Annotated in this window: 107 protein-coding genes and 1 tRNA gene (2 of these 108 running past the window's edge); 64 read left to right on the forward strand and 44 right to left on the reverse strand. The window is 70.6% G+C overall.

Annotation, left to right across the window (positions count from 1 at the left end; all coding sequences use genetic code 11):
- Nucleotides 1–88: the 3' end of a 4-fold beta flower protein gene (locus tag J2S22_RS18150; RefSeq protein ID WP_272775027.1), read on the forward strand. It extends 260 nt beyond the left edge of the window; 88 of the gene's 348 nt are visible here — the last part of the coding sequence; its start codon lies off the left edge, out of view; it ends in the stop codon at nt 86–88.
- A 153-nt stretch (nt 89–241) separates the two neighbouring features.
- Here the strand turns inward: J2S22_RS18150 and hslU are convergent, their stop codons facing one another.
- The 3 genes from hslU to hslV are packed head-to-tail and all read right to left on the reverse strand — an operon-like array spanning nt 242 to nt 2,605.
- Complete coding sequence (gene hslU, locus J2S22_RS18155) at nt 242–1,552, reverse strand: ATP-dependent protease ATPase subunit HslU (protein ID WP_272775026.1); 1,311 nt, start codon at nt 1,550–1,552, stop codon at nt 242–244.
- Entirely contained in the window at nt 1,549–2,034 is a 486-nt protein-coding gene (locus J2S22_RS18160) for a GNAT family N-acetyltransferase (protein ID WP_272775025.1), read from the reverse strand. Before J2S22_RS18160 ends, hslU begins: the two co-directional genes overlap by 4 nt.
- Complete coding sequence (hslV, locus tag J2S22_RS18165; RefSeq protein WP_272775024.1) at nt 2,027–2,605, reverse strand: ATP-dependent protease subunit HslV; 579 nt, start codon at nt 2,603–2,605, stop codon at nt 2,027–2,029. The genes J2S22_RS18160 and hslV overlap by 8 nt, the downstream gene beginning before the upstream one ends.
- 298 nt (nt 2,606–2,903) lie before the next feature.
- Here hslV and hisB point away from each other — a divergent pair, with 298 nt between their 5' ends.
- The 9 genes from hisB to coaA all read left to right on the forward strand — a co-directional run bounded on the left by hisB (nt 2,904) and on the right by coaA (nt 8,230).
- Nucleotides 2,904–3,497 (forward strand): imidazoleglycerol-phosphate dehydratase HisB, encoded by a 594-nt coding sequence (hisB, locus tag J2S22_RS18170; RefSeq protein ID WP_272775023.1) that lies wholly within the window; start codon nt 2,904–2,906, stop codon nt 3,495–3,497.
- Nucleotides 3,498–3,568: 71 nt separating this feature from the next.
- Nucleotides 3,569–4,063 carry a DUF2628 domain-containing protein gene (locus J2S22_RS18175; RefSeq protein ID WP_272775022.1) on the forward strand — a complete coding sequence of 165 codons (495 nt, stop codon included), beginning with the start codon at nt 3,569–3,571 and terminating at the stop codon, nt 4,061–4,063.
- Nucleotides 4,060–4,710, forward strand: coding sequence for an imidazole glycerol phosphate synthase subunit HisH (gene hisH, locus J2S22_RS18180; protein ID WP_272775021.1), 651 nt, complete (start codon nt 4,060–4,062; stop codon nt 4,708–4,710). The genes J2S22_RS18175 and hisH overlap by 4 nt, the downstream gene beginning before the upstream one ends.
- The gene (hisA, locus tag J2S22_RS18185) at nt 4,707–5,456 is read left to right on the forward strand and encodes a 1-(5-phosphoribosyl)-5-[(5-phosphoribosylamino)methylideneamino]imidazole-4-carboxamide isomerase (RefSeq protein ID WP_272775020.1); all 750 of its coding nucleotides are present in this window, start codon (nt 4,707–4,709) and stop codon (nt 5,454–5,456) included. The genes hisH and hisA overlap by 4 nt, the downstream gene beginning before the upstream one ends.
- On the forward strand, nt 5,457–5,834 hold the full coding sequence (locus J2S22_RS18190) for a hypothetical protein (RefSeq protein WP_272775019.1): 378 nt from the start codon (nt 5,457–5,459) through the stop codon (nt 5,832–5,834).
- The gene (locus J2S22_RS18195) at nt 5,831–6,118 is read left to right on the forward strand and encodes a hypothetical protein (RefSeq protein ID WP_272775018.1); all 288 of its coding nucleotides are present in this window, start codon (nt 5,831–5,833) and stop codon (nt 6,116–6,118) included. Before J2S22_RS18190 ends, J2S22_RS18195 begins: the two co-directional genes overlap by 4 nt.
- Nucleotides 6,118–6,894 (forward strand): imidazole glycerol phosphate synthase subunit HisF, encoded by a 777-nt coding sequence (gene hisF, locus J2S22_RS18200; RefSeq protein ID WP_272775017.1) that lies wholly within the window; start codon nt 6,118–6,120, stop codon nt 6,892–6,894. The genes J2S22_RS18195 and hisF overlap by 1 nt, the downstream gene beginning before the upstream one ends.
- A 42-nt stretch (nt 6,895–6,936) precedes the next feature.
- Nucleotides 6,937–7,260: a phosphoribosyl-ATP diphosphatase gene (locus tag J2S22_RS18205; protein ID WP_272775016.1), complete on the forward strand. Its 324-nt coding sequence runs from the start codon at nt 6,937–6,939 to the stop codon at nt 7,258–7,260.
- Between the two features lie 4 nt (nt 7,261–7,264).
- On the forward strand, nt 7,265–8,230 hold the full coding sequence (gene coaA, locus J2S22_RS18210; protein WP_272775015.1) for a type I pantothenate kinase: 966 nt from the start codon (nt 7,265–7,267) through the stop codon (nt 8,228–8,230).
- A 79-nt stretch (nt 8,231–8,309) separates the two neighbouring features.
- On the opposite strand, the gene olsB is transcribed toward coaA, so the two are convergent.
- The 12 genes from olsB to J2S22_RS18270 form a co-directional block, all read right to left on the reverse strand.
- On the reverse strand, nt 8,310–9,254 hold the full coding sequence (gene olsB, locus J2S22_RS18215) for a l-ornithine N(alpha)-acyltransferase (RefSeq protein ID WP_272775014.1): 945 nt from the start codon (nt 9,252–9,254) through the stop codon (nt 8,310–8,312).
- A gap of 226 nt (nt 9,255–9,480) precedes the next feature.
- Nucleotides 9,481–11,691: an ATP-binding protein gene (locus J2S22_RS18220; protein ID WP_272775013.1), complete on the reverse strand. Its 2,211-nt coding sequence runs from the start codon at nt 11,689–11,691 to the stop codon at nt 9,481–9,483.
- A gap of 251 nt (nt 11,692–11,942) precedes the next feature.
- Nucleotides 11,943–14,630 carry a hybrid sensor histidine kinase/response regulator gene (locus J2S22_RS18225; protein WP_272775012.1) on the reverse strand — a complete coding sequence of 896 codons (2,688 nt, stop codon included), beginning with the start codon at nt 14,628–14,630 and terminating at the stop codon, nt 11,943–11,945.
- A complete protein-coding gene (locus J2S22_RS18230) occupies nt 14,627–15,106 on the reverse strand; it encodes a response regulator (protein WP_272775011.1) in 480 nt (159 codons plus the stop codon). The genes J2S22_RS18225 and J2S22_RS18230 overlap by 4 nt, the downstream gene beginning before the upstream one ends.
- A 497-nt stretch (nt 15,107–15,603) precedes the next feature.
- On the reverse strand, nt 15,604–17,142 hold the full coding sequence (locus tag J2S22_RS18235; RefSeq protein ID WP_272775010.1) for a YifB family Mg chelatase-like AAA ATPase: 1,539 nt from the start codon (nt 17,140–17,142) through the stop codon (nt 15,604–15,606).
- A gap of 487 nt (nt 17,143–17,629) precedes the next feature.
- Nucleotides 17,630–18,163 (reverse strand): hypothetical protein, encoded by a 534-nt coding sequence (locus tag J2S22_RS18240; protein WP_272775009.1) that lies wholly within the window; start codon nt 18,161–18,163, stop codon nt 17,630–17,632.
- Between the two features lie 268 nt (nt 18,164–18,431).
- Entirely contained in the window at nt 18,432–18,557 is a 126-nt protein-coding gene (locus J2S22_RS18245) for a hypothetical protein (protein WP_272775008.1), read from the reverse strand.
- Between the two features lie 234 nt (nt 18,558–18,791).
- On the reverse strand, nt 18,792–20,252 hold the full coding sequence (gene glgA, locus J2S22_RS18250; protein ID WP_272775007.1) for a glycogen synthase GlgA: 1,461 nt from the start codon (nt 20,250–20,252) through the stop codon (nt 18,792–18,794).
- A complete protein-coding gene (gene glgC / locus J2S22_RS18255; RefSeq protein WP_272775251.1) occupies nt 20,249–21,505 on the reverse strand; it encodes a glucose-1-phosphate adenylyltransferase in 1,257 nt (418 codons plus the stop codon). The genes glgA and glgC overlap by 4 nt, the downstream gene beginning before the upstream one ends.
- Before the next feature lie 123 nt (nt 21,506–21,628).
- A complete protein-coding gene (glgP, locus tag J2S22_RS18260; protein WP_272775006.1) occupies nt 21,629–23,329 on the reverse strand; it encodes an alpha-glucan family phosphorylase in 1,701 nt (566 codons plus the stop codon).
- A gap of 622 nt (nt 23,330–23,951) precedes the next feature.
- Entirely contained in the window at nt 23,952–24,317 is a 366-nt protein-coding gene (locus J2S22_RS18265) for a septal ring lytic transglycosylase RlpA family protein (protein WP_272775005.1), read from the reverse strand.
- Between the two features lie 279 nt (nt 24,318–24,596).
- Nucleotides 24,597–24,983 carry a c-type cytochrome gene (locus J2S22_RS18270; protein ID WP_272775004.1) on the reverse strand — a complete coding sequence of 129 codons (387 nt, stop codon included), beginning with the start codon at nt 24,981–24,983 and terminating at the stop codon, nt 24,597–24,599.
- A gap of 230 nt (nt 24,984–25,213) precedes the next feature.
- On the opposite strand from J2S22_RS18270, the gene J2S22_RS18275 reads away from it, so the two are divergent.
- Entirely contained in the window at nt 25,214–26,401 is a 1,188-nt protein-coding gene (locus J2S22_RS18275; protein WP_272775003.1) for an NnrS family protein, read from the forward strand.
- Here the strand turns inward: J2S22_RS18275 and J2S22_RS18280 are convergent, their stop codons facing one another.
- Nucleotides 26,402–27,706: a glycosyltransferase gene (locus J2S22_RS18280; RefSeq protein ID WP_272775002.1), complete on the reverse strand. Its 1,305-nt coding sequence runs from the start codon at nt 27,704–27,706 to the stop codon at nt 26,402–26,404. It abuts the gene before it with no gap.
- Between the two features lie 358 nt (nt 27,707–28,064).
- Here J2S22_RS18280 and J2S22_RS18285 point away from each other — a divergent pair, with 358 nt between their 5' ends.
- The 7 genes from J2S22_RS18285 to J2S22_RS18315 all read left to right on the forward strand — a co-directional run bounded on the left by J2S22_RS18285 (nt 28,065) and on the right by J2S22_RS18315 (nt 34,746).
- The gene (locus J2S22_RS18285) at nt 28,065–28,625 is read left to right on the forward strand and encodes a F0F1 ATP synthase subunit delta (RefSeq protein ID WP_272775001.1); all 561 of its coding nucleotides are present in this window, start codon (nt 28,065–28,067) and stop codon (nt 28,623–28,625) included.
- Nucleotides 28,625–30,154 carry a F0F1 ATP synthase subunit alpha gene (atpA, locus tag J2S22_RS18290; RefSeq protein ID WP_272775000.1) on the forward strand — a complete coding sequence of 510 codons (1,530 nt, stop codon included), beginning with the start codon at nt 28,625–28,627 and terminating at the stop codon, nt 30,152–30,154. The genes J2S22_RS18285 and atpA overlap by 1 nt, the downstream gene beginning before the upstream one ends.
- A 135-nt stretch (nt 30,155–30,289) precedes the next feature.
- Nucleotides 30,290–31,165: a F0F1 ATP synthase subunit gamma gene (locus tag J2S22_RS18295; RefSeq protein ID WP_272774999.1), complete on the forward strand. Its 876-nt coding sequence runs from the start codon at nt 30,290–30,292 to the stop codon at nt 31,163–31,165.
- A gap of 28 nt (nt 31,166–31,193) precedes the next feature.
- Nucleotides 31,194–31,598 (forward strand): organic hydroperoxide resistance protein, encoded by a 405-nt coding sequence (locus tag J2S22_RS18300; protein WP_272774998.1) that lies wholly within the window; start codon nt 31,194–31,196, stop codon nt 31,596–31,598.
- Between the two features lie 63 nt (nt 31,599–31,661).
- On the forward strand, nt 31,662–33,107 hold the full coding sequence (gene atpD / locus J2S22_RS18305; RefSeq protein ID WP_272774997.1) for a F0F1 ATP synthase subunit beta: 1,446 nt from the start codon (nt 31,662–31,664) through the stop codon (nt 33,105–33,107).
- Between the two features lie 130 nt (nt 33,108–33,237).
- Nucleotides 33,238–33,636 carry a F0F1 ATP synthase subunit epsilon gene (locus tag J2S22_RS18310; protein ID WP_272774996.1) on the forward strand — a complete coding sequence of 133 codons (399 nt, stop codon included), beginning with the start codon at nt 33,238–33,240 and terminating at the stop codon, nt 33,634–33,636.
- Between the two features lie 210 nt (nt 33,637–33,846).
- Entirely contained in the window at nt 33,847–34,746 is a 900-nt protein-coding gene (locus J2S22_RS18315; RefSeq protein WP_272774995.1) for a radical SAM protein, read from the forward strand.
- Nucleotides 34,747–34,823: 77 nt separating this feature from the next.
- On the opposite strand, the gene J2S22_RS18320 is transcribed toward J2S22_RS18315, so the two are convergent.
- The 4 genes from J2S22_RS18320 to J2S22_RS18335 all read right to left on the reverse strand — a co-directional run bounded on the left by J2S22_RS18320 (nt 34,824) and on the right by J2S22_RS18335 (nt 39,074).
- Complete coding sequence (locus J2S22_RS18320; protein ID WP_272774994.1) at nt 34,824–36,185, reverse strand: amidohydrolase family protein; 1,362 nt, start codon at nt 36,183–36,185, stop codon at nt 34,824–34,826.
- On the reverse strand, nt 36,185–36,994 hold the full coding sequence (locus tag J2S22_RS18325; protein WP_370878220.1) for an ABC transporter permease: 810 nt from the start codon (nt 36,992–36,994) through the stop codon (nt 36,185–36,187). The genes J2S22_RS18320 and J2S22_RS18325 overlap by 1 nt, the downstream gene beginning before the upstream one ends.
- Before the next feature lie 149 nt (nt 36,995–37,143).
- Nucleotides 37,144–37,986: an ABC transporter ATP-binding protein gene (locus J2S22_RS18330; protein WP_272774992.1), complete on the reverse strand. Its 843-nt coding sequence runs from the start codon at nt 37,984–37,986 to the stop codon at nt 37,144–37,146.
- 92 nt (nt 37,987–38,078) lie between these two features.
- A complete protein-coding gene (locus tag J2S22_RS18335) occupies nt 38,079–39,074 on the reverse strand; it encodes an ABC transporter substrate-binding protein (RefSeq protein WP_272774991.1) in 996 nt (331 codons plus the stop codon).
- A gap of 852 nt (nt 39,075–39,926) precedes the next feature.
- Here J2S22_RS18335 and J2S22_RS18340 point away from each other — a divergent pair.
- From J2S22_RS18340 to J2S22_RS18350, 3 genes are all read left to right on the forward strand, one after another.
- Nucleotides 39,927–40,997, forward strand: coding sequence for an efflux RND transporter periplasmic adaptor subunit (locus tag J2S22_RS18340; protein WP_272774990.1), 1,071 nt, complete (start codon nt 39,927–39,929; stop codon nt 40,995–40,997).
- Nucleotides 40,998–41,009: 12 nt separating this feature from the next.
- The gene (locus J2S22_RS18345; RefSeq protein ID WP_272774989.1) at nt 41,010–44,174 is read left to right on the forward strand and encodes an efflux RND transporter permease subunit; all 3,165 of its coding nucleotides are present in this window, start codon (nt 41,010–41,012) and stop codon (nt 44,172–44,174) included.
- A gap of 74 nt (nt 44,175–44,248) precedes the next feature.
- Nucleotides 44,249–44,842, forward strand: coding sequence for a TetR/AcrR family transcriptional regulator (locus tag J2S22_RS18350; protein ID WP_272774988.1), 594 nt, complete (start codon nt 44,249–44,251; stop codon nt 44,840–44,842).
- 83 nt (nt 44,843–44,925) lie between these two features.
- Here the strand turns inward: J2S22_RS18350 and mdoH are convergent, their stop codons facing one another.
- The 3 genes from mdoH to J2S22_RS18365 all read right to left on the reverse strand — a co-directional run bounded on the left by mdoH (nt 44,926) and on the right by J2S22_RS18365 (nt 49,718).
- Complete coding sequence (gene mdoH / locus J2S22_RS18355; RefSeq protein ID WP_272774987.1) at nt 44,926–47,061, reverse strand: glucans biosynthesis glucosyltransferase MdoH; 2,136 nt, start codon at nt 47,059–47,061, stop codon at nt 44,926–44,928.
- A gap of 1 nt (nt 47,062) precedes the next feature.
- Complete coding sequence (locus J2S22_RS18360) at nt 47,063–48,628, reverse strand: OpgD/OpgG family glucan biosynthesis protein (RefSeq protein ID WP_272774986.1); 1,566 nt, start codon at nt 48,626–48,628, stop codon at nt 47,063–47,065.
- Between the two features lie 172 nt (nt 48,629–48,800).
- Nucleotides 48,801–49,718: a LysR family transcriptional regulator gene (locus J2S22_RS18365; protein ID WP_272774985.1), complete on the reverse strand. Its 918-nt coding sequence runs from the start codon at nt 49,716–49,718 to the stop codon at nt 48,801–48,803.
- A gap of 333 nt (nt 49,719–50,051) precedes the next feature.
- Between J2S22_RS18365 and J2S22_RS18370 the strand changes: the two genes are divergently transcribed.
- The 9 genes from J2S22_RS18370 (at nt 50,052) to J2S22_RS18410 (ending at nt 59,502) form a co-directional block, all read left to right on the forward strand.
- A complete protein-coding gene (locus tag J2S22_RS18370) occupies nt 50,052–50,846 on the forward strand; it encodes a cysteine hydrolase family protein (protein ID WP_272774984.1) in 795 nt (264 codons plus the stop codon).
- A complete protein-coding gene (locus tag J2S22_RS18375) occupies nt 50,843–51,874 on the forward strand; it encodes an ABC transporter substrate-binding protein (protein WP_272774983.1) in 1,032 nt (343 codons plus the stop codon). The genes J2S22_RS18370 and J2S22_RS18375 overlap by 4 nt, the downstream gene beginning before the upstream one ends.
- Before the next feature lie 191 nt (nt 51,875–52,065).
- Nucleotides 52,066–52,857, forward strand: coding sequence for an SDR family NAD(P)-dependent oxidoreductase (locus J2S22_RS18380; RefSeq protein ID WP_272774982.1), 792 nt, complete (start codon nt 52,066–52,068; stop codon nt 52,855–52,857).
- A gap of 23 nt (nt 52,858–52,880) precedes the next feature.
- On the forward strand, nt 52,881–54,335 hold the full coding sequence (allB, locus tag J2S22_RS18385) for an allantoinase AllB (RefSeq protein ID WP_272774981.1): 1,455 nt from the start codon (nt 52,881–52,883) through the stop codon (nt 54,333–54,335).
- Nucleotides 54,332–55,225 (forward strand): ABC transporter ATP-binding protein, encoded by an 894-nt coding sequence (locus J2S22_RS18390; RefSeq protein WP_272774980.1) that lies wholly within the window; start codon nt 54,332–54,334, stop codon nt 55,223–55,225. Before allB ends, J2S22_RS18390 begins: the two co-directional genes overlap by 4 nt.
- Before the next feature lie 151 nt (nt 55,226–55,376).
- Nucleotides 55,377–56,150 carry an ABC transporter permease gene (locus tag J2S22_RS18395; protein ID WP_272774979.1) on the forward strand — a complete coding sequence of 258 codons (774 nt, stop codon included), beginning with the start codon at nt 55,377–55,379 and terminating at the stop codon, nt 56,148–56,150.
- 31 nt (nt 56,151–56,181) lie between these two features.
- Nucleotides 56,182–57,630: an amidohydrolase family protein gene (locus J2S22_RS18400; RefSeq protein WP_272774978.1), complete on the forward strand. Its 1,449-nt coding sequence runs from the start codon at nt 56,182–56,184 to the stop codon at nt 57,628–57,630.
- Nucleotides 57,631–57,664: 34 nt separating this feature from the next.
- Nucleotides 57,665–58,762 (forward strand): cyanuric acid amidohydrolase, encoded by a 1,098-nt coding sequence (atzD, locus tag J2S22_RS18405; RefSeq protein WP_272774977.1) that lies wholly within the window; start codon nt 57,665–57,667, stop codon nt 58,760–58,762.
- Between the two features lie 113 nt (nt 58,763–58,875).
- On the forward strand, nt 58,876–59,502 hold the full coding sequence (locus J2S22_RS18410; RefSeq protein WP_272774976.1) for a YceI family protein: 627 nt from the start codon (nt 58,876–58,878) through the stop codon (nt 59,500–59,502).
- 58 nt (nt 59,503–59,560) lie between these two features.
- Here the strand turns inward: J2S22_RS18410 and J2S22_RS18415 are convergent, their stop codons facing one another.
- A complete protein-coding gene (locus J2S22_RS18415; RefSeq protein WP_272774975.1) occupies nt 59,561–60,487 on the reverse strand; it encodes a LysR family transcriptional regulator in 927 nt (308 codons plus the stop codon).
- 155 nt (nt 60,488–60,642) lie between these two features.
- On the opposite strand from J2S22_RS18415, the gene J2S22_RS18420 reads away from it, so the two are divergent.
- From J2S22_RS18420 to J2S22_RS18435, 4 genes are all read left to right on the forward strand, one after another.
- Nucleotides 60,643–61,587, forward strand: coding sequence for a VOC family protein (locus J2S22_RS18420; protein WP_272774974.1), 945 nt, complete (start codon nt 60,643–60,645; stop codon nt 61,585–61,587).
- Nucleotides 61,588–61,675: 88 nt separating this feature from the next.
- Nucleotides 61,676–62,320, forward strand: a complete 645-nt coding sequence (locus J2S22_RS18425) for an alpha/beta hydrolase (RefSeq protein ID WP_272774973.1) — start codon at nt 61,676–61,678, stop codon at nt 62,318–62,320.
- Nucleotides 62,321–62,355: 35 nt separating this feature from the next.
- Nucleotides 62,356–63,300 (forward strand): ring-cleaving dioxygenase, encoded by a 945-nt coding sequence (locus J2S22_RS18430; protein ID WP_272774972.1) that lies wholly within the window; start codon nt 62,356–62,358, stop codon nt 63,298–63,300.
- A 176-nt stretch (nt 63,301–63,476) separates the two neighbouring features.
- Nucleotides 63,477–63,752, forward strand: coding sequence for a hypothetical protein (locus J2S22_RS18435; protein ID WP_272774971.1), 276 nt, complete (start codon nt 63,477–63,479; stop codon nt 63,750–63,752).
- 66 nt (nt 63,753–63,818) lie between these two features.
- Here J2S22_RS18435 and J2S22_RS18440 read toward each other — a convergent pair whose 3' ends face one another.
- The 3 genes from J2S22_RS18440 to J2S22_RS18450 form a co-directional block, all read right to left on the reverse strand.
- Nucleotides 63,819–64,415, reverse strand: coding sequence for a DUF2939 domain-containing protein (locus tag J2S22_RS18440; protein ID WP_272774970.1), 597 nt, complete (start codon nt 64,413–64,415; stop codon nt 63,819–63,821).
- 343 nt (nt 64,416–64,758) lie between these two features.
- A complete protein-coding gene (locus tag J2S22_RS18445) occupies nt 64,759–65,145 on the reverse strand; it encodes a hypothetical protein (RefSeq protein ID WP_272774968.1) in 387 nt (128 codons plus the stop codon).
- Nucleotides 65,146–65,206: 61 nt separating this feature from the next.
- A complete protein-coding gene (locus J2S22_RS18450; RefSeq protein WP_272774967.1) occupies nt 65,207–66,352 on the reverse strand; it encodes a TAXI family TRAP transporter solute-binding subunit in 1,146 nt (381 codons plus the stop codon).
- Between the two features lie 388 nt (nt 66,353–66,740).
- Here J2S22_RS18450 and J2S22_RS18455 point away from each other — a divergent pair, with 388 nt between their 5' ends.
- From J2S22_RS18455 to J2S22_RS18475, 5 genes are all read left to right on the forward strand, one after another.
- Nucleotides 66,741–67,718 carry a Bug family tripartite tricarboxylate transporter substrate binding protein gene (locus J2S22_RS18455; RefSeq protein WP_272774966.1) on the forward strand — a complete coding sequence of 326 codons (978 nt, stop codon included), beginning with the start codon at nt 66,741–66,743 and terminating at the stop codon, nt 67,716–67,718.
- Nucleotides 67,719–67,734: 16 nt separating this feature from the next.
- Nucleotides 67,735–68,184 (forward strand): tripartite tricarboxylate transporter TctB family protein, encoded by a 450-nt coding sequence (locus J2S22_RS18460; RefSeq protein WP_272774965.1) that lies wholly within the window; start codon nt 67,735–67,737, stop codon nt 68,182–68,184.
- Nucleotides 68,185–68,197: 13 nt separating this feature from the next.
- A complete protein-coding gene (locus J2S22_RS18465) occupies nt 68,198–69,697 on the forward strand; it encodes a tripartite tricarboxylate transporter permease (protein WP_272774964.1) in 1,500 nt (499 codons plus the stop codon).
- 9 nt (nt 69,698–69,706) lie between these two features.
- Nucleotides 69,707–70,792 carry a patatin-like phospholipase family protein gene (locus J2S22_RS18470; protein WP_272774963.1) on the forward strand — a complete coding sequence of 362 codons (1,086 nt, stop codon included), beginning with the start codon at nt 69,707–69,709 and terminating at the stop codon, nt 70,790–70,792.
- Nucleotides 70,793–70,912: 120 nt separating this feature from the next.
- Complete coding sequence (locus J2S22_RS18475) at nt 70,913–71,617, forward strand: UCP034077 family protein (RefSeq protein ID WP_272774962.1); 705 nt, start codon at nt 70,913–70,915, stop codon at nt 71,615–71,617.
- On the opposite strand, the gene J2S22_RS18480 is transcribed toward J2S22_RS18475, so the two are convergent.
- The 8 genes from J2S22_RS18480 to J2S22_RS18515 are packed head-to-tail and all read right to left on the reverse strand — an operon-like array spanning nt 71,614 to nt 79,523.
- Complete coding sequence (locus tag J2S22_RS18480) at nt 71,614–72,582, reverse strand: hydroxymethylglutaryl-CoA lyase (protein WP_272774961.1); 969 nt, start codon at nt 72,580–72,582, stop codon at nt 71,614–71,616. The genes J2S22_RS18475 and J2S22_RS18480 overlap by 4 nt on opposite strands.
- A gap of 10 nt (nt 72,583–72,592) precedes the next feature.
- Nucleotides 72,593–74,203, reverse strand: coding sequence for an AMP-binding protein (locus tag J2S22_RS18485; protein WP_272774960.1), 1,611 nt, complete (start codon nt 74,201–74,203; stop codon nt 72,593–72,595).
- Nucleotides 74,200–74,949: an enoyl-CoA hydratase/isomerase family protein gene (locus J2S22_RS18490; protein WP_272774959.1), complete on the reverse strand. Its 750-nt coding sequence runs from the start codon at nt 74,947–74,949 to the stop codon at nt 74,200–74,202. The genes J2S22_RS18485 and J2S22_RS18490 overlap by 4 nt, the downstream gene beginning before the upstream one ends.
- Entirely contained in the window at nt 74,946–76,145 is a 1,200-nt protein-coding gene (locus J2S22_RS18495; protein WP_272774958.1) for a CaiB/BaiF CoA transferase family protein, read from the reverse strand. Before J2S22_RS18495 ends, J2S22_RS18490 begins: the two co-directional genes overlap by 4 nt.
- 15 nt (nt 76,146–76,160) lie before the next feature.
- Nucleotides 76,161–76,886 carry an enoyl-CoA hydratase/isomerase family protein gene (locus tag J2S22_RS18500; RefSeq protein ID WP_272774957.1) on the reverse strand — a complete coding sequence of 242 codons (726 nt, stop codon included), beginning with the start codon at nt 76,884–76,886 and terminating at the stop codon, nt 76,161–76,163.
- Nucleotides 76,887–76,917: 31 nt separating this feature from the next.
- A complete protein-coding gene (locus J2S22_RS18505) occupies nt 76,918–77,904 on the reverse strand; it encodes an NAD(P)H-dependent flavin oxidoreductase (RefSeq protein WP_272774956.1) in 987 nt (328 codons plus the stop codon).
- A gap of 57 nt (nt 77,905–77,961) precedes the next feature.
- Nucleotides 77,962–78,927, reverse strand: coding sequence for a Bug family tripartite tricarboxylate transporter substrate binding protein (locus tag J2S22_RS18510; RefSeq protein ID WP_272774955.1), 966 nt, complete (start codon nt 78,925–78,927; stop codon nt 77,962–77,964).
- Nucleotides 78,928–78,983: 56 nt separating this feature from the next.
- Nucleotides 78,984–79,523, reverse strand: coding sequence for a MarR family winged helix-turn-helix transcriptional regulator (locus J2S22_RS18515; protein ID WP_272774954.1), 540 nt, complete (start codon nt 79,521–79,523; stop codon nt 78,984–78,986).
- Between the two features lie 287 nt (nt 79,524–79,810).
- Between J2S22_RS18515 and nirK the strand changes: the two genes are divergently transcribed.
- Nucleotides 79,811–80,923, forward strand: a complete 1,113-nt coding sequence (gene nirK, locus J2S22_RS18520; protein ID WP_272774953.1) for a copper-containing nitrite reductase — start codon at nt 79,811–79,813, stop codon at nt 80,921–80,923.
- A gap of 59 nt (nt 80,924–80,982) precedes the next feature.
- The gene (locus J2S22_RS18525; RefSeq protein WP_272774952.1) at nt 80,983–81,861 is read left to right on the forward strand and encodes an SUMF1/EgtB/PvdO family nonheme iron enzyme; all 879 of its coding nucleotides are present in this window, start codon (nt 80,983–80,985) and stop codon (nt 81,859–81,861) included.
- A gap of 21 nt (nt 81,862–81,882) precedes the next feature.
- Here J2S22_RS18525 and J2S22_RS18530 read toward each other — a convergent pair whose 3' ends face one another.
- Complete coding sequence (locus tag J2S22_RS18530) at nt 81,883–82,317, reverse strand: ArsC/Spx/MgsR family protein (RefSeq protein WP_272774951.1); 435 nt, start codon at nt 82,315–82,317, stop codon at nt 81,883–81,885.
- Between the two features lie 156 nt (nt 82,318–82,473).
- Nucleotides 82,474–83,232 carry an outer membrane protein gene (locus tag J2S22_RS18535; RefSeq protein WP_272774950.1) on the reverse strand — a complete coding sequence of 253 codons (759 nt, stop codon included), beginning with the start codon at nt 83,230–83,232 and terminating at the stop codon, nt 82,474–82,476.
- 288 nt (nt 83,233–83,520) lie between these two features.
- Here J2S22_RS18535 and J2S22_RS18540 point away from each other — a divergent pair, with 288 nt between their 5' ends.
- Nucleotides 83,521–83,997, forward strand: coding sequence for a DUF411 domain-containing protein (locus J2S22_RS18540; RefSeq protein WP_272774949.1), 477 nt, complete (start codon nt 83,521–83,523; stop codon nt 83,995–83,997).
- A gap of 58 nt (nt 83,998–84,055) precedes the next feature.
- Here the strand turns inward: J2S22_RS18540 and J2S22_RS18545 are convergent, their stop codons facing one another.
- On the reverse strand, nt 84,056–84,781 hold the full coding sequence (locus J2S22_RS18545) for a GntR family transcriptional regulator (protein ID WP_272774948.1): 726 nt from the start codon (nt 84,779–84,781) through the stop codon (nt 84,056–84,058).
- A gap of 355 nt (nt 84,782–85,136) precedes the next feature.
- On the opposite strand from J2S22_RS18545, the gene J2S22_RS18550 reads away from it, so the two are divergent.
- From J2S22_RS18550 to J2S22_RS18595, 10 genes are all read left to right on the forward strand, one after another.
- Nucleotides 85,137–86,456, forward strand: a complete 1,320-nt coding sequence (locus J2S22_RS18550; RefSeq protein ID WP_272774947.1) for a Rieske 2Fe-2S domain-containing protein — start codon at nt 85,137–85,139, stop codon at nt 86,454–86,456.
- Between the two features lies 1 nt (nt 86,457).
- Nucleotides 86,458–87,894 (forward strand): glutamine synthetase family protein, encoded by a 1,437-nt coding sequence (locus tag J2S22_RS18555; protein WP_272774946.1) that lies wholly within the window; start codon nt 86,458–86,460, stop codon nt 87,892–87,894.
- A 36-nt stretch (nt 87,895–87,930) separates the two neighbouring features.
- On the forward strand, nt 87,931–88,254 hold the full coding sequence (locus J2S22_RS18560; RefSeq protein WP_272774945.1) for a 2Fe-2S iron-sulfur cluster-binding protein: 324 nt from the start codon (nt 87,931–87,933) through the stop codon (nt 88,252–88,254).
- Between the two features lie 4 nt (nt 88,255–88,258).
- Nucleotides 88,259–89,494 (forward strand): NAD(P)/FAD-dependent oxidoreductase, encoded by a 1,236-nt coding sequence (locus tag J2S22_RS18565; protein ID WP_272774944.1) that lies wholly within the window; start codon nt 88,259–88,261, stop codon nt 89,492–89,494.
- A gap of 137 nt (nt 89,495–89,631) precedes the next feature.
- Nucleotides 89,632–90,822: an ABC transporter substrate-binding protein gene (locus tag J2S22_RS18570; protein ID WP_272775250.1), complete on the forward strand. Its 1,191-nt coding sequence runs from the start codon at nt 89,632–89,634 to the stop codon at nt 90,820–90,822.
- An 87-nt stretch (nt 90,823–90,909) separates the two neighbouring features.
- A complete protein-coding gene (locus tag J2S22_RS18575) occupies nt 90,910–91,758 on the forward strand; it encodes a branched-chain amino acid ABC transporter permease (protein WP_272774943.1) in 849 nt (282 codons plus the stop codon).
- An 8-nt stretch (nt 91,759–91,766) separates the two neighbouring features.
- Nucleotides 91,767–92,804: a branched-chain amino acid ABC transporter permease gene (locus tag J2S22_RS18580; protein ID WP_272774942.1), complete on the forward strand. Its 1,038-nt coding sequence runs from the start codon at nt 91,767–91,769 to the stop codon at nt 92,802–92,804.
- Nucleotides 92,801–93,559, forward strand: a complete 759-nt coding sequence (locus J2S22_RS18585; protein ID WP_272774941.1) for an ABC transporter ATP-binding protein — start codon at nt 92,801–92,803, stop codon at nt 93,557–93,559. Before J2S22_RS18580 ends, J2S22_RS18585 begins: the two co-directional genes overlap by 4 nt.
- The gene (locus tag J2S22_RS18590; RefSeq protein ID WP_272774940.1) at nt 93,552–94,310 is read left to right on the forward strand and encodes an ABC transporter ATP-binding protein; all 759 of its coding nucleotides are present in this window, start codon (nt 93,552–93,554) and stop codon (nt 94,308–94,310) included. The genes J2S22_RS18585 and J2S22_RS18590 overlap by 8 nt, the downstream gene beginning before the upstream one ends.
- Nucleotides 94,307–94,888, forward strand: coding sequence for a hemerythrin domain-containing protein (locus J2S22_RS18595; RefSeq protein ID WP_272774939.1), 582 nt, complete (start codon nt 94,307–94,309; stop codon nt 94,886–94,888). The genes J2S22_RS18590 and J2S22_RS18595 overlap by 4 nt, the downstream gene beginning before the upstream one ends.
- Before the next feature lie 52 nt (nt 94,889–94,940).
- Here J2S22_RS18595 and J2S22_RS18600 read toward each other — a convergent pair whose 3' ends face one another.
- Nucleotides 94,941–95,783 (reverse strand): protein NO VEIN domain-containing protein, encoded by an 843-nt coding sequence (locus tag J2S22_RS18600; protein WP_272774938.1) that lies wholly within the window; start codon nt 95,781–95,783, stop codon nt 94,941–94,943.
- A 213-nt stretch (nt 95,784–95,996) separates the two neighbouring features.
- Here J2S22_RS18600 and J2S22_RS18605 point away from each other — a divergent pair, with 213 nt between their 5' ends.
- Together J2S22_RS18605 and J2S22_RS18610 are read left to right on the forward strand one after the other, a co-directional pair.
- Nucleotides 95,997–96,947, forward strand: a complete 951-nt coding sequence (locus J2S22_RS18605; RefSeq protein ID WP_272774937.1) for an IS1595 family transposase — start codon at nt 95,997–95,999, stop codon at nt 96,945–96,947.
- A gap of 266 nt (nt 96,948–97,213) precedes the next feature.
- Nucleotides 97,214–97,501: a hypothetical protein gene (locus J2S22_RS18610; RefSeq protein ID WP_272774936.1), complete on the forward strand. Its 288-nt coding sequence runs from the start codon at nt 97,214–97,216 to the stop codon at nt 97,499–97,501.
- 37 nt (nt 97,502–97,538) lie between these two features.
- On the opposite strand, the gene J2S22_RS18615 is transcribed toward J2S22_RS18610, so the two are convergent.
- A complete protein-coding gene (locus tag J2S22_RS18615) occupies nt 97,539–97,712 on the reverse strand; it encodes a hypothetical protein (RefSeq protein WP_272774935.1) in 174 nt (57 codons plus the stop codon).
- A 909-nt stretch (nt 97,713–98,621) separates the two neighbouring features.
- Here J2S22_RS18615 and J2S22_RS18620 point away from each other — a divergent pair.
- The 3 genes from J2S22_RS18620 (at nt 98,622) to J2S22_RS18630 (ending at nt 101,330) form a co-directional block, all read left to right on the forward strand.
- Nucleotides 98,622–99,863 carry a hypothetical protein gene (locus J2S22_RS18620; protein WP_272774934.1) on the forward strand — a complete coding sequence of 414 codons (1,242 nt, stop codon included), beginning with the start codon at nt 98,622–98,624 and terminating at the stop codon, nt 99,861–99,863.
- The gene (locus tag J2S22_RS18625) at nt 99,860–100,540 is read left to right on the forward strand and encodes a hypothetical protein (protein WP_272774933.1); all 681 of its coding nucleotides are present in this window, start codon (nt 99,860–99,862) and stop codon (nt 100,538–100,540) included. Before J2S22_RS18620 ends, J2S22_RS18625 begins: the two co-directional genes overlap by 4 nt.
- Nucleotides 100,541–100,649: 109 nt before the next feature.
- On the forward strand, nt 100,650–101,330 hold the full coding sequence (locus J2S22_RS18630; protein ID WP_272774932.1) for a hypothetical protein: 681 nt from the start codon (nt 100,650–100,652) through the stop codon (nt 101,328–101,330).
- Nucleotides 101,331–101,503: 173 nt separating this feature from the next.
- On the opposite strand, the gene J2S22_RS18635 is transcribed toward J2S22_RS18630, so the two are convergent.
- A tRNA-Ser gene (locus J2S22_RS18635) sits at nt 101,504–101,593 on the reverse strand.
- Nucleotides 101,594–101,973: 380 nt separating this feature from the next.
- Here J2S22_RS18635 and rplU point away from each other — a divergent pair.
- The 6 genes from rplU (at nt 101,974) to J2S22_RS18665 (ending at nt 107,672) form a co-directional block, all read left to right on the forward strand.
- Complete coding sequence (rplU, locus tag J2S22_RS18640; protein ID WP_272774931.1) at nt 101,974–102,363, forward strand: 50S ribosomal protein L21; 390 nt, start codon at nt 101,974–101,976, stop codon at nt 102,361–102,363.
- A 99-nt stretch (nt 102,364–102,462) separates the two neighbouring features.
- The gene (gene rpmA, locus J2S22_RS18645; RefSeq protein WP_272774930.1) at nt 102,463–102,735 is read left to right on the forward strand and encodes a 50S ribosomal protein L27; all 273 of its coding nucleotides are present in this window, start codon (nt 102,463–102,465) and stop codon (nt 102,733–102,735) included.
- 145 nt (nt 102,736–102,880) lie between these two features.
- Nucleotides 102,881–103,495 carry a GNAT family N-acetyltransferase gene (locus J2S22_RS18650; RefSeq protein WP_272774929.1) on the forward strand — a complete coding sequence of 205 codons (615 nt, stop codon included), beginning with the start codon at nt 102,881–102,883 and terminating at the stop codon, nt 103,493–103,495.
- Between the two features lie 131 nt (nt 103,496–103,626).
- A complete protein-coding gene (gene obgE / locus J2S22_RS18655) occupies nt 103,627–104,667 on the forward strand; it encodes a GTPase ObgE (protein ID WP_272774928.1) in 1,041 nt (346 codons plus the stop codon).
- Between the two features lie 170 nt (nt 104,668–104,837).
- Entirely contained in the window at nt 104,838–105,746 is a 909-nt protein-coding gene (locus J2S22_RS18660; RefSeq protein ID WP_272774927.1) for a PepSY domain-containing protein, read from the forward strand.
- Between the two features lie 60 nt (nt 105,747–105,806).
- The gene (locus J2S22_RS18665; RefSeq protein ID WP_272774926.1) at nt 105,807–107,672 is read left to right on the forward strand and encodes a glycosyltransferase family protein; all 1,866 of its coding nucleotides are present in this window, start codon (nt 105,807–105,809) and stop codon (nt 107,670–107,672) included.
- Here J2S22_RS18665 and J2S22_RS18670 read toward each other — a convergent pair.
- Both J2S22_RS18670 and J2S22_RS18675 read right to left on the reverse strand, forming a co-directional pair.
- Nucleotides 107,656–109,035 (reverse strand): glycosyltransferase family 17 protein, encoded by a 1,380-nt coding sequence (locus J2S22_RS18670; protein WP_272774925.1) that lies wholly within the window; start codon nt 109,033–109,035, stop codon nt 107,656–107,658. The genes J2S22_RS18665 and J2S22_RS18670 overlap by 17 nt on opposite strands.
- 176 nt (nt 109,036–109,211) lie before the next feature.
- Complete coding sequence (locus J2S22_RS18675; protein WP_272774924.1) at nt 109,212–109,952, reverse strand: DUF72 domain-containing protein; 741 nt, start codon at nt 109,950–109,952, stop codon at nt 109,212–109,214.
- A gap of 289 nt (nt 109,953–110,241) precedes the next feature.
- Between J2S22_RS18675 and proB the strand changes: the two genes are divergently transcribed.
- Nucleotides 110,242–111,402, forward strand: coding sequence for a glutamate 5-kinase (proB, locus tag J2S22_RS18680; RefSeq protein ID WP_272774923.1), 1,161 nt, complete (start codon nt 110,242–110,244; stop codon nt 111,400–111,402).
- Between the two features lie 283 nt (nt 111,403–111,685).
- On the opposite strand, the gene J2S22_RS18685 is transcribed toward proB, so the two are convergent.
- Nucleotides 111,686–112,045: the 3' portion of a DsbE family thiol:disulfide interchange protein gene (locus tag J2S22_RS18685; RefSeq protein WP_272774922.1), read on the reverse strand. 234 nt of this gene lie beyond the right edge of the window; 360 of the gene's 594 nt are visible here — the last part of the coding sequence; the start codon falls outside the window, past its right edge; the stop codon is at nt 111,686–111,688.

Here is a 112,045-nt window from a genome sequence, read left to right on the forward strand (position 1 = left end):
TCCGGTGGTCGAAGGCTTCCAGGCCCGCGCGACGACGCCCGCGCATCCCGCCCGCAGCGCCAGCTGGGCGGTCGAGCTCCCGTTCTGAGCTGCCATCCGAACGGCCGGCCGGGCCGCGCGCAGTCCGCGCGCCCGGCGCCGTCGGCACCGTCTCCCTCGACATCTGTTCGGAAGACGGGACGACGCGATCGGTGAGATCGCGTGCGACGTCCCGCGCCGGAGCCGGCCGCGCCGTCCCGCTCTACAGGATGAACCGGCTCAGATCCGCGTTCTTTGCCAGGTCGGCGACCCGGCTGTTCACGTAGTCGCCGTCGATCGCCACCGTCTCGCCGGCCCGGTCCGGGGCCGAGAAGGAGACGTCGTCGAGCACACGCTCCATCACGGTCTGCAGCCGCCGCGCGCCGATGTTTTCCACGGTCGAGTTCACCGACACGGCGACGTCGGCGATGGCGTCGATGGCGCTCTCGGCGAAGTCGAGCGTCACGCCCTCGGTCGCCAGCAGCGCCACGTACTGCTTGATCAGCGACGCCTCGGTCTCGGTCAGGATCCGGCGGAAGTCGTCGCGGGTCAGCGCCTTCAGCTCGACCCGGATGGGCAGGCGGCCCTGCAGCTCGGGCAGCAGGTCGGACGGCTTCGCCAAATGGAAGGCGCCCGAGGCGATGAACAGGATGTGGTCGGTCTTCACGGTGCCGTGCTTGGTCGACACCGAGGTGCCCTCGATCAGCGGCAGGAGATCGCGCTGCACGCCCTCGCGCGAGACGTCGGCGCCGCCGCGGTTCTCGCGGCCGCAGATCTTGTCGATCTCGTCGAGGAAGACGATGCCGTTGTTCTCGACCGTCTTGATCGCCTCTTGCACCACGGCGTCCTGGTCGAGCAGCTTGTCGGACTCCTCGGCGATCAGGATCTCGTAGGACTCCTTCACCGTGACCTTGCGGGTCTTGGTGCGCCCGGCGCCGAGCTTGCCGAAGATGTCGCCGAGCGAGACGGCCCCCATCTGGGCGCCCGGCATGCCGGGGATGTCGAACAGCGGCATTCCGCCGCCGCCGCCGGCCGCGATCTCGATCTCGATCTCCTTGTCGTCCATCTCGCCGGCCCGCACCTTCCGGCGGAACGTCTCCTTGGTCGAAGCGGACGCGCCGGCGCCGACCAGCGCGTCGACGACGCGCTCCTCGGCGGCCAGATGGGCGCGCGCCGCCACGTCCTTGCGCTTGCGCTCGCGGGTCAGCGTGATGCCGACCTCGACGAGGTCGCGGACGATCTGCTCGACGTCGCGGCCGACATAGCCGACCTCGGTGAACTTGGTCGCCTCCACCTTGATGAAGGGCGCCCCGGCCAGCCGGGCGAGCCGGCGCGAGATCTCGGTCTTGCCGACGCCGGTCGGGCCGATCATCAGGATGTTCTTCGGCATCACCTCCTCGCGCAGCTTGTCGTCGAGCTGCAGGCGGCGCCAGCGATTGCGCAGCGCGATCGCCACGGCGCGCTTGGCGTCGTGCTGGCCGATGATGAAGCGGTCGAGCTCGGAGACGATCTCGCGGGGAGAGAAGTCGGTCATGGGTCGCGCACCATCAGGAGGGCGGGGCCGTCCGGCGTCGCGACCACGCGATCGCGACGGAAGCCGGCCTTTTCGTAAGCGCGGATCGCGCGGGCATTGGCGGGTGCGGGATCGGTGACGACCCGCGGGGTGCCGGCGGCGAGGAGCTCGTCGGCGAACTGTCGGACGAAGGCGGAGCCGTGGCCGCGACCGAGCATGTCGGGCTCGCCGATCGACTGATCGATGCCGCGGGTGCCGACCGGTTGCGGGTCGAAGCATCCGTACGACAGCGGCAGCGCGTAGCACTGCAGATAGGCGAACGGCACCTCGCCAGCGAGCACCAGATACTGGTCCATGTCCGGATGGTCGAGATCGCCCCGCACCTGGGCGATCTGCGCGATCGGGTCGCCCCACCATTCCGTCATGTGCGGACGGGCCAGCCACGCCGCCATCAGCGGCAGATCGGCGACCGTGAACGGCCGGAACTGGTAGGTCTCAGCCAACCGGCAGGGTCTCGATGGTGACGTTGCTGTTGGTGTAGACGCAGATGTCGGCGGCGATGGCGAGCGAGCGGCGCACGATGGTCTCGGCGTCGAGGTCGGTGTCGATCAGGGCGCGCGCCGCGGCGAGCGCGTAGTTGCCGCCGGAGCCGATGCCGACGACGCCGTTCTCCGGCTCCAGCACGTCGCCCGTGCCGGTCAGCACCAGCGAGATTCGCGGATCGGCGACGATCATCATCGCCTCCAGCCGGCGCAGATAGCGGTCGGTGCGCCAGTCCTTGGCGAGCTCGACGGCCGCCCGCATGAGCTGACCGGGATACTGCTCGAGCTTGGCCTCCAGTCGCTCGAACAGCGTGAAGGCATCCGCGGTGGCCCCGGCGAAGCCGCCGATCACGTCGCCCTTGGCGAGGCGGCGGACCTTCTTGGCGTTCGACTTGACGATGGTCTGGCCGATCGAGACCTGACCGTCGCCGCCGACCGCGACGATGCCGCCCTTGCGGACCGTGACGATGGTGGTGCCGTGCCAGAGGGCGTGCGACGAGGACGGGTCGGAACGCGTGTGCTCGGAAGACATGGACGATGAAACCCCGGTGACGCCCTGATCTAGGAGCCGTCCGGCACCTTTGCAACGCGACGCCGGCTCGGACGCGTCCGACGGCCCCCCGCCCGGCAGCGGGCCAGCCGGCAGGAGCGCCCTCTTCCGGCCGGCTGGAAACGGCGGCGCGGGGACGCAGACCCGCATCCCGCCGCGGTGCGCCGCAGTGGCGGAACCCGGGCGGCCCTGATAAAAGGCCGGCGGTTCAGACGAATGGTCGCACCCATGGCCGAGGCCCGGGGCGGCCCGGCCGTTCGGCCGGCAGGAAGGCATGTCCATGCGCACTGCAACCGTGAAGCGCACCACCCGGGAGACGGACGTCGAGGTGACGGTCGATCTCGACGGCGCCGGCAAGGTGTCGAGCGAGACCGGCATCGGCTTCCTCGACCACATGCTGGACCTGCTCGGCCGGCATGCGCGCTTCGACCTGTCGGTCCGCGCCAAGGGCGACCTGCACATCGACCAGCACCACACCGCCGAGGATGTCGGCATCACGCTCGGCCAGGCGGTCCGCAAGGCGCTGGGCGACATGAAGGGCATCACCCGCTACGCCGACGTCCATCTGCCGATGGACGAGACGCTGACCCGGGTGGCGATCGACATCTCGGGGCGGCCGTATCTGGTGTTTCGCACCACGTTCGGGCGCGACACGATCGGCGGCTTCGACACCGAGCTGGTGCGCGAGTGGTTCCAGGCCTTCGCCATGAACGCCGGGATCACCTTGCACGTCGAGACGCTGTACGGCGACAACGACCACCATATATCGGAGTCCTGCTTCAAGGGGCTCGCCCGGGCGTTGCGGGCCGCGGTCGCGATCGACGCACGGAGCAAGGACGAGGTCCCCTCGACCAAGGGAAGCCTGGGCGGCTGACGGCCCGGCAGGGAACCGACGGGCGGCGCGGCCGATTGCTCGCCGAGGCCGCGGCCAGCGAAGGACGAAACATGGCGGTATATGCGGTGCTGGAGCCCCCTGCCCGGCCGGACGGCCAGCCGGCCGATCCCGACCGCGTGCGTTTCGTGCGCGACGGGTTCTCCTGGGGGGCCTTCCTGTTCGGCCCGTTGTGGATGATCCGGCACCGGCTGTGGCTGGTGCTGGTGTGCTGGCTCCTGGTCATGGCGGGGTTCGGCGTGGCGCACGCGGCGCTGTCGGTGCCGACCGGCGCCCGCCTGGCCGTCTCGGTGCTGATCGCCCTGCTGATCGGGCTTGAATCGGCGACCCTGCGGCGGTGGACGCTGCTGCGCCGCGGCTGGCGCGAGGCCGGCATCGTGATCGCCGACGATCTCGAAGGCGCGGAGCAGCGCTATTTCGCCCGTCGCGCCGAGGCGGTCGCCGGCGCGCCCGGTCACGGCGACCCGTGGACCGACGCTCCGGCGCCGCGGCTGCGGCCGGCGGGCCGCGTGCTCGGCCTGTTCCCGATGCCGGGAGCCGGGCGATGACGGTCGCCATCATCGACTACGGCTCCGGCAACCTCCACTCGGCCGCCAAGGCCTTCGAGCGGGCGGCGCGCGAAAGCGGTCACGACCAGCCGATCCTGGTGACCCGTGATCCGGAGGCGGTGCGCGCCGCCGACCGGGTGGTGCTGCCGGGCGTCGGCGCCTTCGCCGACTGCCGCCGCGGCCTCGACGCCGTGACCGGCATGGTCGAGGCGCTGGAGGAGACGGTGCGCCGCAAGGGGCGGCCGTTCCTCGGCATCTGCGTCGGCATGCAGCTGATGGCGGAGCGCGGCCGCGAATACGAGGTGACCGACGGCCTCGGCTGGATTCCCGGCGAGGTCGACCGCATCACGCCGGCCGATCCGAGCCTCAAGATCCCGCACATGGGCTGGAACACCCTGAACGCGCTTCAGCCGCATCCGCTGCTCGACGGCATCCCGACCGGCCCGGACGGGCTGCACGCCTATTTCGTGCACAGCTATCACCTGAAGGCGGCGAACCGCGCCGATCTCGTCGCCGAGGTCGACTATGGCGGCCCGGTCACGGCGATCGTCGCCCACGGCACCGCCGCCGGGACCCAGTTCCACCCGGAGAAGAGCCAGCGGCTCGGCCTTGCGCTGATCGCCAATTTTTTGAGGTGGGCCCCGTGATCCTGTTTCCCGCCATCGACCTGAAGGACGGTCTCGCGGTGCGCCTGGAGCAGGGCGACATGGCGCGCGCCACCATCTTCAACCGCGATCCCGCCGAGCAGGCCCGCCAGTTCGAGGAGATCGGCTTCCAGTATCTCCACATCGTCGATCTCGACGGCGCCTTCGCGGGCAAGCCCGTCAATGCCGCGGCGGTCGAGCGGATCCTCGAGCTCGTCTCGATCCCGGTGCAGCTCGGCGGCGGCATCCGCAACCTCGCGACCGTCGAGGGCTGGCTGGAGAAGGGCATCACCCGGGTGATCATCGGGACCGCGGCGGTGCGCGATCCCGAGCTGGTGAAGACGGCGGCGAAGCGCTTCCCGGGCCGCGTGGCGGTCGGGCTCGACGCCCGCGGCGGCCGCGTCGCCGTCGAGGGCTGGGCCGAGGTGTCGGACCTGCCGGCGCTCGAACTGGCGAAGCGTTTCGAGGACGCCGGTGTCGCCGCCATCGTCTACACCGAGATCAGCCGCGACGGCATGCTGACCGGGCTCGATCTGGACGCCACCATCGCGCTCGCCGAGGCGATCGCGATTCCGGTCATCGCCTCCGGCGGCCTCGCCTCGATGACGGACATCGAGAAGCTCGTCGAGCCGCGCGCCCAAAGGCTCGCCGGCGCGATCGCCGGCCGCGCCCTCTACGACGGCCGTCTCGACGCCAGGAAGGCGCTGGCGCTGCTGCGGTCGGCGGCAACCGAGGCAAGGCCTGCCTAGATGCTCAGGCTGGACCAGATCGTTCGGGCCGGCCTGTCGCGGGTCGACACCATCCGGGTGGTCCGGACCGCGGTCAATCCGATGCTGTGGCTGGTCGGGCTGACGATGCCGGTGTCGCTTCTCGTGGTCATCCTGGTCGACGACCGGTCGATCCGGCTGGTCTTCGCCGGTTTGGCCTCGATCCCTGTACTTGCTACGCTCGTCGCCTATTTCATCTTCGTGTTCCGCGACCCGGATCGACTTCAGTCCGAAGAGTATAGAATTCGCCAGAGGGCGATACAGCTACTGTACAGGATCGGCGGCACGAGCGAGATCGTGGACGTGGCGACCCAGCAGCCGCGCCTCGAGATCGAACGGAGGAGCGAGGAGGCCGAATGATCAGTCGAACCTACCTGCTCGTCATCGAGGACGAAGCCGGGCCGAATACGGTGCGGACGCTTCACGGCGCCCTGGGCCTGCAGTCCGGCGACGCCGTTTATCACATCGACGACGGCACCAAGGTCGTCCGCACGGCGCTTCCGATCGACATCCTCACGACGAGGCTGAACGAGTCGTTCACGTCGTTCTTCATCACCGACATCACGAAATCCGACCGTGCGGGGAAGATGCATCCCAGATTCTGGGACTTTCTCCGCGAGGACGAGAAAGTCGCAGCAGAATAGTGTTCAAGGTCCGCGTCATTCCCTGCCTCGACGTCAAGGACGGCCGTGTCGTCAAGGGCGTCAACTTCGTCGACCTGCGCGACGCCGGCGATCCGGTCGAGGCGGCGATCGCCTACGACGCCGCCGGCGCCGACGAATTGTGCTTCCTCGACATCACGGCGAGCCACGAGAACCGCGGCACGATCCTGGACGTGGTGCGGCGTACCGCCGAGGCCTGCTTCATGCCGCTGACCGTCGGCGGCGGCGTGCGCACCGTCGACGACATCCGGGCGCTCCTGCAGTCCGGTGCCGACAAGGTATCGATCAACACGGCGGCGGTGAACAATCGCCAGTTCGTCGCCGAGGCGGCGGAGAAGTTCGGCAACCAGTGCATCGTGGTGGCGATCGATGCCAAGCGGGTGTCGCCCGACGGCGCCCCGGCCCGGTGGGAGATCTTCACCCATGGCGGCCGCAAGCCGACCGGGATCGACGCGGTGGAATACGCGAAAGAGGTCGTGGCGCTCGGGGCGGGCGAGATCCTGCTCACCTCGATGGACCGCGACGGCACCCGGGCCGGCTTCGACATCGCGCTCACCCGCGCCATCGCCGACGCCGTGCCGGTGCCGGTGATCGCCTCCGGCGGGGTGGGCAATCTCGACCATCTGGTGGGCGGCATAAGGGACGGCCACGCGACCGCGGTGCTGGCCGCCTCGATCTTCCACTTCGGCGAGCACACCATCCGCGAGGCCAAGCAGCACATGGCCGCGGCCGGCCTGCCGATGCGCCTCGACCCCTGAAAGTTCTCAGCTTTTTCTGGAAAACCGACGGAACGGCCGACCATGAGCGCCTTCACGCTGCACGACCTCGAGGCCATCATCGCGGCGCGCGCCGGGGCCAGCGCCGCGACCTCCTACACCAAGACGCTGCTCGACAAGGGCGCCGCCCACTGCGCCAAGAAGATGGGCGAGGAGGCGATCGAGGTGGTGCTGGCCGGCGCAGGGGAGACCCGCGACCGCGTCGTCGCCGAGGCGGCCGATCTCATGTACCATCTGCTGGTCCTCTTGAAGGCCCGCGACATTCCGTTCGCCGAGGTCGAGGCCTTGCTGAAATCCCGTACGGCGCAATCCGGACTCGACGAAAAGGCCTCACGGAAGGATGCCTGACCCGATGGATCAGCTCGTCGCGCCGCGCTCCGAAAACCGGTTCTCACCCTACCGCGTCTTCTCCCGCGACGAATGGGCGGCGCTGCGCGAGGACACGCCGATGACGCTGGAGCCGGCCGAGGTGATCCGGCTGCGCTCGGTGCACGACCGGCTCGACATCGCCGAGATCGAGGAGATCTACCTCCCGCTGTCGCGCCTCCTGTCGCTCTACGTCGCCGCCACCCAGAAGCTGTTCCGGGCCCAGCAGCGCTTCCTCAACACGGTCGACGCCAAGGTGCCCTACGTGATCGGCGTCGCCGGCTCGGTGGCGGCCGGCAAGTCGACGACGGCCCGCGTGCTGCAGGCCCTGCTGGCGCGCTGGCCCAACGTGCCGAAGGTCGACCTGATCACCACCGACGGCTTCCTGTTTCCCAATGCGGTGCTGCAGCAGGAAGGCCTGATGGACAAGAAGGGCTTTCCGGAGAGCTACGACCTGCCGGCGCTCCTGCGCTTCCTGTCGCACATCAAGGCGGGCCGCCGGCCGGTGCGGGCGCCCGTCTACTCGCATCTCGTCTACGACGTGGTGCCGAACGAGTGCATCGAGATCGATCGCCCCGACATCCTGATCGTCGAGGGCGTCAACGTGCTGCAGGCCGGCCGTCCGCCGAAGGACGGCAAGGCGATCCCGTTCGTGTCCGACTTCTTCGACTTCTCGGTCTATATCGACGCCGAGGAGGACGTGCTGCGGCACTGGTACGTGAAGCGCTTCCTGGCGCTGCGCGGCACCGCGTTCCGCGACCCGAAGTCCTATTTCCGCCGCTACTCGCAGCTGACCGACGACGAGGCGGTCGCCATGGCGACCGACATCTGGACGCGCATCAACCTGGTCAACCTGCAGGAGAACATCCTGCCGACCCGCCAGCGCGCCGACCTGATCCTTAAGAAGAGCGAGACGCACCGCATCGCCGAGGTCGCCCTGCGGCGGCTGTGATGATCCGGTCATTCCGGGTTCGCGGCTTTGCCGCGCCCCGGAATGACCGAGCTGTGATCGAATCAGCTCACGCGCGAACTCACGCCGCGTGGCGTTCGGCGCCGGCGCCGAAATGGCCGATGTAGCGGGTGTTGATCAGGCTCACCGGCAGGATCACCAGGATGTCGGTGGTGCCGAACTGGTGGTCGATCACGGCACCGTCGCCGACCACGGCGCCGAGCCGCAGATAGCCCTTCACCAGCGGCGGCAGCGCGTGCAGGGCGGCCTTCGGGTCGACGCTCTCCCGGGGCAGGCGGTCGAGCGGTACGAAGCGCCGCGGCAGGGCGCGGGCCCGCCACGCCTCCGGGGCCGGCGCGTAATGGTGCAGGAACGACAGCGGCAGCGCCAGCGCGTCGGGATCGGTGCCCTCCAGGCTGGCGCAGCCCAGCATCACGTCGATCTTGTGGCGCAGCACATAGGTCCAGATGCCGTGCCACAGCAGCTCGACGGTCCGCTTGTTGCGGTAGGGCGGCAGCACGCAGGAGCGGCCGAGCTCGAGGAATTTCAGGCCGCGGTGGCGGGCGATCAGCGGCGCGATGTCGAACTCGCCGGCCGTGTAGAAGCCGCCGCGGCGCTCGGCGATCTCCTGGCGCAGCAGCCGGTAGGTGCCGACCACGGCCGGACCCTGGCGGGTCGGCTTGGCGTGATCGAGCACCAGCAGGTGGTCGCACAGCGCATCGTAGGGATCGACGTCGCGCCGGGCGATCATCGTCGTGGCGTCGGCGACCGCCGACATCTCCTGGTAGAATACGTCGAAGCGCAGGCGCTGGGCGCGGCGGATCTCGGCCGCCCGGTGGGCGAGCCGCACCTCGAGCGTGCCGATGCGGCCGAGCGTCTCGTCGCTGCGGCTCAGCCGCGGGTCGGAGACCCGCAGCCCGCCGAGCGCCTTGAGGGCGGCGAGGCGCGGCACGCGGGCGCCCGGGCGCGCCTGGCCGGGCTGGCCGAACAGACGCTTGGGCTCGTTCTCGCGCGGCAGAGTGGGCATCGACGGCTCCCGGCATCCCTCACGACCGGCCGCGGCGACCGACACGATTCGCGGCGCCCGGCCGATCTTCTTCAGTAAGCCGCAGCGGACACGGTTTTGTGACACCGCCGGTGTTCGATGGTGTGACTCTACACCCTCGGGTCACCCCACGTCAGGTGTCCGGTTCGCGGCATGGTCCCGTGAGGGCGTCCGGCGATGTGATCAGAACCGCGGCGGCCGCGGCGGCTCAGGCGGCGAGCGCGCCGCGCCCCGAATGGCTGGCGAGCAGCGCCTCCAGCCGGTCCCGGTCGAGCGGCTTCGTCAGCACCGCATCGAGCCCGGCGCCGGCATAGGTCTCCGGGTCGGCCGGCGAGGCGTCGGCCGTCAGGGCGGCGATCAGCGCCGGCGGGACGCCGAGCTCCGCCTCGAGGAAGCGGAGGCAGCGGGTCGCGGCGAGGCCGTCGAGCCCGGGCATGTGCAGGTCCATCAGCACCACGTCGAAGGGCCGGCGGTCTGCCAGCGCCCGCTGCCAGGCCGTCACGGCGGCGGTGCCGTCGCTCGTGACGGTGACGCGGTGGCCGAGCCGCTCCAGCAGGACCCGCACCAGCAGGGCGTTGATCTCGTTGTCCTCGGCGACCAGCACGGCGCGCGTGTACGGCACGGCCCGGGGGGCCTGCGGCCGGGACACCGGCGCGGCGAGGGGCGTTCCGGGGAGCGCGGCCGCCGGCGCTCCGGCGACACCGAGCCGCTCGGCGAGCGAGGCCGCCCGCACCGGCTTGATCAGATAGCCGGTGAAGCCTGCCGCCTCGAGCCCGGCCAGGGCGCCGCGCTCGCCGGGGCGGAGCATGACGATCCGGCGGGCGACGGGACAGCCGGCGAGGCGCGCCGCCGCGGCGGGCCCGATCGCGTGGTCGACCAGCACGGCGTCGCAGTCCGGGGCCGCGGTGGCCGCGGGGTCGTCCGGGCCGGCGAGCAGCGTGCGGGCGCCCCAGGCGGCGAGCTGGCGTCGGAGCGCCTCGACGGTGCGCGGATCGGCCGTGACGACGAGGACGCTGCGGCCGGCGAGATCCGGGCGCGCGGCCGGCGCCGTCGGCTGGACGGCCGGGTCGGCGGCCGGGAGCGGCAGCTCCACCCGGAAGCTCGCGCCGGCGCCCGGCGCGCTGTCGACCGCGATGCTGCCGTCGAGCCGCGCGACGATGCGCCGGGTGATGGCGAGGCCGAGCCCGGTGCCGCCGAAGCGGCGGTCGGTCCCGGCGTCGGCCTGCTCGAACTCGCCGAAGATGCGCTCCATCGCGTCGGCCGCGATGCCGATGCCGGTGTCCTGCACGGTCAGGGCGACGGTGCCGTCGCGCGGGCCGGGCTCCGCCGTCACGGTGATGCCGCCGGCCTCGGTGAACTTCACGGCGTTGCCGGCGAGATTGAGCAGGATCTGGCGCAGCCGTGCGGCGTCGCCGATCACCCGGGCCGGCAGGCCGGGGTCGACGAAGGCGGCGATCTCGATCGCCTTTCCGTGGGCGCGCGGCGCCAGCAGCTCGACCGTCTCCTCGATCACGGCGGCGAGGTCGAAGGGCTTCGCCGCCACCTCGACACGGCCGGACTCGATCTTGGCGAAGTCGAGAATGTCCTCGATCAGAACCAGCAGGGCCCGGCCGGACGCCTGCACGGCCTCGGCATAGGTGGTCTGGGCCGGCGTCAGCGGCGTGTCGAGCAGCAGGTCGGTCATCCCCAGGATGCCGTTCAGGGGCGTCCGGATCTCGTGCGACACGGTGGCCAGGAAGCGGCTCTTGGCGCGGTTCGCCGCCTCGGCCTGGTCGCGCGCCTCGGCGAGCGCGCGCTCGGCCGTGACCCGGTCGGTGACGTCGCGGCCGACGCTCAGCGTCTCGGTGCCGGCGCCCGCCCGTACCGCGACCTCGCGCCAGGCGATCCAGCGCGGCCCGTCGGGCGAGGCGATCTTCTGGTCGTGGGTGCGGGTGCCCTCGTCCAGCACGGCGACCGGGCCCTGCTCCAGCACCAGCGGCGTGAAGGCGTGGCCGACGAGCTCGGCGGAGGACAGCCGGACCAGGCGGCAGTAGGCGTCGTTGGCGAATCCGATGCGGCCGGCGGCGTCGCGGCGGACGATCACGTCGCTCATGAGCTCGACGAAGCCGCGGGCGCGCTCCTCCTGCTCCCTCAGCTCCCACTGCGCGTCGGCGAGCTCCTCGACACGCTGCTCGAGCCGGGCGATCTCCTGGCGCAGCAGGCGATTGCTGCGGACGAGCGGCGCCAGGGCGCCGCACGAGGCCGCCGTCAGGGCGGCCGCCAGGGTGGCGAACAGCATCACGTCGGGGCCGGCGGCCTGGGCGGCGCGCAACGCCAGGATCAGGTAGACCAGGGTGCCGAGCAGGATCAGCACCGATCCGCCCACCACCACCGCGGCGTTGCGGACCAGACGATCGATCTTGCTGCGCATCCGCGCCATGGCAGGTGTCCTGCTCCGGGTTCCGGTCCGACCCGGCCGGGCGTGGGGCGGTCGACCACCGGGGTCGTCGTCGGTCGGCGTCGCGGGGAGATCAGCGGCTCTCGTCATCGGAGATAGCACCCGAACCTTGCCAGTCTCTTTGCCTGCCAGGAGAGTGCGGCTCCGCCGGGGCGGTTCGCGGCGGCCGGCCGGAAGGGTTGCGGGATGGTTGACGGACTCTGAAGGGGCGCCGGCCGAGGCTGGTGCGGCGCTCAGGCGGCGGCGGCGAGCCCCGCCAGTCGGCCGCGGGCGTGGGCGAGCGCGGTGTCGATCCGGGCCAGCAGCACACGGTAGTCGGCCGGCGTCACCACCGGGGCGGCGGCTTCGAGCTCTGCCGCGAGCTCGGACAGGGCGACGGCCCCGATGGTCGCGGCGGCGCCCTTGAGGGTGTGAGCCTCGGTCGCGATCGTGTCGCGGTCGAGCGCCGGACAGAGGCCGCCGAGCCGGGCGAGCCGGGCCTCCGACTCGCGCAGGAACACGCCGATGGCGAGGCTCGCGCCGTCGGCGCCGATCTCCTCGGCGAGCAGCGCCACCAGGGCGTGGTCGACCGACGTGTCGGCGGCGGGGCCGCGTCGATCGGCCCCGGCCGGCGGCGCGCCGCTCGCGGCGCCGGTGCCCGGCACCGCGCCGGCCGCGGTCGCGTCGGCGGCCGGCAGGACGTTCAGCACGGCCTCGATCAGCGCCTGCTTGCGCAGCGGCTTGGCGACGAAGCCGGTCATGCCGGCGGCGCGGCAGGTCTTGATGTCCTCCGCATAGGCGTTGGCCGTGATGGCGACGATCGGCACGTCGTCGTGCGGGCCGCCGCGCGCCCGGATGAGGCGGGTCGCCTCGAGCCCGTCGATCTCGGGCATCCGCACGTCCATCAGCACGACGTCGAAGGGGGTCTCGGCGGTCGCCGCCACGGCCTCGCCGCCGTCGCCGACGAGCCGCGGCACGATGCCGAACTCCTTGAGCATCTTCACCGCGACGAGCTGGTTGGTCGGGTTGTCCTCGGCGATCAGCAGCCGCAGCGGACGGCCGAGGGCGGCGAGCCGGGCGTGCAGGCTCGCGACGACGCCGTCGTCGGCGGGCGGCCCGCCGGCGCACGTGTCGGTCCAGGCGAGCGGGATGCGGACCCGGAACGTGGTGCCGACCCCTTCGGCCGACTCGACCGCGATGGTGCCGCCCATCTGGTCGACGATGCGCTTGCAGATGGCGAGGCCGAGGCCGGTGCCGCCGAAGCGGCGGTTGATCGACGGGTCGGCCTGGGTGAACTTGGCGAACAGGCGGGGAATGTGGTCGGCCGGAATGCCGATCCCGGTGTCGCCGACCAGCCACTCGATCTCGGCTCGGCCGTCGTCGCGCCCGACGCAGCGGACGGCGACGCGGATCTCGCCGGCGCGGGTGAACTTCACGGCGTTCGACAGGAGGTTCAGCAGCACCTGGCGGAGACGGCCGGCATCGCCGATCAGGGCGGCCGGCATGTCGGGCGCGATCGCGACCTTGACCGCGAGCCCGCGGTCGGCGGCACGCCGGCCGACGATGCTGACCACGTTGTCGACCAGGGTGGCGGGCGAGAACGGGAGCTCCTCGAACTCGAGCCGGCCCGCCTCGAGCTTCGAGAAGTCGAGAATGTCGTTGAGGATGCGCAGCAGGTTGTCGCCCGCGTCGTGCATCGCCGCGACGCAGATCCGCTGCTCGGGATCGAGGTCGCTCTCCAGCAGGGTCGAGGCGAGGCCGATCAGCGCGTTCATGGGCGTGCGGATCTCGTGGCTCATGGTCGCCAGGAACTCGGACTTCGCCCGGTTCGCCGCCTCGGCGGCCTGCTCGCGCTCGCGCAGCAGTTCGGCCTCGGCGCGGGCGCGGGCGTTCTCCGCCTCCATGTGGGCGGTGCGGGCCTCGACGGCCTTGTTCTGCTCGTTCCACCACATCGCCACGCAGAGCGCCGCGACGACGACGATGACGCCGCCGGTGATCGACAGGAAGACGGAGAGCTGGGCGATCGCCCGCCAGCCGGTCAGGGCATGCTCCACCGTGGTGCTCGACACCATGACGAGCGGATAGGTCTTGAGCGGCCGTACGGCCCACACCCGCTCGTCGCCGTCGAGCGGGCTCGTTCCCCGCTCCGTGTAGGCGCGCTCGCCGTCCTGGCGCAGCGCGAAGGTGCGGCCGACCGCCGGCACCGAGGGGTGCCGGAGCAGCAGCACGCCGTCCTTGCGCATCAGGGCGAAGGAGTCGGCGTCGGACAGCGCGACCGACCGGTAGAGCGCCTCGAAATAGTCGAGCGACAGCGCCGCCGACATGATTCCCATGAAGCTGCCGTCGATGGTGTCGAGGCGGCGGTGCAGGCCGACCAGCCAGTGGCCGGTGGCGCGGCTCTGCAGGGGCGGGCTGACGACCGATGAAGCCGGTCGTTCCTCGCGCAGCCGCACGAAGTGGTCGCGGTCGGCGATCGACACGGCAGGCGCCGGCCAGAAGCGCGAGAAGTTCACCAGGCGGCCGGTGCTGTCGATCAGCGAGAGCGCGTCGAGCTGCGGCAGGCCCGTCGTCTTGTCGCGCAGCATCATGTGGGTCCGCAGGCCGGACAGCCGGTCGGCGAACGCGTCGGCGTCGACCGTCACGGCCTCGGGGACGTGCTCGAGCAGCGCGCTCAGGGTGAGGTCGACCGACTGGATGGCGCGCTCGGCCTGCTCGGCCAGGATGGCGCTGCGCTGGGCGAGCGACTGCTCGGCCGCGTCGAGCGCGCGCTCGCGCAGATTGGCGAGCACCAGGGCGTTCATGCCGACGATGGTCGCGATCATGAACACGGCGCCGGCGATCAGGCCGGCATAGGGGCGCTTGATCCGCTTCGGGAGGGCGTCGGCGGGCGGCGCGGCCACGCGGCCGCTCGGATCGAGGACCTGGTCGGCGGTCCGGCTCACGCCGACCAGCCGGCCGGCGTGAGGCCGATGGCGTTGCGCTGGCGCACGTCGATCAGGATGGCCCGGAGCTGGGCGAGATCGACCGGCTTGGGCAGGGTGCGGCAGACATTGAGGCTGAGCAGGTTCGCCATCGCCGCGGTCTCGCGGCGGATCGTCTCGGTCGAGCTCGACACGATGACGATCGGCGTCTTGAGGTCCATGGCGGCGATCACGTGCAGCACCTCGGCGCCGCCGTGCCGGCCCAGCGTGAGGTCGAGGCTGATCAGCGTGTAGGCGTGGCGCTCGAGCAGCGCGACGGCCTCCTCGTAGGAGGCGGCCTCGGCGACCTCGTAGCCGGCCCGGTGCGCCACCCGGCCGATGATCATCCGGTGGACGGTGTCGTCGTCGATGACCAGGAGCGTGGGCGGTGCGGCGGCGGCGGGCTGCTCCACATCCCGGGTGGCGTTCGGCGTGTGGTCTTCGCTCCGGTCCAGCATCCTGCATCCCCGCGCGATCGCGTCATGTCCGGCCATGATGGCCGAGAAGCGGAAACATTCGATTAAACCGGGACGGGCAGACCCTCCCGATGGTGCAGCCCGGACGGGTGGAGGCTGAACTAGCCCATGCGGGCCGAACGCGACTGGAACGAGGGAGGCAGACCCGGGGCGGCGCAAGCGGGGTGGCGCAGGCCGGACGCACGCCTTCCGACGCACGCAACGTGACGCGAGCCGAAGCGACGGCCGCCGGAATGCCACTCGTTCCGGCGGAGTCCGGGCACGCGGACCCAAGACGCGGCCCAGAGCGCGGCCCGAGACGCAGGCTGAAACGCAGGCTGAATACGCGGGCTGAAGACGACCAGGCGGGACGCACACCGACGGAGGGCCGGCCCGGGCGCGCCGGACCGTCCGGCCGAAGGCCGAATCGCGCACGCGCCCCGGCGATGATGGTCCGATCCCCCGGCCGAAGTCCAGATCGCCAAACCGGCGGAACGCCGTCACGCGGCGCGGCGGACCTCGTCGAGGCGGGTCCGGTAGGCGAGCGCCTCGGCGACGTGGACCCGGCCGACCCGCTCGCTGCCGGCGAGGTCGGCGAGCGTGCGGGCGACCCGCAGGACGCGATGATAGCCGCGGGCGGAGAGCCGCATGGCGTCGGCGGCCTCGCGGATCAGGGCGAGGCCGGCCTTGTCCGGGGCGGCGACGTCCTCCAGCAGGCCGCCCTGCGCCTGCGCGTTGGTGCGCACATGCGGGAAGCCGAGGTCCTCGTAGCGGCGCGCCTGCAGGTCGCGGGCGCGCGCCACCCGGGCCGCGACGGCGGCGCTGCCCTCGGCGGCCGGTGGCAGCACCAGGTCGGCGGCGCTCACCGCCGGGATGTCGACATGCAGGTCGATGCGGTCGAGCAGCGGTCCCGAGAGGCGCCCCTGGTACTCGGCCGTGCAGCGCTCGATCGGACCGCGCCGGCAGGCGAAGCCGGGCTCGCTCGCGCGGCCGCAGCGGCACGGGTTCATGGCGGCGACGAGCATGAAACGGGCCGGATAGGTGACCCGGTGATTGGCCCGGGCGATCGCCACCTCGCCGGTCTCCAGCGGCTGGCGCAGCGATTCCAGCACCCGCGGCTCGAACTCGGGCAGCTCGTCGAGGAACAGCACGCCGTTGTGGGCCAGCGAGATCTCGCCGGGCCTGGCCTTCAGCCCGCCGCCGACCAGGGCCGGCATCGAGGCGGAGTGGTGCGGGCTGCGGAACGGGCGCCGGCTGGTCAGCGCCCCGTCCTCGATCTCGCCCGCCACCGAGGCGATCATCGAGATCTCCAAGAGCTCGGCCGGCGACAGCGGCGGCAGGATCGACGGCAGCCGTGCGGCGAGCATCGACTTGCCGGCGCCGGGCGGGCCGATCATCAAGAGGTTGTGGCCGCCGGCGGCGGCGATCTCCAGGGCCCGCTTGGCGCTCTCCTGGCCCTTGATGTCGGCGAGGTCGGGCAGGCCGCCCGCCGGCTCGCGGATGCGCGGCTGCGGCCGCGACAGCACCTGCGTGCCCTTGAAGTGATTTGCCAGCTGGATCAGCGAGCCGGCCGCGACGATCGCCATGTCGGGGCTCGCCCAGGCGGCCTCCGGGCCGCAGGCCGCCGGGCAGATCAGCGCGTCGCCGCGGGCGTTGGCCGCGATGGCGGCCGGCAGCGCGCCGGCGACCGCCGCGATCGAGCCGTCGAGCCCGAGCTCGCCCAGCACCGTGCAGCCGTCGAGCGCGTCGGGCGGGATCGCCCCGATGGCGCCCATCAGGCCGAGCGCGATCGGGAGGTCGTAGTGGCTGCCCTCCTTGGGGAGGTCGGCCGGGGCGAGATTGACGGTGATGCGCCGCGCCGGCAGGGCGAGACCCGAGGCGACCAGCGCGGCCCGCACGCGTTCGCGCGCTTCGGACACGGCCTTGTCCGGCAGACCCACGACATTGAACGCGGGCAGCCCGGGCGCGACCTGCACCTGGACGTCGACGGCCCGCGCCTCGATGCCCTCGAACGCCACGGTCGTCACCCGCTGGACCATGCCTCGCCCCACGCCAGGATTGCGCGCCAGGGTAGCAGGCGGCCGTGGCTGCGGCAAGAACGATAAGGGAACAACAGCGCCGGCGCTGCCGCATGCGCCTCAGCGCCGGTATCGACCGGACGATAGAACTTGGGGGATAACCCGGGTCATCCGGTGGCAATGCAGTCTCGAATAAGACGGCGAGAAATTCCCGGCCTGCAGGCCCGATGCCCGTACTCTCACAGTATCGGAAACGATGGATTGAATGGCATACGGGTCGCAGACCAGCGGCGTGAGATGGGCTGCGGGGCGACCGGTCGGGCAGAAAGACGCTAAGCTCTGCCTATTTCGACAGTTCCCGGTGTGTCGCACGCGGTGGCTGTCGCCAGCGATTCCCGGCTCAGCGACCTCAGAACGCCGGGTCGATCGCGCAGGACCTCTCGCGCCCGAGAGACCTCGGTCTCGCGTGCACTGTCGAACTGCTCACTCACCCAAGCCGGACACGCGGTCATGCCACTCTCCGTCTGTAGTATGTGCTCCCGCGAATCGGCATTGCAAGTTCGAATCCGATGGCCTCATATCTAGGCACCAGCGGAGCCACCGGGTTCTTCACCTTAAGCCACTGACGATCGGTCAATTTCGCGAAGTTGTCGTCGGCGTCGATGGCGATCGGCAAGAGCCACCCGCGGAAGTCATCCTCGCTACGGTTTCTTTCCAGATAGTGAATGGTCACATTGTCGTTGCCGCGTGAAGCTCGGCCGATTGCGAGACCAAGCAAGATTCCGTTGCACCACAGCGCTAGCTCGAAACGACGTACATACGGCCGGAACTGGCCGACTATTCGCCCCCACGGCAACGTCCAGGTTCTGCTTAAGTCCAAACAAGCGTCTGTGATGCCTGTCAATTCAACGCCAATTAGCTGAACAGGGATCAGCCTCTCCGTTATCGCCCGATGAAGTTCGTCGGATGTCGCGGCGCGTGCCTCCTCGCGACGTACCTCGTACCTTGTGCAGGCGTCGCTGAATGTCTGATCGGTGCTCAAGACTCAGGACATCCCCCGGATCCCGCGATCACGATACCGTCAGGGTTGTGCGTTGACCAGATCTCCCGTCTGTCGTCCTGGCGGTCGAGCAAAGAACAAAAGAGCGATCAACAATCGAACGACCTGCCCGGGCAGGGATGCAACATTTCGGCACCTCGTCCAAATGCGCCGCCCGGCTGACAGTTATCGGAGTCCATGCGATCGCGCGCCGGGACTCCAGCGGCAAGCTCGCGAATCCGGACAGGAGTCTGGTCTGCCGCCGCCCGGCTCAGTCGACGCCGAAGGACGGGAAGACGAAGGCCAGGACCGTCAGCAGGGACGATCCGACCACGGCAGCGGTGGGGAGGGGGTTGGCCGCGACCAGGGTCAGCAGCGAAAATCCGAAGTCGTGCATCACGTCACGTCCCGAATGCTCGGCCTGCACGCAGCGGCCGAATGGCCGACCTAGGCGCGCGTCCGGGCTTGAACGTGGTCTTTGCAGGCAGCCGTTTCTATCAGGGCCGCCTTATACCCGATCAGGGTTTCACGAGGATGAAGTTTCGTCCGCGACTCCGCGATGGCGCGGCGGCCATGCGTTCCGGGCAGGGCCCGGCCCGCGGCGCCCGGCCGGAGGCGCCGCCCGGCGCCGTCATCGCCGCCGCTCGGCCATCAGATCGCGGTAGAGCTGGGCGTAGCGGCGGGCCGAGCGGCGCCAGGAGACGTCGGCCCGCATGGCGTTGCGCTGGACGCGGCGCCAGGTCTTGCCGTTCCGCCACATCGCCGTGGTGCGCAGCACCGCCGCCTCCAGCATGCCGATGGTGGGGGTGAACTGGATGCCGGTGCCGACGCCCTCGGCGATCGCCATGTCGTTGCAGTCGATCACCGTGTCGGCGAGGCCGCCGACATGGCTGACCACCGGCAGGGTGCCGTAGCGCAGCGCGCACATTTGGGCGAGGCCGCAGGGCTCGTAGCGCGACGGCATCAGCAGCGCGTCGGCGCCGGCCTGGATCAGGTGGGCGAGCTCCTCGTCGTAGCCGATCACACAGGCGACGCGGCCCGGATGGATGCGGGCGGCGTCGAGGAAGGCCTGCTGCAGGTTGCGCTCGCCGGAGCCGAGCACGACCAGCTGGGAGCCGGTGGCGAGCAGGGTCGGCAACACCTCGACCAGCATGTCGAGGCCCTTCTGCCAGGTCAGCCGGCTGACCACGCCGAACAGGAGCGCGTCGTCGGCGGCGAGGTTCATGCGCTTCTTCAGCACCGCCTTGTTGGCAATGCGCGGGGCGATGCGCCGGGCGTCGAAATTGGCGGCGATCAGCGGGTCGCGGCTCGGGTTCCACACCGCGTCGTCGATGCCGTTGAGGATGCCGGAGAGCCGCTCGGTGCGGCCGCGCAGCAGGCCATCGAGGCCCATGCCGTACTCGCGGGTGCGGATCTCGGCCGCGTAGGTCGGCGACACCGTGGTGATCCAGTCGGACAGCGCCAGCCCCGCCTTGAGGAAGCCGATCTCGCCGTGGAACTCGACACCGTTGATCGAGAAGGCCTGCGGCGGCAGCGCCAGGCTGGCGAGCAGCGAGGCCGGGAACAGGCCCTGGAAGGCGAGGTTGTGCACCGTCATCACGGTGCGCGGGCGGCGCTCGAAGCGGTAGCGCAGATAGGCGGCGGCGAGGCCCGCCTGCCAGTCGTGGGCGTGCAGGATGTCGGGCCGCAGCGCCGGCACCTCGCCGCTGGCGAGCCGCGCCGCCATCAGGCCGAGCGCTCCGAACCGGACGGCGTTGTCGGGCCAGTCGCGCCCGTCGGCCGCCATGTAGGGATTGCCCGGCCGGTCGTAGAGATGCGGCGCGTCGATGGCGATCAGCTCGACGGCGCGGGCGCGACCGTGGACCAGCCGGGCCGGGCCGCCGAACAGGTCCGCCACCTCGAGCACCGGGCTCGGCTCGCGCAGCGCCGCCAGCACGGCCGGATAGCCGGGCACGAGCGTGACGGTGCGCACGTTCTCGGGTGCCAGCGCCCCCGGCAGCGCGCCCGCGACGTCGGCGAGGCCTCCGGTCTTCACGAAGGGGAAAAGCTCGGAGACGACGGAGAGGACGAGGATCGGCGGTGCAGCGGTCACAACCGATCGATCATGTGCTGGGTGATCAGACAGATGCCGTCCTCGGTGCGGCGGAACCTGTCGGCGTCGAGTTCGGGGTCCTCGCCGACCACGAGCTTGGGCGGAATCTGGGTGCCCTTGTCGATCACGACGTTGCGCAGCCGGGCGCCGCGGCCGACGTCGACGGCCGGCAGGATCACCGAGTTCTCGATGAAGGCGTAGGAGTGGACGCGGGCGCCGGTGCCGACCAGCGAGCGGCGGATCGAGGCGCCGGAGACGATGCAGCCCCCGGCGACCAGCGACGAGATGGCGGTGCCGCGCCGGCCCTGCTCGTCGTGCACGAACTTGGCGGGCGGGGTGATCTCGGCATAGGTCCAGATCGGCCAGTTGTGGTCGAACAGGTCGAGCTGCGGCACCACGGCGGTGAGGTCGATGTTCGCCTCCCAGTAGGCCCCGATGGTGCCGACGTCGCGCCAGTAGACGGCCGCCTCCTCGCGCGAGCGTACGCAGGAGCGCGAGAACGGATGCGCCACCGCCTTCCCGTACTTGACCAGGTACGGGACGATGTCCTTGCCGAAGTCGTGCGTCGAATGCGGATCCTGGGCGTCGCGGCGGACCTGGTCGATGAGGAACTTGGTGTTGAAGACGTAGATGCCCATGCTGGCCAGCGCCTGGGTCGGGTCGCCGGGCATGTGGGGCGGCTTCGGCGGCTTCTCGACGAAGTCGACCACCACGTCGTTCTCGTCGACATGGACGACGCCGAAATGGACCGCCTGCTTGAGCGGCACCTCGATGGTGGCGATGGTGATGTCGGCCTTCTGCTCCACGTGCTGCTGGAGCATCGGCTCGTAGTCCATCTTGTAGACGTGGTCGCCGGCGAGCAGGACGATGAACTCGGGATTGTAGCTCTCGATGATGTCGAGGTTCTGGTAGACTGCGTCGGCCGTGCCGGCGTACCAGCTCGCGCCGGCGATGCGCTGGCTGGCGGGCAGGATGTCGAAGCTCTCGTTCCGCTCGGGCCGGAAGAAGTTCCAGCCGCGCTGCATGTGGCGGATCAGGCTGTGCGCCTTGTACTGGGTCGCCACCGCGATGCGGCGGATGCCCGAGTTGAGCGCGTTCGACAGCGTGAAGTCGATGATCCGGGACTTGCCGCCGAAATAGACCGCCGGCTTGGCGCGGTTGTCGCACAGCTCGTGCAGCCGGCTGCCGCGGCCGCCGGCCAGGACATAGGCCATCGCACTACGCGCGAGCGGCCCCGGCGTGGGGTGATCAATCGGCACGGAATTGCCTCGTTCGGGTTGAGAAACGCATCGACGAAATGTCCCGATCGAACCGCCCGCGCGGGCGCGACACGTCCCGCAGGTCCCGCGTCGCGGCGCCGCGCGCGGCGGCTCGGCCTAGGAGCGAAGGTAAGCCTCCGTGGAGTAGCGCCGCATCATGCGGGCGCTGTTGAACACCGCACCGATCTTCGCGATGGTCTGCTGCATCATCCAGATCCAGCGGGCCCGATCGTCGTGATAGAGCGGCAGGACGGTCGACTCGAGCTTGTCGTACATGGCGGCGGCGTGCGCCTCGGGCGACGAGTCGCTGCCGTCGCTGCCGATCGCCCAGCCGGTGACGCCTTCTTCCCAGCCCTCGAGCCACCATCCGTCCAGCACGCTGAAGTTCAGGACGCCGTTGAACGCCGCTTTCATGCCGCTCGTCCCCGAGGCCTCGAGCGGCGGCACCGGATTGTTGAGCCAGACGTCGGTGCCGGAGACGAGCTTCGAAGCGATGGCGATGCTGTAGTTTGGCAGAAACGCCATCGGCACGTCTTTGATCGATCTCATATGCTGGTGAATCGCCCGGATGCGCGCCTTGCCTTCGAAGTCGCGCGGATGCGCCTTGCCGGCCATCACCACCTGGAACGGCCGCCTGCCGGCGATCGCCTTGAGCCGTTCCACATCGTGGAACAGGAGGTCGGGCCGCTTGTAGCCGGTCATGCGGCGGGCGAAGCCGATCAGCGGGACGTCCGGGTCCATCTCGACTCCGGTCGTGGCCTTCACGTAGTCGATGAGCTCGCGCTTCGCCTGCTGGTGGGCGCTCCACAGCGCGTCCGGCGGCACCTGGTCGGCCTTGAGCAGATCCTCCAGCTCGTAGGCCCAGTGCGGCGCGATGGTCTTGAACAGGTCGGCGACCGCCGGATGCATCCACATCGGCACGTGCGCGCCGTTGGTGACGGTCCGGATCTTGTAGGCCGGGAACATCTTCTGCGCCGTCTCGGCGTGCCGCCGCGCGACGCCGTTGGCGTAGCGCGACAGGTTGAGGGCGAGGAGCGACATGTTCAGGTGATCGGGGCCGGCCAGCAGCTTGAGCTGGTCGAACTCGATCAGGTCGCCGACGATGGCGCGCACGTCCTCGTAGGAGAAACGGTCGTGGCCGGCCTCCACGGGCGTGTGGGTGGTGAACACGCACTTCTCGCGCACCGCGTGGACGTCGTAGCTGAACGGCTCCGGGATGCCGGGGATGCGGTTGATGCGGTGCTGGTCGAGCAGCGCCAGCGACAGGAAGGCCGCGTGCCCCTCGTTGAGATGATAGGTGTCGATGGTGAAGCCGAGCGCGCGCAGCACCCGCACACCGCCGACCCCGAGCACGGCCTCCTGCTTGATGCGGTCGCGCTCGTCGCCGAAATACAGCCGGTTGGTGATGTTGCGGTCGCGCGGATCGTTCTCGGGGACGTTGGTGTCGAGCAGCAGCACCGGGATCTGGAAGCCGCGCGGCGACTTCAGGTCGTAGAGCCAGGGGCGGATCCACACCTGGCGCCCCTCGAGCTGCACCGCCACCATGGCGCCGATCGGGGTCGCCCACTCCTCCGGGTTCCACGGGTCGGGGCCGTCGATCTGGTTGCCGTCGGCGTCGATCTCCTGCTTGATCGAGCCCTCGCGCGAGGCCAGCGTCACGAACACCATCGGCAGGTCGAGATCGGCCGCCGAGCGCGCGGCGTCGCCGGCCAGCAGCCCGAGGCCGCCCGAATAGGTGTGCATCTCCTGCCGGATCCCGACCTCCATCGAGAAGTAGGCGATGCGACTGACGGAGAGATAGCGCGCGACCTCGATCATTGCAGCTCCGCGAGGGGGGTGTGCTTTCAGTGGTGAACGAATCCGGGCCGCGGACGGCCCGTCACGCGGGGCGCGACGGCCCCCGGGCCGGCCGGGTGGCGAACAGGCGATCGGCGCGGGGCGAGCTTCGATCCGGCATCGTGCGACCGGTGCGGGCGAGGGTGGCGCCCCGGAAACCGGCGGAAGCCTGCGGCCACGGATCTTTCGACGGACGACGCATCGTGTCGGCTCCCTATCGCGCAGTCGCAATGGATGCGATGCACACAGGTGTCGTCAGGGCTCGCATCCGAGGTCCTTTGTCGCACACTATCGGGCGACCGCGCAAAGGTCTCGTCGGGTCGCCGCGACGCCGGCCGTGTGCGGCGCGTCGACGCCGTCGCGGCATCGCACGACAGTCGACGGAACTCGTTCCGGTCCCCCGATCGCGTGTCCACGCCCGCCCCGTTCCCTTTTGCGCCACGCCGTCGCGGCGGTCTCCACGACACGTGGGAGCAACCGCCGTGCCATCGTGATCGCCTTCCGCCGTGTCGGTGGTGCGACAGGTGGTCGTGCGGCCGGGACGGGCATGAAAAAGGGCGCCGCGGCGCGGCGCCCTTTCGAACCCGGATCGTGCGCTGGACGATCAGTTGCGGCCGAGCACCGCGAGCGACACCGGCGCCAGGCCGTAGCCCAGGCCGATCGAACGCGCCGCCGCGGGCGTCAGGTCGATCACCCGGCCGCGCACGAAGGGGCCGCGGTCGTTGATGCGGACCACCACGGAGCGGCCGGTCTTGCGGTGCGTGACGCGCACCATGGTGCCGAAAGGAAGATGCTTGTGCGCGGCGGTCAGTCCGCCGGCATGGGCCCGCTCGCCATTGGCGGTCCGGCCGCCCGAGTAGACCGAAGCAATGCCGGACTGGGTGAAAGCCTCGGCCCGAGTCGAAATGGTCGCGAGAGTGAATAGAGCGATGAGGATTGCGAAACGTCGTACGAAGATCAGCCTTGCCATGCGCTGTATAGTCCCCTTCTCGTTGCGTGGAGGTCGCTCTTAAACGGGGAGAATGTGCACAGAAAATGGCAAGATTGACGGGTTCCATCAAGAAGTGTTTCTTCGAATTACAGAGAAGAAGTAAGGTTAAACTCGTTGGGGGTGCGGCGTCACCTGCGGATGTGGCGGGGATGGGGTGTCCGGCCCGCGCATCGGGAGACGGCGGCGTCTTCAAAGAAAACGCGCCGCGGCCCGGGGGCCGGCGGCGCGCTGTGGATCCGATGAAACCCGGTTGGGCGATTACTTCTTCTTGCCGTCCGGCCCGTACTGGGTGAGGAAGGCCCACAGGTCCTCCTGCTCCTTCTCGTTCTTGATGCCGGCGAACACCATCTTGGTGCCCGGGATCTTGGCGCGCGGATCGGCGATGTAGGACTTGAACGTCGCCTTGTCCCAGGTGAGGCCGGACTTCTTGTTCGCCTCGGAATAGTTGAAGCCGGGAATCGAGCCACTGTGGCGGCCCTCGAGGCCGTTGAGCACCGGGCCGACCTTGTTGGTCGCGCCTTCGCCGATGTTGTGGCAGGGCGTGCACTTGCGGAACGACACGGCGCCGGCAGCGACGTCCTGGGCAGCGGCGATGCCGGTCGACGCCGCAAACGCGAATCCGATAACGAACGCTCTGGTGATCATAGTGCCTGGTTCCCTCTTGGTTCCACGAGGACGATCGACGAGCCGTCCGGCCACGCGTTGACGGTCCTACCGTCAGCAAAAAACCAGAAGCTTGTCGAAAATCAAGCGACTCTAAACTGGCGGGTTCCGTCGCGGCTCTCGGGCGGTCTCTAATGCGATGTCGAACCGCGGCGCAGCTCGCCGGGTTCCTCTCCCGATCTCGTGCCCCACCCTCGTGCCCCGGACGTCGCATGGCCCCCGTTCCCCGCACCGCCCCCTATGCCGGCCCGGCCCTGCTGAGCTACGGCTTCCGCCCGTTCTTCCTCTTCGGGGCGCTGTTCGCCGGCGTGACCGTGCTGCTGTGGATGCCGGTCTGGGAGGGCCGCATCGCGATCGACACCGTGTTCGCGGCGGTCGACTGGCATGCCCACGAGCTCCTGTTCGGCTATGTCGCCGCCGTGGTCACGGGCTTCCTCCTGACCGCGATTCCGAACTGGACCGGACGGCTGCCGCTCGCCGGCACGCCGCTGCTGGTCCTGGTGCTGGCCTGGCTGGCCGGACGGCTGGCCGTCGCGGCCGGCGGCACGCTCGGCTGGGCCGTGGTCGCAGTCGTCGACGTGGCGTTCCTGCTCATGGTGCTCGCCGCCGCCGGCCGCGAAGTGATCGCCGGCCGGAACTGGCGCAACCTGCGTGTGCTCGTCATCGTCGCCGTCTTCGCGGCCGCCAACATCGTCTTCCATGTCGAGGCGCATGTGCGCGGCGAGGCGGTGCTGGGCCGGCGGCTCGCGCTGGCCGCCATCGTGGTGCTGATCGTGCTGATCGGCGGCCGCATCGTGCCGAGCTTCACCCGCAACTGGCTGGTGCGCGAGAACCCGGGCCGCCTGCCGGCGCCGTTCGGGCGCGTCGACGCCGCGGCGATCGCGCTCGCCGTGATGGCCCTCGCGGCCTGGCTGGCGGCGCCCGAGGGCGTCGTCACGGCCGTCCTGCTGGCGGCGTCCGGGCTCGTCCAGGCGGTGCGGCTCGCCCGCTGGGCCGGCGACCGCACCGGGCGCGACGCCCTCGTCGTCATCCTTCACGTCGGCTACGCGTTCATCCCGCTCGGCTTCCTGCTGCTGGCGGCGGCCGCCGCGACCCCGCTGGTGTCGCCCTCGGCCGGCATCCACGCCTGGACGGTCGGGGCGGCCGGGGTGATGACGCTCGCCGTGATGACCCGGGCGACCCGCGGCCATACCGGCCGGGCCCTGGAGGCGCCGGCGTCGACCCGGGCCGTCTACGTCGCCGTCGTCGCGGCGGCGGCGCTGCGCATCGCCGCCGGCCTCGTGCCCGATCACGTGACGCCGCTCCTGTGGGCCGCCGCCCTCGCCTGGACCGCCGCCTTCCTGGGCTTCTGCGCCGTCTACGGCCCGATGCTGCTGCGCCCGCGGCTGGGGAAGGGGTGATCAGGTCGCGTCGCCGGCCCGCGCCGCGTCGGCGGCGGCGAGCACGTCGGCGGCGGTGTCGGCCCAGCCGACCAGCCGGAACGTGTCGGCGATGGCGGCCTCGGCCCGGGCGAGCGCCCGGTCGTCGTCGAGAAGCGCCTGCACGGCGGCCCGCCACGTCGCGGCGTCGGCCGGGTCGAGATGCCGCGCCGCGCCCTGGCTCGCCTCGGGAATCGCCGTGGCGTTCGAGGCGATGCACGCCTTGCCGGCCGCCAGGCTCTCGACCACCGGCAGGCCGAAGCCCTCCGACAGCGACGGGAACACCGTGAAGCGGCAGTTCGCGTAGAGCCAGCGGAGCTGTCGATCGTCGACATTGCTGAGGAAGCGGATCACCGCGGCGGCCGCCGGGTCCGCCTCGACCGCGGCGACCAGCGGGGCGCCGTCGTGGCCGATCCGCCCGGCGACGACCAGCGGCATCACCCGTCCGCCGCGCTCGCGCGACAGCCCGGACCAGACATCGACCAGCAGCCGGTGGTTCTTGCGCGCCGTCACGTCGCCGACGGTGAGCACGTAGCCGCCCGGTGCGAGGCCGGCCACGGCGGGCCCGTCCTCCTCGGCCGGGCCGATGCGGTGGCCGAGCCGGATCACCGCCAGCGGCGGCAGGGGGACGCCGCGCTCGGCCGCGTGGGCCCGCAGGGCGCCGGCCGAGAAAGCCGAGATCGACAGCACCAGCGCCGCGTGGCGCAGAATGAACTCGCTCGACGGGATGTCGGCGGCGTCCGGATTCGTCACCCGCGGATCATCGGCCGGCAGCGTGCCGAGCAGATCGTAGAACACGGTCGCGAGCCGGACGCCGAGGCGGCGGCGGAGCGCGATCAGGTGGGCGAAGTCGTGCCGCTGCAGCTCGCCGGGCAGCAGCAGCCACGCGCCGGGCGGAAAGATGTCGGCCGGGCCGGCGACCTGCTCGAGCACGGCGCGGCGCTTGCGGCGGAAGCGGTCGCGGATCGCGGTGCGCACGAACCGCTCCAGCCGGCGCCCGGCCTGCAGGACCGGGTGCGACCGCCAGGCCGGGCGCGGCGCCCGCCGCCGCTCGGCTCCGGTCGGCGCCCGCACGATCGCCAGCGCCTCGGCCGCCGACATCGCCACGAAGCGCCGGGCGGCCGGGTCGAACCGGCAGAAGGCGAGGTCGTCGCGGCCGCCGAGCGCCCGCTCGGCCAGCGCCCCGACCAGCTCGCGCTCGACCCGCACGGTGCCATGGGCGATGCGGCCGCGCTCCTGGAACGCGGTGGTGAGGTCGACGAACAGGGGGGACGGGGAGGACGGCATGACCGGGAACGCGTGGCGGGCGGCACAGGCGCCGCCGCGGTCTCCTTATAGGATGCGGTCCCGGCAGGGAACCCGAGCCGCCGACGGAGGCTGTCGAACAGTCCTCCGTCGCCCGCCGGAGCGCCGCACCGGGCCCCCGCCGGCCCGGTCTCCGCCGCGCCTTTCGGCCTCGTCCGGCGACCCCTCGCCATATTGCACCGCCAACGGGCCTGTGTTAGCAAACGCGCGGTTTTTCAACGGGGCGAGGGCCGCTCCGGACGCCCCATTCAATCCTGGTCCCGCTTAGAATCCAGGGGCTTGCGCGCGTTCTGCGGAACCGCGGCGGGACCCTGGATGCTGAAAGCCGAAAGAGAGCGCCGTGGCAGCAGACGATCCGATCGTGGCCGGAATGGCAGGGCGTTACGCGACGGCCTTGTTCGAGCTCGCACGTGACAGCGGCACGCTCGACGCCGTGAGCCGCGACCTCGACAGCTTCGAGGCGCTGCTCCACGGCAGCCCCGATCTCCTGCGCCTCGTCCGCAGCCCGGCGTTCAGCGCCGAGGAGCAGACCCGGGCCGTGACGGCGGTGCTGGCCAAGGCCAAGATGGAGGGCACGGCGGCGAACTTCCTGCGGCTCGTCGCGTCGAACCGCCGCCTCTTCGCGGTGCGCGACATGATCCGCGACTTCCGCGAGCTGCTCGCCCGCCATCGCGGCGAGGTCACGGCGCTCGTCACGGTCGCCGAGCCGCTCGCCGACGCCCACAAGGCCGAGATCAAGAAGGCGCTCGATGCCGTCACGGGCAAGAACGTCAAGGTTGAAGTGCAGGTCGATCCCGCCATCATCGGCGGGCTCGTGGTGAAGGTCGGCAGCCGGATGGTCGACGGCTCGCTCCGGACCAAGCTGAATGCAATCAAGCACGCGATGAAAGAGGTCGGCTGATGGACATCCGCGCCGCAGAGATTTCTGCGATCCTCAAGGAGCAGATCAAGAACTTCGGCCAGGAAGCCGAGGTCTCCGAGGTCGGCCAGGTCCTCTCCGTCGGCGACGGCATCGCCCGCGTCTACGGTCTCGACAACGTCCAGGCCGGCGAGATGGTCGAGTTCGAGAACGGGGTGCGGGGCATGGCCCTGAACCTCGAGATCGACAATGTCGGCATCGTGATCTTCGGCAACGACCGCGAGATCAAGGAAGGCCAGACCGTCAAGCGCACCCGCGCCATCGTCGACGTGCCGGTCGGCAAGGGCCTGCTCGGCCGCGTGGTCGACGCGCTCGGCAACCCGATCGACGGCAAGGGCCCGATCGAGGCGACCGAGCGCCGCCGCGTCGACGTGAAGGCGCCCGGCATCATTCCGCGCAAGTCCGTGCACGAGCCGATGGCGACCGGCCTCAAGGCCATCGACGCGCTGATCCCGATCGGCCGCGGCCAGCGCGAGCTGGTCATCGGCGACCGCCAGACCGGCAAGACCGCGATCGTCCTCGACACCATCCTCAACCAGAAGCCGCTCAACGCCACCGGCGACGAGAAGATCAAGCTCTACTGCGTGTATGTCGCGGTCGGGCAGAAGCGCTCGACGGTCGCCCAGTTCGTGAAGGCCCTGGAGGAGAACGGCGCGCTCGAATACTCGATCGTCGTCGCCGCCACCGCGTCCGACCCGGCGCCGATGCAGTACCTTGCGCCGTTCGCCGGCTGCACCATGGGCGAGTACTTCCGCGACAACGGCATGCACGCCGTGATCTTCTACGACGACCTGTCCAAGCAGGCCGTCGCCTACCGCCAGATGTCGCTGCTGCTGCGCCGTCCGCCCGGCCGCGAGGCCTATCCGGGCGACGTGTTCTACCTGCACTCGCGCCTGCTCGAGCGTGCCGCCAAGATGAACGACGAGTACGGCGCCGGCTCGCTCACCGCGCTGCCGGTGATCGAGACGCAGGCCAACGACGTCTCGGCCTACATCCCGACCAACGTGATCTCGATCACCGACGGCCAGATCTTCCTGGAGTCCGATCTGTTCTACCAGGGCATCCGGCCCGCCGTGAACGTCGGCCTCTCGGTGTCGCGAGTCGGCTCGTCGGCCCAGACCAAGGCGATGAAGAAGGTCGCCGGCAAGATCAAGGGCGAGCTCGCGCAGTACCGCGAGATGGCGGCCTTCGCGCAGTTCGGCTCCGACCTGGACGCGACGACGCAGCGCCTGCTCAACCGCGGCGCCCGGCTGACCGAGCTCCTCAAGCAGGCGCAGTTCTCGCCGCTGAAGATGGAGGAGCAGGTCGTCGTCATCTATGCCGGAGTCAACGGCTACCTGGATCCGATCCCGGTCGGCAGCGTGAAGGCGTTCGAGCAGGGGCTCCTGTCGCTTTTCCGGACCCAGTACGAGGACGTGCTGAACACCATTCGCGACAAGCGCGACCTCGACGATGCGACCGCCGCCAAGGTGAAGTCGATCACCGACGAGTACGCCAAGACCTTCGCGTGATCGATCGCCGTCGTCGTGGCCGGGCTCGTTCCGGCCGCCACGTCCCCGACGCGGCCGACGACGAACGTGAATGCCCGGCCGCGCGGCCGGGCATGACGGAACAGAAGCCGGACCGGGCGCAAAGGTGACCACGGAATGCCCAGCCTGAAAGACCTGCGAAACCGGATCGCCGCGACCAAGGCGACGCAGAAGATCACCAAGGCCATGCAGATGGTCGCCGCGTCCAAGCTCCGGCGCGCCCAGGCGGCCGCCGAGGCGGCGCGCCCGTATTCGGAGCGGATGCAGCGCACCCTCGGCAACATCGCGGCCTCGGTGCAGGACAATCCCGAGGGGCCGCGTCTGCTCGCCGGCACCGGGCGCGACCAGGTTCACCTGCTGCTCGTCTGCACGGGCGAGCGCGGCCTGTGCGGCCCGTTCAACTCGGCGATCGTGCGGCTCGCCCGCGACCGCGCCAACCAGCTTCTCGCCGAAGGCAAGCAGATCAAGATCCTCTGCGTCGGCCGCAAGGGCTTCGACCAGCTCAAGCGGCTGTTCGAGGACGAGATCATCGACGTGATCGATCTGCGCGCGGTGCGCCAGATCCGCTTCGAGAACGCCCACGAGATCGCCCAGCGCGTCATCTCGCTCTACGACCAGGGCGCCTTCGACGTCTGCACCCTGTTCTACTCGCGCTTCAAGTCGGTGATCGCCCAGGTCCCGACCGCCCAGCAGCTCATCCCGGCCGTGTTCGAGGGGGCGCCCGCCAACGGCCCGGCGCCGTCCTACGAGTACGAGCCCGACGAGGAGCAGCTCCTCGCGGAGCTGCTGCCGCTCAACATCTCGGTGCAGGTGTTCAAGGCGCTGCTGGAGAACGCCGCCTCGTTCTACGGCGCCCAGATGAGCGCGATGGACAACGCCACCCGCAATGCCGGCGAGATGATCCGCAAGCAGACCCTGAAGTACAACCGCACCCGCCAGGCGATGATCACCAGCGAGCTGATCGAGATCATCTCGGGCGCCGAGGCGCTCTGACGACTTCCGGTCGAACAGGAGACCCCCCATGGCCTACACGACGACGGCGACCACCAAGGGCGGACGTGACGGACGGGCGGTGCTGGAGAACGGCGGCCTCGGGCTCGCCATGGCGCTGCCCAAAGAGATGGGCGGCTCGGGCGAAGGCCACAATCCCGAGCAGCTGTTCGCGCTCGGCTGGTCGTCCTGCTTCGGCCAGGCGATCCTGGCGCTGTCGAAGAAGCACGGCGTCGACGGCCAGGCCGCGCGCGTGACCGTGTCGATCGGCATCGACAAGGACGAGGTGAGCTTCGCCCTCACCGCCGAGATCAAGGTCTCGATCCCGGGCGCCGACAAGGCCAAGGTCGAGGCCCTGGTCGAGGACGCCCACCGCATCTGCCCGTACTCGCGGGCCACCCGCAACAACGTGCCGGTCAAGCTGACCGTCGTCTGAGCGATCACACCGCGTTTCGTTCGGGCCGATCTGCGCCGCGGCTCGAGCTCCAAGGAGACAAGCATGGCCACCCAAACCACTTCGGTCGGACACATCACCCAGGTCATCGGCGCCGTCGTCGACGTGCAGTTCGAGGGCCATCTGCCGGCGATCCTGAACGCGCTCACGACCGACAACCAGGGCCACAAGCTGGTGCTCGAGGTGGCGCAGCATCTCGGCGAGTCGACGGTGCGCACCATCGCCATGGACACGACCGAAGGGCTGGTGCGCGGCCAGGTCGTCACCGACACCGGCCTGCCGATCGCCGTGCCGGTCGGCGAGGGCACGCTCGGGCGCATCATCAACGTGGTCGGCGAGCCGGTCGACGAGGCCGGCCCGGTGCCGCACACCGAGACGCGCCCGATCCACCAGGAGGCGCCGCTCTACACCGAGCAGTCGACCGAGTCGCAGATCCTGGTCACCGGCATCAAGGTGGTCGACCTGCTGGCGCCCTACGCCAAGGGCGGCAAGGTCGGCCTGTTCGGCGGCGCCGGCGTCGGCAAGACCGTGATCATCCAGGAGCTGATCAACAACATCGCCAAGGCGCACGGCGGCTACTCGGTGTTCGCCGGCGTCGGCGAGCGCACCCGCGAGGGCAACGACCTCTACCACGAGTTCATCGAGTCCGGCGTCAACAAGGACCCGCACGAGACCAAGGGCGACACCAAGGGCTCCAAGTGCGCGCTGGTGTTCGGCCAGATGAACGAGCCGCCCGGCGCCCGCGCCCGCGTCGGCCTCACCGGCCTGACGCTGGCCGAGTACTTCCGCGACCAGGGCCAGGACGTGCTGTTCTTCGTCGACAACATCTTCCGCTTCACCCAGGCGGGCTCGGAGGTGTCGGCGCTGCTCGGCCGCATCCCGTCGGCGGTGGGCTATCAGCCCACGCTGGCGACCGACATGGGCGCCCTGCAGGAGCGCATCACCACGACCACCAAGGGCTCGGTCACCTCGGTGCAGGCCATCTACGTGCCGGCCGACGACCTCACCGACCCGGCGCCGGCGACCTCGTTCGCGCATCTGGACGCCACCACGGTGCTGTCGCGCTCGATCGCCGAGAAGGGCATCTACCCGGCCGTCGACCCGCTCGACTCGACCTCGCGCATGCTCGACCCGCGGGTCGTCGGCGAGGAGCACTACGCGGTCGCCCGCCAGGTGCAGCAGATCCTGCAGCGCTACAAGGCGCTCCAGGACATCATCGCGATCCTGGGCATGGACGAGCTCTCCGAAGAGGACAAGCTGACGGTGGCGCGCGCCCGCAAGATCGAGCGCTACCTGTCGCAGCCGTTCCACGTGGCCGAGGTGTTCACCGGCACGCCGGGCGTGTTCGTCGATCTCGCCGACACGATCCGCGGCTTCAAGGGCCTGTGCGAGGGCAAGTACGACCATCTGCCGGAGGCGGCCTTCTACATGGTCGGCACCATCGAGCAGGCGGTCGAGAAGGGCAAGCGGCTGGCGGCGGAAGCCGCGTAGGCCGCGACTTCCGAACGAACTGCGAGTGAATTGGCGAATAGCGAATAGGGAGTAGCGAATAGGGAAGAGCGGTGGCGGATAGGTCGTGCAACCATTCGCTATTCGCTACTCGCCATTCGCTAAATGAGCCATGTCCACCTTTCACTTCGAGCTCGTGTCGCCCGAGAAGCTGATGTTCTCCGGCGAGGTCACCCAGGTGGACGTGCCGGGCGAGGAGGGCGACTTCGGCATCATGGCCGGCCATGCGCCCTTCGTCGCGACGCTGCGGCCCGGCGTGCTCACCGTCTATGGCGAGAACGCTCCGAAGATGATCGTGGTGCGGGGCGGCTTCGCCGAGGTCGGGCCGAACGGCCTCACCGTGCTGGCCCAGGAGGTCGTCCCGGTCGACGAGCTCCAGCCGGAGGTGATCCGCCAGGCGATCCAGGACGCCCAGGAAGACGTCACCGACGCCAAGGACGACCGCGCCCGCGACAAGGCCACCCAGCGCCTGTCCCAGCTGCAGACCCTGAAGGACGCGCTCGGGCACTGAGTCGGGTGGCGCACGCGGTCATTCCGGGGCGCCGCGCAGCGGCGAACCCGGAATCCAGCCGCGAATTCGGAACTGGTCGCTGGATTCCGGGTTCGCGGACCTGGTGGTCCGCGCCCCGGAATGACGGGAGGACGGTCGTCCTCCACCGCGTGCTTAAGCGCCCCGCTCGCGCTATGATGGCGCCGACCGTCCGGTGTCGAGCGCCGCGCCATGATGTTCGCGCCCCTGCAGTACGACGAGCCGCTCTACCGGCCCCCGAGCGAGGGCCGCAACCTGATCGTCCAGGCGACGATCGGCTGTTCGTTCAACCGCTGCACCTTCTGCGCCATGTACAAGGGCAAGCACTTTCACGCGCGCCCGCTCGGCGACGTGTTCGCCGACATCGAGGCGGCGGCGCGGGTGTGGCCGGACGCCGACCGGGTGTTTCTCGCCGACGGCGACGCCCTGGTGCTGCCGACCGAGACGCTCGCCGCCATCCTCGACCGGCTGTCGGCCGCCTTCCCGCGGCTCGAGCGGGTGTCGTCCTACGCGACGCCGATCAACCTCACGCAGAAGCAGCCCGGCGAGCTGCGGCTGCTGCGCGAGAAGCGGCTGTCGCTGGTCTATGTCGGCGTCGAGTCGGGCGCGCCGGCGATCCTGTCGCGGATCCGCAAGGGCGCGACGCCGGAGCGCATCGCCGAAGCGTTGAACCGCGCCCGCGCCGCCGGCCTCGCCGTTTCGGCCACGGTGATTCTCGGCGTCGGCGGCCGTCGCCTGTGGCGCGAGCATGTCGAGGGCACGGCGGCCGTGATCAATGCGGCGCCGCCCGCCTATCTCTCGACCCTGCAGCTCCGCCTCGGCGCGGACGAGATCGACGAGTTTCTTCAGCGCTTCCAGCGCGACGGCCCGCCGTTCGAGTGGCAGGACGACGCCGGTGTGCTGGAGGAGCAGGAGGCGCTGCTCGCCGCCCTCGACCCGAAGCAGCCCGTGGTGTTCCGCTCCAACCACGCCTCGAACTGCCTGCCGCTCGCCGGCACGCTGCCGCAGGACCGTGACCGGCTCCTGCAGATCGTCGGGGCCGCCCGAAGAGGCGCCCCGGTGCTGAGGCCCGAGTTCCTGCGGGGATTGTGAGCGGCGCACCGTGAGAGCCTCGCGCCCCGGACGCGGCGCACCGCACCGCGAGCCGGGACACGCGGCATGCGACCTGATCAGATCACCATCCGGCTCACCGCCCGCCGCGCCTCGGCGAACAGGCCGGGCAGGTCGAGGCCGGGAATCCGTCCGTCCTCGACGATCAGGCGGCCGTTGCAGAAGCCCCATTTCACGTGGGCCTGGCCGCCTCCGGCGACCGGGGCGATGGCGGGGTCGTGCAGGCCGGCATAGCGCGGGTGATCGAGCGAATAGACGACCAGGTCGGCCGCCATGCCGGGTGCCACCATGCCGGTGTCGGAGAGGCCCAGCACGGTCGCGCCGCCGGTCGTCCCCCACCGGATCACGTCCTCGACCGTGACGGCCGCGGCACCGTCGCGGACGCGGTGCACGAGCCACGCCATGTGGCTCTCGCAGATCATGTCGGCCGCCTCGTTGGAGCCGGCGCCGTCCACGCCGAGCGAGACGCGGCCGCCGAGCCGGGCCAGCTCCGGGGCGAACGCGATCCCCGAGCCGAGCCGGCAATTCGATTGCGGGCAGTGCGCCATGCCGGTGCCGGTCTCCGCCATCAGCCGGATCTCCTCGGGCTGCATGTGGCAGAGATGAGCGAAGAACACGTCCGGCCCGACCCAGTCGTGGCGCCGTACGAACTCGAGCGGCGTGCAGCCGTGCACGTCGCGGCAGAAGTCGATGTAGTCGAGCGATTCCGACAGATGGCTGTGCAGCCCGATCCCCATCTTCCGCGCGGCCGCGGCGAACGCGGGCAGCTCGTGCGCGTGCACCGACCAGGTCGGCGTGGTCGGGGCGAGGATGACCTTGCGCATCGCGTCGCCGCCCGCCTGATGGAAGCGGCCGACGTCGGTCTCGACGCTCGCCAGCATGTCGTCGAGCGTCTCGGGCCGCGCCTCCGGCGGCGGGTTCTTGTCGATCTCGCGCACCTTGGTGGCGCCGCCCCGCATCAGCACGAAGCGCACGCCGAATTTTTCGGCGAGCTCGAACAGCAGGGCCGAGCCGTCGAAGCCCATGCCGGGCCAGTAGGCGTAGTGATGGTCGGCGATGGTGGTGCAGCCGGACAGCACCAGCTCGGCGATGCCGATGGTGGCGGCGATCCGCAGCGTCTCGTCGTTCACGAAGCGGCGATAGGCGACCGGCACGGCGGAGAGCCACGGCGCCAGCTGCAGGTCGATGCCGGCCGGGATGCCCTTCATCAACGACTGGAACAGGTGGTGGTGCGTGTTGATCCAGCCCGGATAGACGACGCAGTCGGTGGCGTCGAGCACACGCTCGCCGGGCTCCGGCGCGAGCACGCCGATCGCCGCGATGTGATTGCCGCGCAGGCGGATGTCGGGGCCGGCCGCGCGGGCGGCCGCTCCCGTGCCACCGGTCATGATGGCGGTGGCGTTGCGGATGAGGAGGTCCATCAGGTCTCCGGAACGAGCTCGCTCTCGTGCCAGTCGCCGAGCGCCAGCTTGGAGAGCGTGACCATGATCAGGAACAGGGCGACGCCGGTCAGCGTGATCAGGAACAGGGCGGCGAAGAGGAGCGGGATGTCGAGCTGGAAGCCGGCCTGGAGGATCTGGTAGGCGAGGCCGGCCGAGGTGCCGCCGGTGCCGGCGACGAACTCGGCCACCACGGCGCCGATCAGCGCGAGGCCCGAGGAGATGCGCAGGCCGCCGAAGAAGTAGGGCGCCGCGCTCGGGATGCGCAGGCGGACCAGCTCCTGCAGCCGGGTCGCCCTGTTCATCCGGAACAGGTTCAGCAGCCCCGGATTGACGCTGCGCAGCCCCAGGATGGTGTTCGAGATGATCGGGAACAGCGCCACGATGGTGGCGCAGACGACGAGGGCCGCGGTCGGCTCCTTCACCCAGATGATGATCAGCGGCGCGATGGCGACGACCGGGGTCACCTGGAGAAGCACCGCATAGGGGAAGAACGACATCTCGATGAACTTGCTCTGCGCGAACGCGAAGGCGATCAGCGTGCCGATGACGACGGCCAGAAAGAAAGCCATGAACGTCACCTTCAGGGTGACGAGCAGCGAGGCGAACAGGAGCGACCACTGGTCGACAAGCGTCTCGGCGACCAGGATGGGCGACGGCACCAGATACTTGGGCACCTGCCAGTACCACACCGCGCCGTGCCAGACGACGAGCACGAGGATGCCGACCAGGACGGGCAGGAGGACGGCGAGAGTGCGGTTGTTGGGATCGAGTGCCATGGCGGGCCTCAGTCGGCGAGGATGCGATTACGGATGGTCATTCCGGGCGAGGCTGCGTCAGCAGCCGGGACCCGGATCCAGCCCGGAACTCGGAGTGCGTGGCTGGAGTCCGGGTTCGCGGCTTCGCCGCGCCCCGGAATGACGAGAAAGACGCCGCCGTCTCATTCGTGCGCCGCGCCGGAGACGCTGGCCTCGGCCAGCAGGACCTGCAGGTCGCGCGCATAGGCGGCGAAGCGTTGCGAGACGCGCCAGGCGTCGTCGCGCGGATAGGGCTCGTCGATGACGACCTCGCGCAGCACCCGGCCCGGCCGCGCCGCCATCACGACGACGCGGGTGGAGAGGAAGACCGACTCGTAGATCGAGTGGGTGACGAACACCACGGTCAGCTTCCGCTCGAACCACAGGTCGAGCAGATCCTGGTCGAGCTTGTTGCGGGTGATCTCGTCGAGCGCGCCGAACGGCTCGTCCATCAGGAGCAGGTTCGGCTCGGTGACCAGCGCGCGGGCGATCGAGACGCGCATCTGCATGCCGCCGGAGAGCTGGCGCGGATAGCTCGAATCGAACTTCTCGAGGCCGACCATCGCGAGCGCGCGATCGACGCGGGCATTGCCTTCGGCCTTCGGCACGCCGGCGAGGTCGAGCGGCAGCCGGACGTTGCCGCGCACCCGCGACCACGGCATCAGGGTCGGATCCTGGAAGACGAAGACCAGCTTCTTGCCCTCCTCGCCGACATGGCCGTAGTCGCGGCCCCACCACATCAGGCCGCCCGAGGTCGGCTCGATCAGGTTGGCCACCATCTTGAGGAGGGTCGACTTGCCGCAGCCGGAGGGGCCGAGCAGGGTGACGAACTCGCCCTGGTTGACGGTGAGGTCGATCGGCGTCAGGGCCCGCACGCCGGTGCTGAACACCTTGTCGGCGCCCAGCACCTCGATGGCGGGCGGTCCGGCGGGGGCGGGCTCCTGGGCGTCGAACTCGGGGGTGCGCACGGCCTGGGCGATCGTCATGGCGTTTTCCGCTTCCGGCGGACCCGCGGCGCGCCGCGGGTCCGTCCTGTCTCGTCGGGTGGGGCGGCGGGCGGCCGCGGCCGCCCGGCCGGTCACGGCATGATCTTGAGGTCCTTGACGAACTGCAGCGTGTACGCGGCCTTCATGTCGACCTCGGGCTTGAGCAGCTTCTCCTTCACCATGAAGTCGTAGGTCGCCTTCCAGCGCGCGTCGGTCATGATGCCGATGCCCTGCGTCGCCGCGTCGCCGCCGACCAGTACCTTGCTCTCGCGCAGCTTGCCGATCGCGTAGGCGATCTGCTCGTCGCTCATCTTCGGATTGTCCTTCTTGATGAGCGCGTTCGCGGGCGACGGATCGCCGTACAGGTAGCTCTTCCAGCCCTCCATCGACGCCTTGACGAAGCGCTGCACCATGTCGGGCTTCTCGTCGGCGATCTTCTTCAGCGTCACGATCGTGGTGCCGTAGGGCGGGTAGCCGTCGTTGGCGAAGAGGAAGAAGTTGACCTTGGCGCCGCTCTGCTGGGCCGCGAACGGCTCCGACGACATGTAGGCCTGCATGGCGGCGTTCGGGTCGGCCAGGAACGGCTGCAGGTTGAACGTGTAGGTGCGGGTCTGGTCGTCCGTGTAGCCGAACTTGGTCTTCATCCACGGCCACCAGTTGGAGCGGCCCGCGGTGGCGACGTAGATGGTCTTGCTCTTCAGGTCGGCGAGGCTCTTGACGTCCGGATGGGTCATCAGGCCCTGCAGGTCGGACTGGAACGACGTGGCGACCGTGACGGCCGGCACGCCCTGCTCGAGCGCCTTGTAGACCGAGAAGTCGTAGCTCATCAGGAACTCGGTCTGGCCGGCGCCGAGGATCTGCATGCCGTTGACCTGCGGGCCGCCCATGCGGATCGTCACGTCGAGGCCGTACTTCTTGTAGATGCCGGTGGCGACCGCTTGGTAGAAGCCGCCGTGCTCGGCCTGGGCGTACCAACTGGTGAGCATCGTGACCTTGTCCTCGGCCCGGGCGGGAGCCGGACCGATCGCGACGGCTGCCGTGCCGGCGAGGCAGGCGAGAACGGCCAACGGGCGCGCGAAAGCAAGCATGGAGACCTCATCCTGTGGATGTCGGACGACACCGGGGTGGCGAGTGGACGGACCGGGTGGACGCGACGGCGGACTGCGATGGCGACTGGCAATGCGGACGTGACGACGATCGCACCCCGGCCTGGCGGCCCGCGTGACCTTGCCACCCCGCCTGCGCCGGCGCCGTGACGGGCCGAGCGCGACCGACATGCGGTGTCCCGCATGCCCCGGATGACACGCCTTGCGAGGCTCGCAAGCTGTCGAGTGCACACGATTAGTGGCACTGCCCGAACGATTGTCAATCAAGCGGCCAGTCCAGATTCTATGCAGCTGCCTGGTTTTGCGGCGCAAATGTCGGGCGGGCGGTGGCGCTCCGGGACGGCTCTCCAGACGAGTCTTTCGCCGTATCATGTTGCCGTTCAAGCCGGTCCGCCGCCCGCCGAGGGGCTGTCGCCCGATCGCATCGAAGCGGCGGACTGCAGCGGCATGTCGCACACGCTCGGTTCGCATGGCTGTCGCCGAGTGGCTCGAAGGGCCGGTTGCGGGCAGCTTCGCCCACCATCCGCTGCCACCCGCGAGTCCCCGATCTTGGCGAGAAACCATTCACCACGCGCGGCTTTGGACCCGCGACACCGCCCGCGGACGGTCTCCGGGCGCGACTCTGGGCTTGACAAAGCCTGAGTGATGACAATTTTTAATATTCGTCACTCGTCATCTCTCAGTGGTCCTCGCATGCTCCGGCTCGCCGCCCCCATCCCCCGCCTGTCCGGACATGCCCGGTGCCTGTTCGGCGCCCGCCGTGGCGCCGCCGAGACCGCCGCCGTCGCTCCCCCCGTCCCGTCGTCCCCATGGGCCGGCCGGGGAGCGGCGGCGGTGGTGCCTCTCGTTCTCGCGCTCGCCCTCGCCGGTTGCGATTCCGGCAACAGCAGCACCGGCAATGCGCCCCGGGTGCTCGACCGTCCGGTGCTGACCGAGACGATCCATTTCGAGGATCTCACCGAGACCCGCACCTTCGCGGCCACCATCAAGCCGCGCATCGAGAGCGATCTCGGCTTCCGGGTGACCGGCAAGGTGGCGAAGCGGCTGGTGCAGAACGGCGACCGTGTCAGCAAGGGGCAGCCGCTCCTGGTGCTCGATACCAACGACCTCGAGCTGCAGCTCCAGCAGGCGGAAGCCGAGGTCCGGGCCGCCAAGACCAATCTGGTGCAGGCCGAGGCCGACGAGGCACGCGCCACCGAGCTGCAGAAGAAGGGGTGGACGGCCGCAGCGACGCTGGAGAAGTCGCGCGCCACCGCCGAGGAGGCGCGCGGGCGCCTCACCCGGGCGCAACGGTCGCTCGATCTCGCCAGGAACTCGCTCGATTACGCGACCCTCGAAGCCGATGCCGACGGCGTCATCACGGCGACCCCCGTCGAGCCGGGCCAGGTGGTGCCATCCGGCCAAGCGGCAGTGCGGCTCGCCCGCCTCGCCGAGGTGGAGGCGCTGGTGGCGCTGCCCGAGACCTTCGTCGAGCGCGCCCGGCAGGCGACCGGCAGCCTGACCTTGTGGTCGGTGCCCGATCGCGCCTATCCGGTGAAGCTGCGCGAGCTGTCCCCGGCCGCCGACGCCGCCACCCGCACCTATGCGGCACGGTACACGATCCCCGCTGCCGACGAGGCGGTGCGCCTCGGCATGAGCGCGACCCTGACGCTGCGCGAAGGTACCGGGACGAAGGCGGCGCGCCTGCCGCTCACCGCGCTCCTCAACCAGGGCCGCGGCCCGATCGTCTGGGTGGTCGACAAGAACGGCAAGCTCGAGCCGCGTCCCGTGTCGGTGGCCGGCTACGAGGGCAAGACCGTGCTGATCGCCGCCGGCGTCAAGGAGGGGGAGACCGTGGTGACGCTCGGCGTCCAGAAGCTCGATCCCGGCCTGACCGTCCGTCCAGTCGCCTCGCTGGCGTTCTGACCGGAGATCGAGATGCGCCGTTTCAACGTCTCGGCCTGGGCAGTCGCCCATCCGACCCTCGTGCTGTTTCTGATCATCATGCTCGGGGCGATCGGGGCGATGTCGTACCTGAAGCTCGGGCGCGACGAGGACCCGTCCTTCACGATCAAGGTCGCCATCGTGACCGCGGCTTGGCCGGGTGCCAGCACCGAGGAGATGCAGTATCAGGTCGCCGACCGCATCGAGAAGAAGCTGCAGGAGCTGCCCTGGTTCGACAAGGTCTCGACCTACTCGAAGCCCGGCTTCGTCGCCGCGACGATGGAGTTCCGCGACACCACGCCGCCCGGGCAGGTCCCGTATCTGTTCTATCTCGTCCGCCGTAAGATGTCGGATCTGAAGTCCGACCTGCCGACTGGCGTGATCGGCCCCAACATCAACGACGAGTACGGCGACGTCGACTCGATCCTCTACACGTTGCGCTCCGACGGCGCCGACTACGCACAGATGAAGCGTGTCGCCGAGTCGATGCGCCAGCGCCTCCTGAAGGTGAAGGACGTCACCAAGGTGACGATCTACGGCACCCAGGACGAGCGAATCTTCGTCGACTTCGACCACGTCAAGCTCGCCAATCTGGGCATCTCGACGCAGTCGATCTTCGACAGCCTCGCCAAGCAGAACGACCTCGCACCGGCGGGCGTCGTCCAGTCGACCTCGCGGATTCCGCTGCGCGTCACCGGGGCGTTCGACGGCGTCGAGACCGTCAAGGAGACGCCGGTCGCCGCGTCGAACGGGACCATCGTCCGGCTCGGCGACATCGCGACCGTGTCCCGCGGCTTCGTCGATCCGCCCGAGTTCCTGTTGCGCCAACGCGGGGCGCCGGCGCTCGCCATCGGCGTCGTCATGCAGAAGGGCGCCAACATCCTGCATCTCGGCGAGGCCGTCGACTCGGCCATGGCCGAGGTCGAGCGCGCGACCCCGGTCGGCTTCGTCTACGAGCGCATCGCCAACCAGCCGAAGATCGTCGAGGAGGCGGTCGGCGACTTCATGAAGTCGTTCGTCGAGGCCGTCGCCATCGTGCTCGGCGTGTCGTTCCTGTCGCTCGGCTGGCGCACCGGCATCGTCGTCGCTCTCTCGGTGCCGCTGGTGCTCTGCATCGTCTTCGCCGTCATGCTGACGATGGGGCTCGACCTGCACCGCATCACGCTCGGGGCGCTGATCATCGCGCTCGGCCTCTTGGTCGACGACGCCATTATCGCGGTCGAGATGATGGTGGTGAAGATGGAGCAGGGCTGGGATCGCGCCCGCGCCGCCTCCTTCGCCTGGACGTCGACCGCCTTCCCGATGCTGACCGGCACGCTGGTGACGGCGGCCGGCTTCCTGCCGGTCGGATTCGCGGCCTCGGCGACCGGCGAATATGCGGGCGGCATCTTCTGGGTGGTGTCGATCGCCCTGCTCGCCTCCTGGGTCGTCGCGGTGCTGTTCACGCCCTATCTGGGCGTCCGGCTTCTTCCCGATTTCAAGCTCCATCACGCCGGCGGCGACGAAGACATCTATCAGACGCCGCTCTATCGGCGGCTGCGCGCCGTCGTCGCCTGGTGCGTGCGCCGGCGCGGGCTCGTCGTCGCCGTGACGGTGTGCCTGTTCGTCGCCTCGGTGCTCGGCTTCGGCAAGGTGTCGCAGCAATTCTTCCCGATCTCCGACCGCAACGAGCTGTTCGTCCAGATCCGCATGCCGGAGGGCACCGCGATCGCCTCGTCGCTCGACGCCGCCCGCGAGGCGGAGCGGCTGATCGACGGCGACCAGGACGCCGCGACCTTCACCACCTATGTGGGCCAGGGGCCGCCGCGGTTCTGGCTCGGCATCAGCCCGGCGCTGCCGAACGAGGCCTATGCGGAGATCGTGATCATCGCCAAGGACGTGCCGGCCCGTGAACGCCTCAAGGCGAAGATCGACGGCGCCGTCGCCAAGGGCGCGCTCGCCGGCGCGAGGGTGCGGGTGAGCCGGCTCGACTTCGGCCCGCCGGTCGGGTTCCCGGTGCAGTTCCGCGTGATCGGGACCGAGCCGAACGTGGTGCGCGACATCGCCTACCAGGTCCGTGACGTCATGCGGACCGATCCGAACACGCTGGAGCCGCAGCTCGACTGGAACGAGCAGATGCCGTCGGGCCGGCTGGTCATCGATCAGGACCGGGCCCGGGCGCTCGGCCTCGACCCGCAGAGCGTGGCGCAGACGCTGCAGATCCTGGTCTCCGGCTACACCGTGACGACGGTGCGGGATCGCACCGAGAAGGTCGCCGTGGTGGCCCGCGCCATCGCGCCGCAACGCGACGATCTCGGCGCCATCGGCGACCTCACGGTCATGTCGCGGGGCGGCGTGCCGGTGCCGCTTTCGCAGGTCGCCCGCATCGAGCAGGGCCACGAGGAGGCGATCCTGTGGCGGCGCAGCCGCGACATGGTGATCACGGTGCGCACCGACATCCGCGACGGCGTCCAGGCGCCCGACGTGTCCACCGCGATCTGGGGCAAGCTCGCCGATCTGCGCGGCAGCCTGCCGGCCGGCTACCGCATCGAGATGGGGGGCGCCATCGAGGAGTCGTCGAAGGCCAACGACTCGCTGTTCGCCGTCTTCCCGTTCATGCTGGTCGCCATGCTGACCATCCTGATGGTGCAGCTGCAGAGCTTCTCGCGCCTCGCCTTGGTGCTGCTCACCGCACCGCTGGGCCTGATCGGGGCGGCGGCCGGGCTTCTGGTGTCCGGCCTGCCGTTCGGCTTCGTCGCGCTGCTCGGCCTGATTGCCCTCGCCGGCATGATCATCCGCAACACCGTGATCCTGGTCGACCAGATCGAGCAGGACGTCGCGGCCGGCTCGACGCGGGCGACCGCCATCGTCGATGCGACGGTGCGGCGAACCCGGCCCGTGGTGCTCACCGCGCTGGCCGCCGTGCTCGCCATGATTCCGTTGTCGCGCTCCGGCTTCTGGGGACCGATGGCCGTCACCATCATGGGCGGCCTCCTGGTCGCCACCGCCCTGACGCTCCTGTTCCTGCCCGCCCTCTACGCCCTGTGGTTCCGCCGCTCGCTCGACGAGCGCGGCACCGGGCTTCCGGCCGAGGACGACGAGATCGATGCGCCGGCCGCCGCCGATGCGCCGCGCCTGGCGCCGGTCGGGCCGTCGATTCCGCATCCGCAAGAACCATGAGACATCTGCGCAAGGTTTTGGATACACTCGCGACCCAGGCGGGCTGCAAACCGCCGCACAAGGGAGGCGGGGGCGTGAACGAGGCGAGGGCCGAGGTGCGGGATTCCGACACCCGCACCCGCATCATCATCACGGCGGACCGGCTGTACCGGCAGATCGGATTCCAGAAGACCACGGTGGCCGACATCGCCCGCGAGCTCGGCATGTCGCCGGCGAACGTCTACCGCTTCTTCCGCTCCAAGGACGAGATCAACGAGGCGGTCGGGCAGCAGCTGCTCGGCGAGGTGATCGCCGCGGCCAGGGAGATCGCCGGCGTGGACGCGCCGGCGGCCGATCGGCTGCGGACGCTGTTCGTGACGATCGAACGCATGAACACCGAGCGGTTCACGGTGGAGAAGAAGCTGCACGATCTCGTCGCCCTGGCGCTGACCGAGAACTGGCAGATCGTGTTCGACTACGTGGACCGCATGGACGGCGTGATCGCCGGAATCATCGCCGACGGCATGGCGCGCGGCGAGTTCCGCCAGGGCGATCCGAAGCAGGCGGCGCGCTGCCTGCACACCGCGATGATCCGTTACTCCCATCCCCGCCTGATGGTCGAGTGCGCCGACTTCGAAGATCCGACCGTGGCGCGGATGAGCGAGTTCGCCATCGCGGCGCTGCGTTAGGCGCGGCGTTCCGGTACGCTCCACCCGCAGTCCGCCGGCGCTTCACGCGGGCCAGGGCCGTACGGCCCCGCGGCGCCCTGTCGTCACCCGCGCGGCGTCCTCATCGCCTCGGCGAGCGCACGGCGGTCGGCCAGAATGGAGAACGTCTCCTTCGGCGTCAGCAGCGTCGCGGCCTCGGCGAGGGTGTCGGCGTCGGCGACGCGGGCCAGCGCCACGACCAGCGGCACCTCGACGTCGCCCTTCCGGCGCGCCGGCTTGTCCTCCAGCAGCGCGAGGTGAGCCTCGAGCAGGGCCGGATTGGCGGCGAGCCGCAGCAGTGCCGGCGCCTCGGGGTCGGCCGGTGCCGCAGCGAGCTCCTGCGCCCGTACGAGCACGGCGGGCGGATCCCGCTCTTCGGGGATCAGCAGCAGGCCGATGCGGCGCAGGCCGCGTCCGACCCGCTCACTCGAGGTGACGGCGACGGTCGGGATCGCCAGCACGAGGCCGACCACCACGGGCGTCATCCACAGAAGCAGCGGGGCCGACACCGCGTAGGCGGCGCCGCCGAGCAGCAGGCCGAGCACGACGTGCCAGCCATAGAGGCGCGTCAGCAGGCCGAAGCCGGCATGCGCCGCGTCGCGCTGCTGCGCCTGCCAGCCGGCATCGCGGCCGAGCAGGATCTCGCCGACGGCGCGGGACTGGAGCAGCATCATGATCGGTGCGATCAGGCTGGTGACGAAGGTCTCGAGGACGACGCTGACGAAGGAGCGAACGACGCCGCCGGTGCCGCGGCGCTCGGACGTGCGCGCCATCGCGGCGATCCAGCCCAGAAGCTTGGGGACGACGAGGATGCCCATGGTGCCGGCGAACACCCAGGCGGCGCGGACCGGGTCCTGGGCGGGCCATTGCGGGAACAGCGAGAAACCGGACGGAAAGTACTCCGGCTTCACGAACTGCGCCTGCAGGGCGATCAGCAGCCCGACGAGCAGGAAGACCAGCCACAGCGGCGAGGTGATGTAGGAGCCGATGCCGGTGAGCAGATGCAGCCGCGACACCCAGTGCAGGCCGCGCGCCGGCAGCACGCCGAGATGCTGCAGGTTGCCCTGGCACCAGCGGCGGTCGCGGATCGCGTATTCGGTAAGCGAGGGCGGGCACTCCTCGAAGCTGCCGCCGAGCGAGGGGGCCATGTGGACGCCCCAGCCGGCCCGCCGCATCAGCGCGGCCTCGACGAAGTCGTGGCTGAGGATGTGGCCGCCGAACGGCTTTCGCCCCTTGAGCAGCGGCAGCCCCGCCTGGCCGGCGAAGGCCTCGACCCGGATGATGGCGTTGTGGCCCCAGTAGTTGCTCTCGGCGCCGTGCCACCAGGCGATGCCGCGGGCGATCAGCGGGCCGTAGACGCGGCCGGCGAACTGCTGGATGCGGGCGAACAGGGTCGTTCCGTTCAGCACCACCGGAAAGGTCTGGATCAGGCCGGCGCTGCGGTGCCGCTCCATCGCGGCGGCGAGCCGCACCACGGTGTCGCCGGTCATCAGGCTGTCGGCGTCGAGCACCAGCATGTGGGCGTAGGCGCCGCCGAAGCGCGTCGTCCATTCGGCGATGTTGCCGGCCTTCCGCGCGACGTTCTCGCGGCGGTGACGGTAGTAGATGTTGTCGGCGCCGGTGCGCCCGAGGAGAGCCAGGAACGCCGCCTCCTCGCGGATCCAGACGTCCGGGTCGGTCGTGTCGCTGAGGACGAAGACGTCGAAATGCGCGAGCCGGCCGGTCTCGGCGATCGATTCGAAGATCGCCTGCAGGCGCGACATCACGCGGTGCGGATCCTCGTTGTAGGTCGGCAGGAGCACGGCGGTGCGGGTCGTCAGCTCCGGCAGCGCCGCCGCCGTGTCGATGCCGAGCGTCCGGTCCGGCCCGGCCAGGATGGCGACGAAGCCGACCACGCTGCTGACCAGCGAGAAGGCGATCCAGGCGAACAGGGAGACGAACAGCCCGAGCACGGTCGCTTCGGGCGGGGTCAGGCCCTGCACCTGCAGCACCTGGTACATCTCGTGGGCGGCGCCGGCGGTGAGGAGCGCAGTGCCGCCGAACACGACGAGCCGCCGCAGCCAGGTCCTGGGCGGCCGCTCGGGGCGCGGTGCCGCCGCGCCGGCCGGCCGCCACAGCGACTGCTCCGGCATGGCGAGCGGCCGCTCCGGCGGCAGGCTCGGGCGTGGCGGCTCGGGACGGATCGCGACCGCGTCGTGCATGTCAGGCCGTCCAGCGATAGAGCCAGGTCTCGGTGAGGCGCTCCTCGCCGCGCATCAGCAGCGCGCGCAGCTCGACCACGGTCTCCCGCTCCGGCGCGAGCTCGAACGACATCCGCCAGCCGCCCTCGACCGGATTCGGCTGGGTGACGACGTTCAGGATCCGGCCCTTGTCGGTCTCGACGAGGCCACGCACCGCCGCCGGATCGAGCCGCTTCAGCGCGTCGCCCGTGATGTCGAGCACGAAGCGGCGCGTCCCGTCCGGCCCGGCGCCCGCGCGCGTCCGCGCGAAGACGGCGAGCGGCGGCGTGCCGGGCTTCCCGGCGCCCCAGTGCAGCCGGTACGTGAACCAGTACTCGCCCTTGGCGGAGAGCCGGTCCTTCGGCCGCCAGAACGCGACGATGTTGTCGTGGATCTCCTCCCGGGTCGGAATCTCCACCAGCTGGGTCGCGCCCGTGCCCCAGTCGCCGATCGGCTCGACCCACAGGCTCGGCCGCGTCTCGAAGCGCGATTCCAGATCCTCGTAGGCACGGAAGTCGCGTGCCCGCTGCAGCAGGCCGAAGCCGCGCGGATTGGTGTCCTCGAAGATGCTGATCTGCAGGTCGGCGGGATTGTGCAGCGGCCGCCAGATCTCCTCGCCGCGGCCGTTGCGGATGGCGAGGCCGTCGGAGTCGTGCACGGCCGGGCGGAAGTCGTCGACGCCGACGCGGTCGTTCGGGCCGAAGAAGAACATGCTGGTGCAGGTGCCGATGCCGGGCAGATCGAGGTCGGTGCGCGGATAGAGCGTCATCTCGACGTCGAACACGGTGGTCTCGCCGGGCCGGATGGTGAAGCGATAGGCCGCCGCGGCGCTCTTCGAATCGAGCAGCGCGTGGACGACGATCGAGCCGGTGTGCGGCGGCGGCTTCTCGATCCAGAAGGCGCGGAACGCCGGGAACTCCTCGCCGCGCGGGTCGGCCGTCGCGATGGAGAGGCCGCGGGCGGAGAGGCCGTAGGTCTGGCCTTTCGCCACCGCGCGAAAATAGCTGGCGCCGAGGAAGACGGCGACCTCGTCGTAATAGTCCGGGCGGTTGATCGGCGTGTGCAGGCGGAAGCCGGCGAAGCCGACGCGCGCGTCGGAGGGCGGCGGCGGCACGGCGCCGAAGTCGAACAGGTCGGGCGAGTAGAGGATCGGCCGCGCCTTGCCGTCCCTCACCTCGTGGATGGCGACCCGATCCGTGAACAGGAAGCCGCGATGGAAGAACTGCGCCTCGAACGGCAGGCCTTCGCCGCGCCACAGCGCGCGATCCGGCTTGAACCGGATGGTGCGGTACTTGTCGTAGTCGAGATCGGTCAGGCTCGGCGGCAGGCTGGTGTCGGGTTGCTGAAACGGCTTCTCGGCGAGCGTCCGCGCGGTGCGCCGCACGACATTGGCGTCGAACGGCAGCTCGACCGGCTGCTGCTGCGGCTGGCCCTTGTCCTGCGCGTACGCCGGCCCGGCGCGTCCCGCGCCTGCCAGCACGAACGGCAGCGCCACCGACCCGGCCAGCAGGTCGCGGCGACTCGTCTGATGCGTGGTGATGGTACCCATCCTCGGTGAATGGCCGACCCTGCCCGACAACCGGACGCGGGCACACCGGTTCCATCGCGCAGGTAGCCGGCGGATGAATGACGGTAATTTGGTCCAGATGCGCAGGAAGCGTGACGCCGCTGCCGCAGAGATGAGCGGGCGTTAAGGTGTGCGCATCACGTGCGGACGGACGTCACTCGCGCATGCCTTCGATCGAGCGTACCAGCTGCTCGGCGAACACGGCGGCCGGGACCGGCAGGTTGCGGCTGCGCAGCTGACCGACGACGAGATCGGCGGCCGGCACGTCGCGCGGATCGAGCACGCGGGCGACGACGCCCGGCTCGGCGCCGCGCGGCGCGAGGTCGGCGCCGATCTCGACCTGGAAGGAGAGCACGCGGTCACGCCGCACCAGCCCGCGCAGCATCTCGAACGAGTTCGACTCGGCGACGATGCGCAGCGCGATGCCGGTGCGGGCACAGGCGGCATCGAGAAGCTGTCGGCCGCCGAGCGAGCGGTCGGCGACCGCGCAGGCGTGGCCGACGCAGTCGCGCAGCCGCACCGGCTCGTCCGGCGGCGTCGCGGCGAGCGGATGGTCCTCGGGCATCAGCACGGCGAGACGTTGCGGCGCCGTCATCAGCGGCCGGAAGCTCGCATGGAAGGACGGCCGGTAGACGGCGACGAGGTCGACCTCGTAGGCCTCGAGCGCCGCCATGGCGCGGTCGTGGTCGGCCACCCGCACGTCGAAGGCGACATAGGGGTGCCTGGCCCGGAAGGTCGCGATCTCGCGCGGCAGGAAGTCGTAGGCGAGCGCCTGGCTGCAGGCGAGGCTCACGGTGCCGCGCTTGAGCCCGCGCAGATCCTCGATCTGCGACTTCATCCGCTCGACGTCGCCGGCCTGCTCGCGCAGATAGCGCACGAACACCTCGCCGGCCGCGGTGAGGCGCACGCCGCGCGGCTTGCGCTCGAACAGGGCGGCGCCGAGCTCCTCCTCCAGATCCATGATCCGGCGGTTGACGGCCGAGGCCGTGACGGCGAGCCGCTCGGCCGCCTTGCGGATCGACCCGGTGCGGGCGACCTCGTCGACATAGCGCAGGATTCGCAGGTGACGCATGGGGCGAGGTCCGTGCGGGGCACGCCACCCGACCCCGACCCGTCATGCCCGGCCTGGTGCCGGGCATCCAAGTCTTCACGACCTGTCCGAGGTCGCCTTGGTGGATGGCCGGGACGAGCCCGGCCGTGACGGAAACGGGCGGTAGCGACCGAGTGAAGCCTTTTCGGCAACGCTAGATCAAAAAATCAGCGGCAGAAGTCAACGCCGGCATTCGCTAGCGTGATCGAGCCGGGTCGCGGAGGGTTCCGTGGTTCGGCACGGATGTTGCCTGCAAGCCGTTCTTTTCACGTCCGAAACGCCACCCCGCCACGCCGCTCCAGCCCCGCTCGGACCATGCCGAACCCCGCCCCCGTCCCCTCCTCCAGCATCGCCCACACCAGCCTGGTGCGGCCGCGGCGGCCGGAGACCATCGTCCGCTTCGCGGCGGGGAGCGGCGGCACGGTCGAGATCGATCTCGGCCGCACGGCGCTGCTGGTGGTCGACATGCAGAACGACTTCCTGCATCCGGACGGGTGGTTTCCGCAGGCCGGGATCGCGACGGCGGCGGCACTCGGAATCGTCCCCGGCATCGATGCGCTCGCCGCGGCGCTGCGCGGGGCCGGCGCGCCCGTGATCTTCGTCAACTGGGGCGTGCGGGCCGACGTCGCCAACCTGCCGGCCGGCCTGATCGACAAGGGCCGCTGCGGCGGCACCCGGCCCGGTTACGCCGACCTCTCGCCCGCCGGCCGCGGCGACATCCTGGTCCAGGGCCAGTGGGGCGCCGCGACCATCGATGCGCTCGCCGTCGCGCCGGGCGACCTCGTCGTCCACAAGCACCGCTTCTCGGGCTTCCACGACAACGAGCTCGACTCGATCCTGCGCGCCCGCGACGTGACGACCCTCCTGTTCGCCGGCATCAACACCGACCGCTGCGTCTTCGCGACCCTCACCGACGCGAGCTTCCGCGGCTACGACTGCGTGCTGCTGTCCGACCTCTGCGCGACCGTGTCGCCGCCGAGCGTCACCGACACGATCCTGTTCCTCACCGACCTTCTCTACGGCGCCGTCGCCAGCGGCGCCGCGCTCACTGCCGTGCTCGCCGGGGCCGGTCCCTCCGCCTCCCCCATCCCACAGGAGACTTCCCGATGAGGCTCGCCTCCCTGCGCACCGCCCTGATGGCGGCCGCGGCGCTCGCTGCCGCCGCCCTGCCCTCCGCCGCCTCGGCGGAGACCAAGCTGAAGATGGTGCTGAACTGGAAGTACCAGGGCCCGCAGGGCTTCTTCTTCGTCGCCCAGGACAAGGGGTACTTCAAGGCCGAGGGCCTCGACGTGACCATCGACCAGGGCGACGGCTCGGCCGCGGCGGTGCCGAAGGTGGCGAGCGGCGCCTACGACATCGGCTTCGGCGATCTCAACGCGCTGATCGAGTTCGCCGCCAAGAAGCCCGAGGAAGCGCCGGTCGCCGTCTATGTGATGTTCAACCGGCCGCCCTTCACGGTCGCCGTGAAGGCGGATAGCCCGATCAAGACCCCGAAGGACTTCGAGGGCAAGACGCTCGGCGGCGCGGCCAACGACGGCGCCCTGAAGCTGTTCCCGGCGCTGTGCAAGTCGGCCAAGATCGACTGCTCCAAGGTGAACATCACCAACATGGCGCCGAACCTGCGCGAGCAGATGCTGATGCGCGGCCAGGTCGACGGCGTGTTCGGCTACGTCAACACGATCCGCTTCTCGGCCAAGCTGATCGGTGTGAAGGACGACCAGATCCGCTTCATCAACTACGGCGACTACGGCATGGACCTCTACTCCAACGCCATCATCGTCTCGAAGAAGCTGGTGAAGGAGAATCCGGAGGCCGTGAAGGGCTTCCTGCGCGCGCTGAACAAGGGTGTGATCGAGTCGCTGAAGGATCCCAAGGCGTCGGTCGCGTCGGTCGCCAAGCGCGAGCCGCTGATCAAGTCCGACGTCGAGCTCGAGCGCTTCGACGCCACCGTGAAGGACGAGATGAACCACCCCGAGATCGCCAGGATCGGCCTCGGCAGCATCGACCCGGCGCGACTGAAGACCTCGATCGACATTCTGGTCGAGGCCAACGCCCTGCCCCGCACGCCGGCGACGAGCGAGATCTTCGATCCTTCGTTCCTCCCGCCGGCGTCCGAGCTGCCGAAGAAGCTGTTCTGACATTCGTCCCGGGCGCGGCTGTCCGATCCGCGCCCCTCTCTCCCCTGTCGTGCTCCGCGAAGGCGGAGCACCCAGTTCGCTGCAGCGCCGCTGGTGACCCGTTGGCGCAGGTGGATACCGGGTCGCCCGCCTTCGCGGACGACGACCACCGAGATGCCGTCCTCTTAACCAACCCGACAAGAAGACTCCGCATGAATCTCGATCTCGCCGGCCGCGTCGTTCTGGTCACCGGGCCCGCCAAGGGGATGGGCGCCGCCATCTCGCTCGCCTTCGCGGCCGAAGGCTGCCGGCTCGCGCTGGTCGGCCGCGACACGGCCGCGATCGCGCCGGTCGCCGAGGCGGCGAAGGCGAGCGGCGTCGCGGCGATCGTGATCGCCTGCGACGTGACGGACGCGGCCCAATGCGACGCGGCGGCCGCATCGGCGCGCGAAGCCTTCGGGAAGGTCGACATCCTGGTGAACGTCGCCGGTGGCTCCGGGCCGATCGGCAAGACCGGCGCCGAGACGACGCCGGAGGAGTTCGACGAGATCGTCACCCTCAACATGGGCGGCTGCTTCAACACGATCCGTGCCGTGCTGCCGGACATGATGGCGCGGCGCTACGGCAAGGTCGTCAATGTCGGCGGCACCTTCGGGCTGCGCGGCCGGGCCGGGCGGCTCGCCTACTCGGCGTCCAAGTGGGGCCTGCGCGGCATCACCAAGAGCTTCGCGCTGGAGGCGGGCCCCTACAACATCAACGTCAACTGCGTCGCGCCCGGCATGGTCGAGGGGCCGCGCTTCCGCGACAAGGTGTGCGCCAACCTCGCCGCGAAGCACGGCATCTCGGTCGAGGAGGCGGCGCGGCTGCACGCCGAGGACTACGCGCTCAGGCGCGTCTCCACCGACGCGGACGTCGCCAATGCCTGCCTGTTCCTGGCGAGCGACGTGTCCCGCCAGATCACCGGCGTCGACCTGCCGGTCGACGGCGGCTGGGCGATGCTGTGACCTGTACCGTGAGGGAGACCACCATGACAGCCGATCTCGTCATCCACGGCGGAACCGTGGTCACCGACACCACGACATTCGCGGCGAGCGTCGCGATCAAGGACGGCCGCGTGCTCGCGGTCGGCGCCCGCGAGGCGATGCCGGAGGCCGCCGAGCAGCTCGATGCGACCGGCCTGCACGTGCTGCCCGGTGCGATCGACGTGCACGTGCATTTCCGCGAGCCCGGCTACACCCACAAGGAGGACTTCGGCACCGGCACGGCGGCGGCGGCGTTCGGCGGCGTCACCACGGTGTTCGACATGCCGAACGTGATCCCGGCGACCGGCACGGCCGAGGCGCTGGCCGCCAAGCACAGGCTCGCCTCCGAGAAGGCCTATGTCGACTACGGCCTCTACGGGCTGCTCGGCGAGGACACCATCGCCCACGTGCCGGACCTCGTCGCCGGCGGCGTGATCGGCTTCAAGCTCTACATGGGCAACACCTTCGGCAACATCCCGTCGCCCACCACGGGGGGCATGCTGGAGGCGTTCGAGGTGGTGGCGCCGACCGGCAAGCGCGTCTCGCTGCATGCCGAGACCGCGTCGATCATGGCGCGGCGCGAGGCGCGCCTGCGCGCGGCGGGCCGCAAGGATCCGCTGGCGCATCTCGCGGCGCGGCCGGCCGTCGTCGCCGTCGAGGCGGTGGCCCGCGCCGCCATCCTGTCCGAGTGGACCGGCTGCCGCATCCACGTCCTGCACATCTCCTCGGCCGAGGAGCTGCGGCCGCTCGCGGAAGCAAAAGCGCGCGGCGTCGACATCACGGGCGAGACCTGCCCGCAATATCTGCTGCTCGGCGCCGAGGACTACGGCCGCATCGGCCCGGTGATCCGCGTCAACCCGCCGGTGCGCGAGGCGCGCAACCAGGCGCCGCTGTGGGCGGCGCTCGCGAGCGGCGTCGTCGACATGATCGCCACCGACCACGCCCCGCACATCCCCGACGAGAAGGTGCGCGACGACATCTTCACGGTGGACTGCGGCTTCCCGGGCGTCGAGACCCAGATGCCGCTGATGCTCACCGAGGTGGCGGCCGGCCGCATGTCGATCAGCGACTATGTGCGGTGGAGCGCCGTCAACCCGGCGAAGTGCTGGGGCCTCTATCCGCGCAAGGGCCACCTGCAGCCCGGCGCCGACGCCGACATCGCCATCGTCGATCTCGCACGGCGCTGGACCATCGACGACGCGAAACTCCAGTCGCGGGCCAAGATCACGCCGTGGCACGGGCGCGGCGTCACCGGGCTGCCGGTCCACACGCTGGTGCGCGGCCGCTTCGTGATGAAGGACCGCGCGCTGGTCGAGAGCGCACGCGGGACGGGCCGTTCGGTCCACACGATCCAGGAGATGCCGGCGCCGCGCGTCGCGAACCCGGACAGCACCATGACCGAGATCGTCAGGATCCCGGCCGCCTCGCGCGGCGATGCCGCCACCGGAGCCGCCGCATGAGCGCCGCCGTCGTCCCGTTCGGCCAGCAACCGGCAGCGCCGCCGCCGTCCGCCGGTCCCGCGGCCGAGCCGATCCATCTCGACTCCTATGTGGAGCTCGAGCGCACCACGGTGACGTACGGCCGCGAGCCGAACGTCGTGCGGGCGCTCGCCGAGACGAGCCTCCGCATCGCCAAGGGCGACTTCGTCGCGCTGGTCGGCCCGAGCGGCTGCGGCAAGTCGACCATCCTCAAGCTGGTCGGCGGGATTCTTCGCGCGTCCTCCGGCTACGTCTACGTCGCCGGCCGCGAGGTCGACGCCGAGCCGGTGCGCATCGGCATGGCGTTCCAGAACCCGACCATGCTGCCGTGGCTGACGATCCGCGACAACGTGATGATGCCGCTGAAGATCGTGCCGCCGTTCCGGGGCGAGTACCGCAGGAAGCGCAAGACCGAGTTCCGCGACCGCGTCGAGGCGCTGCTCGCCCAGGTCGGCCTCAAGGGCTTCGGCGACAAGCATCCCTGGCAGCTCTCCGGCGGCATGCTGCAGCGCGCCTCGCTGTGCCGGGCGCTGGTGCACGATCCGCAGCTCCTGCTGCTCGACGAGCCGTTCGGCGCGCTCGACCAGTTCACCCGCGAGGAGCTGTGGTCGATCATGCAGCAGCTCTGGATCACCCGGCGGCCGACCGTGCTGCTCGTCACTCACGACCTGCGCGAGGCCGGCTATCTCGCCAACCGCATCTGCGTGATGAGCGCGCGACCCGGCCGGATCGTCGACGACCGCGTGTTCGAGGCGCCGCGCCCGCGCACCCTCGCCATGACCTACGAGCCCGACTTCGTCGCGATGACCCAGCGCCTGCGCGAGCTGATCGTCGAGGCGCGAACCGACGAGCCGGCGGGATCGACGGCATGACCCCGGACACCGATCCCGTCATGGCCGGGCTCGTCCCGGCCATCCACGACCTCCCCCGCGGCAACACGGCAAGAGCGTGGATGTCCGCGACGAGCGCGGGCACGACGGCGCAGAGCGCCATCGAACGGCCCACAGCCCCGAGGATCGCATCATGAGCTCCACCCTCAAGCGCAAGATCGCCTCGGTCGTGCTGATCGTCGGGCTGTTCGTCGTCTGGGAGGTGCTGTGCCTCGCCTTCGGGGTGAGCGACACGGTGCTGCCGCGGCCGAGCCAGATCTTCGTGACGCTGTGGCAGCGCTTCCCGGCGCTGTGGCCGCACACGGTGCAGACCCTCTACACGACGCTGCTCGGCTTCGTGCTCGGGGTGGGCATCGGCATCGTCATCGGCGTGCTGATCGGCTGGTCGAAGCTCGCCTATGACGTCGCCTATCCGCTGCTCGTCGGCTTCTCGTCGATCCCCAAGGTCGCCGTCGTGCCGATCTTCGTCCTGTATTTCGGCGCCGGCACCGTGCCGGCCGTGCTCACCGCGCTGATCATGAGCATCTTCCCGGTGGTCGTGAACGTCGCGACCGGGCTCGCGACCACCGAGCCGGAGCTCGAGGACGTGATGAAGACGCTGCGGGCGACCAAGTTCGACATCCTGTGGAACGTCGGCCTGCCGCGCGCCATGCCCTATTTCTTCGCCTCGCTGAAGGTCGCCGTGACGCTGTCCTTCGTCGGCTCGGTGATCTCCGAGACGGTGGCGTCGAACCGCGGCATCGGCAACATGATGATGATCGCCTCGTCGTCCTTCGACGTGCCGCTCGTCTTCGCCGGCCTGTTCATCCTGGCGGCGCTCGGCATCCTGCTCTACGGCGTCTTCTCGCTGATCGAAGGCCGCGTCACCGGCTGGGCCCACCGCAAGACCGAGTTCGCGATGGGATGAGGCGCAGCCGCGCCGGGCAGGAGTCCTCGCTATGACCACCCTCGATGCCGCCGTGGTGATCGCCGGACCGGATGGAGCGACGCTGAGCGATCGGGCGATCAGGCTCGCGGAGGGCCGGATCGCGGGGCTGGCGCCGGCGGCCGCGCCTCTCGGCGGCGGAAGCCTCGTGATGCCGGCCCTGGTCAACGCGCACGACCACGCGCGCGTGGTGCGCTCCAGCCAGATCGGCAATTTCGACGTCGCCCTGGAGGCGTGGCTGCCGCATCTCGCCGCCGTCCCGGCGGTCGATCCCTGGCTCGCCGCCGCGGTGGCGTTCGGGCGCAGCGCCCGCGCCGGCATCGCGGTCGAGATGGCGCACTACACCCGCGTCCAGGGCCTGACCGGCTATCTCGACGAGGCGCGCGCGGTGGCCAAGGCGGCCCGCGACGTCGGCATCAGGATCGCCTTCGCGGTGCAGTGCCGCGACCGCAACCCGCTGGTCTACGGCCCGCATGGCGACATGCTCCGGCGCCTCTCGCACGCCGCCTGCGCCTGCGTGAGCGAGACGCTCCTGCGCGCGCCGCTGCCGGGGGCCGAGCAGATCGCCCTGGTCGAGGCGACGGCCGCGGCGATCGCCGGCGACGGCGTCACGGTGCAGTACGGGCCGGCCGGGCCGCAGTGGTGCAGCGACGACCTCCTGGCCCGCATCGGCGAGGCCTCGGCGGCGCACGGGCGGCGCGTGCACATGCATCTGCTGGAGAGCCGCTACCAGCGCGCCTGGGCCGACGCCACCTATCCGCACGGGCTGCTGAACCACCTGGACGGCCTCGGGCTGGTGAACGCGCGCGTCTCGTTTGCGCACGGCACCTGGCTGCGGCCCGACGAGATGGAGCTGATCGCCGAACGCGGCGCCACCATCGTCGTCAACACCTCGTCGAATCTGGTGCTGCGCTCGGGCATCGCGCCGCTCGCCGAGATGCTGCGGCGCGGCTGTCGGGTCGCGATGGGGCTCGACGGCGTCGCGCTCGACGAGCAGGAGGACCCGCTCGCCGAGATGCAGCTCGCCTATCTGCTCCACAAGGGCGAGGGCTTCGCCACCACGATGTCGCGCGACCAGCTGCTGCGCTTCGCGCTCGCCGCCGGGCGCTTCGCCGTGCTGGGCGAGGACGCCGGCGGCACGGTGGCGCCGGGGGCGCCGGCCGATCTCCTGGTGCTCGACTGGGCGACGCTCGCGGCCGACCGTCTCGACGACACGGTGCCGCCGCTGGAGACGCTGCTCGCCCGGGCCCGCCGCCGGCACGTCAGGGATCTGTTCGTCGCCGGCCGGCAGGTGGTGCGCGACGGCGCGGTCACCGGCGTCGACCTGCCGGCGCTCGAGACCGAGCTGCTCGCCGTCCTCAAGGCCCGCTTCGGCTCGACCGCCGAGATCCGCGCCGCCCTGCCCGAGCTGCGCGCCGCCCTCGGTGCCCACTACGGCGCCGGCACGTTCATCTGTTCCTGATTCAGCTGGTCCCGATCACATCCGAGAGTCTTCCATGTCCCGCCGCGCCTATGTCCATCGCATTTCCGCCGCCGCACCCGACGACGTCTCGGGCATCGAGGCGGCGATCGCCGCCGGTCGCATCGACCCGAAGGGCATCGTCGCCATCTTCGGCAAGACCGAGGGCAACGGCTGCGTCAACGACTTCGCCCGCGGCTTCGCCACCCAGTCGCTCGGCCTGATGCTGCAGCGATACATGAGCGCCGAGGCGGCGCACGCCGTCTGCCTCGTCATGTCGGGCGGCACCGAGGGCGGGATGTCGCCGCACTGGACCGTGTTCGAGCGCCGCGACACCGACGAGACCGCGACAGGCGCGGCGCTCGCCATCGGCCGCACCCGCACGCCGGTGCTGCCGTTCCCGGCGCTCGGCCGGGTCGCCGAGGTCGACATGGTGGCGGAGGGCGTGCGCGCGGCGATGGCCGACGCCGGCATCGCGGATCCGGCGGACGTGCATTTCGTCCAGATCAAGTGCCCGCTGCTCACGCTCCAGCGCATCGGCCAGGCGGAGGCGATGGGCGGGACCGTCGCGACCCGCGACACGCTGAAGTCGATGGGGCTGTCGCGCGCCGCCAGCGCGCTCGGCGTGGCGGTCGCGCTGGGCGAGGTTTCTCGCGACGCGATCACGGACGACAGGATCGCGTCCGACTGGTCGCTGTGGTCGGGCCGCGCCTCGTGCTCGTCGGGCATCGAGCTGCTCGACCACGAGATCGTCGTGATCGGCACCTCGCCGGCCTGGGTCGGTCCGCTCACCGTGGATCACGCCGTGATGGCCGACGGCATCGACGTGGAGCCGGTGCGGGCGGCGCTGCGCCGCCTCGGCTTTTCGGCCGACGGCCAGCTCGCGCCGGCCGAGCGCGACCGGCTCGTCGCGCTCCTGTCCAAGGCCGAGGCGAGCCACGACGGGCGCCTGCGCGGCAATCGCCACACCATGCTGGACGACTCCGACATCTCGGCGACCCGCCACGCCCGCGCCTTCGTGTGCGGGGCGCTCGCCGGCCTAGTCGGCCACGCCGAGATCTACGTCTCGGGCGGCGCCGAGCACCAGGGCCCGGACGGCGGCGGCCCGGTGGCGGTGATCGCCGCGCGCGCGTGACGGTCGACGCGACCGCGGGTCGCGGGGCGGCGGGTTGCCACGGTGTCCCGCTCGCCTAGAGTCCCGGGCGAAGCGGCGCCTGCGCCGCGTGACCGTCTCGCCTGGAGTGAAACATGCGGATCTTTCTTCCGGCCGCCGTCGCGGCCGTCGTGCTCGTCCTCTCGGGCCCCGCGTCGGCGCAGTCCGCCCCGCCCGAGCGGCCCGGCAGGCCGGACGTCTCGCGTGTCGCCGCCGGCACCTACAAGGTCGACACCGACCACACCCAGGTGGCGTTCACGGTCAATCACTTCGGCTTCACCGACTATCACGGCCTGATCGGCGGCAGCACCGGCTCGCTGACCATCGATCCGAGCCAGCCGGCCGCCGCCAAGGTCGAGATCGAGATCCCGCTCGGCGCGGCGATCACCACCAGCAAGGCGCTCGACGCGCATCTCCAGAAGGCCGACTTCTTCGAGACCGCCAGGTTTCCCAAGGCGACGTTCCGTTCGACCCGCATCGAGGTGGACGGCGAGCGCGCCCGCATCGTCGGCGATCTCACGCTGCGCGGCGTGACCCAGCCGGTCGTGCTCGACGCGCGCTTCACCGGCGCCGGCGTCAACCCGATGAACAAGGCCGCGACGATCGGCTTCGAGGCCTCCACCTCGATCAAGCGCAGCGCCTTCGGGATGACGTTCGCCGTGCCGATGGTGTCCGACCAGGTCGACCTCACGATCGCGGCCGCCTTCGAGAAGGCGAACTGATCGCGATCCCCCGCCCCGGGCTGACGCTCGGTGGCTTCGACGTCAGCCGGGATGAGCGTTACGCCCCGGTGCGCGGCTCCTCGCCGGAGATGAACCGCCGCAGCTTGGCCAGTTCGGCGGCGAGAAAGTCCATGAACACGCGCACCCGGGCGGCGTGGCGCAGGTCCGGATGGGTGAGCAGCCAGAGGTCGGCGGAGAGCGCCGGGTCCGGCGGCGCGAGGCGCAGGAGCGCCGGGCGCGCCTCGCCGATCAGGCAGGGCAGATGGCCGATGCCGAGCCCGTTCTCCACGGCCTCGGCGAGGCCGAGCACCGAGTTGACCCGGTAGGCGACGCGCTCGGGCGCGACATGCGCCTGCACGTACTTTACCGCCTGCAGCGAGCCGAGGTGCTCGCCGAGGGCGATCCAGTCGCGGGCATGGAGATCGGTCTCGTCGCCGGGCGGGCCGTTCGGAAAGTCCGCGGCGCGGCCGTACAGCGCCCAGGCGATGGTGGCGGCGCGGCGGCCGACCAGCGTCTCGGGCGGCGCGTCCGTCGCCCGGATCGCGACGTCGGCATCCCGACGCGAGAGGTTGAGGGCCTGGTTGGCCAGCACGATGTCGAGCCGCACGTCCGGGCAGGCCGCCCGGAACTTGGCGAACAGCGGCGTCAGCAGGTGGACCAGCAGCGAGTCGTTGGTGGTCACCCGCAGCTCACCGGAGGGCGAGACCTCCTGGCCGGCGAGGCGGCGCGTGACGGCGGCGACGTCGTCGTCCATGCGGCGGGCGACCGCGATCATCTCCTCGCCGGCGGCGGTCGCGGCGTAGCCGGCGCGGTGGCGCTCGAACAGCGGCGTGCCGAGCGCCGCCTCGATCTGGCCGAGCCGGCGGAAGACGGTCGAGTGATTGATTCCGAGCAGGGTCGCGGCCGCCGGCAGGGTGCGGGCGTCGGCGATCGCCTTGATCAGCCGGAAGTCGTCCCAGGCCAGGGCCTTTTGGGAATCGGGCATCGGGGGTGTGCCTCGTTGTTCACAGATGCAATAGCCCGGGCGTTAATGCACTTCAAGCATTGCGACGTCGCAATGGCATCAAGGCGTGGCCGCTGCCATCTTGGGCAGGACACGAACGAGCGGGCGATGCCCGCCGAACCCCCGGAGACACCCCCATGGCCCATGGCATTCACCACGTGACCATCATGGCCGGCCGCGCCCACCGCAATCTCGACGTCTACACGCGGACGCTGGGCCTCCGGCTGGTGAAGAAGACCGTCAATTTCGACGATCCGAGCACCTATCACTTCTACTACGGCGACGAGACCGGCCGGCCCGGCACCATCGTCACGTTCTTCCCGTGGGAGCACGCGGCGCCTGGCCAGTCCGGCGTCGGGGAGACGATCGAGACGGCCCTGCGCATTCCGGAGAGCGCGGTCGCGTTCTGGACGCACCGGCTGGTCGAGGCCGGCCTGCGCCACGAGGCGCCCGAGAAGCGCTTCGGCGAGACCGTGATCCGGTTCCGCGATCCCGACGGCACCCGCCTCGCGCTGGTCGGCGTGCCGGGGATCGAGCGCGAGCCGGCGTGGAGCTCGGCGGAGATCCCGGCCGAGGTGGCGATCCGCGGCGTGCACTCGGTCGGTCTGCTGGTCGCCGACACGACGCCGACGGCCGCGATCCTGACCGACGCGCTCGGCTTCGAGGAGGTCGGCCGCGACGCGGAGGCCGACGTGCTGCGCTATCGCTCGCGTGACGCCGCCGCCGGCATGCCCGGCACCATCGTCGATCTGCACCAGGCGGCCGCATCGTTCCGCCGCCGGCTCGGCGCCGGCTCGGTCCACCACGTCGCCTTCCGGGCCGCGGACGACGCGGCGCAGGCCGCGATGGTGGCGCGGCTGGCGAGCGAGCACGGGATCCGGACGACCGAGCAGCGCGACCGCAACTACTTCCGCTCGGTCTATTTCCGCGAGCCGGGCGGCGTGCTGTTCGAGATCGCCACCGACGTGCCCGGCTTCGCCGTCGACGAGCCGGTCGCGGCGCTCGGCACCGCGCTCAAGCTGCCGGCCCGCTACGAGCCGCGCCGCGCCGCCATCGAGGCGGCGCTGCCGCAGGTGGCGTGAGCGAAGGCAGGGCGCTCCACGTCCCTCTCCCCGCTCGCGGGGAGAGGGACGTCCGCCGATCACAAACCCTCTCACCCCCGAGGCCAGGATGTCCATCGCGACGAAGAGCGCGTCGGCGCTCGATCTTCATGTCCATCGCTTCGTGCCGGCGACGGCGCCGGGACGACCGCCGCTCCTGCTGCTGCACGGCACCGGCGGCGACGAGACCGATCTGATCGGGCTCGGGCAGGCGCTGTCGCCCGGCTCCGCCCTGCTGTCGCCGCGCGGCAACGTGCTGGAGGGCCGCGCGCCGCGCTTCTTCCGCCGGCTCGCCGAGGGCGTGCTGGACCAGGACGACGTGCGCCGGCGCGCCGGAGACCTGGCGGCGTTCGTCGGCGCGGCGCGGGAGGAGTACGGGATCGCGGCGCCGGTGGCGCTCGGCTTCTCCAACGGCGCCAACATCGCGGCGGCGCTGCTGCAGCTCCATCCCGGCGTTCTCGCCGGGGCCGTCCTGCTGCGCGCCATGGTGCCGCTGACCGACCGCCCGGCGCCCGTGCAGACGCTCGGCAGAACGCCGGTGCTGATCGTGGCGGGCGACGCCGACCCGATCATGCCGCAAGGCGATCCGGAAAAGCTCGCCACGATCCTGGTCACGGCCGGCGCCGACGTGACGCTCCGCACCGTAACGGCCGGGCACGGCCTCGTGCAGGCCGACCTCGCCCTCGCGGCGGCCTTCCTGGCGCGGCTCTCCTGAGCCGCACACGATTCCCGATCAGAAGAGCGACCCCCATGCAACTCACCGGAATCCACCACCTCACCGCCGTCACGGCGAACGCGCCCGGCAACCATGCCTTCTACACCGGCACGCTCGGCATGCGGCTCGTGAAGAAGACCGTGAATCAGGACGACGTCTCGGCCTATCACCTCTTCTACGCGGACGGCCTCGCCTCGCCGGGCTCGGACCTCACCTTCTTCGACTGGCCGGTCGGGCGCGAGCGGCGCGGCACGCACAGCATCAGCCGTACCGGCCTGCGGGTCGCCGGGGAGGCGAGCCTCGCCTGGTGGAAGGAGCGCCTCGCCGAGGCGGGCGTGACCCACTCCGACATCGTGTTGCGTGACGGCCGCGCCACCCTCGATCTCGAGGATCCCGAAGGCCAGCGCCTCAGCCTGATCGACGACGGCGGCGCCGGCGAATCGCACGCCTGGGCCGGCAGCCCGGTCGCGGCCGCGCACCAGATTCGCGGCCTCGGGCCGATCACCCTGTCGGTCCCGGACCTCGCGCCCACCGACGCGGTGCTGACCGCGCTGATGAACATGACCCGCGTGCGCGACTACGAGACGCCCGGCCATGCCGGCTCGCGCACCCATGTCTATGCGATGGGACCGGGCGGGCCGGCGGCCGAACTGCACGTCGCCGTCGAGCCGGACCTGCCGGCGGCCGGACCCGGTGCCGGTGGCGTCCATCACGTCGCCTTCCGGGTTCCCGACGCCGCCTATCAGGACTGGGTCGAGCGGCTGCGCCGCCTGCGCATTCCGTCGAGCGGGCCGGTCGACCGCTACTACTTCCGCAGCCTCTATTTCCGCGAGCCGAACGGCATCCTGTTCGAGATCGCCACCGATGGGCCGGGCTTCGCGGTCGACGAGCCGCTGGAGACGCTCGGCGAGCAGCTCGCGCTGCCGCCCTTCCTGGAGCCGCGGCGGGCCGAGATCGAGGCGGGCCTCGTTCCGTTGTGAAGCGGCGCCGGCGCTCCGCGCGGCGTAACGCCACGGCGGGGTTTTCGACGCAACATCCGCGGTATGGTAATATGCCTTAAACCGGTTTGCGGCATCCTGCCGCCGGTCTTCGTAGCCCACGGGCCGGCGCGGGTCCGGTCCGCAGATGTTGCCGACGCCTCGGATTGGAGTGTTCGATGAATATCATCTATGCGCTTGCTGTCGTGGTGCTGACTCTCGTCGCCGTGTTCAAGATGCCGTATCCCGGCGCCAAGCCCATTTCCCCGAACCCGGTGTCCGCCGCCGTCGCCGCCACCCCGGCGACCGCCGCGAAGGCTGCCGAAGCCGCGCCGGCCGTGGTCGTCGCGCCGGAGCCGCCGCGCGTCCAGTACGTCAGCACCCGCCAGTGCAGCCGCACGGCCTGGGGCAACGTGAACTGCACCGAGATCACCACGGTGAAGCGCGGCTCGTGACGCGCCCATTGTGACGCCGGTCTGACGCGCCGACGCTCGGTCCGAGGGACGGCCGGCGGGCGGTGGTCAGTTCCGCACGTCGCGCACCAGCACGGTGGCGAAGCGAAGCCGGAGCTCCTCCGGCAGGTCGATGCCGACCAGCGTCCAGGTGCCGGCGATCAGCCGCAGCCGGATGCGGAACTGCTGCGCCGCCGGCGTGTCGAGCGGCAGGGCGATCCAGAAGCTGCGGCCGCGATAGTGTGCGGCCGCGAAGACGCCCCAGACATTGCCGATGTCGGCGGGGCGGATGCCGCCGATGCGCGGCGTGGCCGCCGGCGCGTCGTCGGGCAGGGTCTCGGGCCAGCCGCGCGCCAGCAGGGTGGCGACGCCCTCGGGCGTGACGAAGCGCTCGACCAGCGGATCGGCGACGGCGCCGAGCGACATGACGAGGCCGCTTCCCAGCCGCCCGAGCCGCTTGTCCTGGCCCGTGATGGTGAGCACGGCCCGCGAGATCTGAAACGACAGGGACTGGCGCAGCTCCGGGAACGCGATCAGCCGGTTCAGCTGCGCGGCGTCGCGCCGTTCGACCGCGTCGGCGATCCGGTACAGCCCCCACAGCGGCCAGGCCGCGTAGAGCACGAGCAGAACCGCCAGGCCGGCGGCGATCCGAACTGCGAGACGCATGGGTCCTCGATCGGCCGGGCCGGCCTCGACGGCGGGCGCCCGGTCCGTCAACCCCCGCCGATTCCCTGCACCACCTTGCCGGTTCCGGCGCAGGTCGGGCAAGTCCGGCCGCGCAGCGTACCGGTGCCCTCGCAGCCCGGACAGATCGCCTCGCCGGTACCGGGCGTTCCGGCCGGCGCCTCGTCGCCGGGACGGGGGCGGGCCGTGGGTGTCGTGCTCCGTGTCATCGGAAGACCTCCTGCTCGCCGCGCCGGGCGGCGCGGCTCACGGAGACAACGACCCGCGCTCCGCCCGGGTTCGACGCCCGGGGGGCGTGCCGAGCCGAGCGTTCGGCCGGGCCCGGTCAGTCCTGCAGGTCGCGGCTGGAGAAGCTGCCGAGCCGGGTGGAGTCCCGGGCCCGCACCGTGATGGTGCGCAGCATGTTGGCGTAGCGCTCGCCGGTCGCGCAGGCGATCTCCTGGACCCATCGCCGTCGCACCGCCGGGGCGGCCCGATCCCACTTCGGCTTGTCGACCACGACGGAGACGTTCGGCGGAAACTCGCCGACCTCGACGATCAGACCGATGTCGGTCATGCGCCGCATCTCGGCGGCGGCTCTCCCGACCTCGCAGACATAGGGACCGGCCTGATTGGCCGGCAGCGGCCGGGCCGGGTACGTCTGGGCGGCGGCGGCCGTGGCGAGCAGCACGACGGCGCCAGCGTACGCGATTCGGCTCCGGACGATCGACATGACAGTCCTTTGCGGATCGGCCGCGGCGGGCTGCGTGCCGCCCGGCCGCGGTCGCGCAGGTTCACCGTGGCGGGGCGCCGCGGCTCTGCTGCCACTGGAGGAACTGGCGGAACAGGGCTTCGCGGTCGCCGCCGGCGCCGGCGCCGGACCGCGTGAGGAACTCCTGGAACTCGTTGCGCAGCGAGCTCTGCTGCCGGGACGACGCGTCGCTGCGCATCTTCTGCAGCATCTGCTCGGCGACCGGGAACCGGGTCCACCCCGGCACCGTCGCGGCCGGATTGATGTCGCGCCATTTCGGGTGATAGGGCGGCTTCTGCAGCTTGTCCCAGTTGTCGAACAGGCGCGTCACCATCCGGTCGATCTTGGCGCGGCGGGGATGGTTGGCCGGCCAGTTGTAGACCGCCAGGACCGACGGCACCGCCACCGTGTCGACAGTTCGTCCGGCCGGCACGAGGTTGGGATAATCCTTCTCGGTGAATTCGCCGATCCCGTAATAGTCGGCCATGGACTTGGAGAACGGCACCGAGAGCAGATGCAGGCCGGAGCCCGGCGGGATCTTGTTGAAGAAGTCGACCGGCTTGGTGACCACCCGGATCAGCGCCGAGATCGCCCCGGAACGCAGCTGGTGCAGGGCGTTGGTCTGGTCGGTCATCACCTGCTCGACCGGGATGCCGAGCCGCTGGAAGACGATCGAGCCGGTGAGGCTGGAGCCGCTGCCCGGCGGGCCGAAATTCACCTTCTTGCCGCGGAGATCCTGGATGGTCCGGATCTCCTCCCGGGCCAGGATGTGCAGGTCCGACATCGGCAGCGGCAGGACGTAGTTGACCCGTGCGGCGAGGTTCGGGGTGCGGCGCTCGACCCGGAAATACTCGAACACGTCCGCCTGGGTCACCGCCGCGTCGACGCCGTGAAGGTAGAGGAGGTCCTCGAGGTTCGAGGCGTTGCCGTAGGAGACGATCGGCAGGATGCGGAGATCGTCGCCGTCGTCGAGCGCCTTGGCGAGCTCGTCGACGAACCGCATGCTGGAGCCGTCGATCAGGCCGCCGACGATGCCGACTGTCCAGGCGTTCTTGCGCTGCCGGAGCGTCGCCTCGGGCCCCGACTCCTGAAGCGACTGCGGAATGGCTTGCGCCACGGCAGGCCTGGGAGCCAGATCCGCCGCGAGCACGAGCAGCGCGGCTGTCAGAAACGCGACGCGACACATCATGAACTCTCCCCCCTTCGGGCGGCGAGGCCATCGGACGACCGGTGTAGCCGGAACAGCCGACCCGAGCGGGCGATTCTCTCTGGGGCCATCACGCCGAATCCGTGGCGGCACGGTGGCACCATCATGCACACGTATTAGTACGTGGACAAGCAAAAGGCTGCGTATGTGATTAACGGAGTCGTTATTCTCGTAATTTGCAAGATGTGCTGGTGGTGATCCGTATTCCCGCTGCCCCGGAACAGGCCTAGACCAAAGTCGGACACGACCTATCATCGTCCCGGGCGGTGCCACGACCTCTCTGCAGCTCCTTCCCTGCCGATCCTTCCGCGACTCTCCCGCCCGAACCCTGAGCTCCATGTTCAAGATGACCGGGATCACGAGGACGCCGATGCTCCGATCGTTCTGCCTGCTCGCCATGGCCGCACTGGCCGGCGCCACCCTGCAGCCGTCGCCTGCCGAGGCGCAGCAAAGCTTCTCCCGTGCGGTGCGCATCGTGGTGCCCTACGCGCCGGGCGGCACGTCCGACATCCTGGCGCGGCTGATCGCCCCGAAGCTCCAGGAGGAGATCGGCCAGGCGGTCGTCGTCGAGAACAAGCCGGGCGGCTCCGGCAATATCGGCGCCGACGCGGTCGCCAAGGCGGCGAAGGACGGCCACTCGCTGCTGCTCCTCGACGTCGGCACCCTGGCGCTGGCGCCGAGCCTGTTCCCCGACCTCACCTTCGATCCGCAGAAGGATCTGGCGCCGGTCGGCATGGTGATGTTCGCGCCCTATGTGCTGGCCGTGAACCCGAGCGTGCCGGCCAAGACGACCGGCGAGCTGGTCAGCTACGCCAAGGCCAATCCGGGCAAGCTCGCGGTGGCGAACTCGGGCATCGGCGGCATGAATCACGTCACCCCGGTCCGGATCGCCAAGGGTCTCGGCATCGAGTGGAAGAACGTGCCGTATCGCGGCGGCGCCGCGGCGAGCCGCGCCGTGGTGTCGGGCGAGAGCCAGGTGATCTTCAACGGCGTCACGGCGACGATGCCCTTCGTCAAGAACAAGCAGCTCGTCGGTCTCGCAGTGTCGGGTCCGGCGCGCCTGAAGGCGGCGCCCGACCTGCCGACCTTCGCCGAGGCGAAGCTGCCGGCCGGCGACGCCGGCACCTGGCAGGGCCTGATGGTGACGGCCGGCTCGCCGCCCGAGCTCGTCGCCAGGCTCGACACCGCTCTGCGCAAGATCCTCGCGATGCCGGACATCGCGACGAAGATCGAGGACCTCGGCGGCACCGTGAAGGCGGACGGCCCGGCCGCGTTCCGGACCTGGTTCGCCGAGAACGTGAAGATGCTCGGCGAGGTCGTGCGCGAGAACGGCATCAAGGGCGAGTGAGGGAGCGCGAAGCGCCATGGAGGGTCGCCGGATCGATCTGCAGGACCTGCTGTTCGGCCTGTTCCTGATGGTGGTCGCCGCCTTCACCACGGCGGCCACCTGGAGCCTGCGGGTCGGCACGGCGGCCAACATGGGGCCGGGCTACATGCCGCGGGCGATCGCCGTCCTGGTGCTCGCCTTCGGCCTGTTCTTCGTGGTGCGCGGGCTTGTCGCGCCGTTCAAGGGCATCACGCCGCTGCAGCCGCGCGCCGTGCTGTTCATCCTGCTCGCGGTCGCCGCCTTCGCGCTGCTGGTGACGACCGCCGGGCTGATGATCGCCTCGCTCGTCACCATCGTGATCGCCGGCTTCGCCAGCCGCGAGACGCGGCCGCTGGAGACCGTGCTGTTCGGCGGCGCCATGGCGGTCGGCGCCGTCCTCCTGTTCGTCCAAGCCCTGAAGCTTCCGGTGCCGGTCTGGCCCTGGTGAGGATCCGGCACTCATGGACCTGTTCACCAATCTCGCGCTCGGCCTCGCCACCGCGGTCGAGCCGATCAACCTGCTCTACTGCCTGATCGGCGTCGTCATCGGTACGGCGATCGGGGTGCTGCCCGGCATCGGCCCGATCCCGACCGTCGCGCTCCTGCTGCCCTTCACGTTCGGGCTGGAGGCGACATCGGCCTTCATCATGCTGGCCGGCATCTTCTACGGCGCCCAGTACGGCGGCTCGACCACGGCCATCCTGGTCAACGTGCCGGGCGAGACCTCGGCCGTGATCACCTGCCTGGACGGCCACAAGATGGCGCAGAACGGCCGAGCCGGGCCGGCGCTGGCGATCGCCGCCATCTCCTCCTTCTATGCCGGCACCATCGCCACCGTGGTGATCTGCCTGCTCAGCGTCCCGCTGTCGGTGCTCGCCCTCAAGTTCACGGCGGTCGAGTACTTCTCGCTGCTGGTGCTCGGCCTGCTGGCCGCCGTGATCCTGGCCCACGGCTCGGTGATGAAGGCGCTCGCCATGGTGCTGCTCGGCCTGCTGCTCGGGCTGATCGGCATCGACGTGTCGTCGGGTGCCGCCCGCATGACCTTCGGGGTCGCCGAGCTCGGCGACGGCATCGACTTCGTGCCGGTGGCGATGGGCATGTTCGGGCTCGGCGAGATCATGGCCAATCTCGAGCGGCCGCCGGTCCGCCAGGTGGTCAGCCAGAAGGTGCGCGACCTGATCCCCAGCCTCGCCGACCTCAGGGCGGCGTTCCCGGCGATGACCCGCGGCACCCTGATCGGCTCGATCCTCGGCGTGCTGCCGGGCGGCGGCGCCGCGCTGCCGCCGTTCACGGCCTACGCGGTCGAGAAGAAGGTGTCGAAGAACAAGGCGATGTTCGGCCACGGCGCGATCGAGGGCGTCGCCGCGCCGGAAGCCGCCAACAACGCCGGCGCGCAGACCAGCTTCATCCCGCTGCTGACCCTCGGCATACCGGCCAACGCCCTGATGGCCCTGATGATCGGCGCCCTGATGATGCACGGCATCCAGCCCGGGCCGCAGATCATGACCGAGCAGCCGCAGCTCGTCTGGGGCGTCATCGCCTCGATGTGGGTCGGCAACCTGATGCTCCTGGTCATCAACCTGCCGCTGGTCGGGATCTGGGTCTCGATGCTGAAGATCCCCTACCGGCTGCTGTTCCCGGCGATCGCGCTCCTGTGCTGCATCGGCACCTACGGCATCGCCAACAGCGTGTTCAACATCTGGCTGATGCTGGGCTGCGCCGTGATCGGCTACTTCTTCATCAAGGTCGGGGCCGAGCCGGCGCCGCTGCTGCTCGGCTTGGTGCTCGGGCCGCAGCTCGAGGAGAACTTCCGCCGCGCCATGATGCTGTCCGACGGCGACTTCACGGTGTTCGTCCAGCGGCCGATCAGCGCAACGCTGCTCGGCGTCGCCGCGCTGCTGATCCTGGTGCTGCTGTCGCCGACCGTGTTCCGCAAGCGCAAGGAGGCGCTGGCGGAGTAGACTGCCGCCATGACGGCCGAATCACCCGCGTCCCCGCCCGCCGGCGCGCCGGCCAGCGGGGCGCCGAAGCGCATCAATCTCGCCCTGCAGGGCGGCGGCGCCCACGGCGCCTTCACCTGGGGCGTGGTCGACCACCTGCTCGCCGACGGGCGCCTGCAGGTCGAGGGCATCTCCGGCACCTCGGCCGGCGCCGTCAACGCCGTGATGCTGGCCGACGGGCTCGCCCGCGGCGGGCCGGCGGAGGCGCAGCGGCGGCTCTCCGACCTGTGGCGGGCGGTCAGCACGGCCGGCGGCCTGCCGGCCCTGCAGCGGGCCGTGCTCGACCGGCTCCTGTCCTTCGTTCCGCTGGAGACGTCGCCGATCGGGATGTGGTTCGACGTGCTGGGCCGCTTCCTTCCGCCCTACGACCTGCGGCCGCTCGACATCAATCCGCTGCGCGAGGTGATCGAGCGCTTCGTCGATTTCGACGCCGTGCGGGCTTATGCGCCGCTGCAGCTGTTCGTCTCGGCGACCGACGTCCACACCGGCCGGCTGCGGGTGTTTTCCCGCGAGAAGATCACGACCGACGTGATCCTCGCCTCGGCCTGCCTGCCGATGCTGTTCCGGGCCGTCGAGATCGACGGCGTGCCGCATTGGGACGGCGGCTATCTGGGCAATCCGGCGATCTTCCCGTTCTTTCACACCACCGCCACCGAGGACGTGCTGATCGTCCAGCTCAATCCGCTGGTGCGGCGGACGACGCCGACGACGTCGCGCGAGATCCTCGACCGGGTCAACGAGATCAACTTCAACTCGTCGCTGCTGTCGGAGGTGCGCGCCATCGAATTCGTGGCGCGGCTGATCGACGAGGGACGCCTGCCGCACGGCACCGGGCCGGGCGCCTACCGCCGCATCAACCTGCACCGCATCGCGCTGGACGTGATCGGCCACGAGCTATCGGCGGCGAGCCGGATGTCCACCGACTTCGACTTCTTCGCCTTCCTGCGCGACGAGGGACGGCGCTGCGCGAAAACGTTCCTGGACGCGCATTTCGACGACATCGGGGTGCGCGGCAGCGTCGACCTCACGGCCGAGGCGCGGGCCGAATGGGCGTGATCCGACGCGCCGGCCGAACCCTGCGGCCGGTCGGCGATTGACCCCGGGCGGGCGACCCGGCGCGGGCGTGACAGCCGGGCGCCCGCCGCGCAGAATGACGCCGCGCCGCCGGAGGCCGCCATGAACCGTCTCGTCGCGAGCCTCGTCGTCCTCGCCGGCATCGCCGGAACTCCCGGGCCGGCGCTCGCCCAGCTCACCACGACGCCCGGACCGGGCGGCATCCCGATCGCCCCCGGGGCGCCGGTGCAGGGCTGGACGCCGGGCGGCGTCGGCATCGGCGGCGGCCGCGTCGCACCGGGGCCGGCGGCGCGCGACGTGCCGATGTATCGCCGCGGCCCCGGCGACGTGCCCGTGCTGGTGACGCCGGAGGGGCGCCGCGACCGTCGCGGCGGAGCCGGCAGCGCCGCGCCGGACTGCGGCGGCCGCGGCTGCCTGCCGGACAGCCTGCGGCTCACCATCGACACCGCCGCTCCGGCCGAGGCGGCGCCGCCGCCGGATGCACCGATCGAGAGCGTGAAGGCACTGTTCGCGGCGCTGCGTGCCTGCTGGACGCCGCCGGCCGGGGACGCCCGCGAGCCCGGCATGGAGATGACGGTGCGGTTCGGGCTCACCCGCGACGGCGCCCTGATGGGCCCGCCGTCGGTCACCTACGCCACCAAAGGTGCCACCAGGGAGACGCGCGAGGCCTACCGCCGGGCCATCGCGGCGAGCCTCGACGGCTGCGACCGCCTGCGCTTCTCCGAGCGCTTCGGCCGCGGCATTGCCGGCCGGCCGCTGTTCGTCCGCTACATCGACGGGCGCCGGCCGGGTTCCGGCGCGCCTTAGCGACCGTGCGCGGCCGCCGCCGGCGGCGCGACGGCGGTGCCGTCACCGATCAGCGGATTGAGGCCGCTGCGGGTCACCCGGCCGTGCAGCGGCCGTCCCAGCGCCGCCTCGCAGGCCAGCGCGGTGTCGAGCAGGCCGGCGAGGTCGATGCCGGTGCGCACCCCAAGCGACTCCAGCAGCCCGACCAGGTCCTCGGTGCACACATTGCCGGTGAAGCCGCTGCCATAGCGGACCTTCGCCGGGTGCCCGCCGACACCGCCGAACGAGGCGTCGAAGAAGCGCACCCCGGCGTCGAGCGCCGCCAGCACGTTGACCAGCCCGGTGCCGCGGGTGTCGTGGAAATGGCCGATCGGCGTCACCTCCGGCACGGCGCGCCGGACCAGGTGGCACAGGGCCGCGACGCTCTGCGGCGTCGCCATCCCGGTCGTGTCGCCGAGCGAGACGTGGCGGACGCCCAGCGCGGCGAAGCGCTCGACGTCGGCGATCACGGTCTCCGGGGCGACGGCGCCCTCGAACGGGCAGCCGAAGGCGACCGAGATCGAGCCGACCAGCCGGAAGCGTCCGTCGGCGGCCGCCGCCATGGCGCGCACGTTGTCCCACTGCTCGGCGCGCGAGCGCCGCAGGTTGGTCTGCGAGTGCTGCTCGCTCGCCGACACCAGCAGGCTGATCTCGTTGACGCCGTGGCCGGCCGCGACGTCGGCGACGGCGCGCTCGACGGCGCGGGGATTGGCGCAGGTGGCCTTGTAATGGACGCCGTCGCTCCGCCGCAGCGCGCGGAGCAGGTCGCTCGCGTCGGCGAACTGCGGCACCACCTTGGGGTTCGAGTAGGAGGTCGCCTCGATGCGGGTGAAACCGAGCGCCGCGAAGCGTTCGATCAGGTCCCGCTTGGTCGCGGTCGGCACGAAGTCCGGCTCGTGCTGCAGCCCGTCGCGGACGAAGCACTCGCAGAGAGTCACGTCGGTCATGCTGGTCCCTTCAACCGAGCCCGAAGGCGGCCACCGCGTGGGCGCGCAGCCTCGCCTTCTGCACCTTGCCGCTCGCCGTCATGCCGATCGCCTCGAAGTCGTCGACGATGCGCAGATAGCGGGGCACGCGGAAATTGGCGCAGCGCTGCCGCGTCCAGGCGATCAGCTCGGCCTCGTCGGCGACCTCGCCGCCCTTGAGGGTCACGAAGGCGGCCGGCACCTCGCCGAGCCGCGTATCTGGGACGCCGACCACCTGGGCGGTGGCGACCGCCGGATGGGCGAGCAGCACCTCCTCGACCTCGGCCGGGGCGACGTTCTCGCCGCCGACCCGGAACACGTCCTTGATGCGGCCGATCAGGCGCAGCCAGCCGTCGGGGTCGAGCGTGCCGACGTCGCCGGTGCGCAGCCAGCCGTCCGCCGTGAACGCCGCCGCCGTGGCGTCCGGATTGTTGTAGTAGCCGCGCATCACGTTCCAGCCGCGGACCTGGATCTCGCCCGTGTGGCCGGGCGGCACGGGGGCGCCGTCCAGCCCGGCGATCCGCACCTCGACGCCCGGATGCGGCCGGGCGGCCCCCTCGATGCGCCGGTCGAGCGGATCGGTCCGGTCGCTGAACACCACGTTGGGCGAGGCCTCGGACAGCCCGTACGCCCAGCAGAGGTCGCGGGCGCCCATCCGCTCGACGATGTTGCGCATCGTCTCCGGCCCGGCGGCGCACCAGCCGCCGCGCAGCGAGAGGCGACGCGTCGCGAAGTCGGGATGGCCCATCATCAGCTGGAACAGCGTGTCGTTGCCCGACGTGAGCGTGCAGCGCTCCGCCTCCATCATCCGCAGCGCCGCGCCGGCCTCGAAGGTCGGCAATGTCGCCAGGCCGCAGCCGGTGACGAGAGAGACCAGCAGCGACAGGGTCGATCCCGCCACATGGAAGAACGGGCGGCAGTTGAAGTAGCGGTCGTCGGCCGTCACGCCCATGCGGGTCGCCACCGCGGCGGCGTTGCGCAGCATGTTGTCGTGGGTGAGCACGACGCCCTTGGGGAAGGCCGTCGTTCCCGAGGTGAACTGGATCAGCAGCGGGTCGTCGGGGCGCACGGCGGCGGCGGCCGTTGCGAGGTCCGCGTCCGACACCGCGTCGCCCCGCGCCAGGACGGCGTCGAGCGACAGCGCCGCGGCCGGCACCGTCTCGCCGCGCACGACGACGGCGGCGAGTCGCGGGAGGGCGCCGCCGGGCAGCGCGGCGTCGACCGCCGGCTCGGCCTCGCGCATGAACGCGACGAAGTCGATGCCGAGGAAGCGGTCGGCGAGAAACAGCGTCGTCACGTCGGCCTGCTTCAGGCAGAAGCCGAGCTCGGCCGCCTTGAACCGCGTGTTCACCGGCACCGTGACGGCCCCGATCGTCGCGGCGGCGAAGAACAGCGTCACCCAGGTCTCGTCGTTGCCGAACAGGAGCCCGACGTGATCGCCCCGGCGCACGCCCATCGCCAGCATGGCGCGCGCGGCGCGGCGGACGTCGGCGTCGAGCGCGCGCCAGGTCAGGCGCGCCGTGTCCGTGACCAACGCCTCGGCGCCGCCGCGCCGGGCGGCGTTGCGGGCCAGCGCGGCGGCGAGCGTCGTCGTCCCGCTCATCGCGCGCCTCCGAACCGGGCGATGCCGTCCCGCCAGGTGTCGGCCGCGATGTTCTCCTCGATCGCCATCAGCTCGATCGCCAGCGCGCCGGCGGGATCGAGCTCGACGCCGCGGTCGATGCAGCGCTTGGCCTGGGCGAGCGCCGCCGCCGGCGCCTTGCGGATCGTCGCGGCGACCTCGGCGAGGGTCGCCTCCAGCGCCTCGGCCGCGACCACCCGGGCCACCAGGCCGGCCGCGCAGGCCTCGGCCGCGGCGAGCCGGCGCCCCGTGAACATCATGTCCTTGGCGAGCCGCTTGCCGAGGATGCGGGGCAGCCGCTGGGTGGCGCCGACCGTGCCCCACAGTGCCTCGGGGGTGGCGAAGCTCGCCGCCGGCGTGGCGACGATCAGGTCGCAGGCCGCGGCGATCTCGCAGCCGGAGCCGACCGCCGGCCCCTCGACCACGGCGATCGTCGGCATCGGAAGCGCCTCGATCGCCGCATAGGCGGCGAACGCCTTGAGGCGCCGCGCCCGGATCGCGTCCGGGCTCATGCCCTGGCGCTCCTTCAGGTCGGCGCCGGCGCAGAACACCGGGCCGGCGGCGCGCACCAGCACGAGGCGGACCTGCGCGTCGTCGCGGGCCGTGCGGGCCGCGGCGCTCAGGGCCTCGCAGGTGGCGGTGTCGAGCGCGTTGCGGGCCTGCGGCCGGTTCAGCGTCACGGTGAAGACGCCGTCCGACAGCGTCGTGAGAACGGGAGAAGCGCTCATACGACCTTTGCCTCGCGCAGTGCCGCGATGCGTTCGGCCGAGTAGCCGAGCCGCTCGCGCAGAATCTCGTCGGTGTGCTCGCCGAGCAGGGGCGGGCGGCCGACCGCAGGATCGTCGAAACCGTCGAATCGGTAGGGCAGGCGCAGGCCCGGGAACGATCCGACGACCGGGTGCTCGAACGTGTCGACGAGGGCGCGGGCGCGGGTGTGCTCGTCGGCGAGGATCTCGTCGACGGTGCGGATCGGGCCCTGCGGCACGCCGGCCGCGTCGAGCGCGGCGGCGAGCTCGTCGCGCCGGCGGGTGGCGATCGCGCCGCCGAGCGCGGCCATCACCTCGTCGCGCCGTCGCACCCGCTCGGAGTTCTGCTGCAGGGCGGGCTCGCCGCCCCAGGTCTCGAGACCGAGCACCCGGCACAGCGGCATCCAGTGCTGGTCGCTCGCCGTGATGTGCAGCCAGCCGCCGTCGGCGCAGCGGAAGCTCGCGGTCGGCACGCGGCTCGGATGCTCGGTGCCGAGGCGGGGCGGCACCTCGCCGAGCGCGAACCAGCGGGCGGCGGCCAGCGTCAGCAGCGCGATCTGCCCGTCCAGCATGGAGAAGTCGACGTGCGACCCGGTCCCGCCGGCGGCGTCGCGGCCCTGCACGGCAGCCAGCACGGCGATCACGATCCACAGGCCGGAGGAGAGATCGGCGACCGGCAGCCCCGGCTTGACCGGGTCGCCGCCGCGCTCGCCGGTCAGGCTCATGATGCCGCCCATCGCCTGGAAGATGGTGTCGTAGCCCTTGCGTCGCGCATAGGGGCCGGTCTGGCCGAAGCCCGTGCAGGAGACGTAGACGATGCGCTCGTTGACGGCCCGGATCGACGCGTAGTCGAGGCCGTGCCGGGCGAGGGTGCCGACCGGGAAGTTTTCGAGCAGCACGTCGGCCTCGGCGGCGAGGCCGCGCACGATCTCCTGCCCCTCGCGTGAGCGGAGGTCGACCGTGATCGAGCGCTTGCTGCGATTGAAGGCGAGATAGTAGGCGCTCTCCCGGCCGCCGTCGCGCGTCACGAAGGGCTCGAAGGTGCGGGTCTCGTCGCCGCGGCCTGGCTCCTCGACCTTGATCACGGTGGCGCCGAGCTCGGCCAGGATCATGCTGGCGAACGGGCACGCCAGCACGCGCGAGAGATCCAGGATGGTGAGATTCTGCAGCGGCTTCATCCGGCGCGCGTCTCCTCAGCCCTTGCGGAACGCGCGCATGCGCCGGTTGGCCTCGCGGCCGGCCACCAGCGCGTCGTCGTAGGGCACGTCGAGGGCGTGATAGAAGAGCTGCTTGGTGGCCGCCATCGCGGCGCGGCTGAACGACGCCATCTGCCCGGCGAGCGCCAGGGCGACGTCCATCAGCTCGTCGCTCGGCACGACGTGATTGACGGCCCCGAGCGCCTGCGCCCTCTTGGCGTCCATTGGAGCGCCGGTCGCCACCAGCTCGAACGCGGCCTTGCGGCCGATGTTGCGCACCAGGCTGGGCAGCACGATCGCGGCGACGATGCCGTGCTTCACCTCGGGCCAGCCGAGCGTGGCGCTCTCGGCCATCACGGCGACGTCGCCGGCGAGCGCGAGGCCGGCGCCGCCGCCCATCGCGGGTCCGTTGACGGCGGTGATCACCGGCTTGGTCATCTTCGGAAAGATGCCGTGCAGCGACATGGTCAGCTCGGCGCGGCGGTCGACCAGATGCTGGTTCTCGGGCGTCAGCATCTTGAACTCGGACAGATCGGCGCCGGCGCAGAAGGCCGGCCCGGCACCGGTCAGCACCACGGCGCCGATCTCGGCGGCCGCGTCGGCGTCGCGCAGGGCCTCCAGCAGCGCCGTGGTGAGGGCGTTGTCGAGCGCGTTGCGCTTGGCCGGCCGGTTCAGGGTGATGACACGCACGGCGCCGTGCGTCTCGGTCAGGAGGTCGGGCATCGATTCGGGTCCTGCGTCGCGGTTGGCGGTGTCACGCCGGCTCCGCCATGGTGGCGGCCGACGACATCCGCGTCAGCCGGGCGATGGCGGCCTCGGTCTCGGCGACCAGCCGCCGCATCACCTCGGCGGCCGGGAGAATCTCGTGGATCAGCCCGACGGACTGGCCGACCTCGACCTTGCCGTGGGCGACGTCGCCGTCATGGGCGGCCATCTTCAGGGTGGCAGCCTCGGCCAGGGCGGCGATCTCGGCGGCCGGGCGGCCGTCCGCCTGGGCCGCGGCGACCGCCTGGGTGAACGCGTTGCGGAGCACCCGGACCGGCAGCCGTCCGCGTCCGACCAGAGTGGTGTCGTCGATCGCGGCGGCGAGGGCCCGCTCCTTGTAGGCCGGGTGGAGCCGGGCCTCGGGGGTGAGCAGGAACCGGGTGCCGAGCTGCACCCCCTCGGCGCCGAGGCTCAGCAGCGCGGCGATCCCGGCGCCGTCGGCGACGCCGCCGCCGCCGATCACCGGGACGCACACCGCGCCGACCACGGCGCGCACCACCACCAGGGTGCCGACCTCGTCGGGCGGCGGATGCCCGCCCGCCTCGGCGCCCACCGCGATCACCGCGTCGACCCCCGCCGCCTCCGCCTTGGCGGCGTGGACCGGCGAGGCGGCGACGTGCAGCCAGGTCACGCCGGCGTCCTTGACCCTTGCGATGTGCTTGCCCGGTCCGCCCTGCGAGGCGACCAGGATCGGCACCTTCTCGTCGAGCACGATCTGCAGGAAGGCGTCGGCCCGCTTGTTGTAGAGCGGCACGTTGACGGCGAACGGGGCCGCCGTGAGGTCCCGCACGCGCCGGACGGCGGCGCGCAGATCGTCCGGATACATCGGGCCGGCGGCGATCACGCCCAGCCCGCCGGCCGCCGACACGGCGGCCGGCAGCTCGGCATTGGAGGAGGCCCAGCTCATGCCGGCCTGCAGGATCGGGTAGCGGATCCCGAGCAGGTCGGTGACGCGGGTGCGGAGACACTCTCTCACGGCCGGATCCTGATCACGTGTGGAAGCCGATCACGACGGCGCCCGACGGCACGGCCGTCACAGCCGGGCGCCCGTCGCCTTGACGAGCGGGCCCCACTTGGCCTGTTCGGACTCGATGAAAGCGACGAACTCCGCGCCTGTGGTCGGCGACGGGATCGCGGCCTGGGTCTCGAACTGGCGAGCGAGCTCGTCCGACGCCAGCGCCGCCGTGGCCGCCTTGTGCAGCACCGCGGCGATCTCGGCGGGCAGCCCGCCGGGCGCGACCAGGCCGTACCAGTTGTCCGACAGCACGCCCGGATAGCCGAGCTCGGCCGTGGTCGGCACGTCCGGCAGCACCGAGGTGCGTTTCGCCGTGGTGACGGCGAGCGGCTTCACGGCACCCGCCTGGATGTGCGGCAGCAGCACCGGGATGTCGGCGATGACGAACTGCACGTGGCCGCCCAGGAGATCGTTCACGGCCGGCGCGGCGCCCCGGTAGGGAACGTGGACGACGTCGATCCGGGCCTGGTCGCGCAGCAGCTCGCCGGCCAGATGGGTGATGCTGCCGACCCCGGCCGATCCGAAGTTGACGGTGCGCGGCTTCGCCCTGGCGTGGGCGACCAGCTCGGGCAGCGTGGCGACCCCGAGCGAGGGATTCACCACCAGCACCTCGGGCACCCGCGCCACCAGGGTGAGCGGCGTCAGCTCGGTCTTCCAGTCGAACGGCATCGACGCCATCATGAACGGGATGGTCGACAGCGCGGCCGCGCCGGCGAGGCAGAGCGTGTAGCCGTCCGCCGTGCTGTGGGCGGCGGCGGACAGGCCGGTGAGGCCGCCGGCGCCGGTGCGGGACTCCACCACCACCTGCTGCCCGAGCTCCGTCGACATGCCGGCCGCGAGGGCGCGGCCGAAGAGGTCGGCCGGGCCGCCGGCCGCGAAGGTGACGATCAGCCGGATGGGCTTGGCCGGGTAGGGCTGGGCCGCCGCCGCGCGCGGCAGCAGCCCGCTCGCCGCGAGCGCGGCGAGGAACGTGCGTCGATCCATGTCGTCGCCTCCTCCGAGTGCGTTTCCTGTCGGGTCTTTGCTGTTGGCGCGGCGCTTCAGCGATCGCGCGGTCGTGTCGTCGATTTCGTCCGGGCATCCCGGCGTGCGCCCGACAGCGTGCGCTCCTCGCGCACGAAGTCGCGGGCCTGGTCGCCCAGCGTGACGAGGATGCGCTCCAGGCAGGCCCGCTCCTCCTCGGAGAGGCGCTGCGCCAGGCGCTCGTTGCGCTCGCGCGCCGCCCGCATCAGGCCGGCATAGAGCTGCCGGCCGGGCACCGTCAGGGTCAGGCGGACGCCGCGGCCGTCGCGGGCGTCCACCTCGCGCAGGATGAAGCCGCGCGCCGTCAGCCCGGAGACGACCCGGCTGATCTGGCTCTTGTCCAGGCCGGCCGCCTTGGCGAGCTCGTTGAGCGAGAGCGGCGCGTAGGCGCCGAGCAGCGCGACGGTGCGCCACTCCCAAAGGCTGACGCCGAACTCGCGCTTGTAGCGCATCGCGGCGCCGCGGGAGAGCAGGTTGGCGACCTGGTGCAGCCGGTAGGAGAGCAGGTCCTTGATGGCCGGCTCGCGGTCCGCTCCGACGGGCGGCGCGACGGTCATGGATCTGGGCTTCGCTCGGCTCACGGGCTCATCGTCCAGGCAACGGGGCACGGTCAGGATGGTTGAGAGTGTTAACTAGATAGTGGATCATGTCAACTATCACCGCCTCGCCCATTTCAACGCGGGCCGACCGGACCCCGTCCGCTGTTTGCGGAACCGCAAGCAACCGCAGGGTCGCGGGGTGGCCGGGCCGGATGATTGCCGTATCGCAACGAAGCGGCGCGACCCCGCTCCTAGCCTGGGGCCACTGGATCACAGCAAGGCCGTAACAGCGAAGGAGGGGTCCGATGACCCGAAGGTCCGTACTGATGGGCGCCGCCGTGGCCGCGCTCCTGGCCGCCGCTCCCGCCCTCGCGGCGAGCCCCGATCTCCCCCGCAAGACCGTCGATCTGGTGGCTCCGCCCTTCGTCCACCCGCATCAGCAGGCCACCCGGGAGGGGCCGGCGATCGTCGCGTTCAAGATGGTGATCGAGGAGAAGGAGGTGGTGATCGACGAGGCGGGGACCAAGTTCCGCGCCATGACGTTCAACGGCACCATGCCCGGGCCCATGATGGTGGTGCACGAGGGCGATTACGTCGAGCTGACGCTGGTCAATCCCGACACCAACACGATGCCGCACAACATCGACTTCCACGCGGCCACCGGCGCGCTGGGCGGCGGGGCGCTCACCCACGTCAATCCGGGCGAGCAGGTGGTGCTGCGCTTCAAGGCGACCCGCACGGGCGCGTTCGTCTATCACTGCGCGCCCGAGGGCATGATCCCCTGGCACGTCGTCTCCGGCATGTCCGGCACCCTGATGGTGCTGCCGCGCAACGGCCTGAAGGACCGCGACGGCAAGCCGCTGCGCTACGACCGCATCTACTATGTCGGCGAGAACGATCTCTATGTGCCGCGCGACGAGACCGGCAAGTACAAGACCTACGAGTCGCTCGCCGAGTCCTACTCCGACACGACCGAGGTGATGCGCAAGCTGATCCCGACGCATGTGGTGTTCAACGGAAAGGTCGGCGCGCTCACCGGTGCGAACGCGATGACCGCCAAGGTCGGCGAGACCGTGATGATCGTCCACTCGCAGGCCAACCGCGATACCCGCCCGCACCTGATCGGCGGTCACGGCGACTACGTCTGGGAGACCGGCAAGTTCGCCAACCCGCCGGAGAAGAACCTGGAGACCTGGTTCGTGCGCGGCGGCTCGGCCGGGGCGGCGCTCTACACGTTCCTGCAGCCCGGCATCTACGCCTACGTGAACCACAATCTTATCGAGGCGGTCGAGCTCGGCGCCACGGCGCATTTCAAGGTCGAGGGCACCTGGAACGACGACCTGATGACCCAGGTGTCGCCGCCCGGCCCGATCACGCCCGGCAAGGTGGGAGCCGCCGGGACGTCGGTGGTGAAGTGAGCCGATGACGTGATCCGGCCCGCGGCGTCGCGGGCCGGCCCGGATCGGGAGGGGTCGTCATGCTGATCGCCTCGGGCCTGAAGATCGCCGTCGCCGCCCTGGTCGCCGGTCCGCTGGCGGTCGGCGGCGTCGCGCTGCTGACTCCGATAGCGCCGCCGCCGCTGCCGCACGCCGTGGTGACGCTCGCCCCCGGCGCGTTCGCGTACCGTCTCGCCGGCGACTTCTCGACGGCCGGCCGGCCGGTGGCCGCGCCCCGGCGGCAGCTGCGGCAGGATCGCCCGCTGGCGATCATGACCCGGCAGGTCACCGCGGCCGAGTATGCGTCGTGCGTCGAGGCGGGTGCATGCCCGCGCATTCCCCAGGCCGTACCGACGGCCGACCGTCCGGTCGTCGGCGTGAGCTTCCGAGACGCTCTCGCCTATGCCGACTGGATCACGCGACAGACCGGGGTGGTGCACCGGCTGCCGACCGACGCCGAATGGGTGTTCGCCGCCGCCGAGAAGGCGAGCGACGAGGCGCTGCCGGTGGTCGATGCCGCCGATCCGGCGAAGGCCTGGCTGGCCCGCTACGAGACCGAGTCGGCACGCGAGCGTCCGCCGATCGCACCGCAGCCGGTCGGCACCTTCGGGGCCAACGCGAACGGCCTCGTCGACCTCGCCGGCAATGTCTGGGAGTGGACCGCCACCTGCTTCGAGCGGGCCGAGCTCGCGCCGTCCGGCGCGGTGCGGCCGGTGACCACCAATTGCGGCGTGCGCGTCGTCCAGGGCGAGCACCGCACCTACATGACGGACTTCATCCGCGATCCGCGCACCGGCGGCTGCGCGGCTGGGGTGCCGCCCGCCAATCTCGGCTTCCGGCTGGTGGTCGAGACGGCGCTGGCCGACCGTCTGCGGGCCGCACTGGAGCGCACCGCCCGCCGGCTGCTCGGACCGGGCTGAGGCGCCGCGCCATCCGCACGCTCACGCCTCGCCGGCTGCACGGCAGGCGATCGCGTGCGACGGGTCGTCCTTCGGGCACTGATCGGTCACCGGGCGCTCGGTCGGCGCGAGGCCGATCCAGGCGTCGACGGCGGCCTGGTCGAAGCCGGCCTCGCGGCGCGTGCCGACCTGCATCAGCGGCCGGCGGATCAGGAGCGGATCGGCGACCATCAGGGCGAGCGCGGCGTCGGGCGTCGCCCCGGCGGGATCGATCTCGCCGGACTTCACCCGCGGCGCGGCGGGATTGAACCATTCGGTGACCGGCCGATCGCCGAAGAAGGGCCGCAGCCGCTCCGCCGTCCACGGCTCGGCGGTGAGGTCGCGCACCTCGAGCGCGTGGCCGGAGGCGCGCAGGAGCGCCTTCTGGCGCGCATTACCGGCGCAGCCGGGCTTCTCCCAGAACACTACGGTGACCATGGTCGCAAACCCTCCATCCGGGCCTCGTCGGACGGCAGGGAAGCAAGCGTCGGGCCGGCGTTCCGACAACGACGAAGGGCTCCGAGGAAACCTCGGAGCCCTTGCCGTTCGCCTGCGCGGCCTCGCTGGGACTTCGGCCCGGAGGGTCGGGACGGCTCAGTACCTCGCCATCACCGGCGCGCCGTAGCCGCCGAAGCGATAGTTGAGGCCCACCTTGGCGGTGTGGATGCCGCTGTTCTCGGTATCCCAGTTCTGGCCGAACGCGCCCACGGTCTGGGTGTTGTCGACGCCGATGTACATGTACTCGGCCTTGACGCTCCAGTTCATGTCGAAGGCCCACTCGACGCCGCCGCCGACCGTCCAGGTCGCCTGGGTCTCGCTGACCGAGGCGATGAAGAGCGGGTTGGCGATGGTGTTCTCGACATTGACGAAGGCGACGCCGCCCTTGGCGTAGACGAGAGCGCGGCCCCACGAATAGCCGAGCCGGCCCGTGATCATGCCGTACCAGTCGCCGACCTTGGTCGAGGACACGACCGTGCCGGGCACGAACGAAACCGGATCGTAGGCGGAGCCGGACATGCTGAGATAGCCGATCTCGCCCTCGAGGCCGAGCACGAAGGGCGAGCCGATCGGCTGCCAGTTGCAGCCCGCCGTGCCGCCGCCGATGAAGCTCGAGTCGGTCTTGTAGCCCCAGGCGCCGGTCGGAGCGTAAGCGCCGTTGAGGTCGGTGGCGACCGTGCTGTCGGCGTTCCAGGCGCCGCCGACGAAGCCGCCGATGTAGCAGCCGGTCCACGAGAACACCGGCGCCATCACGGGCGGCGGCGCCTTCATGGGCATGCGGGCCGACAGGTCGGCGGCGCTCGCGGTGCCGATCGCCATGATGGTCGCGGCCGCAGCCAGCAGGATCTTCTTCATTGGTCCATCCCCTCGCGTTCTTTGATGCCCCCAATGTGACTCGAACAGGCTGAAAATTGGTGTCGAATCTGCAACACCCCGGGCCAACCCCAGGCGTAGTTAATGAAGCCTTAACAAGAGGTTGGGGAGGTTTCGACGGGCCCGGCGGTACGGCGCGCGACGCCGTTCCGTAGTCGTCCGGAGCCGCGCCGCTGTTCCCCCCGCGCCGGGTCCGGTGCAGCATGGGCGGCGCGCGTGCGAGACGACGACAAAGACAAAGACTGACGACAGAGACCGGAGACGACCCGCATGGCCATCACCATCCCGCTGACCCGACGCGCCTTCGGACCGGCACTCGCGGCCGGGCTCGCCGGGCTCGCCGGCGCGGCCTCCGCCCAGGTCCGGCCGGCCGTGACGGTCCACAAGGACGCGGCCTGCGGTTGCTGCACCGGCTGGGCCCGGCATCTCGAGCGCGCCGGCTTCCGTGTGCGGCTGGTCGACGTCGACGACCTCGTCGGCCTCAAGGCGCGGCTCGGCGTGCCGGCGGATCTGCAGAGCTGCCACACCGCCGAGATCGGCGGCTTCCTGGTCGAGGGCCACGTGCCGGCGGCGGCGGTCGAGCGCCTGCTCGCCGAGGCGCCGGCCGCCCGCGGCCTCGCGGTGCCCGGCATGCCGGTCGGCTCGCCCGGCATGGAGGGCGGCCCGCCGGAGACCTACGAGGTCGTGCTGTTCGGTCCGGCCGGCCGGCGGACCTTCGCCCGCTTCCGCGGCACCACCGTGCTGTGATCCGCGGACCGGCCCGCCTGCCGGGCCCTCCGCCGCATCGGGCCGTCGGGGTTCGCTCTCAGCGGCCGGCGAGAAGCCGCATCGCCGGCATCAGCCCCATGGTCTCGCCCGCCTTCTCGTAGGCGTGGCGGAGATTCATGCGCGCGACCTCGACGTGCTCGATGGCCAGCGCCTGGGCGCGCGTGCCCTCCCGCCGCTCCATTGCATGCAACATCGCGTGGTGCTGGTTGTGCGTGATCAGCAGCCACTGGCGGCCGTCGCCCGTGGAGGAGTGCATCGGCAGCGTGGCGCTGGCGGCCGCGAAGGGCAGGCGGTTGTTGAGCTCGATCGCCCGGCTGAGCGCCGCGTTGTCGGCGAACTTCACCAGCAGCTCGTGGAAGCGGTTGTTCATCTCGACATAGTCGGCATAGCCGTCGATGGTCAGCACCGGCGCGGCGAGCGCCTCGTCGCCGAGCCGAATGCAGGCGGCGAGCTCCTCGGACATCGCCCGTGTCAGGCCGTTCTCCGCCACCAGCCGGGCCGCCATGCCCTCCAGCACGCCGCGCACCGCGATCGCGTCGTCGATCTCCTTGCGGGTAAAGGCACGCATGACGTAGCCGCCGCTCGGCGACGACTGCACCAGCCCCTCCTGCTCCAGGGTCGCGAAGGCGAGCCGCACCGGTGTGCGCGAGGCGTCCAGCCGCTCGGCGATCGGGATCTCGGCCAGCCGCTCGCCGGGCCCGAACTCCCCCTTGAGAATGAGGTCCCGGAGCTGCACGAGGACCCGCGATTGTTGTGACTGCATGGCATTACATCCGAGACTCTGCCCACCGAACCGTCAAACGGCCGCATTTTCTGCACGCAGAATGCGGCAATTGCATGCACGGACGGGTTCACCGATCTACGGCCGCAGCCCGGCTGCGGTTCGGTCGCGAGCCGCGGGGCCGTGGCTCATCACGTTGATATAAAGCATAGAATTCGTCTGCCGGCGAGCTGTTTCCGAGGCGGTCCGGGCAGTCAGTCCCTGCTTATGGTTCCGGCGCCGTTCTTTATATCGGTTTGACACTGCATTCATTCCAATTACAATTGCATGCAGTCAGCGGCGAACGAAGTGGATCCGCGTTCTCCGTACCCCCGCAACGCCAGTTCGAGGTCCTCTCATGATCAGCCAGGAGCAGAACGACACGTATACGCGTGTCGGGCGCGGTACGCCGTGCGGCGAACTTCTTCGTCGTTACTGGCAGCCGGTCGCTCTCGTCGACGAGTTCGACGATCCGCGCCCCGTCCGGCCCGTCCGTTTGCTCGGCGAGAACTTCGTTCTCTTCCGCGACGAGCAGGGGCGGTTCGGCATGCTGGACCGCGACTGCCCGCATCGCGGCGCCGACCTCGCCTATGGCCGGCTGGAGGCGGGCGGCCTGCGCTGCCCGTTCCACGGCTGGCTGTTCGATGCGGCCGGCAAGTGCCTGGAGACGCCGGCCGAGCCGGTCGGCAGCAAGCTGTGCGACCGCATCCGCCAGGGCTCCTATCCGGTCGCGGTGCGCTCCGGCATCGTCTTCGCCTATATCGGCAAGGGCACGCCGCCGGCCTTCCCGGAGCTCGACTGCTTCGTCGCGCCGGAGACCCACACCTTCGCCTTCAAGGGCCTGTGGGAGTGCAACTGGCTGCAGTCGCTCGAGGTCGGCATGGACCCGGCGCACGCCTCCTTCCTGCACCGCTTCTTCGAGGACGAGGATCCGGAGGCGAGCTACGGCAAGCAGTTCCGCTCGACCTCGATCGACTCCGACCTGCCGATCACCAAGGTGCTGCGCGAGTACGACCGGCCGCAGATCTCGGTCGCCTCGGTGCCGCACGGCCTGCGGCTCACCTCGCTGCGGCCGATCGACGAGACGCAGACCCATGTCCGCGTCACCAACATCGTCTTCCCGCAGGCCTTCGTCATCCCGATGAGCCCGACCGTGACCATCACCCAGTGGCACGTGCCGGTCGACGACCACAACAACTACTGGTTCACTCTGTTCACCAGCTTCACCGAGCCGCTCGACAAGAAGACCATGCGGGAGCAGCGCCTCGCCACCTACCCGGCGCCCGACTACAAGCCGCTGCGCAACCGCTCCAACAACTGGGGCTACAATCCCGCCGAGCAGCAGGCCCAGACCTATCTGGGCATGGGCTTCGACATCAACGTCCACGACCAGTGGGCCTGCGAGAGCCAGGGGCCGATCCAGGATCGCACCCGCGAGCATCTCGGCCAGTCCGACAAGGCGATCATCGCCTATCGGCGGCTGCTCTCCGCCGAGATCGAGAAGGTCGCGGCCGGCGAGACGCCGCTGATGCATCTCGACGCCGCGCAGGCCGCGACGCTGCGCGGGCCGGTCAGCTTCGACGGGGTCGACCGGGCCGGCGACGTCGAGCGCTACTGGCGGGACGGCGACGCCCGCCGCCGGGCCGCCGCACCCTGGGGCGCCGAGGTCGAGGCCTGACATGGACGACGTCACGCGGCGGTTCGTGGCGTGGTCGAGCGCCGCCGGGGAGGCGGCCGCTCGCCTCGTCGCCGAGATCGAGAGCGGCCGCATCGAGGTGGTGCGGTTCGTCTTCGCCGACCAGCACGGCGTCCTGCGCGGCAAGGCGTTGGTCGCGCGCGAGGCGATCGGCGCGCTGACCAAGGGCGTCGCCCTGACGACGACGCTGCTCGCCAAGGACACGTCGCACCGCACCGTGTTTCCGGTGTTCACCAGCGGCGGCGGCTTCGACATGCCGCGCATGGAGGGTGCCGCCGACGTGCTGCTGATGCCGGATCCGACCACCTGGCGGATCCTGCCGTGGTCGCCGAAGAGCGCCTGGGTCCTGTGCGACCTGCGCTTTCCGGACGGCGCCGATGTGCCGTTCTGCACCCGCTCGATGGCGCGCCGCGCGCTCGCCGGCTTCGACGCCCACGCCTGCACGCTGACGGCCGGGCTGGAGGTCGAGTTCCACGTCTTCCGGGTGGTCGACCCGGCGATGCGGCTTCACCAGTCCGGCCTGCCCGGCGCCCCGCCCGAGGTGGAGCTGCTCAGCCACGGCGGCGAGTATCTGACCGAGATCACCTACGACCGCGTCGAGCCGGTGGTCGAGCTGCTGCGCAGCGGCGTCCAGGGCCTCGGCCTGCCGCTGCGCTCCATGGAGGTGGAGTTCGGGCCGAGCCAGCTCGAGTTCACCTTCGCGCCGACCCAGGGGATCGAGACCGCCGACAACATGATCTTCTTCCGCACCGCCGTGAAGGAGATTTGCCGCCGCAACGGCCTGCACGCGACGTTCATGTGCCGGCCGAAGATCCCGAACGTCGCGTCGAGCGGCTGGCACATGCACCAGTCGCTCACCGGCCGCGACGGCCGCAACCTGTTCGTGCCGGATCGTCCAGGCGAGGATCTGTCGCCGATCGGCCGGCATTATCTCGCGGGGCTGCTGGCCCATGCGCGCGGCGCGGCGGCGCTCGCCGCCCCGACCATCAACGCCTATCGGCGCTATCGCGCCTACTCGCTGGCGCCCGACCGCGCCGTGTGGGGGCGCGACAATCGCGGCGCCATGATCCGGATGATCGGCGGCTTCGGCGATCCGGCGACCCGGCTGGAGAACCGCGTCGGCGAGCCCGCCGCCAACCCGTATCTCTATCTGACCGCGCAGGCGCTCTCCGGTCTCGACGGCATCACCCGCGAGCTCGAGCCGGGACCGGCGGCCGACGTGCCCTACGAGACGCCGGCGCCGCCCCTGCCGCACAGCCTCGGCGAGGCGCTCGCCGCCCTGAAGGCGGACACGATCTTCGCCAAGGATCTCGGCGACGGCTTCGTCGACTACTTCACCCACATCAAGGAGGCGGAGATCCGCCGCTTCGAGACGGAGGTCAGCGAGTGGGAGCAGCGTGAGTATTTCGATCTGTTCTGACGCCCGCTCCCTCGCGATCACCTCGGGACACGCCGCATGACCGACGTCACCTTCATCCTGCGCGACGGCAGCCGCCGCACCCTCGACATCGCCGAGGGCACGTCGGTGATGCAGGCCGCCGTGATGGAAAACCTGAAAGGCATCGACGGGGAGTGCGGCGGCTGCCTGTCCTGCGCCACCTGCCACGTCTATGTCGAGGCCATCGGGACGGGCGCGCTGCCGCCCATGGACGAGGAGGAGAACGCGCTGCTCGACGGCGTCGCCGCCGAGCGCCGCCCCGAGAGCCGCCTCTCCTGTCAGATTCTCGCGACCCCCGGCCTGTCCGGCCTCGTGCTGCGCGTCCCCGAGCGGCAGGTGTGACGCCATGACGGACCGTCTCGTCGTCGTCGGGGCCTCGCACGCCGGATGCCGGCTCGCCTTCGCGGCGCGCGAGCTCGGCTTCGCCGGCGAGATCGTGCTGATCGGCGCCGAGCCGACGCCGCCCTATCAGCGGCCGCCGCTCTCCAAGGGCTATCTGAAAGGCGCGACGCCGCTCGCCGCAATCCTGCTGAAGTCGGAGGCCGCGTTCCACGAGGCCGGCATCGCGTTGCGGCTCGGAACCCCCGTCACGGCGATCGACCGGACCGCCCGGACCGTGGCGCTGGCGAGCGGCGGGGCGATCGCCTGGTCGCGGCTGGCGCTGACCACCGGGGCGCGGGTGCGCCGGCTCGCGGTGCCGGGCGCCGATCTCGCCGGTGTCTTTCACATGCGCGACCTCGCCGACGCGGACGCGCTCGGCGCGGCGCTGCCCGGTGCGGCCCGCGCCGTGGTGGTCGGCGGCGGCTTCATCGGCCTCGAGGCGGCGGCGGTGCTGCGCGGGCTCGGTCTCGCCGTGACGGTGCTGGAGGCGGCCGACCGGCTGGCGCCCCGCGCCTTCCCGCCGCTCCTCTCCGCCTGGCTGAAGACGCTGCACGAGAGCCGCGGCGTCGACGTCCGGCTCGGTGCGCAGCTGCGCGAGATCGTCGGGCGCGACGGCCGTGTCGCCGCAGCCGGCCTCGCCGACGGACACGAGATCGCCTGCGATCTCGTCGTGGTCGGCATCGGCGTGGTGCCGGCCGACGATCTCGCCCGCGACGCCGGGCTCGCGGTCGACCGCGGCATTCTGGTCGACGCGCACGGCCTCACCAGCGACCCCGCGATCGCCGCCGCCGGCGACTGCGCGCGCCATCCGAACCCCTGGGCGGCGACGCCGGGCGCGCCGACCCTTCTCGAATCCGTGCAGAACGCCCATGATCAGGCCCGCGTGGCGGCCGCCGCGCTCGTCGGCCGGCCGATCGTGCACGACGCCGTCCCCTGGTTCTGGTCGGATCAGTACGACACGCGGATCCAGATGGCAGGGCTCTCGCATCCCGACGACGAGATCGTGCTGCGCGGCGATCCGGCGGCGGGCAGGTTCTCGCTCCTGCATCTGCGCGACGGCCGGCTCGCCGCGGTGGATTCGGTCGGCTGGCCGCAGGATCACATGGCGGCACGGCGATTGCTTATCGATCGTCCGGCGATCGATCCCGAGCGCGCCGGCCGTCACGACGGAGGTCTCGCCGATCTGTGTCGGATCGGGTGAAAGCGGCGCGAGCCGAACCTTAGAGAGCGGCGTCGGCCGCCGATGCGAGGAAGACGCGTTCGGGAGACACTGACCGGTAAACCACCCCACCGCCCACCCCCGCGGGTGCGGGGCTTCGAACGGGAGTCTCGACCTTGATGAAGTTCAGCCTGATCGCCGGCACCGTGCCGGCCGCCGTCGCCGCGGCCGCCATGATCGCCACGACCGCCGTCAGCCCGGCCGCCGAGCCGCCGATCAAGATCGGCGTGATCGCCTCCTACTCCGGCCCCTATGCCGACTACGGCCGGCAGTTCGACGACGGCATCGCGCTGTGGCTCTCCGAGCACGGCGGCAAGCTCGCCGGACGCCCGGTCGAGATCATCAAGAAGGACGCGCCCGGCGCCCAGCCCGACCTCGCCAAGCGGCTCGCCCAGGAGCTGGTGGTGAAGGACAAGGTGAACTTCTTCGCCGGGCTCGACTTCAGCCCCAACGCCTATGCGGTCGGCGCCGTCGCCAAGGAGGCGAAGATCCCGGCGATCGTGATGAACGCCTCGTCCTCGGCCATCACGACGCAGTCGCCCTTCGTCGCCCGCGTCTCCTTCACGGTGCAACAGGTGTCGGACCCGATGGCCCGCTGGGCCGTGAAGAACGGCATCACCAAGGTCTACACGGTCGTGTCCGACTACGGACCCGGCGCCGATTCGGAGACCGCCTTCGAGAAGGCGTTCACGGCCGCCGGCGGCACCGTGGTCGGCAAGGTGCGCACGCCACTCTCCAACCCCGACTTCTCGGCCTATGTTCAGCGCATCAAGGACGAGAAGCCGCAGGCCGTGTTCTTCTTCTTCCCGTCCGGCGTGCTGCCGCCCGCCTTCCTGAAGGCCGCCAAGGAGCGCGGCCTCGACGAGGCCGGCATCAAGCTGATCGCCACCGGCGAGGCGACCGACGACAGCTATCTCGAGGCGACCGGCGACGTCGCCCTCGGCCTGATCACGTCGCACCACTACTCCTACGGTCACGCCTCCGAGAAGAACAAGAAGTTCATCGAGGGCATCCATCGCGTCTCGGGCAAGACGCTGCGGCCGAGCTACTTCGCGGTCGCCGCCTATGACGGCATGCAGGCGCTCGACCTGGCGCTCGCCAAGACCGGCGGCAGCCTCGACGGCACCAAGGTGATGGAGGCGCTCAAGGGCCTCGCCTTCGAGAGCCCGCGCGGCCCGATCGAGATCGACGCGGCGACCCGCGACATCGTCCAGACCGTCTACATCCGCAAGACCGAGAAAGTGAACGGCGAGCTCGTCAATGTCGAGTTCGACAAGTTCGAGAAGGTGAAGGATCCTGCCAAGCAGTAGCGCGCGCACGCGACCCGGCCCCGGTGCCCCGCCCTCCGGCGGAGCGCCGGGCCGGGCGGACGCAGCCCCCACCGGCAGGAGACCGCCATGACCGTCGTGTTCGACGGAATAGCCTCGGGCATGCTGTTGTTCCTGATCGCCGTCGGCCTGTCGGTCACGCTCGGCCTCATGAACTTCGTCAACCTCGCCCACGGCGTCTTCGCCATGCTGGGCGGCTATGTCTGCGTGGTGGCGACGGGGCGTTACGGCGTGCCGTTCCTGGTCGCCGTGCCGCTCGCCGCGCTCGCCGCCGCGGCGGCCGGCGCCGTGCTGGAGCGCACGCTGTTCCGCCGCCTCTACGGCGCGACCCAGCTCGACCAGGTGCTGTTCACCATCGGCGTCGTGTTCGTGGCGATGGCGGCGGCGCGCTGGGGCTTCGGGCCGCAGCAGCAGCCGATCCGCCTGCCCTCCTGGCTGCAGGGGCAGGTGACGATCGCCGGCGTCGACATCGGTCTCTATCGCGCCTTCCTGGTGGTGCTCGGCCTTCTCGTCGCCTTCGGCCTGCACCGGACGATCGGGGTCACCCGGTTCGGCGCGCGGCTGCGCGCTGCCGTCGACAAGCCCGCCGTCGCGCGCGGCATGGGCATCGACGTCGACCGCGTGTTCGTGATCACGTTCGCGATCGGCTCCGGCCTCGCCGGGCTCGGCGGCGCCGTCGGGGTCGAGCTGCTCGGCCTCGATCCGAGCTTCCCGCTGCGCTATCTGGTCTACTTCCTGATCGTCGTCGCGGTCGGCGGCAGCGGCAGCATCGGCGGCTCGCTCCTCGCCGCGGTGCTGATCGGCGTCTGCGACGTCGCCGGAAAATACTGGGTGCCGCAGGTCGGCGCCTTCATCATCTACACCGTGATGGTGGTGATGCTGATCGTCCGGCCGCAGGGCCTGTTCGGAACGCGATGAGGCCTCCGATGGACAGCCGATCGCCGAAGCCCGCCGCCGCCGCCGCCACACCCGCGCCGGGGACGGTCGATCTCGCGCCGCTGCGCCGCGCGTCCCGGCCGCGCTGGCCGGAGCTCGCCGTCTGGCTGCTGCCGGTCGCCGCCTGGTTCCTGTTCCCGGAGGATCTGGCGCTGCTCACCCAGATCGCCATCATGGCGATCTTCGCGCTGTCGCTCGACCTGGTGCTCGGCTATGCCGGCATCGTCACGCTCGGCCACGCCGCCTTCTTCGGTGTCGGCGCCTATGCGGCCGGGCTTCTGGCGGCGAAGCTCGGCATCGGCGACCCGCTGCTCGGGCTCCTCTTCGCCGCCGCCGTCGCGGCGCTCGCCGGCCTCGTCACGGCGCCGACCGTGCTGCGCGGCACCGGCCTCACCCGGCTGATGGTGACGATCGGCATCGGCATGATGCTGTTCGAGGCCGCCAACAAGGCGACCGACCTCACCGGCGGCGTCGACGGGCTGCAGGGCATCGAGATGACGCCGATCCTCGGCCTGTGGAGCTTCGACCTGTGGGGCAAGACCGCCTATGTCTATGCGGTCGTCGTCCTGCTCGTGCTGTTCCTCGTCGCCCGGCGGATCGTCCACAGCCCGTTCGGCCTGTCGCTGCGCGCCCTCCACATGAACCCGGCCCGCATGCCGGCGCTCGGCGTCTCGGTCGACGCGCGGCTCGCCGCCGCCTGGGTGCTCGGCGCCACCTATGCCGGCATCGCCGGGGCCCTGCTCACCCAGACGACCCAGTTCGTCTCCATCGACGTGCTCGGCTTCGAGCGCTCGGCCGAGATCCTGCTGATCCTGGTGCTGGGCGGCGCCGGACGGCTCTACGGCGCGCTGATCGGGACGATCGTCTTCGTCACCCTCCACCACGTGCTCGCCGGCATCGATCCCGAATACTGGCAGATGTGGATCGGCCTGGTGCTGATCGGCATCGTGCTGTTCGCCCGCAACGGCATCATGGGCGCGATCGATCCGTTCGAGCGCCTTCTCGCGCGCAAGAAGACCGAGCCATGACCGCGCCGGCCCTCCACACCCGCAACCTGGTGAAGACCTTCGGCGGCTTCACGGCGACCGACGACGTGTCGCTGACGCTCGCACCCGGCGCCCGCCATGCGCTGATCGGGCCGAACGGCGCCGGCAAGACCACGCTGGTCAATCTGCTCACCGGCGTGCTGGCGCCGACCGCCGGCACCGTGTTCCTGGCCGGCGAGGACGTGACCGGCCTCGGCCAGCACCGACGCGTCCGTCGCGGCCTCGCCCGCACCTTCCAGATCAACCGGCTGTTCGCCGATCTCACCGTGCTGGAGAGCGTCGCCCTCGCGGTCGGCGAGCGACGCGGCGTCGGCTGGCGCGTCTGGTCGCCGGTCGGCGCCCGGGGCGAGGTGCTGGACGAGGCGGCCCGGCTGATCGAGACGCTGCGCCTCGCCGACGTCGCCCATCGCCGCACCCGCGATCTCGCCTACGGCCGCCAGCGGCTGATCGAGATCGCCCTGGCGCTCGCCGTGCAGCCGCGCGTGCTGCTGCTCGACGAGCCCGCCGCCGGCGTGCCGACGAGCGAGAGCCGCGCCCTGTTCGAGACGCTGGCGGAGCTGCCGCGCGACATGACGATCCTGCTGATCGAGCACGACATGGACCTGGTGTTCCGCTTCGCCGAGCGCATCTCGGTGCTGGTCTCCGGCGCCGTGCTGCTGGAGGACACGCCCGACGTCGTGGCGACCCATCCGCTCGTCCGCGAGGTCTATCTGGGCGAGGCGACCCACCATGCCTGACATGCTGCTGGAGGTCGAAGGCCTGATCGCCGGCCACGGGGACGCGGTGGTGCTGGAGGACGTCTCCTTCACGCTCGCGCGCGGCCAGGCGATGGCGCTGCTCGGCCGCAACGGCATGGGCAAGACGACGCTGCTCGCCACCCTGATGGGGCTCACGAGAGTGCACGGCGGCGCGATGCGCTTCGCCGGCCGCGATCTTTCGGCGATGCCGACCCACCGCCGCGCGCTGGCCGGTCTCGGCTGGGTGCCGCAGGAGCGCGAGATCTTCCCCTCGCTCACCGTCGAGGAGAACCTCACCGCCGTGGCGGTCGGCGGCCGCTGGACGCTCGACCGCGTCTGGACCATGTTCCCGCGGCTGAAGGAGCGGCGCGCCAACATGGGCGGGCAGCTCTCCGGCGGCGAGCAGCAGATGCTGGCGATCGCCCGCGCCCTGATGCTCGATCCGGTCCTGCTCCTGCTCGACGAGCCGATGGAAGGGCTGGCGCCGCTGATCGTCCAGGAGCTGTTCCGCATCATCCGCCGGATGACCGAGACCGGCGACCTCGCCGTCATCCTGGTCGAGCAGCACGCCCATCAGATCCTGCCGCTCACCGACCGCGCCCTGGTGCTGGAGCGCGGCCGCGCCGTCTATTCCGGCGACAGCCGCACGCTGATCGACGACCCGCAGCGGCTCGACGGCTGGCTCGGCGTCACCGGCGGAGGGCCGCGCGGCGGGACCACGGCGGCGCGCGTCGCGAGGGGGGAGGCATGAAGGCGATCGACATCATCCGCGACGAGCACCGGGCGCTCGCCGCGGTGCTGCGGGCGATGGAGTTCACGGTGGCGGGCGTGCGGGCCGGTCGCTTCGCGCCCGACTTCCGGCTGTTCGCCATGCTGGTCGACTACATCGTCCGGGTGCCCGAGGAGAGCCATCATCCCAAGGAGGACGAGGTGCTGTTCCCGCTGGTGCGGGCCGCCTGCCCGGAGGTCGAGCCGATCCTCGACGAGCTGGAGGCGCAGCACCAGGCGGGCGAGGCGCACATCCAGGAGCTCGGCATGGCGCTGATCCACTGGCAGGCGGTCGGCGACCCCGGCTTCGAGCGCTTCGCCGAGGTGGTCGGGCGCTACCTGTCGTTCGAATGGGCCCATATCGAGCTGGAGGAGAGCCGCCTCCTGCCGCTGCTCGAGGCCCGTCTCGCCCCGGCCGCCCGCGCCGCCGTCGACGCCGCCTTCGCGGCCAACGCCGACCCCTGGCGCGGCCGCGACGGCGAGTTCGACACCCTCTTCTCCGCCATCGTCGCCGCCACCCCGGCCCCGATGGGCCTCGGGGGGCCGGCCGGGCGGGGGTGAGGCGGCGGTCCGTCCCGAGAGGAACCCGGCAGGTGTTCGCCTGACCCGGATGTCAGCGCGGGACCTCGTCGAACCCGGCCTCGAACGCGGTGGCGGTCAGGCCCACATGAGCGTCGAGCGGCGGGCGCAGCTCGAACGCACGCGGGTCGCGCGAGAAATTCCACAGCCGGAAAAGGCACCATTCGGCGCGCCGCTCCTCGGCCACGGCCAGCTCGTTGCGGGTGATGTGGAACGGCGTGCGCTCCCATCCGTTCGTTGTCTTCACCTCGATCAGGCGCGGACGTCCGTCCGTCGCGAAGCTGGCGATGTCGTAGCCCGCTCCGTCACCGTCTTCCTGTGACACCCAGCGGACCCGACGCGCGAGATCGTGGCACCCGAGGGTGGCCAGGCTGGCCCGCTCGTGGTCGAGCACGCGCTCCTCGCCGGCCTTGCCGAGCGCGGCGTTGCGCTCGTCGCGGCCGGCCACGTCGAACTTGCGGGCGATGTGGAGGATCTGCTCCAGCTCCTCCGGCGGGGGCCGATCGCGGAGCGTCGGGGTCGGCCCGATCCAGAGCGGGGCCGGCTCGCGCAGTCCGGACGCCGCGCCGTCGGGCAGCCGGTGGAGCCATCCCGGATGGCGTGCCAGCCACCGCACGATCCCTTCGACCAGCGACATCTGGAAATTGAAAGCGGGCTTGTAGCCTGGGATCCACGCTTCCCCGAGCCCCTTGAGCACCGCGCTGATGTTCTGGTGCTTGTATTCGATAGAGGTGCGCGAGCGGCCGATCCGGGCCTGCAGGCCGCGATTGCGCTCGGCCTTGTTGTAGCCGCGCCCGGCGATCTCCTCGGCCAGCATCGCGAAATAATCCGCGACGATCAGCTCGTTTTCCTCGTCCGTCCAGGGTCCCGCCGGCATGGAGCCAGGCTACCGACGCGAGCGCCGGCTGTCATCCGCCGGTGCTGTCGTGGCGGGGCTGGGGGCGGGCGCCGAAGAAGCAGGGAATGTCAGCATGAATTATAAGGAAAATATTCCTTGACGAAGTCGGGCCTCTGCTCTAGGAAAATAGTCGCACTTATGTACTTGACAAAAGAGATAATGGTCCTATGATGGCGGCCAAGGGAGATCGCCATGTCCGCCGCCGTGTTCCAGAACCCCATCTTCCAGGACGAGACGAAGGCTCGCGAGGCGCTTGAAGCCGTCCGCTGGCCCGATGGCCCTGTCTGCCCTCACTGCGGCGCGTTCGGCGATCGGGTTGCCAAGATCCAGGGCACGAAGAAGACTCACCGGCCCGGTCTGCACTACTGCAACGAATGCCGCGGCCAGTTCACGGTCACGGTCGGCACCGTCTTTGAGCGGTCCAAGGTGCCTCTCACGAAGTGGTGGATGGCGGCGCACATGATGGCGTCCGGCAAGAACGGCGTGTCTGCCCACGAAATCCACCGCAGCCTCGGCGTCAGCTACAAAACGGCTTGGTTCATGATGCACCGCCTTCGAGAGGCGATGATCGATCTTACGCCCGGCCCCATGGGTGGCGAAGGTCAGAGCGTGCAGGCTGACGAGACCTATTACGGGAACTCCTCAAAGCGCGCGAAGGGCTACAAGAAAGGCCACAGCCACAAGGCCGGCATCGTCGCGCTGGTCGAACCCAACGGCCGCGCCCGCGCCTTCAAGGTCAAGACCGCAACGGCCGAGAAGGTGCGCGAAATCCTTGTCACCAACGCTCACCGCTCATCCGAACTGCACACGGACGAAAGCCGCCTCTACACGGTCGTCGGCAAGGAATTCGCCAGCCACAAGACGGTCGAGCATGGATCGAGCGGATACGGCTATTACGTCGGCAAGGACGGCCAGACGCCCAACGCGGTCGAGAACTTTTTCGGCAACTTCAAGCGCAGCATGAAGGGCACGTACCGGTTCTGCTCCGAGCAGCACTTGCAGCGGTACGTGACCGAATTTGAGTTCCGCCACAACCACCGAGCCGGCCTCGGCTTCAAGGATGAGGAACGGACGGCTCTTGTTCTCGCGGGTATCGCAGGCAAGCGCCTGACGTACCGGCCGACTGACGAAGATCGTCAGTAAGAAACAGTTCGCTAGGCGTTTTTTGGCGTGGACGGCGCGCCAGAAACCACGGGACGAGCGGTGACCCTCCATTGACTCGCGGTTGCGCCGGTCTGGTATCTTGCAACCTGACGATTCGGGGGCGCCGACGCCACATCGGCACCCCCGACTTCGCCCGCGCAACCCCTAGGCCGGGCTGCGGGTCAACAGAGATGAAGTGAACACCCGGAGTAGAGTCCGGTTCGTCTCTCAGGTCAAGCCCGGCTCCGAACACGGAAGGAGCCATCATGGCTTACAATCTGTTTATCGCATACGACCTTATAAGCCCCGGCAGAAATTACGACGCGGTCCGAGACCGCATCAAATCTCTGGGACCTTGGGCGCAGTTGCAACTGTCACTCTTCTACGTCAGCTCAGATAAGGCGCCCCACGACGCCTACGCCCATGTCGGCTCTGCCATGGATGTGAATGACCGGTTGGCGGTTATCGTCGCCGCGGACTTCCTCGGAGCCGTTCTGAGCACTTGGGATCGACCGCCGATAGAGGCGATCAACTCCATCTGGGTCCGTTCGTAACTCGTAATTCGAAACACCACCGTCGCCAGAGATCGGCTCATACATCGGGCTCGTCCTTTAGTGCGTCTTTCTTTGGCGGCGGGGTACGTTTTCCGGGGCGGCCCGGCGTATCCCGCTTGCCGACCTTCATGTCCTCATGCGGCTTGGGCGCCTTGCGGACGAGAGCGCCCATCAGGCGCTTCGCATCCTTCAATCGCTCATCGTCATTCATACGGGGCCTTCATGAACAAACGTCCGAAGTGTGTCTTCTGTGGGAGCGAAGGCGATCTGACCAAGAGTCATATCTGGCCCAAATGGTCAGAATCAATCATCCCGTCAACCGCCGCGCAGCACGAGTTGAGAATTGGATCGACACAGACGTTCGCGCAGTCTGTCCCTGGCCCAGAACTCAAGCTGTCGATAAAGAACGGCTCTGCCTCAAAGAAAAAACCAAAAAACACATGTGTTGAGTGCAATGGCAAATGGATGCGCAATATAGAAGAGGCTGCACAACCAGTAATCCATAAACTCATGCTAGGACGCGAATTCGTCCTATGTTTTGATGAACAAATTCTCCTCTCGTCTTTTTTATGTTTAGTCTCAATGAGAGTCGAAAAAAGCGCTCATGGGGTGTCGGCTATACCTAAAAGCGACTCAGATTTTATAGTGCGTTCGCGAGTTCCCCCACCAAATTGGTGGATCGCTCTTTGCAGGTACCAAGATGCCGACCCTCTTGAATTTTGGGTTGGGTTTTTCGGGATGCAGATAGGGGCGTCACCTAACCCTCCGGCCATCGGCGGAGAACACTGCAATTCTCAAGTTACGACCATCGTGGCCGGTCACCTGTGCGCCCACATCTTCAGCTCGACCGTCTGGCCCGAGTTCGATGGATACAGGGCGTTCAAGACTACAAAAATCTGGCCGCCCGTTTACCCGTACATCGACACACGGTCCTTGCCATTGATAGACAACGCCCGCCTTCCATGGCTGCACGAAGCTATCGCAAGAAACTCCATCCCAATCGATGCCGCCTAGGGCGTGAGATAAGACTGCGCCGGCCTGTCGACTCACCATAGGACTCTCGTCACATTTGTCAAGTACATAAGTGCGAAAATAGTCATGATCAACCGAGTCATGGATCATGACCACCCCTCGCGACCTCACCGACCAGATCCTCCGGTACAAGTCACTGGTCGCCGCCGAGAACGTCTTGTTGGGGTTGGCGGAACTGCTGCCCCCTGGCCCGCGTCGACGCGCCGAGTGGCTCAGGATCAAATCGAACTTGGCGTTCCGGCGGGTTCAACTCGCCCTCGTCGAGCACATCGCCGCCGAACAGAAGGCCGGGTTCAATCCGGACCAGCCGCGTGTCCCGGCCGGCCATCCCGACGGGGGGCAGTGGACGAGCGGCGGACGTGACGACGGGTCGCGTCCGGAGGACGGAGAGTCGAGCAACGGCTCCGGCCGGAGTGCACTCCAGGTCGTTCGCGACGACACCGGGCAGCAGCCGTGGGAATCCCATGTCGACCTGTATCGGGAGGACGGCTCGCTCGCCGCGCAGGCGGTCTTCAACCGCGACGGCAGTGCGATCCGATCGGAGTTTGCGTCCACGCGCGACGGGTCTCCTTGGGACGAGCGGCACACCGTCATCGCGGCCGACGGGACCGAGACGACGTTCCAGACCTCCGGTGCGACTCAGAGCATCCTCGACGGCACCGGCCAGGTCGAAAGCCGGACTGCCTGGACCAGCGACGGTCCGGAGGCGCAGGCGTTCGTTCAGCCCGCATATTACGTCCCGGTCCCCCATCCGGCCGCCGCAGCGGTCGAGGCGGCGTTGGTGCTGTACACGTGGATGTCGACTCGCAATTCGGCGTCGGAGACAGCCGTCCTCGGATTTCGCGCCGATGCCTACACTCCTGGACAAACGGATGACAGCCCGGCGATCTGGGTGGGAAAGCTGACCAGAGACGAAGTCGACGACGCCTGTCCGAGGCACTCGGAGGTGCAGAGCATCACGGACCAGTCGGCCGAGGCCATAAATCGCGGCACCTATGATTCGGCCGCTTCTTACGGCACCGCTGTTCACAAGCGTATTGAGGAGACGATCAACGGTCCAACCACTGTCCCGAGGAGCCCGCCCCCTGATCCGAATTTCCGCGCCGAAGCCTCCCTGTTGAAATCCGACGATGCGGGGTACGGTATGAAAGGGTCTCGACGGATCGACGTGCTCGAGAATCCCGGCAAAGGAACGGTGTGCATCTATGACATCAAAACAGGGGGAAAAGGCCTGACGCCGGCCCGGATGCGCGAACTCGCCAGCACGGTCCAGTTCCTTTATCCTGGAACGATGAATTTGATCGTCACAGAGGTGCGACCACGGCGATGACGACGATCGCTCAGGTGAAGACCCTCGTACGGCCACTGCTCGAGCGGCATGCCGATCTCGGCCTCGCAGGGCGGTGGATTTACGTGAAGCCTGTCCATCATCTTGCGCGCGTCGTGCTGATCGACCGTCAGCTCGACCCGAACAAGTTCAGGCCGCGATGGGCCGTAGCTCATCTGTTCGAAGCACGACGTTTCCTTCCGCTCAACTGGGGCGAGCTGCTCCTCAATGAGCGGTCGGAAACACCCGGGTCCTGGAAAGTGACAGACGCCGACTTGGCCCTTGCGATGACGGAGGCCATCGAGACGCATGCCTTGCCGGTGCTGCGGGGGATCGTCTCGTTGGACGACTATCTCACGTTCGTCTCCGGACACTATTTCCGCCATAAGCTCTTCGACTGGCCTCATGTCAAAATCGTCATCGATGTCGCGCTCGGTCATCTCGACGCCGCGCGCGCCCTCCGCGATGCGAATGTGGATCGATTTGGAGACGATCCGGCCTACGACGAAGAGGGGCGAGCAAAGTACCGGCGGATTCGCCAGCTGTGCGCCCGCCTCGACGCCGACGACCGGCCGGGCCTTGCAGCCCTGCTGCACGAGTGGGAGGCGATCACCGTCAAGAATTTGAAAATCGAGAAGCTGTGGGAACCGACGCCGTTTCCGCTGGAGCTGGAGGCATGACGCCTCGCCGCCGCGCCGCGCCCGGGACACGAGACCTCCTCTGTGGCAGCGTTCAGTTCTATTATCCTGGCACCAAGAGCATCATCGTGACCGAGGTGCGGCCCCGCCGATGACGACGATCGCGCAAGTCCGGAAAGTGATCGCTCCGCTGCTCGAGCGACATTCCGATCTCGCATTAGTGGGGCGCGAGATATACATCAAGCCCATCCATCATTTTGCGCGCGTCGTGTTGATCGACCGGATGCTCGATCCGGACCTGTTCAGACCGCAATGGGCCGTCGCGCATCTCTTCGAAGCGCGGCAATTCCTCCCACTCAGTTGGGGCGCATGGATCCACAACACGCGGTCGAACACCCCTGGCATCTGGAGCATCCACGAACCCGATGTGTCGGCCGCAATGGTGGAAGCCATCGAGACACAGGCGCTGCCGGTGCTGCGAGGGATCGTCTCCTTAGAGGATTACCTCGCCTTCGTTTCCGGGCACTTTTTCCGCCACCACTTGTTCGACTGGCCGCACGTCAAGATCATCGTCGATGTCGCGCGGGGCGATCTCGACGCCGCGCGCGCCCTTCGTGATGCGAATGTCGATCGATTTGGCGACGATCCGGCCTACGACGACGAGGGGCGGGCAAAGTACCGGCGGATTCGCGAGCTGTGCGCCCGGCTCGAGGCCGACGATCGGCCGGGCCTCGCGGCCCTGCTGCACGAGTGGGAGGCGATCACCGTCAGGAACTTGAAGATCGAGACGCTGTGGGAGCCGACGCCGTTTCCGCTCGAGCTGGAGGCATGACGGCCGTGCCGCCGGAGACCCGCAGCCCGGCGCGACAGTCCCCGGCGCAGTGAAGCGCACCCGACCGGAGGGGGCGACGAGCGCGCGTAGAGCTTCCGGAGGGTGTCCCGGCAGGGACCCGGACGAGAGGGAACCCTACCTCGGCGACGTTTCGAACCCGATCGCGCTCGGAATGGCGGAGAGGGAGGGATTCGAACCCCCGATACGGTTGCCCGTATGCCGCATTTCGAGTGCGGTGCATTCAACCACTCTGCCACCTCTCCGCGAGGCCGAGTGCGGGCGTCGCCGCCCGGCGGGACGGACTTCTACAGAACCGTTCGCGCCGACACAAGGCCGCTCGCGCGCCTCGCGGGGCCCTCGGCGCCCGCGGCCCTCTCGGGCGGCCCGCCCCCGCCCCTCGCGCCGCGCGAATCACCTGCCGTTCCTTGACAACCTGCGGTCCGGTCGCCATAAACCCGTCACGTGACGCGGGCCCTCGGGCCCGCGCGCTTCGTTTTGGCCACAGCCGCGAGGGTCCGCCGGGTTCGCCCGGGCCGCCCGTCCGGGCCGCGGCCGGCAATCGGGCCGCCTCCGGCGGCTCCTCATCAACCGACTGAAAGAAGCCGGCCCGTCCAAGGCCGGAACCGAACACGAGGACAGAAAGATGTTCGCAGTCATCAAGACCGGCGGGAAGCAGTACCGCGTGGTCGCCGACGACCTCCTGCAGGTCGACACGGTCGAGGGCGAGGCGGGTGACCTCGTCACCTTCGGCGAGGTGCTGGTGGTCGGCGGGGACGAGACCCTGCTCGGCGTGCCCACCGTCGCGGGCGCCTCGGTCGCCGGCGAGATCGTCCGCCAGGGCCGCGGCCCCAAGGTCATCGCCTTCAAGAAGCGCCGCCGCAAGAACTCGCGGCGCAAGCGCGGCTACCGGCACGACTTCACGCTGGTCCGCATCACCGAGATCCTGACCGACGGGAAGGCGCCGTCCCGGACGGCCCGCGCCGCCGAGCAGCCGGCCTCCGAGCCGTCCGCCGCCGAATCGTCCCCCGCCTGAGGCGGGTCCGCGGCGGGCGCGATTAACGGATCGTGACCGCCCCGGTGATGATTTGGTCACAGTTCGAAGTTAGACCCTAGATCGAAACGGATTCGGGCCATGGCTCACAAGAAAGCAGGCGGCTCCTCGCGCAACGGGCGCGACTCGGCCGGTCAACGTCTCGGCGTGAAGATGTTCGGCGGCGAGAACTGCCGGGCCGGCAACATCATCGTGCGCCAGCGCGGCACCAAGTGGCACCCCGGCGTGAACGTCGGCCTCGGCAAGGACCACACCCTCTTCGCGCTCGTCGACGGCACGATTCAGTACCGTACGAAAGCCAAGGGCCGCACCTACGTGTCGGTTGTACCGGCGATGCAGGTGGCGGCCGAGTAGACGGTGGATCTCTTCGGGGTCCGCCGGCGCAAGTCTCCCGGCGGATCCGCGAACGAGAGCAGCGGGTTTCGAGAAGGGGAGACCGGGGCGCCGGCCTCCCCTTCTCGTTTCTGACCGAACGCGATTCGGATCGAAGGAGCCCGCGATGACCATCCTCGAACGACCCAGAGGCGGCCTCCACGAGGCCTGTAGCTTCGTCCTCGAAACCGACCGGCTGATTCTGCGGGCGCCGCGCCTCGAGGACGCAAAAACCGTAGCGACGCTCGCCGACGACCGCCGGATCGCCGAGAACACGCTGCGGATTCCGCATCCCTACGGTCTCGGCGACGCCGAGGACTGGATCGCCGTCAGCAACCTGGACGGCGGCGAGGAGACGTTCCTGATCACCCGCGCCGACGACGGGGCGGTGCTCGGCTCCGCCGCGCTGCGCTGGCGCGACGACGAGACGCCGGAGATCGGCTACTGGCTCGGCGCCCCCCACTGGGGCCGCGGCTATGCCACCGAGGCGGCCCGCGCCCTGATCGACCACGCCTTCGGCGAGCACGAGGTCGAGGCCGTGGTGGCCGGCGCCCGCACCACCAATCCGGCGTCGCGCCGGGTGCTGGAGAAGTGCGGCTTCCAGTGGACCGGGGTCGAGCTGCACCGCATCCGCGCCATCCGCTCGTCGGCGCCGTTCGACCGCTTCCGCCTGGAACGCGCCATCTGGGTGTCGCTGAAGGGCTGGGGCCGCACCGCCACGAAGGTGCGCTGCTCGGCGTGATGCGATGACGCCGTGACATCGACATCCGGATCGCCGGCGCCCGTCGCCGGCGATCCGGCCCGACACGGGCTCGTGATCGGCCCGGCCCGGTCGTGATTGCCGCCCAGGCCCGTCCGCGCTACGTGTTCGCCATGAAATTTCTCGACCAGGCCAAGATCTACATCCGCTCCGGCGACGGCGGGGCGGGTTGCGTGTCGTTCCGGCGCGAAAAATTCATCGAGTTCGGCGGCCCGAACGGCGGCGACGGCGGTCGCGGCGGCGACGTCGTGGTGGAATGCGTCGACGGCCTCAACACCCTGATCGACTACCGCTACCAGCAGCATTTCAAGGCCAAGGCCGGCATCCACGGCATGGGCAAGAACCGCGCCGGCGGCCGCGGCGCCGACGTGGTGCTGAAGGTGCCGGTCGGCACCCAGATCTTCGACGAGGACAACGAGACGCTGCTGGCCGACCTCACCGCGGTCGGCCAGCGCGTGGTCATCGCCAAGGGCGGCAACGGCGGCTTCGGCAACGCCCACTTCAAGACCTCGACCAATCAGGCGCCGCGCCGCGCCAATCCGGGCCAGCCGGGCGAGGAGCGCACCATCTGGCTGCGCCTCAAGCTGATCGCCGACGCCGGCCTGCTCGGCCTGCCCAATGCCGGCAAGTCGACCTTCCTGGCCGCGGTCAGCGCGGCGAAGCCGAAGATCGCCGACTACCCCTTCACCACCCTGCACCCGCAGCTCGGCGTCGTCTCGATCGACGGCCGCGAGTTCGTGCTCGCCGACATCCCCGGCCTGATCGAGGGGGCGAGCGAGGGCGCCGGGCTGGGCACCCGCTTCCTCGGCCACATCGAGCGCTGCCGGGTGCTGCTGCACCTCGTCGACGGCACCTGCGAGCATGCCGGCAAGGCCTACAAGACGGTGCGGGCCGAGCTCGCCGCCTACGAGCACGACCTCGTCGACAAGCCCGAGATCGTCGCGCTCAACAAGGTGGACGCGCTGACGCCCGAGGACCTCAAGCAGCAGGTGGCGCGGCTCAAGCGCGCCGCCAAGACGACCCCGCTGCTCCTGTCCGGCGCCACCGGCAAGGGCGTGCCGGAGGTGCTGCGCGCCGTGCTGGCCGTGGTCGACGGCGCCCGCACGGCCGAGCGAAACGACACCACGGTCGAGGCCGCCGGCTGGCAGCCGTGAGCCGGCGTCCGTAGCGCCGCGCCTCCCGGTCCCCGGCCGCGAGCCGCGGCCGCGGCCGTCAGGGGCGCGTCAGGCGCGCAGCCGCATTCCTGGCCGCGACGCCATTCGCGCTCCGCCCGCCGCCGGCCCCACCACCGGGGCGGGGCGGGCGACGCTTTCGGGAGGCCGCCATGTCGCGCCAGCTTCTCCTCCGGCTGCATCGCTGGATCACGCTGATCTTCGCCCTGCCGCTCGCCGTCATCCTGGTCACCGGGCTGATCCTGTCGTTCGAGCCGATGGTGGCGGGCCGGCAGCACGGCACCCTCACGGCCGCGCAGCTCGACGGCCTGCTCGTCCGCCACGATCCGGACGGCAAGGCGCGCGGCGTCGCGCTGCGGCCCTACGACGGCTCGCTGATGCTCTCCGGCGTGCGGGCGGCGCCGATGGTGGTCGACCTCGCGACCGGGGCCGAGCGCACCGACATCGGCGCCCTCGCCCGCGTGTTCCTCGCCTCGCGCCAGCTGCACGAGCGCCTCGTCTTCGACCTGCGCTGGCTGGTCAGCGCCAGCACCATCGCCATGCTGGTGGTCGCCGGGCTCGGCATCGCCATGGGCTGGCCGCGGCTCACCAACTCGCTGTCCGGGTGGCACAAGGGCATGGCCTGGATCGGCCTTCCGCTCGTCATCCTGAGCCCGCTCACCGGGCTGGCGCTCGCCTTCGGCATCACCTTCACGCCGGCGCCCGCCGCGGTCGCCGGCCCGGCCGTGCCGCTGCGCGAGGCGGTCCGCATGGTGACGGCGCAGCACGACGCGTCGTCGCTGCTGTGGCTGCGCCAGCGCGGCCGGGCGCTGCTCGCCCGGGTCGACGACGCCGGCGAGTACAAGGTCTACGCCGTCGGCCGCGACGGCCTCGTGCCGACCGAGCGCAACTGGCCGCGCCTGATCCACGAGGGCAACTGGGCCGGCACCTGGTCGGCGCTGATCAACGTGGTCACCTCGTTCGCGCTGATCGGCCTGCTCGCCACCGGCCTGTGGCTGTGGGCCCGCCGGCAGCTGCGACGGCGGCGCAGCCGGGTGCGACCGGCGGCCGCGACGGCATGAGCCGGAGGGACTTGTAAGCCGCGTGTCCCCGGCGCATTTTTCTCGCCGGGGGATAGTTCGATGAGGATCGCGGTTCACGCGATGGCCGCCGCCGAGCGGCCGATCTCGGAGGCCGAGCAGTTCCGCCGGCTGGCGATCGCCTGCGAGCGCCGCGGCTGGGCCTGCCTGCGCAGCGACGACACCGCCGCCATCGAGGAGTTCCGGCCCGACCTGGTGCTGGCCGAGCATTTCCTGGTCCCCAAGCTGACGCCGTTCCCGACCGTCGGCCTCTTGTGGAATCCGCCGTTCTTCTGGGACGGCAAGGACGAGGCGATGAAGAACATCGTCTCCTACGACGGCCACCTGTTCGCCGATCCGCAGACGCGCCGCCACGTCCGCGATCTCGTCGCCGGCCTCCCGGTCCGCTTCGTCGAGGGGCGCTGGGTCCCCTCCTGTCAGGCGACGCCGCTCGCCGCCGGCCGGCGCGACGGCCTCGCCTATTTCGAGGCCGCCTGGGACCGGGCCCGGCACCGCGACATCGTCGCGGCGGTCGCCCGGTACGGCTGGCTGCATCTCTACGGTCCGCCCGACGAGGGCGATCCGCCGGGCCTGCCGCGCCGGCTGATGCTGCCCTTCGACGGCGAGAGCGTGGTGCGCGAGCTCGGCCGGCGGGCCGCCGCGCTATGCCTGCATTCCGGGCCGCACCGGCGGACCGGCACGCCGGCGTCGCGGGTGTTCGAGGCGGCGGCCGGCGGCGCCGTCGTCATCGCGGACGCGCATCCCTTCGTGCGCGAGACGTTCGGCGACGCCGCGCTCTATCTCGACAGCGAGGCGCCGCCGGCCGCCGTCGCCGCGGCGGTCGCCCGCCACATGGAATGGATCGCCGCCAACCCGGAGGCCGCCGACGCGATGCGGGCGGCGGCGCACCGCATCTTCACCGAGCGCTTCGCCTACGACGTGCTGGTCGATCAGCTGCCCGGGCTGGCCGCGGAGATCCGCGCCGCTTGGGCCTCGCCCCCCGCGGTCGCCGCGGAATCCGTGACCTGCATCGTGCGCACCGGCGGACGCGACCTCGCGCTGCTCGACCGCGCCCTCGCCTCGCTCGAGCAGCAGACCCATCCGGCCGTCGCCGCCGTGGTGGTGGCCTGGCGCGACGCCGCGGCGGTGACGCGCTTCGTCGCCGAGCGGCCGGCGTCGCGGCTGCGCGTCCGCGTCGTCGCCTCGCCCGACACCGGCTGCCGCAGCACCGCCCTGTGGACCGGGCTCGGCGCGATCGACACGGCGTTCTTCGCCGTCCTGGACGACGACGACACGCTGATGCCGAATCACCTGGCCGGCTGCCTCGCCGTGCTGGCCGCCCATCCGGACGTCGACCTCGCCTATGCCGGCACCGTGGCGGTCGACGAGACGCGCGCGTCGCGCACCCTCCTGTGGTTCTCCCATTTCGATCCGGCCCGCTTCCGCGCCGCCAACACGATCGCGTCGCATGCCTGGGTGGCGCGGGCGCGGCTGCTGCCGGCCGCCGGCCCGGACCCGGACTTCGTCGTCGCCGAGGACTGGTACCTGCTGCTGCGCTTCGCCTGCGCCGGGCGGATCGCGCCCAGCTGGCGCCTCACCGCCGAGTATCGCCGGCGCGACGGCGACCCGAGCCACAGCGCGCTCGCCGAGGCGCTGCCGGCCAGCCTGGACCGCATCCGCCGCCGCTTCCACTTCTCCCCGGTGCGGCCGGAGGAGCCGCGCCCGGAGGCGGCGATCGGCGAGGACGCGGCCCGCATCATCCGGCGGATGATCCGGCGGCGCCAGTTCCGCAAGGGCCTCACGGCCTATCTGCGGGATCTCCGCGGCCTGCCCGGCCGGCTCGCGGCGCTGCCGGCCTTCCTGTCGCGCCACGGCCTCAAGGGGCTGCTGCGGCGGATCGCCGACCGCGGCGTCAGACCAGGTCGGTGAAGAAGAAGAACCCGCGATAGCGCTCCTTGGCGGCGCGCATGTGCCGCGGCACGTCGGTCGTGATCTCGAAGGCGTCGAACGCCAGCGGTGCGAAGGCCGGCCGCTCGCAATGCGCCAGATAGGCCTGCTGCAGCGCGCGGCAGGTCTCGCGATCGAGCGCGGCGTCGAACACCCGATGCGCCGGGACCGTTTCGCCGAGGCCGATCACCCGGTACGGATCCTCGATATGCGAGAAGTTGGCGGCCTTCAGCCAGACCGCCTCCGGCCCGCCGAGCGACGAGAAGTGCCAGCCGGCGTCGTCGACGTAGACGAAGTCGGGCGAGCGGTTCGCGATAACGCCGCCGGACTTCTCGCGCCCGCGCCGCACCGTCTGGGCGCCCTCGCGCCGCAGCGTCGATACCCGGCACGCCACCGGCCCGGCGACGGCGAGGCCGTTGAGCGCCGCGGTCGAGATGTTGTTCACGTAGCCGCGGTGGTTCCTCAGCACGAAGACAACGTGGTCGCGCTGCCGCAGCAGCGTGTCGAGCCGGTCGACCACGGCCGGGCGCGGCAGCTCGTCGACGTCGGAGATCACCACGATGTCGTCGGGCGACGGATCGAGCGCGGCGACCGCGGCGCCGATCGCGTCGCGCTGCGCCGCCTCGCGGGCGAAGCGGGCCGCCTCGCTCTGCGCGGCGATCGGCGGCAGCCCCTCGACCACCCGACAGCTCAGCTTCTCGGCATAGGGCGCGAAGCGCGCCGCGTGCTCCTGCAGGAACAGCGGCTTCGGCGAGCCGGCGAAGGTCTGGTCCGCCTCGACCACGACGAAGTGGTCGACATGCTCCCACAACTCCTCCAGCCGCAGCGTCAGCAGATCGAGCTCGTTGTAGAGCAGGCAGGCGTCGATGCGCCGGACCAGCTTGTGGCGCCGCCGATGCCGCGGCGTGTCGATCGTCAGCACCCGCAGGCCGTCCGGCGTGTCGTCCCGGGTCGGCGCGAACCAGCGCTCCGCCGGTGCCCGGCGCAGCAGCCGCATCACGTCGCGCGGCCGCGCCTCGCGGGCGACCAGCAGCCCGCCGCGGCGCATCGCGGCGAGCGCCCCGGCCGCCGCCTCGCCGGCAGCCGCCACGGCCGGATCCGCCACCACCACCAGGTCGGGCGCCCCGGTGTCGCCGAGCAGGCGTCGCCAGCGCGACGGCGGCATCGACGGCGCGATCGCCCCGGTCCCGGCCGGATCGAGGACGCTCACCCGGGCGCCGCGCGCCGCGGCGAGCGTCGCGACGAGGCCGGCGACCGCGCCGCCGGCCGGCTCCAGTACCAGCGCGTGCCGCCACCGGCTGCGGGACAGCACGTCGTCCAGTGCGGCTCGCGTGTCGGCGTCCATCGTCTCCCCGCCCGGCCGGACGCACGAGGCCGGCCGCCGTCAAGGCGATGCCGCGCTTCGCGGTCCGAGACAAGGGCGCGGTGCATCTAAGGGACACGGACGTTGCGCATCGACGCGGCGCATGGGCGCGTGGAGAGGGGCGGCGCGCCGCGAGACGGGCGGCCGCCGGCCGCCCGTCACGGCTCGGCGAGGATCTCCGCCAGGCGGCGGGCGTCGTGCGGGGCGGCGCTCTTCTGGTCGTTGTCGAAATAGACGTAGACGGTGCGCATCTGCTGCCGCCAGGTGCGGATGTGGTCGGCCCAGTCGCGCAGCGTCGCCTCCGGATAGCGGTCGCGATAGTCGCCCTGCGGCCCGTGCCCGCGCACATAGACGTGGCGGGCCGTGATCTCCCACGGCGCCCGGGCGTCGCGGTGGTCGGAGAAGCACAGCGCCACGTCGTACTTGCGCAGCAGCGCGTAGACGGCGTCGTCGAACCAGCTCGCGTCGCGCACCTCCAGCGCGTAGGGGCGGCCGGGCCTGAGGAGCTCCAGGAAGGTCTGCAGCCGCTCGTGGTCGACGCCGAAGCGGGCGGGAAGCTGGAACAGCACCGGCCCGGCCTTGGGCCCGAGCGTCTCGAGCCGCGTCTCCATCAGGGCCAGGCTGTCGGCGGTGCGCGGCGACAGCCGCTTCCAGTGGGTGATGAAGCGCGACGCCTTCCAGGCGAAGACGAAGTCCTCGGGCGTCTGCTCGCGCCACGCCGACACCGCGCCGAGCGGCGGCGTGCGGTAGAACGAGCCGTTGATCTCGGTGGTGCCGAAGCGGCCGGCGTACCAGGACAGCCATTTGCGCTTCGGCAGGCTCTCCGGAAAGAACACCCCGCGCCAGCCGTCGTAGCTCCAGCCCGAGGTTCCGATATGGACCATCGACGTCTCGGGCACGGGGCGGTCTCCTTTGTTTTGTGATTCGGCGGCGTCGGAGGCACTCCGAGGCCGCCCTTGTGGTGTAAACCCCCGGCTCGCAACTCGGTTTCCCAAGGATTGCAATACCTTACCGCGGCACCGGCAGGGCCGGCCGACGGCTCTCGCCGGGGTGTCCCCGCGGCGGGCCGGATCCGCGGTCGCCTCGATTGCCAAACCGGGCCCGGGTGTGGGATGGCAGGGCGCCATGTCGTCGTCCGTGATCCGTCGTCGTCCGTCGTCGCCCCGAAAGCCCGTTTTCGGCCGTCCCATGTCCGGCACCAGCGCGTCCCTCCCCGCCTCGCCCGGCCCGCTGCCGGCCCTGAAGGATTTCGGCCGCATCGTCGTGAAGGTCGGCTCGTCCCTGCTGGTCGACCAGGAGGCCGGCGGGGTGAAGGAGGCGTGGCTCGCCTCGCTGGTCGACGACATCGCCGGCCTGCATCGCGACGGCCGCGACGTGCTGGTCGTGTCGTCGGGGGCGATCGCGCTCGGCCGCTCGCTGCTCCGGCTGCCGCGCGGGCCGCTGGCCCTGGAGGACAGCCAGGCGGCGGCGGCGATCGGCCAGATCGCGCTCGCCCGCATCTGGGCCGAGGCGCTCGGCCGCCAGGGCATCACGGCCGGCCAGATCCTCGTCACGCTCGGCGACACCGAGGAGCGCCGCCGCTATCTCAACGCGCGCTCGACCATCGCCCGCCTGCTCGACTGGCGGGCCGTGCCGGTGATCAACGAGAACGACACGGTCGCGACCAACGAGATCCGCTACGGCGACAACGACCGGCTCGGCGCCCGGGTCGCCACCATGGCGAGCGCCGACCTCCTGGTGCTGCTCTCCGACATCGACGGGCTCTACACGGCGCCGCCCGGTCAGGATCCGAACGCGACGCTGATCCCGGTGGTCGACCGCATCACCCCGGAGATCGAGGGCATGGCGGGCGAGTCCGCCTCCGAGCTGTCCAAGGGCGGCATGCGGACCAAGATCGAGGCCGGCAAGATCGCGACCACGGGCGGCACCCACATGGTGATCGCCTCGGGCCGGGTCGACCACCCGCTGCGCGCCATCGCCGAGGGTGGCCGCGCCACCTGGTTCCTGGCGACCGGCAATCCCGTCACGTCGCGCAAGAAGTGGATCGCCGGCTCGCTGGAGCCGAAGGGCACGCTGGTGATCGACGCCGGCGCCGTCGCGGCGCTGCGCCGCGGCAAGAGCCTGCTGCCGGCCGGCATCGTCCGGGTCGAGGGCGAGTTCTCCCGCGGCGATGCCGTGATCGTGCGCGGGCCGGACGGCTTCGAGATCGGCCGCGGCCTCGTCGCCTACGACGCCGCCGATGCCGAGCGCCTGCGCGGCCATTCCTCGACCGACATCCCCGAGATCCTCGGCACCCACGGCCGCACCGCCGTGATCCACCGCGACGATCTGGTGGTCGGGCAGGGGTAGGGCGGTCGAAAGACGCGTCCGGTCGTCACCGCTCGTCCGTCACGGCCGGGCTCTCCCGGCCATCCACGTCCTTATCGCCGAATTGTCGCCGAACGGCTTCAAGACGTGGATGCCCGGCACGAGGCCGGGCATGACGAGTCATGCATTCGTCGCCGCCAGGTCTCCGGCATCTGAAATCGTCTGTACCCTGCGCCCCTGGGTCCCGGGTCTGCGCACGCTGCTGACGCAGCGCGCTCCGCCCGGGACACGATTCACCGGGTCGACGGAAAGGCCGCCGTCCGCCTCACGACCCCTTCGCCAGCGCCTTCTCGATCTCGGGCTTGAGGACCGTCTCCAGGTTCCCGGCCGTGATCGGGCCGACCAGCTTGTAGGCGATGGTGCCGTCGCGGGCGATCACGAAGGTCTCGGGGACGCCGTAGACGCCCCACTCGATGCCGGCGCGGCCGCGGCCGTCGGCGCCTGTGGCGTGATAGGGGTTGCCGTAGCGCTCCAGGAAGCGGATCGCGTTCGCCGCCTCGTCCTTGTAGTTCAGCCCGACGATGCGGATGCGCCTGTCCTCGGCGAGCCGCATCAGCAGCGGCGCCTCGTCGCGGCACGGCACGCACCACGAGGCCCACACGTTGAACACCGTGACGGCGCCCTT

It is taken from the genome of Rhodoplanes tepidamans, assembly GCF_030813915.1.
GTDB classification, from domain to species: Bacteria; Pseudomonadota; Alphaproteobacteria; order Rhizobiales; family Xanthobacteraceae; genus Rhodoplanes; species Rhodoplanes tepidamans.

Coding starts and splice junctions, on each gene's coding strand:
- J2S22_RS18400 (WP_272774978.1), top strand. CDS start 56,182: ATGACCACCCTCGATGCCGCCGTGGTGATCGCCGGACCGGATGGAGCG.
- atzD (WP_272774977.1), top strand. CDS start 57,665: ATGTCCCGCCGCGCCTATGTCCATCGCATTTCCGCCGCCGCACCCGAC.
- hslU (WP_272775026.1), bottom strand. CDS start 1,552: ATGACCGACTTCTCTCCCCGCGAGATCGTCTCCGAGCTCGACCGCTTC.
- nirK (WP_272774953.1), top strand. CDS start 79,811: ATGACCCGAAGGTCCGTACTGATGGGCGCCGCCGTGGCCGCGCTCCTG.
- obgE (WP_272774928.1), top strand. CDS start 103,627: ATGAAATTTCTCGACCAGGCCAAGATCTACATCCGCTCCGGCGACGGC.
- J2S22_RS18625 (WP_272774933.1), top strand. CDS start 99,860: ATGACGACGATCGCTCAGGTGAAGACCCTCGTACGGCCACTGCTCGAG.
- J2S22_RS18475 (WP_272774962.1), top strand. CDS start 70,913: ATGAACCGTCTCGTCGCGAGCCTCGTCGTCCTCGCCGGCATCGCCGGA.
- J2S22_RS18300 (WP_272774998.1), top strand. CDS start 31,194: ATGGCCTACACGACGACGGCGACCACCAAGGGCGGACGTGACGGACGG.
- hisB (WP_272775023.1), top strand. CDS start 2,904: ATGCGCACTGCAACCGTGAAGCGCACCACCCGGGAGACGGACGTCGAG.
- J2S22_RS18440 (WP_272774970.1), bottom strand. CDS start 64,415: ATGCGTCTCGCAGTTCGGATCGCCGCCGGCCTGGCGGTTCTGCTCGTG.
- J2S22_RS18615 (WP_272774935.1), bottom strand. CDS start 97,712: ATGAATGACGATGAGCGATTGAAGGATGCGAAGCGCCTGATGGGCGCT.
- J2S22_RS18630 (WP_272774932.1), top strand. CDS start 100,650: ATGACGACGATCGCGCAAGTCCGGAAAGTGATCGCTCCGCTGCTCGAG.
- J2S22_RS18480 (WP_272774961.1), bottom strand. CDS start 72,582: ATGACCGACGTGACTCTCTGCGAGTGCTTCGTCCGCGACGGGCTGCAG.
- J2S22_RS18535 (WP_272774950.1), bottom strand. CDS start 83,232: ATGAAGAAGATCCTGCTGGCTGCGGCCGCGACCATCATGGCGATCGGC.
- J2S22_RS18220 (WP_272775013.1), bottom strand. CDS start 11,691: ATGGCGCGGATGCGCAGCAAGATCGATCGTCTGGTCCGCAACGCCGCG.
- rpmA (WP_272774930.1), top strand. CDS start 102,463: ATGGCTCACAAGAAAGCAGGCGGCTCCTCGCGCAACGGGCGCGACTCG.
- J2S22_RS18525 (WP_272774952.1), top strand. CDS start 80,983: ATGCTGATCGCCTCGGGCCTGAAGATCGCCGTCGCCGCCCTGGTCGCC.
- J2S22_RS18570 (WP_272775250.1), top strand. CDS start 89,632: ATGAAGTTCAGCCTGATCGCCGGCACCGTGCCGGCCGCCGTCGCCGCG.
- J2S22_RS18555 (WP_272774946.1), top strand. CDS start 86,458: ATGGACGACGTCACGCGGCGGTTCGTGGCGTGGTCGAGCGCCGCCGGG.
- J2S22_RS18660 (WP_272774927.1), top strand. CDS start 104,838: ATGTCGCGCCAGCTTCTCCTCCGGCTGCATCGCTGGATCACGCTGATC.
- J2S22_RS18265 (WP_272775005.1), bottom strand. CDS start 24,317: ATGGCAAGGCTGATCTTCGTACGACGTTTCGCAATCCTCATCGCTCTA.
- J2S22_RS18395 (WP_272774979.1), top strand. CDS start 55,377: ATGAGCTCCACCCTCAAGCGCAAGATCGCCTCGGTCGTGCTGATCGTC.
- J2S22_RS18455 (WP_272774966.1), top strand. CDS start 66,741: ATGCTCCGATCGTTCTGCCTGCTCGCCATGGCCGCACTGGCCGGCGCC.
- J2S22_RS18415 (WP_272774975.1), bottom strand. CDS start 60,487: ATGCCCGATTCCCAAAAGGCCCTGGCCTGGGACGACTTCCGGCTGATC.
- J2S22_RS18390 (WP_272774980.1), top strand. CDS start 54,332: ATGAGCGCCGCCGTCGTCCCGTTCGGCCAGCAACCGGCAGCGCCGCCG.
- J2S22_RS18370 (WP_272774984.1), top strand. CDS start 50,052: ATGCCGAACCCCGCCCCCGTCCCCTCCTCCAGCATCGCCCACACCAGC.
- J2S22_RS18205 (WP_272775016.1), top strand. CDS start 6,937: ATGAGCGCCTTCACGCTGCACGACCTCGAGGCCATCATCGCGGCGCGC.
- J2S22_RS18600 (WP_272774938.1), bottom strand. CDS start 95,783: ATGCCGGCGGGACCCTGGACGGACGAGGAAAACGAGCTGATCGTCGCG.
- J2S22_RS18485 (WP_272774960.1), bottom strand. CDS start 74,203: ATGAGCGGGACGACGACGCTCGCCGCCGCGCTGGCCCGCAACGCCGCC.
- J2S22_RS18295 (WP_272774999.1), top strand. CDS start 30,290: ATGCCCAGCCTGAAAGACCTGCGAAACCGGATCGCCGCGACCAAGGCG.
- J2S22_RS18590 (WP_272774940.1), top strand. CDS start 93,552: ATGCCTGACATGCTGCTGGAGGTCGAAGGCCTGATCGCCGGCCACGGG.
- J2S22_RS18515 (WP_272774954.1), bottom strand. CDS start 79,523: ATGACCGTCGCGCCGCCCGTCGGAGCGGACCGCGAGCCGGCCATCAAG.
- J2S22_RS18470 (WP_272774963.1), top strand. CDS start 69,707: ATGACGGCCGAATCACCCGCGTCCCCGCCCGCCGGCGCGCCGGCCAGC.
- hisH (WP_272775021.1), top strand. CDS start 4,060: ATGACGGTCGCCATCATCGACTACGGCTCCGGCAACCTCCACTCGGCC.
- J2S22_RS18430 (WP_272774972.1), top strand. CDS start 62,356: ATGCAACTCACCGGAATCCACCACCTCACCGCCGTCACGGCGAACGCG.
- J2S22_RS18490 (WP_272774959.1), bottom strand. CDS start 74,949: ATGAGCGCTTCTCCCGTTCTCACGACGCTGTCGGACGGCGTCTTCACC.
- J2S22_RS18605 (WP_272774937.1), top strand. CDS start 95,997: ATGTCCGCCGCCGTGTTCCAGAACCCCATCTTCCAGGACGAGACGAAG.
- J2S22_RS18530 (WP_272774951.1), bottom strand. CDS start 82,317: ATGGTCACCGTAGTGTTCTGGGAGAAGCCCGGCTGCGCCGGTAATGCG.
- J2S22_RS18335 (WP_272774991.1), bottom strand. CDS start 39,074: ATGCTTGCTTTCGCGCGCCCGTTGGCCGTTCTCGCCTGCCTCGCCGGC.
- J2S22_RS18450 (WP_272774967.1), bottom strand. CDS start 66,352: ATGATGTGTCGCGTCGCGTTTCTGACAGCCGCGCTGCTCGTGCTCGCG.
- J2S22_RS18425 (WP_272774973.1), top strand. CDS start 61,676: ATGTCCATCGCGACGAAGAGCGCGTCGGCGCTCGATCTTCATGTCCAT.
- J2S22_RS18545 (WP_272774948.1), bottom strand. CDS start 84,781: ATGCAGTCACAACAATCGCGGGTCCTCGTGCAGCTCCGGGACCTCATT.
- J2S22_RS18280 (WP_272775002.1), bottom strand. CDS start 27,706: ATGCCGTCCTCCCCGTCCCCCCTGTTCGTCGACCTCACCACCGCGTTC.
- J2S22_RS18230 (WP_272775011.1), bottom strand. CDS start 15,106: ATGCTGGACCGGAGCGAAGACCACACGCCGAACGCCACCCGGGATGTG.
- J2S22_RS18375 (WP_272774983.1), top strand. CDS start 50,843: ATGAGGCTCGCCTCCCTGCGCACCGCCCTGATGGCGGCCGCGGCGCTC.
- J2S22_RS18310 (WP_272774996.1), top strand. CDS start 33,238: ATGTCCACCTTTCACTTCGAGCTCGTGTCGCCCGAGAAGCTGATGTTC.
- mdoH (WP_272774987.1), bottom strand. CDS start 47,061: ATGCACGACGCGGTCGCGATCCGTCCCGAGCCGCCACGCCCGAGCCTG.
- J2S22_RS18315 (WP_272774995.1), top strand. CDS start 33,847: ATGATGTTCGCGCCCCTGCAGTACGACGAGCCGCTCTACCGGCCCCCG.
- J2S22_RS18610 (WP_272774936.1), top strand. CDS start 97,214: ATGGCTTACAATCTGTTTATCGCATACGACCTTATAAGCCCCGGCAGA.
- atpA (WP_272775000.1), top strand. CDS start 28,625: ATGGACATCCGCGCCGCAGAGATTTCTGCGATCCTCAAGGAGCAGATC.
- J2S22_RS18195 (WP_272775018.1), top strand. CDS start 5,831: ATGATCAGTCGAACCTACCTGCTCGTCATCGAGGACGAAGCCGGGCCG.
- J2S22_RS18320 (WP_272774994.1), bottom strand. CDS start 36,185: ATGGACCTCCTCATCCGCAACGCCACCGCCATCATGACCGGTGGCACG.
- J2S22_RS18420 (WP_272774974.1), top strand. CDS start 60,643: ATGGCCCATGGCATTCACCACGTGACCATCATGGCCGGCCGCGCCCAC.
- rplU (WP_272774931.1), top strand. CDS start 101,974: ATGTTCGCAGTCATCAAGACCGGCGGGAAGCAGTACCGCGTGGTCGCC.
- J2S22_RS18445 (WP_272774968.1), bottom strand. CDS start 65,145: ATGTCGATCGTCCGGAGCCGAATCGCGTACGCTGGCGCCGTCGTGCTG.
- J2S22_RS18175 (WP_272775022.1), top strand. CDS start 3,569: ATGGCGGTATATGCGGTGCTGGAGCCCCCTGCCCGGCCGGACGGCCAG.
- J2S22_RS18575 (WP_272774943.1), top strand. CDS start 90,910: ATGACCGTCGTGTTCGACGGAATAGCCTCGGGCATGCTGTTGTTCCTG.
- atpD (WP_272774997.1), top strand. CDS start 31,662: ATGGCCACCCAAACCACTTCGGTCGGACACATCACCCAGGTCATCGGC.
- olsB (WP_272775014.1), bottom strand. CDS start 9,254: ATGCCCACTCTGCCGCGCGAGAACGAGCCCAAGCGTCTGTTCGGCCAG.
- J2S22_RS18435 (WP_272774971.1), top strand. CDS start 63,477: ATGAATATCATCTATGCGCTTGCTGTCGTGGTGCTGACTCTCGTCGCC.
- J2S22_RS18560 (WP_272774945.1), top strand. CDS start 87,931: ATGACCGACGTCACCTTCATCCTGCGCGACGGCAGCCGCCGCACCCTC.
- J2S22_RS18245 (WP_272775008.1), bottom strand. CDS start 18,557: ATGCACGACTTCGGATTTTCGCTGCTGACCCTGGTCGCGGCCAACCCC.
- J2S22_RS18190 (WP_272775019.1), top strand. CDS start 5,457: ATGCTCAGGCTGGACCAGATCGTTCGGGCCGGCCTGTCGCGGGTCGAC.
- J2S22_RS18670 (WP_272774925.1), bottom strand. CDS start 109,035: ATGGACGCCGACACGCGAGCCGCACTGGACGACGTGCTGTCCCGCAGC.
- J2S22_RS18235 (WP_272775010.1), bottom strand. CDS start 17,142: ATGGTCCAGCGGGTGACGACCGTGGCGTTCGAGGGCATCGAGGCGCGG.
- J2S22_RS18465 (WP_272774964.1), top strand. CDS start 68,198: ATGGACCTGTTCACCAATCTCGCGCTCGGCCTCGCCACCGCGGTCGAG.
- J2S22_RS18620 (WP_272774934.1), top strand. CDS start 98,622: ATGACCACCCCTCGCGACCTCACCGACCAGATCCTCCGGTACAAGTCA.
- J2S22_RS18275 (WP_272775003.1), top strand. CDS start 25,214: ATGGCCCCCGTTCCCCGCACCGCCCCCTATGCCGGCCCGGCCCTGCTG.
- J2S22_RS18495 (WP_272774958.1), bottom strand. CDS start 76,145: ATGAAGCCGCTGCAGAATCTCACCATCCTGGATCTCTCGCGCGTGCTG.
- proB (WP_272774923.1), top strand. CDS start 110,242: ATGTCCGGCACCAGCGCGTCCCTCCCCGCCTCGCCCGGCCCGCTGCCG.
- glgP (WP_272775006.1), bottom strand. CDS start 23,329: ATGATCGAGGTCGCGCGCTATCTCTCCGTCAGTCGCATCGCCTACTTC.
- J2S22_RS18510 (WP_272774955.1), bottom strand. CDS start 78,927: ATGGATCGACGCACGTTCCTCGCCGCGCTCGCGGCGAGCGGGCTGCTG.
- allB (WP_272774981.1), top strand. CDS start 52,881: ATGACAGCCGATCTCGTCATCCACGGCGGAACCGTGGTCACCGACACC.
- J2S22_RS18365 (WP_272774985.1), bottom strand. CDS start 49,718: ATGCGTCACCTGCGAATCCTGCGCTATGTCGACGAGGTCGCCCGCACC.
- J2S22_RS18500 (WP_272774957.1), bottom strand. CDS start 76,886: ATGCCCGACCTCCTGACCGAGACGCACGGCGCCGTGCGTGTCATCACC.
- J2S22_RS18550 (WP_272774947.1), top strand. CDS start 85,137: ATGATCAGCCAGGAGCAGAACGACACGTATACGCGTGTCGGGCGCGGT.
- J2S22_RS18585 (WP_272774941.1), top strand. CDS start 92,801: ATGACCGCGCCGGCCCTCCACACCCGCAACCTGGTGAAGACCTTCGGC.
- J2S22_RS18410 (WP_272774976.1), top strand. CDS start 58,876: ATGCGGATCTTTCTTCCGGCCGCCGTCGCGGCCGTCGTGCTCGTCCTC.
- J2S22_RS18565 (WP_272774944.1), top strand. CDS start 88,259: ATGACGGACCGTCTCGTCGTCGTCGGGGCCTCGCACGCCGGATGCCGG.
- J2S22_RS18665 (WP_272774926.1), top strand. CDS start 105,807: ATGAGGATCGCGGTTCACGCGATGGCCGCCGCCGAGCGGCCGATCTCG.
- J2S22_RS18345 (WP_272774989.1), top strand. CDS start 41,010: ATGCGCCGTTTCAACGTCTCGGCCTGGGCAGTCGCCCATCCGACCCTC.
- J2S22_RS18580 (WP_272774942.1), top strand. CDS start 91,767: ATGGACAGCCGATCGCCGAAGCCCGCCGCCGCCGCCGCCACACCCGCG.
- J2S22_RS18595 (WP_272774939.1), top strand. CDS start 94,307: ATGAAGGCGATCGACATCATCCGCGACGAGCACCGGGCGCTCGCCGCG.
- J2S22_RS18650 (WP_272774929.1), top strand. CDS start 102,881: ATGACCATCCTCGAACGACCCAGAGGCGGCCTCCACGAGGCCTGTAGC.
- J2S22_RS18460 (WP_272774965.1), top strand. CDS start 67,735: ATGGAGGGTCGCCGGATCGATCTGCAGGACCTGCTGTTCGGCCTGTTC.
- J2S22_RS18270 (WP_272775004.1), bottom strand. CDS start 24,983: ATGATCACCAGAGCGTTCGTTATCGGATTCGCGTTTGCGGCGTCGACC.
- coaA (WP_272775015.1), top strand. CDS start 7,265: ATGGATCAGCTCGTCGCGCCGCGCTCCGAAAACCGGTTCTCACCCTAC.
- J2S22_RS18360 (WP_272774986.1), bottom strand. CDS start 48,628: ATGGGTACCATCACCACGCATCAGACGAGTCGCCGCGACCTGCTGGCC.
- J2S22_RS18540 (WP_272774949.1), top strand. CDS start 83,521: ATGGCCATCACCATCCCGCTGACCCGACGCGCCTTCGGACCGGCACTC.
- J2S22_RS18380 (WP_272774982.1), top strand. CDS start 52,066: ATGAATCTCGATCTCGCCGGCCGCGTCGTTCTGGTCACCGGGCCCGCC.
- J2S22_RS18330 (WP_272774992.1), bottom strand. CDS start 37,986: ATGACGATCGCCCAGGCCGTGCGCACCCCCGAGTTCGACGCCCAGGAG.
- hslV (WP_272775024.1), bottom strand. CDS start 2,605: ATGTCTTCCGAGCACACGCGTTCCGACCCGTCCTCGTCGCACGCCCTC.